The 115,343-nt window shown below is 50.6% G+C and carries 109 protein-coding genes, 1 other RNA gene and 3 pseudogenes (1 of these 113 running past the window's edge); 71 read left to right on the forward strand and 42 right to left on the reverse strand.

What is annotated here, in order from left to right:
• Positions 1-285: integrase core domain-containing protein (locus tag PHH59_RS02295; protein WP_300010602.1), on the forward strand; the 285-nt coding region annotated here is incomplete at its 5' end.
• A gap of 177 nt (positions 286-462) precedes the next feature.
• Here PHH59_RS02295 and PHH59_RS02300 read toward each other — a convergent pair.
• From PHH59_RS02300 to PHH59_RS02315, 4 genes are all read right to left on the reverse strand, one after another.
• Positions 463-1,185, reverse strand: coding sequence for a ferredoxin--NADP reductase (locus tag PHH59_RS02300; protein ID WP_300010605.1), 723 nt, complete (start codon positions 1,183-1,185; stop codon positions 463-465).
• A gap of 124 nt (positions 1,186-1,309) precedes the next feature.
• Complete coding sequence (locus PHH59_RS02305) at positions 1,310-1,720, reverse strand: cytochrome c (protein ID WP_300010608.1); 411 nt, start codon at positions 1,718-1,720, stop codon at positions 1,310-1,312.
• 175 nt (positions 1,721-1,895) lie between these two features.
• A complete protein-coding gene (locus PHH59_RS02310) occupies positions 1,896-2,879 on the reverse strand; it encodes a 2Fe-2S iron-sulfur cluster-binding protein (protein WP_300010611.1) in 984 nt (327 codons plus the stop codon).
• 29 nt (positions 2,880-2,908) lie between these two features.
• Complete coding sequence (locus PHH59_RS02315) at positions 2,909-3,283, reverse strand: group 1 truncated hemoglobin (RefSeq protein ID WP_300010614.1); 375 nt, start codon at positions 3,281-3,283, stop codon at positions 2,909-2,911.
• Between the two features lie 194 nt (positions 3,284-3,477).
• Between PHH59_RS02315 and PHH59_RS02320 the strand changes: the two genes are divergently transcribed.
• Complete coding sequence (locus PHH59_RS02320) at positions 3,478-3,906, forward strand: Rrf2 family transcriptional regulator (protein ID WP_300010617.1); 429 nt, start codon at positions 3,478-3,480, stop codon at positions 3,904-3,906.
• Between the two features lie 8 nt (positions 3,907-3,914).
• Here the strand turns inward: PHH59_RS02320 and PHH59_RS02325 are convergent, their stop codons facing one another.
• From PHH59_RS02325 to PHH59_RS02340, 4 genes are all read right to left on the reverse strand, one after another.
• Complete coding sequence (locus PHH59_RS02325; RefSeq protein WP_300010619.1) at positions 3,915-5,141, reverse strand: HlyD family secretion protein; 1,227 nt, start codon at positions 5,139-5,141, stop codon at positions 3,915-3,917.
• Between the two features lie 103 nt (positions 5,142-5,244).
• The gene (locus PHH59_RS02330; RefSeq protein WP_300010622.1) at positions 5,245-6,789 is read right to left on the reverse strand and encodes an efflux transporter outer membrane subunit; all 1,545 of its coding nucleotides are present in this window, start codon (positions 6,787-6,789) and stop codon (positions 5,245-5,247) included.
• A complete protein-coding gene (locus PHH59_RS02335) occupies positions 6,786-8,384 on the reverse strand; it encodes a DHA2 family efflux MFS transporter permease subunit (RefSeq protein ID WP_300010625.1) in 1,599 nt (532 codons plus the stop codon). Before PHH59_RS02335 ends, PHH59_RS02330 begins: the two co-directional genes overlap by 4 nt.
• Positions 8,385-8,439: 55 nt before the next feature.
• The gene (locus PHH59_RS02340) at positions 8,440-9,312 is read right to left on the reverse strand and encodes a hypothetical protein (RefSeq protein WP_300010628.1); all 873 of its coding nucleotides are present in this window, start codon (positions 9,310-9,312) and stop codon (positions 8,440-8,442) included.
• Positions 9,313-9,395: 83 nt separating this feature from the next.
• Between PHH59_RS02340 and PHH59_RS02345 the strand changes: the two genes are divergently transcribed.
• Positions 9,396-10,337 (forward strand): LysR family transcriptional regulator, encoded by a 942-nt coding sequence (locus PHH59_RS02345; RefSeq protein WP_300010631.1) that lies wholly within the window; start codon positions 9,396-9,398, stop codon positions 10,335-10,337.
• A gap of 56 nt (positions 10,338-10,393) precedes the next feature.
• Here PHH59_RS02345 and PHH59_RS02350 read toward each other — a convergent pair.
• Both PHH59_RS02350 and PHH59_RS02355 read right to left on the reverse strand, forming a co-directional pair.
• Positions 10,394-10,637, reverse strand: a pseudogene (locus PHH59_RS02350) (ATP-binding protein); the annotation flags it as partial.
• 235 nt (positions 10,638-10,872) lie between these two features.
• Positions 10,873-12,279 carry a PLP-dependent aminotransferase family protein gene (locus tag PHH59_RS02355; RefSeq protein WP_300010634.1) on the reverse strand — a complete coding sequence of 469 codons (1,407 nt, stop codon included), beginning with the start codon at positions 12,277-12,279 and terminating at the stop codon, positions 10,873-10,875.
• Between the two features lie 204 nt (positions 12,280-12,483).
• Between PHH59_RS02355 and PHH59_RS02360 the strand changes: the two genes are divergently transcribed.
• The 5 genes and pseudogenes from PHH59_RS02360 (at position 12,484) to PHH59_RS02380 (ending at position 17,248) form a co-directional block, all read left to right on the forward strand.
• Positions 12,484-13,362 (forward strand): DMT family transporter, encoded by an 879-nt coding sequence (locus PHH59_RS02360; RefSeq protein WP_300010637.1) that lies wholly within the window; start codon positions 12,484-12,486, stop codon positions 13,360-13,362.
• 195 nt (positions 13,363-13,557) lie between these two features.
• A complete protein-coding gene (locus PHH59_RS02365) occupies positions 13,558-14,118 on the forward strand; it encodes a recombinase family protein (RefSeq protein ID WP_300010640.1) in 561 nt (186 codons plus the stop codon).
• A 4-nt stretch (positions 14,119-14,122) separates the two neighbouring features.
• Positions 14,123-15,755, forward strand: a pseudogene (locus PHH59_RS02370) (IS481 family transposase).
• A 469-nt stretch (positions 15,756-16,224) separates the two neighbouring features.
• Positions 16,225-16,674: a transposase gene (locus PHH59_RS02375; protein ID WP_300010644.1), complete on the forward strand. Its 450-nt coding sequence runs from the start codon at positions 16,225-16,227 to the stop codon at positions 16,672-16,674.
• 58 nt (positions 16,675-16,732) lie between these two features.
• Positions 16,733-17,248: a hypothetical protein gene (locus PHH59_RS02380; protein WP_300010647.1), complete on the forward strand. Its 516-nt coding sequence runs from the start codon at positions 16,733-16,735 to the stop codon at positions 17,246-17,248.
• Between the two features lie 229 nt (positions 17,249-17,477).
• Here the strand turns inward: PHH59_RS02380 and PHH59_RS02385 are convergent, their stop codons facing one another.
• Positions 17,478-17,636, reverse strand: coding sequence for a hypothetical protein (locus tag PHH59_RS02385; RefSeq protein ID WP_300010649.1), 159 nt, complete (start codon positions 17,634-17,636; stop codon positions 17,478-17,480).
• A gap of 327 nt (positions 17,637-17,963) precedes the next feature.
• Here PHH59_RS02385 and PHH59_RS02390 point away from each other — a divergent pair, with 327 nt between their 5' ends.
• The 5 genes from PHH59_RS02390 (at position 17,964) to PHH59_RS02410 (ending at position 25,753) form a co-directional block, all read left to right on the forward strand.
• Entirely contained in the window at positions 17,964-19,331 is a 1,368-nt protein-coding gene (locus PHH59_RS02390) for a TolC family protein (RefSeq protein WP_300010652.1), read from the forward strand.
• Positions 19,324-20,757 (forward strand): efflux RND transporter periplasmic adaptor subunit, encoded by a 1,434-nt coding sequence (locus PHH59_RS02395; protein ID WP_300010655.1) that lies wholly within the window; start codon positions 19,324-19,326, stop codon positions 20,755-20,757. The genes PHH59_RS02390 and PHH59_RS02395 overlap by 8 nt, the downstream gene beginning before the upstream one ends.
• Before the next feature lie 2 nt (positions 20,758-20,759).
• Positions 20,760-23,882, forward strand: a complete 3,123-nt coding sequence (locus PHH59_RS02400; RefSeq protein ID WP_300010658.1) for an efflux RND transporter permease subunit — start codon at positions 20,760-20,762, stop codon at positions 23,880-23,882.
• Positions 23,883-23,958: 76 nt separating this feature from the next.
• Positions 23,959-24,297 carry a hypothetical protein gene (locus PHH59_RS02405; RefSeq protein WP_300010661.1) on the forward strand — a complete coding sequence of 113 codons (339 nt, stop codon included), beginning with the start codon at positions 23,959-23,961 and terminating at the stop codon, positions 24,295-24,297.
• A gap of 412 nt (positions 24,298-24,709) precedes the next feature.
• Entirely contained in the window at positions 24,710-25,753 is a 1,044-nt protein-coding gene (locus PHH59_RS02410) for a DMT family transporter (protein WP_300010664.1), read from the forward strand.
• Between the two features lie 237 nt (positions 25,754-25,990).
• Here PHH59_RS02410 and merR read toward each other — a convergent pair whose 3' ends face one another.
• Positions 25,991-26,398: an Hg(II)-responsive transcriptional regulator gene (gene merR, locus PHH59_RS02415; RefSeq protein ID WP_300010667.1), complete on the reverse strand. Its 408-nt coding sequence runs from the start codon at positions 26,396-26,398 to the stop codon at positions 25,991-25,993.
• A 67-nt stretch (positions 26,399-26,465) separates the two neighbouring features.
• On the opposite strand from merR, the gene PHH59_RS02420 reads away from it, so the two are divergent.
• From PHH59_RS02420 to PHH59_RS02430, 3 genes are read left to right on the forward strand one after another with little or no spacing between them, the layout of a single operon-like run.
• Positions 26,466-26,804, forward strand: coding sequence for a mercuric transporter MerT family protein (locus tag PHH59_RS02420; RefSeq protein WP_300010670.1), 339 nt, complete (start codon positions 26,466-26,468; stop codon positions 26,802-26,804).
• Positions 26,805-26,825: 21 nt separating this feature from the next.
• Complete coding sequence (gene merP / locus PHH59_RS02425; protein ID WP_300010673.1) at positions 26,826-27,116, forward strand: mercury resistance system periplasmic binding protein MerP; 291 nt, start codon at positions 26,826-26,828, stop codon at positions 27,114-27,116.
• A complete protein-coding gene (locus PHH59_RS02430) occupies positions 27,113-27,328 on the forward strand; it encodes a GDCCVxC domain-containing (seleno)protein (RefSeq protein WP_300010676.1) in 216 nt (71 codons plus the stop codon). The genes merP and PHH59_RS02430 overlap by 4 nt, the downstream gene beginning before the upstream one ends.
• 337 nt (positions 27,329-27,665) lie before the next feature.
• Here the strand turns inward: PHH59_RS02430 and PHH59_RS02435 are convergent, their stop codons facing one another.
• Together PHH59_RS02435 and PHH59_RS02440 are read right to left on the reverse strand one after the other, a co-directional pair.
• Positions 27,666-28,580 (reverse strand): cation diffusion facilitator family transporter, encoded by a 915-nt coding sequence (locus PHH59_RS02435; RefSeq protein ID WP_300010679.1) that lies wholly within the window; start codon positions 28,578-28,580, stop codon positions 27,666-27,668.
• A 20-nt stretch (positions 28,581-28,600) separates the two neighbouring features.
• Positions 28,601-29,215 carry a cation transporter gene (locus PHH59_RS02440; protein WP_300010682.1) on the reverse strand — a complete coding sequence of 205 codons (615 nt, stop codon included), beginning with the start codon at positions 29,213-29,215 and terminating at the stop codon, positions 28,601-28,603.
• A 653-nt stretch (positions 29,216-29,868) separates the two neighbouring features.
• On the opposite strand from PHH59_RS02440, the gene trpE reads away from it, so the two are divergent.
• The 3 genes from trpE (at position 29,869) to PHH59_RS02455 (ending at position 32,930) form a co-directional block, all read left to right on the forward strand.
• Complete coding sequence (gene trpE / locus PHH59_RS02445; RefSeq protein WP_300010685.1) at positions 29,869-31,341, forward strand: anthranilate synthase component I; 1,473 nt, start codon at positions 29,869-29,871, stop codon at positions 31,339-31,341.
• A 9-nt stretch (positions 31,342-31,350) separates the two neighbouring features.
• A complete protein-coding gene (locus tag PHH59_RS02450) occupies positions 31,351-31,941 on the forward strand; it encodes an aminodeoxychorismate/anthranilate synthase component II (RefSeq protein WP_300010687.1) in 591 nt (196 codons plus the stop codon).
• A 68-nt stretch (positions 31,942-32,009) separates the two neighbouring features.
• Positions 32,010-32,930: a response regulator transcription factor gene (locus PHH59_RS02455; protein ID WP_300010690.1), complete on the forward strand. Its 921-nt coding sequence runs from the start codon at positions 32,010-32,012 to the stop codon at positions 32,928-32,930.
• Positions 32,931-32,940: 10 nt separating this feature from the next.
• On the opposite strand, the gene PHH59_RS02460 is transcribed toward PHH59_RS02455, so the two are convergent.
• The 3 genes from PHH59_RS02460 to PHH59_RS16880 all read right to left on the reverse strand — a co-directional run bounded on the left by PHH59_RS02460 (position 32,941) and on the right by PHH59_RS16880 (position 34,675).
• Positions 32,941-33,309, reverse strand: coding sequence for a hypothetical protein (locus PHH59_RS02460; RefSeq protein ID WP_300010693.1), 369 nt, complete (start codon positions 33,307-33,309; stop codon positions 32,941-32,943).
• A gap of 89 nt (positions 33,310-33,398) precedes the next feature.
• Entirely contained in the window at positions 33,399-34,283 is an 885-nt protein-coding gene (locus PHH59_RS02465; RefSeq protein WP_300010696.1) for a sulfotransferase, read from the reverse strand.
• 257 nt (positions 34,284-34,540) lie between these two features.
• A complete protein-coding gene (locus PHH59_RS16880; RefSeq protein ID WP_366904448.1) occupies positions 34,541-34,675 on the reverse strand; it encodes a hypothetical protein in 135 nt (44 codons plus the stop codon).
• Between the two features lie 257 nt (positions 34,676-34,932).
• Between PHH59_RS16880 and PHH59_RS02470 the strand changes: the two genes are divergently transcribed.
• Positions 34,933-36,174 carry a hypothetical protein gene (locus tag PHH59_RS02470; RefSeq protein ID WP_300010698.1) on the forward strand — a complete coding sequence of 414 codons (1,242 nt, stop codon included), beginning with the start codon at positions 34,933-34,935 and terminating at the stop codon, positions 36,172-36,174.
• A gap of 118 nt (positions 36,175-36,292) precedes the next feature.
• Positions 36,293-36,586, forward strand: a complete 294-nt coding sequence (locus PHH59_RS02475; protein ID WP_300010701.1) for a nucleotidyltransferase family protein — start codon at positions 36,293-36,295, stop codon at positions 36,584-36,586.
• A 43-nt stretch (positions 36,587-36,629) separates the two neighbouring features.
• Here PHH59_RS02475 and PHH59_RS02480 read toward each other — a convergent pair whose 3' ends face one another.
• The gene (locus PHH59_RS02480) at positions 36,630-37,562 is read right to left on the reverse strand and encodes a histone deacetylase family protein (protein WP_300010704.1); all 933 of its coding nucleotides are present in this window, start codon (positions 37,560-37,562) and stop codon (positions 36,630-36,632) included.
• Positions 37,563-38,115: 553 nt separating this feature from the next.
• On the opposite strand from PHH59_RS02480, the gene PHH59_RS02485 reads away from it, so the two are divergent.
• Positions 38,116-39,273 (forward strand): amidase domain-containing protein, encoded by a 1,158-nt coding sequence (locus PHH59_RS02485; RefSeq protein WP_300010706.1) that lies wholly within the window; start codon positions 38,116-38,118, stop codon positions 39,271-39,273.
• On the opposite strand, the gene PHH59_RS02490 is transcribed toward PHH59_RS02485, so the two are convergent.
• The 4 genes from PHH59_RS02490 to PHH59_RS02505 all read right to left on the reverse strand — a co-directional run bounded on the left by PHH59_RS02490 (position 39,274) and on the right by PHH59_RS02505 (position 43,023).
• Positions 39,274-39,483, reverse strand: a complete 210-nt coding sequence (locus PHH59_RS02490; RefSeq protein WP_300010709.1) for a hypothetical protein — start codon at positions 39,481-39,483, stop codon at positions 39,274-39,276. It lies immediately after the preceding gene.
• Between the two features lie 363 nt (positions 39,484-39,846).
• Positions 39,847-41,448, reverse strand: coding sequence for a SagB/ThcOx family dehydrogenase (locus tag PHH59_RS02495; protein ID WP_300010712.1), 1,602 nt, complete (start codon positions 41,446-41,448; stop codon positions 39,847-39,849).
• A 71-nt stretch (positions 41,449-41,519) separates the two neighbouring features.
• The gene (locus tag PHH59_RS02500) at positions 41,520-42,674 is read right to left on the reverse strand and encodes a hypothetical protein (protein WP_300010714.1); all 1,155 of its coding nucleotides are present in this window, start codon (positions 42,672-42,674) and stop codon (positions 41,520-41,522) included.
• Positions 42,675-42,759: 85 nt separating this feature from the next.
• Positions 42,760-43,023 carry a nitrogen fixation protein NifZ gene (locus PHH59_RS02505; RefSeq protein WP_300010717.1) on the reverse strand — a complete coding sequence of 88 codons (264 nt, stop codon included), beginning with the start codon at positions 43,021-43,023 and terminating at the stop codon, positions 42,760-42,762.
• A gap of 198 nt (positions 43,024-43,221) precedes the next feature.
• Between PHH59_RS02505 and PHH59_RS02510 the strand changes: the two genes are divergently transcribed.
• The 4 genes from PHH59_RS02510 to PHH59_RS02525 all read left to right on the forward strand — a co-directional run bounded on the left by PHH59_RS02510 (position 43,222) and on the right by PHH59_RS02525 (position 46,258).
• A complete protein-coding gene (locus tag PHH59_RS02510; RefSeq protein ID WP_300010720.1) occupies positions 43,222-43,578 on the forward strand; it encodes an iron-sulfur cluster assembly accessory protein in 357 nt (118 codons plus the stop codon).
• A 153-nt stretch (positions 43,579-43,731) separates the two neighbouring features.
• Positions 43,732-44,637 carry a Fe-S cluster assembly protein NifU gene (nifU, locus tag PHH59_RS02515; protein WP_300010723.1) on the forward strand — a complete coding sequence of 302 codons (906 nt, stop codon included), beginning with the start codon at positions 43,732-43,734 and terminating at the stop codon, positions 44,635-44,637.
• Entirely contained in the window at positions 44,637-45,845 is a 1,209-nt protein-coding gene (nifS, locus tag PHH59_RS02520; RefSeq protein ID WP_300010726.1) for a cysteine desulfurase NifS, read from the forward strand. The genes nifU and nifS overlap by 1 nt, the downstream gene beginning before the upstream one ends.
• A gap of 185 nt (positions 45,846-46,030) precedes the next feature.
• On the forward strand, positions 46,031-46,258 hold the full coding sequence (locus PHH59_RS02525; protein ID WP_300010729.1) for a hypothetical protein: 228 nt from the start codon (positions 46,031-46,033) through the stop codon (positions 46,256-46,258).
• A 247-nt stretch (positions 46,259-46,505) separates the two neighbouring features.
• Here the strand turns inward: PHH59_RS02525 and PHH59_RS02530 are convergent, their stop codons facing one another.
• Complete coding sequence (locus PHH59_RS02530) at positions 46,506-48,635, reverse strand: phosphocholine-specific phospholipase C (RefSeq protein ID WP_300010732.1); 2,130 nt, start codon at positions 48,633-48,635, stop codon at positions 46,506-46,508.
• Between the two features lie 365 nt (positions 48,636-49,000).
• Here PHH59_RS02530 and nifV point away from each other — a divergent pair, with 365 nt between their 5' ends.
• The 14 genes from nifV (at position 49,001) to PHH59_RS02600 (ending at position 57,583) form a co-directional block, all read left to right on the forward strand.
• Complete coding sequence (gene nifV / locus PHH59_RS02535; protein WP_300010735.1) at positions 49,001-50,125, forward strand: homocitrate synthase; 1,125 nt, start codon at positions 49,001-49,003, stop codon at positions 50,123-50,125.
• A 12-nt stretch (positions 50,126-50,137) separates the two neighbouring features.
• Positions 50,138-50,284: a hypothetical protein gene (locus PHH59_RS02540; protein ID WP_300010738.1), complete on the forward strand. Its 147-nt coding sequence runs from the start codon at positions 50,138-50,140 to the stop codon at positions 50,282-50,284.
• A gap of 5 nt (positions 50,285-50,289) precedes the next feature.
• Positions 50,290-51,069 (forward strand): serine O-acetyltransferase, encoded by a 780-nt coding sequence (gene cysE, locus PHH59_RS02545; RefSeq protein ID WP_300011075.1) that lies wholly within the window; start codon positions 50,290-50,292, stop codon positions 51,067-51,069.
• A complete protein-coding gene (locus PHH59_RS02550; protein ID WP_300010741.1) occupies positions 51,070-51,585 on the forward strand; it encodes a hypothetical protein in 516 nt (171 codons plus the stop codon). It abuts the gene before it with no gap.
• A gap of 267 nt (positions 51,586-51,852) precedes the next feature.
• Positions 51,853-52,089 (forward strand): nitrogenase-stabilizing/protective protein NifW, encoded by a 237-nt coding sequence (locus PHH59_RS02555; protein ID WP_300010744.1) that lies wholly within the window; start codon positions 51,853-51,855, stop codon positions 52,087-52,089.
• 74 nt (positions 52,090-52,163) lie between these two features.
• On the forward strand, positions 52,164-52,643 hold the full coding sequence (locus PHH59_RS02560) for a nitrogen fixation protein NifZ (RefSeq protein ID WP_300010747.1): 480 nt from the start codon (positions 52,164-52,166) through the stop codon (positions 52,641-52,643).
• A 2-nt stretch (positions 52,644-52,645) separates the two neighbouring features.
• Positions 52,646-53,497, forward strand: coding sequence for a nitrogen fixation protein NifM (gene nifM, locus PHH59_RS02565; RefSeq protein ID WP_300010750.1), 852 nt, complete (start codon positions 52,646-52,648; stop codon positions 53,495-53,497).
• A 61-nt stretch (positions 53,498-53,558) separates the two neighbouring features.
• Positions 53,559-54,836: an ATP-dependent Clp protease ATP-binding subunit ClpX gene (gene clpX / locus PHH59_RS02570; RefSeq protein ID WP_300010753.1), complete on the forward strand. Its 1,278-nt coding sequence runs from the start codon at positions 53,559-53,561 to the stop codon at positions 54,834-54,836.
• Positions 54,837-54,887: 51 nt separating this feature from the next.
• Positions 54,888-55,502, forward strand: coding sequence for a Grx4 family monothiol glutaredoxin (gene grxD / locus PHH59_RS02575; RefSeq protein ID WP_300010756.1), 615 nt, complete (start codon positions 54,888-54,890; stop codon positions 55,500-55,502).
• A 103-nt stretch (positions 55,503-55,605) separates the two neighbouring features.
• The gene (locus tag PHH59_RS02580) at positions 55,606-56,139 is read left to right on the forward strand and encodes a flavodoxin (protein WP_300010761.1); all 534 of its coding nucleotides are present in this window, start codon (positions 55,606-55,608) and stop codon (positions 56,137-56,139) included.
• A gap of 7 nt (positions 56,140-56,146) precedes the next feature.
• Positions 56,147-56,512, forward strand: a complete 366-nt coding sequence (locus PHH59_RS02585; RefSeq protein ID WP_300010763.1) for a Rieske 2Fe-2S domain-containing protein — start codon at positions 56,147-56,149, stop codon at positions 56,510-56,512.
• A gap of 10 nt (positions 56,513-56,522) precedes the next feature.
• On the forward strand, positions 56,523-56,972 hold the full coding sequence (locus tag PHH59_RS02590; protein ID WP_300010766.1) for a SoxR reducing system RseC family protein: 450 nt from the start codon (positions 56,523-56,525) through the stop codon (positions 56,970-56,972).
• Positions 56,969-57,268 (forward strand): hypothetical protein, encoded by a 300-nt coding sequence (locus PHH59_RS02595; protein ID WP_300010769.1) that lies wholly within the window; start codon positions 56,969-56,971, stop codon positions 57,266-57,268. Before PHH59_RS02590 ends, PHH59_RS02595 begins: the two co-directional genes overlap by 4 nt.
• A gap of 48 nt (positions 57,269-57,316) precedes the next feature.
• Positions 57,317-57,583 (forward strand): DUF6156 family protein, encoded by a 267-nt coding sequence (locus PHH59_RS02600; protein WP_300010772.1) that lies wholly within the window; start codon positions 57,317-57,319, stop codon positions 57,581-57,583.
• Positions 57,584-57,670: 87 nt separating this feature from the next.
• On the opposite strand, the gene PHH59_RS02605 is transcribed toward PHH59_RS02600, so the two are convergent.
• The 12 genes from PHH59_RS02605 to PHH59_RS02660 form a co-directional block, all read right to left on the reverse strand.
• A complete protein-coding gene (locus PHH59_RS02605) occupies positions 57,671-57,898 on the reverse strand; it encodes a hypothetical protein (RefSeq protein WP_366145462.1) in 228 nt (75 codons plus the stop codon).
• On the reverse strand, positions 57,862-60,009 hold the full coding sequence (locus PHH59_RS02610; protein ID WP_300010775.1) for an FAD-dependent oxidoreductase: 2,148 nt from the start codon (positions 60,007-60,009) through the stop codon (positions 57,862-57,864). The genes PHH59_RS02605 and PHH59_RS02610 overlap by 37 nt, the downstream gene beginning before the upstream one ends.
• 489 nt (positions 60,010-60,498) lie before the next feature.
• A complete protein-coding gene (locus tag PHH59_RS02615; protein WP_300010778.1) occupies positions 60,499-63,231 on the reverse strand; it encodes a DEAD/DEAH box helicase family protein in 2,733 nt (910 codons plus the stop codon).
• Positions 63,232-63,304: 73 nt separating this feature from the next.
• Positions 63,305-63,664 carry a DUF559 domain-containing protein gene (locus PHH59_RS02620; RefSeq protein WP_300010781.1) on the reverse strand — a complete coding sequence of 120 codons (360 nt, stop codon included), beginning with the start codon at positions 63,662-63,664 and terminating at the stop codon, positions 63,305-63,307.
• 103 nt (positions 63,665-63,767) lie between these two features.
• Complete coding sequence (locus PHH59_RS02625) at positions 63,768-63,995, reverse strand: UPF0175 family protein (protein ID WP_300010784.1); 228 nt, start codon at positions 63,993-63,995, stop codon at positions 63,768-63,770.
• 71 nt (positions 63,996-64,066) lie between these two features.
• Positions 64,067-64,300, reverse strand: coding sequence for a DUF2283 domain-containing protein (locus PHH59_RS02630; RefSeq protein ID WP_300010788.1), 234 nt, complete (start codon positions 64,298-64,300; stop codon positions 64,067-64,069).
• Positions 64,297-64,551, reverse strand: coding sequence for a DUF4258 domain-containing protein (locus tag PHH59_RS02635; protein ID WP_300010791.1), 255 nt, complete (start codon positions 64,549-64,551; stop codon positions 64,297-64,299). The genes PHH59_RS02630 and PHH59_RS02635 overlap by 4 nt, the downstream gene beginning before the upstream one ends.
• A complete protein-coding gene (locus PHH59_RS02640) occupies positions 64,551-66,371 on the reverse strand; it encodes a site-specific DNA-methyltransferase (protein WP_300010794.1) in 1,821 nt (606 codons plus the stop codon). The genes PHH59_RS02635 and PHH59_RS02640 overlap by 1 nt, the downstream gene beginning before the upstream one ends.
• Positions 66,368-66,925, reverse strand: a complete 558-nt coding sequence (locus PHH59_RS02645; RefSeq protein WP_300010797.1) for a hypothetical protein — start codon at positions 66,923-66,925, stop codon at positions 66,368-66,370. Before PHH59_RS02645 ends, PHH59_RS02640 begins: the two co-directional genes overlap by 4 nt.
• A complete protein-coding gene (locus tag PHH59_RS02650) occupies positions 66,926-68,332 on the reverse strand; it encodes an ATP-binding protein (protein WP_300010800.1) in 1,407 nt (468 codons plus the stop codon).
• Positions 68,333-68,365: 33 nt separating this feature from the next.
• On the reverse strand, positions 68,366-71,221 hold the full coding sequence (locus tag PHH59_RS02655; protein WP_300010803.1) for an SNF2-related protein: 2,856 nt from the start codon (positions 71,219-71,221) through the stop codon (positions 68,366-68,368).
• Positions 71,222-71,354: 133 nt separating this feature from the next.
• Positions 71,355-73,322, reverse strand: coding sequence for a DUF3488 and transglutaminase-like domain-containing protein (locus tag PHH59_RS02660; RefSeq protein WP_300010806.1), 1,968 nt, complete (start codon positions 73,320-73,322; stop codon positions 71,355-71,357).
• Between the two features lie 278 nt (positions 73,323-73,600).
• On the opposite strand from PHH59_RS02660, the gene PHH59_RS02665 reads away from it, so the two are divergent.
• The gene (locus PHH59_RS02665; protein ID WP_300010809.1) at positions 73,601-75,106 is read left to right on the forward strand and encodes a phenylacetate--CoA ligase family protein; all 1,506 of its coding nucleotides are present in this window, start codon (positions 73,601-73,603) and stop codon (positions 75,104-75,106) included.
• 207 nt (positions 75,107-75,313) lie between these two features.
• On the opposite strand, the gene PHH59_RS02670 is transcribed toward PHH59_RS02665, so the two are convergent.
• Together PHH59_RS02670 and PHH59_RS02675 are read right to left on the reverse strand one after the other, a co-directional pair.
• Positions 75,314-75,820, reverse strand: a complete 507-nt coding sequence (locus PHH59_RS02670) for a DUF2380 domain-containing protein (protein WP_300010812.1) — start codon at positions 75,818-75,820, stop codon at positions 75,314-75,316.
• 10 nt (positions 75,821-75,830) lie between these two features.
• Positions 75,831-76,451, reverse strand: a complete 621-nt coding sequence (locus PHH59_RS02675; RefSeq protein WP_300010815.1) for a hypothetical protein — start codon at positions 76,449-76,451, stop codon at positions 75,831-75,833.
• Between the two features lie 20 nt (positions 76,452-76,471).
• On the opposite strand from PHH59_RS02675, the gene PHH59_RS02680 reads away from it, so the two are divergent.
• From PHH59_RS02680 to PHH59_RS02705, 6 genes are all read left to right on the forward strand, one after another.
• Positions 76,472-77,830: a histidine kinase gene (locus tag PHH59_RS02680; protein ID WP_300010818.1), complete on the forward strand. Its 1,359-nt coding sequence runs from the start codon at positions 76,472-76,474 to the stop codon at positions 77,828-77,830.
• A 110-nt stretch (positions 77,831-77,940) separates the two neighbouring features.
• Positions 77,941-78,627 (forward strand): response regulator transcription factor, encoded by a 687-nt coding sequence (locus PHH59_RS02685; protein WP_300010821.1) that lies wholly within the window; start codon positions 77,941-77,943, stop codon positions 78,625-78,627.
• Between the two features lie 242 nt (positions 78,628-78,869).
• Positions 78,870-79,214 (forward strand): DUF2782 domain-containing protein, encoded by a 345-nt coding sequence (locus tag PHH59_RS02690; protein ID WP_300010824.1) that lies wholly within the window; start codon positions 78,870-78,872, stop codon positions 79,212-79,214.
• Between the two features lie 81 nt (positions 79,215-79,295).
• The gene (locus tag PHH59_RS02695; protein WP_300010827.1) at positions 79,296-79,496 is read left to right on the forward strand and encodes a hypothetical protein; all 201 of its coding nucleotides are present in this window, start codon (positions 79,296-79,298) and stop codon (positions 79,494-79,496) included.
• A 38-nt stretch (positions 79,497-79,534) separates the two neighbouring features.
• The gene (locus PHH59_RS02700; protein ID WP_300010830.1) at positions 79,535-80,440 is read left to right on the forward strand and encodes an AAA family ATPase; all 906 of its coding nucleotides are present in this window, start codon (positions 79,535-79,537) and stop codon (positions 80,438-80,440) included.
• Positions 80,437-81,384, forward strand: coding sequence for a DUF58 domain-containing protein (locus PHH59_RS02705; protein WP_300010833.1), 948 nt, complete (start codon positions 80,437-80,439; stop codon positions 81,382-81,384). Before PHH59_RS02700 ends, PHH59_RS02705 begins: the two co-directional genes overlap by 4 nt.
• 39 nt (positions 81,385-81,423) lie before the next feature.
• On the opposite strand, the gene PHH59_RS02710 is transcribed toward PHH59_RS02705, so the two are convergent.
• Both PHH59_RS02710 and PHH59_RS02715 read right to left on the reverse strand, forming a co-directional pair.
• On the reverse strand, positions 81,424-81,699 hold the full coding sequence (locus PHH59_RS02710; protein ID WP_300010836.1) for a cupin domain-containing protein: 276 nt from the start codon (positions 81,697-81,699) through the stop codon (positions 81,424-81,426).
• Positions 81,700-81,788: 89 nt separating this feature from the next.
• Positions 81,789-82,292 carry a YgjP-like metallopeptidase domain-containing protein gene (locus PHH59_RS02715; RefSeq protein ID WP_300010839.1) on the reverse strand — a complete coding sequence of 168 codons (504 nt, stop codon included), beginning with the start codon at positions 82,290-82,292 and terminating at the stop codon, positions 81,789-81,791.
• Positions 82,293-82,550: 258 nt separating this feature from the next.
• Here PHH59_RS02715 and rsmI point away from each other — a divergent pair, with 258 nt between their 5' ends.
• The 18 genes and pseudogenes from rsmI to ftsZ all read left to right on the forward strand — a co-directional run bounded on the left by rsmI (position 82,551) and on the right by ftsZ (position 101,864).
• Positions 82,551-83,405 carry a 16S rRNA (cytidine(1402)-2'-O)-methyltransferase gene (gene rsmI / locus PHH59_RS02720; protein WP_300010842.1) on the forward strand — a complete coding sequence of 285 codons (855 nt, stop codon included), beginning with the start codon at positions 82,551-82,553 and terminating at the stop codon, positions 83,403-83,405.
• Positions 83,406-83,488: 83 nt separating this feature from the next.
• Positions 83,489-83,837: RNase P RNA component class A (rnpB, locus tag PHH59_RS02725), an RNA gene on the forward strand.
• Positions 83,838-84,213: 376 nt separating this feature from the next.
• Entirely contained in the window at positions 84,214-84,681 is a 468-nt protein-coding gene (gene mraZ / locus PHH59_RS02730) for a division/cell wall cluster transcriptional repressor MraZ (protein ID WP_300010846.1), read from the forward strand.
• 58 nt (positions 84,682-84,739) lie between these two features.
• Positions 84,740-85,666 (forward strand): 16S rRNA (cytosine(1402)-N(4))-methyltransferase RsmH, encoded by a 927-nt coding sequence (gene rsmH, locus PHH59_RS02735; RefSeq protein ID WP_300010848.1) that lies wholly within the window; start codon positions 84,740-84,742, stop codon positions 85,664-85,666.
• On the forward strand, positions 85,667-85,939 hold the full coding sequence (ftsL, locus tag PHH59_RS02740; protein ID WP_300010850.1) for a cell division protein FtsL: 273 nt from the start codon (positions 85,667-85,669) through the stop codon (positions 85,937-85,939).
• Positions 85,940-85,946: 7 nt separating this feature from the next.
• A complete protein-coding gene (locus tag PHH59_RS02745) occupies positions 85,947-87,794 on the forward strand; it encodes a penicillin-binding protein 2 (RefSeq protein ID WP_300010853.1) in 1,848 nt (615 codons plus the stop codon).
• Between the two features lie 9 nt (positions 87,795-87,803).
• Entirely contained in the window at positions 87,804-89,279 is a 1,476-nt protein-coding gene (locus tag PHH59_RS02750) for a UDP-N-acetylmuramoyl-L-alanyl-D-glutamate--2,6-diaminopimelate ligase (RefSeq protein WP_300010856.1), read from the forward strand.
• Positions 89,280-89,282: 3 nt separating this feature from the next.
• Positions 89,283-90,662 (forward strand): UDP-N-acetylmuramoyl-tripeptide--D-alanyl-D-alanine ligase, encoded by a 1,380-nt coding sequence (murF, locus tag PHH59_RS02755; RefSeq protein ID WP_300010859.1) that lies wholly within the window; start codon positions 89,283-89,285, stop codon positions 90,660-90,662.
• Between the two features lie 14 nt (positions 90,663-90,676).
• Positions 90,677-91,759: a phospho-N-acetylmuramoyl-pentapeptide-transferase gene (mraY, locus tag PHH59_RS02760; RefSeq protein ID WP_300010862.1), complete on the forward strand. Its 1,083-nt coding sequence runs from the start codon at positions 90,677-90,679 to the stop codon at positions 91,757-91,759.
• A gap of 2 nt (positions 91,760-91,761) precedes the next feature.
• Positions 91,762-93,135 carry a UDP-N-acetylmuramoyl-L-alanine--D-glutamate ligase gene (gene murD / locus PHH59_RS02765; RefSeq protein ID WP_300010865.1) on the forward strand — a complete coding sequence of 458 codons (1,374 nt, stop codon included), beginning with the start codon at positions 91,762-91,764 and terminating at the stop codon, positions 93,133-93,135.
• A complete protein-coding gene (gene ftsW, locus PHH59_RS02770; RefSeq protein WP_300010868.1) occupies positions 93,132-94,328 on the forward strand; it encodes a putative lipid II flippase FtsW in 1,197 nt (398 codons plus the stop codon). The genes murD and ftsW overlap by 4 nt, the downstream gene beginning before the upstream one ends.
• Positions 94,325-95,371 carry an undecaprenyldiphospho-muramoylpentapeptide beta-N-acetylglucosaminyltransferase gene (murG, locus tag PHH59_RS02775; protein WP_300010871.1) on the forward strand — a complete coding sequence of 349 codons (1,047 nt, stop codon included), beginning with the start codon at positions 94,325-94,327 and terminating at the stop codon, positions 95,369-95,371. The genes ftsW and murG overlap by 4 nt, the downstream gene beginning before the upstream one ends.
• Positions 95,368-96,804 (forward strand): UDP-N-acetylmuramate--L-alanine ligase, encoded by a 1,437-nt coding sequence (gene murC / locus PHH59_RS02780; protein WP_300010874.1) that lies wholly within the window; start codon positions 95,368-95,370, stop codon positions 96,802-96,804. Before murG ends, murC begins: the two co-directional genes overlap by 4 nt.
• 1 nt (position 96,805) lies before the next feature.
• Positions 96,806-97,669: pseudogene (gene murB / locus PHH59_RS02785) on the forward strand (UDP-N-acetylmuramate dehydrogenase); the annotation flags it as partial.
• Between the two features lie 12 nt (positions 97,670-97,681).
• A complete protein-coding gene (locus tag PHH59_RS02790) occupies positions 97,682-98,620 on the forward strand; it encodes a D-alanine--D-alanine ligase (RefSeq protein ID WP_300011077.1) in 939 nt (312 codons plus the stop codon).
• Positions 98,621-98,733: 113 nt separating this feature from the next.
• Entirely contained in the window at positions 98,734-99,399 is a 666-nt protein-coding gene (locus PHH59_RS02795) for a cell division protein FtsQ/DivIB (RefSeq protein WP_300010878.1), read from the forward strand.
• Between the two features lie 36 nt (positions 99,400-99,435).
• Complete coding sequence (gene ftsA, locus PHH59_RS02800; protein WP_300010882.1) at positions 99,436-100,662, forward strand: cell division protein FtsA; 1,227 nt, start codon at positions 99,436-99,438, stop codon at positions 100,660-100,662.
• Between the two features lie 35 nt (positions 100,663-100,697).
• A complete protein-coding gene (ftsZ, locus tag PHH59_RS02805) occupies positions 100,698-101,864 on the forward strand; it encodes a cell division protein FtsZ (RefSeq protein ID WP_300010884.1) in 1,167 nt (388 codons plus the stop codon).
• 210 nt (positions 101,865-102,074) lie between these two features.
• Here the strand turns inward: ftsZ and PHH59_RS02810 are convergent, their stop codons facing one another.
• Both PHH59_RS02810 and PHH59_RS02815 read right to left on the reverse strand, forming a co-directional pair.
• A complete protein-coding gene (locus tag PHH59_RS02810; RefSeq protein WP_300010888.1) occupies positions 102,075-102,611 on the reverse strand; it encodes a DVUA0089 family protein in 537 nt (178 codons plus the stop codon).
• A 193-nt stretch (positions 102,612-102,804) separates the two neighbouring features.
• Complete coding sequence (locus PHH59_RS02815; protein WP_300010891.1) at positions 102,805-104,253, reverse strand: DNRLRE domain-containing protein; 1,449 nt, start codon at positions 104,251-104,253, stop codon at positions 102,805-102,807.
• A 172-nt stretch (positions 104,254-104,425) separates the two neighbouring features.
• On the opposite strand from PHH59_RS02815, the gene PHH59_RS02820 reads away from it, so the two are divergent.
• The 5 genes from PHH59_RS02820 to PHH59_RS02840 all read left to right on the forward strand — a co-directional run bounded on the left by PHH59_RS02820 (position 104,426) and on the right by PHH59_RS02840 (position 112,516).
• Complete coding sequence (locus PHH59_RS02820; protein WP_300010894.1) at positions 104,426-105,535, forward strand: helix-turn-helix transcriptional regulator; 1,110 nt, start codon at positions 104,426-104,428, stop codon at positions 105,533-105,535.
• A 534-nt stretch (positions 105,536-106,069) separates the two neighbouring features.
• Positions 106,070-106,630: a Uma2 family endonuclease gene (locus PHH59_RS02825; protein WP_300010897.1), complete on the forward strand. Its 561-nt coding sequence runs from the start codon at positions 106,070-106,072 to the stop codon at positions 106,628-106,630.
• 251 nt (positions 106,631-106,881) lie between these two features.
• Complete coding sequence (locus PHH59_RS02830; RefSeq protein WP_300010900.1) at positions 106,882-110,574, forward strand: pyridine nucleotide-disulfide oxidoreductase; 3,693 nt, start codon at positions 106,882-106,884, stop codon at positions 110,572-110,574.
• 424 nt (positions 110,575-110,998) lie between these two features.
• The gene (locus PHH59_RS02835; protein WP_300010903.1) at positions 110,999-111,634 is read left to right on the forward strand and encodes a Uma2 family endonuclease; all 636 of its coding nucleotides are present in this window, start codon (positions 110,999-111,001) and stop codon (positions 111,632-111,634) included.
• 381 nt (positions 111,635-112,015) lie between these two features.
• The gene (locus tag PHH59_RS02840; protein ID WP_300010906.1) at positions 112,016-112,516 is read left to right on the forward strand and encodes a hypothetical protein; all 501 of its coding nucleotides are present in this window, start codon (positions 112,016-112,018) and stop codon (positions 112,514-112,516) included.
• 206 nt (positions 112,517-112,722) lie between these two features.
• Here PHH59_RS02840 and ftsH read toward each other — a convergent pair whose 3' ends face one another.
• On the reverse strand, positions 112,723-114,648 hold the full coding sequence (ftsH, locus tag PHH59_RS02845; RefSeq protein WP_300010909.1) for an ATP-dependent zinc metalloprotease FtsH: 1,926 nt from the start codon (positions 114,646-114,648) through the stop codon (positions 112,723-112,725).
• A 288-nt stretch (positions 114,649-114,936) separates the two neighbouring features.
• On the opposite strand from ftsH, the gene PHH59_RS02850 reads away from it, so the two are divergent.
• Positions 114,937-115,343, forward strand: partial view of an AAA family ATPase gene (locus PHH59_RS02850; protein WP_300010912.1) — the beginning only. The gene runs 1,984 nt beyond the window's last position; only the first 407 of its 2,391 coding nucleotides appear in the window; it begins with the start codon at positions 114,937-114,939; the stop codon falls past the right edge of the window.

The raw sequence follows: 115,343 nt of genomic DNA on the forward strand, positions 1-115,343 counted from the left end.
AACGGCATACCCTCTGGGGCACAAGTGGTGGAGCGTTTTAATGGACGGATCAGCGAATTGCTCAAGCAAACCCGGTTTAGCTCCGCCGAGGAATTGGAGAAGACCTTGCTCAGCTACCTGGTTATCTATAATCATCATATTCCACAACGCGCCATCAACCATCAAACACCCATGCAAGCCGTCCAAAAATGGCAAGAAGATAAGCCTGAGTTGTTTGTTAAAAAGGTTTATGACCAGGCGGGACTTGACAGGCAATGGGTTTGTCGCTTTCATTGGCCAGCTTGACGGCTGACTCTCTAAATTCGGGGGTATAGGTTTTGGCTTTTTCTTGGCTCATATTAGGATCACACTCTTTTCGGGATATTTTAAATTGTGTGTCCGGTTTAGTGTAGCCACATCATGGGGTGTGCGGCAACATTCATAATGTTCTTCTTCATATACACCTCATTCATATACACCTCATCAGTAACCTGAAAACTCTTCCGTGCGGATGTTATCTTCATCGACGCCCGCTTCGCTCAACATATCACGCATCGCCTTTACCATCGGCGCTGGACCGTCTAGGTAAAAAATGGGTAGCGTCAGATCGTCGATGAACTTCAGCAGCATGGCTTTATTGATAAACCCGGTTTCGCCATGCCATTCGCGACTGGACTTTTCCATCTCGGCCATGGCGCCAATAAAGGTATAGTTTGGGTTAGTGGTGCGTGCTGTCGATAATTCGTCTAAAAATGCCGCGTCTTCCGGTCTTCGATTAGCATAAAAAACCAGGATTCGGTGCGGAACCTGATCATGAATGGCTTGCAACACAATGCTTCTTACCGGCGTAACGCCTATACCCCCGGTTAGAAAAACCGCCGGAACATCGACATTGTTATGCAAAGTGAACGAGCCATAAGGCCCATCCAGCATCACCTCGGTGCTGGGCTGCATTGTTTTTAATACCCGCTTGAACGCCGTGTCACGCATACGGGTCGCAAAAATAAGATCGTCTTCGTAAGGCGCGCTGGCGAACGAAAACGCTCGGGTATTGCCTTCGGCGTCTGTTTCAGCGGGATTTATCAACGTGAGATTGACGAATTGACCTGCATTGAAGGATAAACCCGTAGGCTTTTCAAAATGAAACGCCAAGGTTCCTTCTGCAATTTCGCGGTTGAATTTCAGTTTGACGGTGTATTTGGACATGACGAATTTCCCTTACTTTTGTTAAAAAAATGTGCAATATGGCCTCATGATCGCACTCCGGTTGAGCACAATGGACTGGGATCAAGCTAATTCCGATCTCAGTTATTTATTCCAGCTTTACACATTACTTCTTTTCTGTGAGATCACCCGCTGGAACAACGCCGTCGGAACGGCCTTTCAGATAACTATATAGATCATCAGCGCCATCGACCACCACTTTGTTACCTCTAAATGAATACATGATGCCGCGACCATCAATGAGGACCCGATGGAACTGCTCTCTGGTCATGGTTTTCATGCTGTGAAGTAAATTGGGATTGCTGACGTTGCCTTCCCCAGTTGATTCATGGCAGCTTCCACAAGCCTCCGTTCTGTAAATATTCCAGCCGTTGAAAACGGCTTTATCGACAACATTGTCGCCTTGGGCCGAAGCCGGTGGTTGTGCGAAAACCGGCTGATTTGTGAATAATGCAATGCCACAGATCATAGCGGCGGCGAGTATGGTTTTAAATTGGTTAAGAAATATTGTGTTCATTATTGCCTCACTTAAATCATCAGTTGAAATCCCACGTTACATGGCATCCGTGCCGATACCCGCACACGCTTTTACATGTGGCATCTATTCTTAACTTGCTGTTTAATCATCATGAGTTCACCCATTTCTATTGAAGCATCGGATAAAATGACCAAATGCCTACCATAAGCGCTAATCAGGACGACTGGCTGACATTGAACGCATCGGCATAGATATTCTTCATCGATGCACCCGCCAGAAAGGCTTGCCTCTTGGCTACCCGGACCATTTCTGGATGTCCGCAAAGAAACAGGCGCCAGTTCTTGAGATTGGGTATCTGCTGAAAAGCCACGTCATGGACTCGTCCTGCTGCAAAGCCATGAGGGGCATCCTCGCCGGAAAGGCAGGGCACATAATTAAAATTCGCATAGTGTCTGACCAGATCGCGCAACTCTCCGGTCAAATAAAGTCCGTTCAGGTCGCGGCTACCGTGAAACAAGTGGATAGGGCCGGTATGCCCCTGGCTGAGCGCATCGCGGATGATGCCGTAGAGCGGTGCCAGCCCGGAACCCGTGCCGATTAAAACCAGGCCTTGTTCGGCATTGCCCGGCGTGTAAAAACAATCGCCGCCGGGACCGCGAATCTCGACGGTTTCGCCAGGACGTAATTGCTCATGTATCCAGCCGCTGACCCGGCCCTGCGGCAGCAGACGGCGCACATGCAGATGCAGGTGATCGTCTTCATGCGGCACGCTGGCGAGCGAGTAACTGCGGCCAAGGGTTTGGTTTTGAAACAGGTTGATGAATTGCCCGGCCCGGTAACTGATGGGCGCATGGCATTCGAGCACGACCTGCATGATGTCTGCATTAAGCAATTGCAGGCTTTTGACGGTAGCATGGATAACCGCCTGAACATCATCGTCATCCGGTAACGCCACTTCAAGATCTTCGGCGGGATGACAAACACAAGCGAGGAAATAGTTCTGGAGCTTAAGGCTATCTTTCAAACCTTGTTGCGACAGTTCAGGCGGCGTACCGCCTGTCGCCCGCATCAAACAGGTCTGGCAGACCCCACTGCGGCAGGAAAAAGGTACGGGTACGCCGCGACGGGTCAAACAATCCAGAACCGATTGGTTTTGCTCCAGTTCAAAATTATTTTTTGCGTAACGAATAGTGACCATCGCGGCGACCCTGTTGACAAGATGAGTCGTTATCGGCCCAGCACGTCGTTGCGCGTGCTTTCGGCGATGGCGGCCACCTGGGCGATCAGTTCCTCTTTTACCCCCAATTCGCGCAAGGTCGCGCCAAGGTCTTCGATCACGGCATCGACATGCGAGTCGTTCAAGCCGCGCTCGACCAGATGAGCATGGCCTTGGCGCATATCCAGTCCGGTGTAATTGTGCGGACCACCGAAAGCCATGGTCAGGAAGGCTTTTTGTTTTGCAGCCTGAGTGTCCATATCCACGCCGTCAAAGAAGGCGCTGATGCGGTCATCACTCAACACTTTGCGGTAAAAAATATCGACGGCGGCATTAACAGCGGCTTCTCCGCCCAATTGCTCGTATAAAGATGCTTGTTGTGACATATTTTTCTCCAAATAACTAAAAAGGTGTTTAAAATACATCTTCAACTGACAACCATATATAGCAATCCTGGTTGGCAGTAACTATAAGCTGTATTTAGAATGTATCTTATTGTGCGATTATTTAATCGTCAAGCCCTATCTTTTAATTTTAAACCCCAAGCCCAATACCCGCTGACTTTAAAGGAATATTAACTATGCAGCTTACGCAATTCACAGACCTTTCACTACGCCTGCTGATTTATCTTGCCCGTTTGCCGGAACCGGGGTTGGCGACCATTGCAGAGATCGCCGACTATTATCAAATTTCCCGCAACCACTTGGTCAAAGTGGCCAATAGCCTGGCCAACCAAGGTTTCATCATCTCGACCCGCGGCAAAGGCGGCGGCATCCAGTTAGCCCGGCCTGCCTATACCATAGGCTTAGGCGAAGTGGTGCGCCAGACCGAGCTGAACATGAATCTGGTCGAGTGTTTCGATATTCGTAGTAACCAATGCCGCCTCATCCGCAACTGCTTCCTCAAGGCCACTTTATATGAGGCGCAGCGTGCATTTATGGCGGTGTTGGATAAATACACCCTGGCGGATGCGGCCAGTTTAGATGCGAGTACCGGTCAGCGAACATAAAATCAATATCATCGATAAGCGCTGGAATTTTTAGTGCTTACCGATTCAGGTGATTTACAACTCGACTCTAATGGAGCGTTTTTTTGAACCAGATTATCCATAATGATTTTTTGAGCCTGAGCTTGCGCATCCGCGAGTTCATCAATAAAGATGTCAGTTTCATATTCCTGGGTGGAGACTGTTGCCAGCGAAGCGCCCAATGGCTGCTTCGATTCCTTAACATAGATTGAGGTTATCGTGGAAAGTCCCGGGCGCAGGGGGTTTTTCAGTATCTCGTCTTTCCGCAAGGCAATACGCACGGGAACGCGTTCTACGATATGAATAAAATTTCCGGCGGCGTTATCCGGTGGCAATAAAGCAAAGACACTGCCGGTACCGGGCACTAACCCTTCTACCGTGCCATGATAAAGGTGGCTCTCGCCGTAGAGATCGACGGTAACCTCCGCCGCCTGGCCGGGCCGCACCCGCGCTATCTCGGTTTCCCGCAGGTTAGCCTCTACCCACAGGTGCTCCAAAGGCACGATTGTCATCAGCTGATCGCCGGGCTGAACCCGGTTTCCGACCTGGACCTTGCGCATAGACACATAGCCTGAAACGGGCGCATGGATTTGTTGCCGAGAATATTCAAGATAGGCGGCGATGAACCGATGCTTAGCCGCTTCTACGTCGGGATGCAGCGTTCTACTCGTGCCGCTCACTTTCGCTTCTATGGCTTTGAGTTCGGCCTCGGCTTCCCGCATCTCGGCTTCGAGGGCCATCATCTGATCTTCGGCATTTTGCACAAGCTGATCCGATACCGAGCCATTTGGAGCCGCCTGCCGTAAGCGGATCAGATCGTGGCGCACCCGGGCAAGCCGGGCCGAACGGGCAATCAGTTTCTGGCACATTTGCCGGTGCGTGGAAAAAACCGCGCCGATCTCGCGCACTACTTGCCCCAGCCCGCCCCGGCTCTGGCCTAAAGCGGTCTGCGCGCGATGCCCGTCGAGACGCACCAGCAAATCGCCCTTGTGCACATATTGGCTTTCCTCGACCAATACCTGGGTGACGATACCCGTTGCATCAGCCTCCACCGGAATAAGATTGCCCGTAACGAACGCATTATGGCTGACCACCCGGAAACGGCTGTAACGCCACCAATAACCGGTATAAGTTAAAGCGCCGGCAATCAGCACCAGCATAACTAACAGTAGATAGCGGTTGCGGCGGACGCGAATAGTCTTGGGATGGGTTTTCATAGGTCGTGATATTGGCAGTACCGGATTTTCAGTTTTTGCCCGGATTTCTGTTGGGTCATCTGAAGATTGTTTATGTGCCCACCTCCCAGGGTTGCCATTGAATCTACCATGGCAACCAACCGGACAGTTTTTGTTCGGGTTTCTGTTGGACAGTCTTGAGATTGTTCACATAGCCACCGCCCAAGGCTTCCATCAAATCCACCATGGCAACCAGTTGATCAGCGTTCAAAGTCTTCAAGGCATATTCTTGGTCCAGCACGGCATGTTCGTGCGCCAGCAAGGCCCGGCGATCGTCCAGGCCACTGCGAAACCGTTGTTGGGCGAGGCTCAGTTTCTCCTGCTGCGCAGACAGCAAACGACCGTGCGCTTCGAGTATGGAACGTGTCTCCCGCCAACGGCTCAGGCTATCGGCCACTTCCTGTACGGCATGTAACAAAGTGTCATTGTAAAGCTCCACGGCACCATCGTACTCCGCCCGTTGCGCCGATAATTCACCGCGTAGACGTCCGCCTTCGAATAGGGGGAGTCGTAGACCCGGGGCAATTCCGTAGGAGAAGCTGGAACCTGAAAATAGAATATTGGCCAGAGAGCTTGCCCCCTTCGTTAATCTGAGGGCATTCACGCCGGCAAATGCCGTCAGGTCGATGGTGGGCAGAAAACTGGCCTTGGCTACCTTGACACCTTGCGTCGCCGCCTCGGCCCGGTGCAGGGCGGAGGCGAGATCCGGGCGTTGGCTGAGCAACTCCAGTGGCAGCTTTGCAGGCAAGCGTATTCTTTCCGGGCTGATCATCGCGCCGGCGAACAGGTTTTGTGTCGAATCGGGTCCCTTACCGATCAACCGGGCCAGCAAATTCCGCTGAATATCCAATAGATCACGTAACCCCGCTTCGCGCTTATTGACCTGCTCTAGTTCAATCGACGCTTGTTTCACCTGATCGGCGGAATCCAGACCCAAGCGCAGCCGGGTTTCGTCCATAGTGAGCAAGTCGCGCCGTAATTCAACCATGGCATGGGCCAGAGCTAACTGCTGCCGCAACGCTATTCCTTTTATATAGGACCGCGTAATTGCGGTAGTCAATTGAAGCAGAACTTCGGCCAGTTCCGCTTTCTCGGCGGCTGCCTCGCCCAGAGCGGCATCCATTGCGGCGCGGTTTTTCCCCCAGAAATCAAATTCGTAGCGGAAGTTAAAGGGATTAACCTGGCCGAAGACGATATTCGCTCCCGCCGCTTCGTTATGGTTGAGCACGGCAAAAACACCATGCTCTGAAAGACGCGTGTTCTCAAATTCCATTTCTGCATCCAGAAACGGTAATAATCTCGCCCCCTCTACGCGCACCAGAGCCTGCGCCTGACGCAAGCGCGCGGCAGCCACTTTGAGGCCGATGTTATCCTTTAGGGCGATCGCCATCAGGCCGTTGAGTTCCGGGCTGCCGAATTCGCGCCACCAGCGTTCGTGCGGCCAATGTTCCGTCGTGGCCTGCGATTCTTCGTGGCCCGTATGGGGCGGGCTGTGTTCCATGGCTGGAGTTTTCATGAATTCGGCAGGTTTATCGCCTGGCGGTATCCAGGCGCAGCCGCCTATCAAGAGTATAAATCCGGCAGAGAACCCCAAAAGAAGCCATTGCTTTGGCGTGAATTGGCGCATCATGATTGCTCCTCCACGATCTCTTCCGCCTGCATATCCACCAGTTCTTCCTTCAGCGTTGGATGCAGCGGCTGATAGGTGGGATAAGCCAGCCATACCAATCCGGCCAAGCCGATGAACAGGTAGCTGGCCAGCAAAAAGGCGTCGTTCAGCGCCAGGATGGCGGCATGTTGTTTGATCAGGGTCAGGAGCTTGCCATTGACCAGGCTTTTATCGAGACCGGCAGCCTCCAACCGCGAAGAAAATCCTTGCAGCAAATCAAGGGAAGCGAATCGCCGCCCTCCGAAATGATCCGCCAAATCAAGCTGATGAAAGGGGGCACGCCGAAACAGCACGACGCCTTGCCAGGTGATGCCGAAGCCGCCGGCAACAATCCGCAGAAACCCCGCCTCTTCGGCCGCGCGTATCTGTTGATCGCCGGACAGTCCGTGCAGGGTCAATTGGGTCAGCGGCGTGAAAAACGAACCCACAAAAAAGCCGAGCAGCAACATGGGCCAAAAAATTTGCTCGAATGAGCCGGGATCATCGAACAGGCCTAGCCAGTAAAAGGTAAACGCGAAGCCAAGCAGATTAAGGCTGGCGAGCAGACGTGCGTCTATCCCTTTAGGTAGCTTGTGCATCAGCAAAGCGACCGGCACCGCCAGCAGGATCATGGGTAAGTAGTCCATGCCCGCCAAAAATGAAGAATACCCCAGCAGCACTTGAAGCTGGACAATAAATACGGAGAGCAGTCCCTGAATTGAAAAAAATCCCGCCGTGAGACAAATTACGCCTATGGTAAAATTACGGTGGGCGAAAACACGGATGTTGAACGCAGGGTGTTGTTCGTCGAACTCCCAGATAATAAAACAGGGCAACGCGACGATAAGAACTATCAGCAACCTTTGCAGCAAGGGCGAATCCAGCCAGTCAAAATCGTTACCCAGATTCAACATAGTCTGTAGGCTGCCGAGAACCAAAGCCAGGAGCACAAAACCGATGCCGTCGAAACGCGTGTGGCGGTGCTCGAATCCCCGCCCGGCCAGCAATGCGCCGGTAATTGCGGCGATAGCCAAGGCGAGGGGAATATTCAGATAAAACAGGTAGCGCCAGCCCAATTCGTCGGCGATCACGCCGCCTATCGGAAAGCTGACGGTAAAAGGCATCAGCGTGACCAGTCCCCAGATCCCTAAACTTAGCAGTTTCAGATGATCGGGGTACTCTTTCAACAACAGAGGCTGGCCAATAAAAAGCGTAATTCCACCTGAGAATCCGAGCAGAATGCGTGCGCCAACAAACAGCCATAAGGTTTGGCTGATCGCGCATAGATAAGAGGCAAAGGCATAAACGACAAACGCCGCGATAAACAAGCGATAATCGCCGAATCGGCCCGACAACCAGCGTGCGATAGGAAAGGCCAGCGCCAGGGCAATGATGAAATAGGTCTGGCCCCAGGTGCCAAAACTCGGCTTTACCCCGCCCAGATCGCCGGCAACATGAGGCAGTAGTGCAATATAGGAGCCTATGCCGAACAGCACGATGATATGTCCCAGACCGAGCACGATATTAAACAGAATGAAACGCCAGCCGCGCAGGCGTTTGGCGTAGGCGATGGTCATAAGATTCCGGTTTCCTGTTCAGTCACGCCACTGTTTGCCATGGCCTGCCGGCAAGTCATTGCAGCCGCCAGCCGATATCATTCAAGCCCTGCTTTAAAAGCTGCGAACTCATGTTTGCCACCAATTTTTTAAATGGCCCGCTGTCCCGGTTAAGTGGAACTTGCCCGCCATCCTCGACCGCAACAGTCCCGGCGCGTGTCCTTGCAATGACTTGCCGGGTGCGGGGATTAATCAGCTTCATCAGCACTTGTACTGAAGTTTGCCCTTCAAAAATCCTATAGTTTCCAAACCCCAGCTCTAATACCGCGTCGATTCCGGGATAGGTTTGATAATCGGCAGCCGTCATATCCTGTCCATACCATTTGACAATAGCATCATGCCAATGACTTAACTGGGCGTTGCGATCGGCGTCGGTCATGGGTAAACGGTAATAATCACGGCTCAAAACGGCTTTAATGTGGTTTTCGGTCAATTGCGCCAGCGCCTGCCTCGCCAAAACCAGCGTTGGTGTCCAGGCCTGTTCCAGCCCCGTGGCAATCGCCAAGACCGGCTGTGCTGGTTCACCCAGGATGGCAAACTCTTGTCCATCGTCGCTATCACTGACAAAACCGGCTATGGTGACACCCCCTGAAGTCCGGTAGAGTTTTGACGCTAACGGAAAATCGATAGCCATGTTTCGGTAATGACGATAGACCGGGATGCGATCCTCAATCGGATCGGGCGCAATTTCCAGCGGCGGCGATTCAACCGGCACCACCAGAATGCGGCTGAGTTTGCTGATTTCGGCAACGGAGGGTTTAATTGCGGGCGCCCAACAACCACTAACCAGCAAGGTCAGCGCAACAAAAATGCTTATATTAAAGCGGGAAGCCCAGTGAGATTGGTAACGTCTCGGTGCATGTGTGGCTGTTTCTGATGATGTTTGCATTGGCTTGAACTCCTCAAAACGTTAAGCATCGCTTCGGCGTAGATCAGCGATTTTTAGTGCAAACAATTGTAATAACCCAGTTAATGCAAGACAAACGAATTTTATTGGACATTAATATCGGTAAACCCGATACTAACCCAATGGATATTGATCAAATCAAAACGTTTTTAAGTGTCGCCGCCAACGGTAGCTTTTTGGAGGCCGCCAGCAGGTTGTATGTTACCCAGTCGACAGTAAGCACACGCATACAGCGACTGGAAGCGTATATGGGCGTCGCCTTATTTGTGCGCAATCGTTCCGGGGCCGCCTTAACGCTACCGGGGCGACGCTTTTTGCGTCACGCCAAATCATTGTTAGTCACCCTGGAACAGGCCCGGCACGACATCGGCTTACCCAGTCGCTATTGTGCCAGTATCACCATCGGTGCGCGTATTGCCTTATGGGAAGCCTTGTTACCGGAATGGATAGCCAGCATACGAACCCAAATACCGGATGTTTCCATACGCAGCGAAATTGGTTTTGAAGAAGATTTAATGCGCAGTCTCATCGAAGGTTCGATGGATATAGGTATGATGTACACGCCGCAACACAGTCCCGGATTACACGTTGAACATTTATTTGATGAAACCTTGGTATTGTTGACCACCGACCCTGAAAAACCTTGGCCTAACGACGATTACATTTATGTTGATTGGGGACCGGGATTCTACGCCCAGCACAGCAATAGCTATCCCAACCTGGAACGTCCGCCCCAGGTGGTCAATATCGGCTGGCTGGCTGTGCAATTAGTGATCAGCAATGGCGGATCCTGCTTTTTGCCAATTCGCATCGCTGCACCGCTGATAAAAGAGCATAAACTATTTCAGGTACCTAACAGCCCGCAATTCAAATTACCAGCCTATATGGTATCACCGCTTGATAGCGATTCGATCATATTGCACCGGGTACTTGATAACTTAAGGTCGTTAGCAGCGATTGAACTTAAAAAAACTATTGCCGACATCCTGCATAATTGGTCACTGTGAATCATCAGAAAATTCATGTCAATCAGCGTCGAATAATGTCCAGTAAGTTTGTAAGGTTATTCTGTTTTTAGCTCCTTTCTACGCTGCTTAAATCGATAGGAATCATCACCTGTTTCCAAAATATCACAATGGTGAGTGATCCGATCTAACAAGGCCGTTGTCATCTTGGCATCGCCAAAAACTTGCACCCATTCACCGAAGTTCAGGTTGGTAGTAATGATTAGAGAGGTTCTTTCATAGAGTTCTGATTAAGTGGAATAGCAAGGCACCACCCGACTCAGGGAACGGCAGATAACCCACAGATCGACAATAACTGCATCAACCTGTATCAGTCTGCGTACCGTGCTCCATAGCTGTAACAGCTCGCGTTTAAAAACGGTTGGGCTCGCATTTGACGTAGTTTTGGGCTCACTTTAAATGCAAATGAATTCAGTTCTCAGACAAATCCAGTCAATATAGTGGATTACCGCCTTCCGACTCTGATTGATCCATCTTGCCTTTGGTTTTATGCACTGCCCATGAGTAACGCCTGTCTTTAATCCATTAGCCGCCCCAACCTAACCAAGGCGCGCTCTACGTTTTCATCCCATTCGCAGGCGCAATTCAAGCGAATAAAGTTTCGATACTTCTGGGTCGCCGAAAAAATAGGCCCAGGGGCAATACTGATACCGACATCTACAGCTTTTTGCGTAAGTTTGATGGCATCTATTCTTTCAGGTAGTTCCACCCAAAGAACAAAACCGCCAGCCGGTTGAGTACAGCGAGTTTCGCCTGGAAAGTGGATGCTAATGGCGTTCATCATTCGTTCTACCCCGCGTACATATTGATTGCTAACTTGCCGTAGATAACGCTCGAAACCACCTTTTTCCAGAAGCTCCGCTATAGCCAATTGCGCGATAGTTGGCGTGGCCAGATTGGTGACGTATTTTAAATATTCAACTTTCTCGAAATAGCGTCCGGGGGCTATCCAACCGATGCGCAGTCCGCCCGACAGCGATTTAGAAAAAGATGAACAATGCAGCACTCGCCCATTAATATCCCAGGTCTTGGCAATTGAAGGCCGTTGCAGTCCAAAGCCTAAATCGCCGTAGACATCGTCTTCGATCAGTGCAATATCGAAGCGATCCGCCAAGCCGACCAATTCACGCTTGTGTTGGTCGCTCATGCAAAATCCGAGCGGATTACTGAAATTGGGTACCACGATGCAAGCACGTACCGGCCATTGTTCGCAAGCCAGCTGCAAGGCCTCCAACGAAATGCCATGACGCGGGTGAGTGGGAATCTCTATAGCTTTCAAATCCAAGGATTCGATAACTTGCAATAGACCGTAAAACGTCGGTGACTCTATTGCGATAATATCTCCAGGCTGAGCGACGGCGCGTAATGCCAGCGTGATAGCTTCCTGGCAACCGTTGGTTATCACGAGATCCGTTGGATTAGTCGGGCAACCATTTTCGGTCATGCGCCGGGCGATCTGCCGCCTCAATTCAAGACTGCCGGGCGGGAATTCGTAACCGGCCCCCCGGTTCCGATAGCGTCGTGAACAAGACGACAAACTTCGTTCCAACAATGCTATCGGTAGATATGACGGTGCAGGTACTGCGGCCCCAAGCTGTACCAGCATTGTATTGTTACTGGCTTTGGCGAGACTCAATACCAATGCTTGACCTGTCACCGGCATCGGCTGGCAAACTGGTTGCGATACAGTGGGTTCTAGTAATGTTGAACGCAGTCGGCAGCGAACGTAATAGCCGGATCGTTGTCGAGCCTCGATAATGCCCTGATCTTCCAGTTTGTGCAAAGCCGAGATCACCGTCGCAATACTGACCCTTTGCTGTTCGCTGATTTTTCGTACTGACGGCAAACGTTCGCCTTGGCGATAAATTCCCTGTTCAATAGCCCTTAACAACAATTCGGCGATGGTTTCATAGAGTAGCATCATGGGTTTACCTGTACAAATAGCGGTTATAGGAACAGGTACAAGTAAGTGTTGACTAAAATTGTACTGGTCAAATAAATTATTTTTGATTCTGTATCTATACAAGCCTAGTTAGATAAGATGCTCATGTCAATGGCGATGATTCCTCGTTGTCAATATTGTCATTTTAACAAGTTATTGGTGTCTTACTCTCGACCAAGGAATATCATGAGCATCGTTTTGAATAACACTAAAAGTCTGGCTTTTGGTTTTCTGGGCATATTGGGTTTTAGCTTGACTTTACCTGCTACCCGTCTGGCAGTTGTCGATCTCGATCCGACTTTTGTTGGATTGGGCCGTGGCATTGTCGCTGCTGGATTTGCGGCTGTCGGACTTATCATCGCTAGATCTTCATTTCCGAATCGACGACAGTGGTTCAGGTTGGCCGCCACTGCTATGGGGGTTGTTATTGGATTTCCGCTGTTATCAGCCATGGCGATGGAAACAGTTCCGGCATCGCATGGTGCCGTGATTGTGGGGCTTACTCCGTTGACGACGGCCTTGTTCGGCGTCTGGCTTGCCCGTGAGCGACCATCTCCTCTGTATTGGGCGGCAACCATAATCGGCTCAGCTGTGATAACTACCTTTGCGCTCGTCACAGGTGCCGGTTCTCTGCAAATCGCAGATATGCTGTTATTGGGTGCGATTGTATCCGTCGGATTCGGTTATGCAGAAGGCGCACGCTTATCCAAAGAACTGGGGGCCTGGCAAACCATTAGTTGGGCGTTACTGGTCTCTGTGCCAGCACTACTATATCCGGTTATTCTTACCGCGCCGACAAACCTAGACGCAGTCAGCGGGATGAGTTTGCTGGGATTCGGCTACGTCAGCGTAGTCAGTATGTATTTGGCATTTTTTGCGTGGTACAAGGGCCTGGCAATGGGTGGCATTGCCCGCATTGGTCAACTTCAACTCCTGCAACCATTTATTACGATGATTGCGGCATCCCAAATACTGCATGAAGTTCTCCAAATCTCACAGATTATCGTTGCAATTTTTGTGCTGGGTTGCGTAATCGTCGCTAGACGGTCTTTGTCCACTCTTTGATAAATGCAAATAGCCGTTATGTAATACTGAACAAAAATGAATTCATGCGCATTTCTATGTAAAACCATTCTCTCGTATAGGCATACCCAATGAGTCGTTTTATTGAGACACTTTATTTGTCTCAATAGGGGTGTTTTGCCAATTTTGGCATGGTATTGTCTGAAGCTCTAAAGTCTAATGGGACACTATTGATTTATGGCACTCTACGGATATGCTCGCGTTTCCACTAACGCTCAAGACTTTACCCTGCAAGAACAAGCACTACGCGCTGCCGGCTGTGAAGTCATCAGGGCGGAGAAAGTGACCGGCACCAGCCGGACGGGTCGGACTGAACTTCAGGTGCTGCTGGATTTTCTACGGTGCGGGGATACGCTGGTCGTTACTCGAATCGACCGTCTCGCGCGTAGCATAAAAGATCTTCAAGACATCGTATTCACCCTGAAGGAACAGGGCGTCACTCTCAAGGCGATAGAGCAACCTATCGACACACGCAGTGCCGCAGGTAAAGCTTTCCTGGACATGCTGGGCGTGTTTGCCGAATTTGAAACCAATCTTCGGCGTGAACGTCAGACTGAAGGTATCGCGGCCGCAAAGTCGCGTGGCGTCTATCGTGGACGCAAGCCATCGGTCGATACCGCAGAAATTCTGCGTCTCCGTCTCGAAGATAAGCTGGGCGCAACGGCAATTGCGCGGCGGCTGGGTGTCGGTCGAGCTACAGTGTATCGCGCACTGGCCAACTGTGAACAACAAGCATAAGCTCATTCCCGTTGATTCATTACTGCAATTGCGGCAGCGGCTTGATCGCTTGCCCCCGAAAAGTCCGGAACGAGCTACTCAGGTTGCGGCGGTAGCCGGACTTACGGTGTCTCTATAACAACCGTCTATCGGGCGCTTCAAGCCTTCCGAAAACCGCATGCCGCCCATCGTGCCGACCACGGCAAGCCGCGGCTATTGCCACAAGCTGAATTGGAGCGCTACTGTGAACTGATTGCGGCGCTGAAGCTGCGCACCACCAACAAGCAAGGTCGCCACCTGTCCACCAGGCGGGCCATTCAACTGATGGAAGACTACGGCGTGGAAACCGCACAGGGTTTAGTCAAAGTACCCAAGGGGTTATTGCGCCGTCCGACTGTCAACCGCTACCTGTCTTTATTGCGACTGGATCAACCTCGGCTGTTACGCGAACCGCCAGCCGTTCGATTCCAGGCTGAGCAAAGCAACGACTGCTGGCACAAGATATGTCACCATCCGACCTTAAACACATCGACAAACCTGAATGGATCGATCCATCAAAGGGACAACCGACCTTGATGTTGTTTAGTGTGGTGGATGATCGTAGTGGTGTGTGCTATCAGGAATACCGGTGCGTGTATGGCGAAGATGCAGAGTCCGCGCTACGCTTTCTCTTCAATGCAATGGCAGCCAAAGCTGATACCAGCTTCCCGTTTCAGGGGCGGCCCAAGATGATTTATCTGGATAATGGGCCGGTAGCCAAAAGCATGGTGTTCCAAAATGTGATGCAGGCCCTCGGCATTGAATGGCAAACCCACCTGCCGGCTGGCAAAGATGGAACCCGCACAACGGCCCGCTCAAAAGGTAAGGTCGAACGTCCCTTTCGAACAGTGAAAGAGGCGCATGAAACGCTCTACCATTTCCACAAGCCGGAAACCGAGCAGCAGGCCAATGAGTGGCTGATGCGCTACCTGCTGAGTTACAACGATCAGGATCACCGTTCCGATAAACATTCCCGTTTGACGGATTGGCTGACCCACTTACCAGCAGATGGTTTACGCGACATGTGTACCTGGGAGCAGTTCTGCCGCTTTGCGCGTGAACCGGAATCGCGCAAAGTGGGCGTTGATGCGCGGATTACGGTTGCCGGCACGGTTTACGAGGTGGAACCCGACATGGCAGGGGAATCCGTTGTTTTACTGTGGGGCTTATTCGACGATCAAATGGTTGTTGAGTTCGACGGCGAAAAGTTTGGGCCTTACTATCCCGTGTCCGGCCCTATCCCGCTGCATCGGTACCGCGCATTCAAACGCGGTAAAGCCGGAGAACGTGCAGATCGAATTCGGGCATTAGCCGATCAACTGGGCCTGCCTATTTCGGCGCTGTCCGGCGATGATGTGCGCCTGGCGCCGTCGGCGGTAGCTGTGGAGGTGCAAAAACAGCCCTTTGATGCCCAGATACAGGAATATCAGTTTCCCAATACGATTGCCGCCAAGTTGGCCATTGCTGACGACCTAGCCAAACCGTTAGCAAAACTTTCGGTATCTGAACGCGCTTTCATCGACCAGATTCTAGCCGACACCCTGACACGTAGCGTTGTGCTGTCACGGGTGCGTAGCTACTTCCGTGACCCAAAAAGAGGAGAAGAACATGCGGGTTGACGTGATGCAGCATTACGGACTGACACAGCCATTCAGTCAGACCGGATATTTCGAAACAGAGCTACACAAGCAGCTGCTCAAGGACATCAAGGGGGCAATCCAGGAAGGTCGGCTCATTGCTTGTGTGCGGAGTTGTTGGTAGCGGCAAGACTGTGACCATGCGACGTTTACAGCAGCAATTGAAGGAAGAAAAAACAAAATGGTAGTCCTGCAATCGGAATGATTTGTAAAAGTCAAGCCTACCGATTTATTGGGTCGAATGCCCGTACTTCAAGGCGTACAGCCATCGCAATATTTTATTGACAAATCTATTATCATTCCGATTGCAGGACTACCCGTTTTTTCAAAGAAAAAATAGATTGGTCAAAGTTGCGTTGGCAACTGATAAAACAACACGCACAGGGAGTTAAAGGGACATGGTTGCTGATTGGTGACGAGGTCATGGTGACAAAATCAGGGAAAGAAACGCATGGTCTGGGGATTTTTTTCATCCATTTACAACAAGGCGCTCCCTGGCCTGTGCTTTTTAGACCTGTCATTGCTCCATGTTGAAGCGCATGCGGCTTACCCTTTAATCACAGAACAGTTGGTGCGGAGGGACGCTCAAGACAGCACGCCCAAAGCCGTCAAGGCGAAGAACCAAGCCGTGGGCAGGCCCAAAGGCAGCCTTAACAAAAACAGAAAGGATGTGGCGCTGTCACCTTTCCAAACCCAGTTGCAAGCTTGTATCCGTTCGGCTCTAACACGGATAGGGCCGGATTTGGGCATCGTTTATTTCGTGTACGATGGCGTCTTGGGAAACAATGCCGGCTTACAAGCGGTTAAACAAACAGGGCTGCACCTGATTTGTAAGCTGCGCCATGATTCAACGCTTGTGTTCCCTACGCGGGCGAGTATCCGAGCAGGGGAAGCCGCGTAAATATGGCGAAAAACTGACACTGGAAACGCTGATGGCCGACCATCTAAAAACAGGGGCGGTGGAAAAAAACATCCGAACCTGTGTTTACCAGGTGCAGGTTTGGCACAAGAACTTCCCAGAATTGCTGAATGTCGCCGTCATTGTAAAAACCAACCTGAAAACAGGCAGAACCGCGAAGGTGTTGTTGTTTAGTGATGACCTAAACCTGTCCAGTGAAACGTTGATTGATTATTACTCGTTGCGTTTTCAAATAGAGTTTAACTTTCGCGATACCCTCCGGGGCATAAATGCCAAACAATATTGGGGGGTGGAAGATTTTATGAATGTCAAAGAAACGCAAGTCAACAATGCCGCTAACTTTCCCCTCTTTATGGTGACCTTTTCGCAGCTATTGTCAGCCAAAATCGAGGGCGTAAACAGGGGGAGCATGCTGGATTTAAAAACCGTTTTCAGGGCGCGAAAATACACGCGTCGGATTATCAATTCACCCGGCAAAAATGCAGAGGAGTTTTATATTGATGATAGAATTTTCCAAGCCGCAGAAATCGGTAGGATTCATGCGAAAACAGCATGATTTTTGGCGAAGGTATTGATAATGGCAATCGTTTTTATGATAAACGACTGAATTGCTGCACTATGTCTTTTAATGTTGGATTCATGCTTGCCAATGTTGTTGCTTGGCGTCAACATGGGATCATACAATTCATTGCCGTCCCGTTTCCCGTATGTTATGTTTAACCAACCTTTAATCTGAGGCTTAAAAAAATTGTGATGACAGCGTTGTACGCCAAAAGAAACCGCCCTTACCTGCACATACTGGTGTTTGTGTTGCTGGTGAGCTGGATTTCTTTGACCATTTCGGCAACCTGTACCATGCCCATGCCTTCGGTAGTGACGGCAATGTCCGGGCACATGCCAGGATGTCCCGAGTCCGTTGCCTCTGAAAACTCCACGAAGGACATGTACGATTGTGCCTTAAAGCCTTGCCTTGATTCACAGGACAATTCACCTAGCTATCTGACCCGTATTGCCCAACCGGATTTGCCGGTTTTTATTCTGAGCTTGATAGGAACGTTTTTGTTCTTATACCTCAACTATCCTCCCACGAAAGTTCCCCATCAACCTGACCACCCACCGTCCTATCGACGAATCCGGCTTATCTACTGGTTCTGCACCCTGTTGAACTAGCCAATACCCCAAAATCGAAATGCGCCGCACCACTAACTGGTTTGGCGTGCTGTGGTTCTGCGACTTGCGGAGCCTGTTTGTTCCGATTTTAGAGGCATACCATGTATTTTATTATTTCTACGCGGCGGCTGCGCCGCGCAACGCCAGCGTGGGCGGCGGTAACGATTGGGCTGGCACTCTTGTCGCCCGGCTTCGTTTTTCATAGTTCAACTGGCACCATGTGTGTGGCTTGGACTTCAGCACTAGCCGAAACCCAACCCGCCGACCCCATCCTGACACTCGACTTGGCGATAGCACGCGCCCTGGCGGGGAATCCTGGCCTGGCGGAAATAAAGGCACGCGCCGAGGCGATGGCCGCCGTCCCGGCACAAGCCGGCGCCTTGCCTGACCCGACAGTCAGTTTTGAAATGTTGAACGTGCCGACTAATAGTTTCGATTTGCGTAAAGAAGACATGACCATGCTGGGCGTGGGCATTAGCCAGACCCTCCCTTTTCCTGGCAAGCTGGCTTTGCGGGAAAAGATTGCCGATCAGGAAGCCCTTGCCGTCGCCGATTCGGTTGATGAAGCACGGCTGCGGCTGGCAAGCGAGGTAAAACAGGGCTGGTGGCGGCTGTTTTATTATGACCGCGCAGTAAATTTGCTGGATGAGGCCGAACGTTTTTATCGGCAGCTCATAGCCATCGCCCAGACCAAATATCAATTCGGCAAAGGTTCGCAACAGGATGTGCTGTTGGCACAGCTAGAACTGTCCAATCTGAAGAACGAAAAACTGGAACTGGTCAGCCTGCGTCACCGCCAAGATGCCCGCCTCAATGCCTTACTCGACCGTACGCCGGAAACGTCCGTGCGGATTCCCGCCGAGGCTGAATTCAAACTGCCCGTTATTGCCGAATCCGCCTTACAGGACAAAGCCTTAAAAATGCGCCCGTTGTTCGCCCAGCACCGCAAAATGCTGGATGCCGCACTTTCCAAGGTCGAGCTGGCGAAACAGGATTTCTACCCGGACTTTACCGTCGGCGCGGGTTATGCGGTTCGGCAAAACACCGAGGCCGGACAGTCGCGCAGTGATTTCGCCAGTGTTCAACTGAGCATGAATGTGCCGATTTATGCCGACCGTAAACAAGCTAAAGCGGTAGCCCAACGTCAGGGTGAACTCTTGCAGGAGCAGTATTCCTTGCAGGACGAACATCATAAAATCCAATCGGAAATAGCGTCTAAAACTGCCGAGTACCAACATGCCAAAGAAAAGCTGTTGCTGCTCGAACATGAAATCATCCCGCAAGCCCAACAAGCCGTCAATTCCCTGCTCGCTGGCTATCAAGTCAGCCAGACCAGCTTTACTGACCTGTTACGTACGCAACTGGCGTTTTTCCAATACCAAACACAATATTGGCAAGCCTTGACCAGCACTCAACAATTGTTAGCCGAACTGTCCGCCGAAGTGGGCGAGGAACTGGGCCATGACTAGATATTTGCAATTCCTATTGATTTTGCTACTGGGTTTGGGATTAGGGTTCTGGGTGGCGCATCTTGACGTGACAAAGACCGACAGTAACACCAGAGGTGAAAAAAAGCCCTTGTATTACCGCCATCCGATGAATCCCCAAGTCACTTCGACTACACCCACCAAAGATGAAATGGGCATGGATTATGTGGCGGTTTTTGCAGAACCGCCAGCGACAGCCGAACCCTCGCCAAAATCCGGAAAAATCCTGTATTACCGTCATCCGATGGGTGCAGCCGACACCTCGCCCGTACCGAAAAAAGACGAAATGGGCATGGACTACCTGCCCGTTTATGAAGGCGGACAGTCGCCCCTAGGACAAATCCAGATCAGCCCGGAAAAAATCCAGAAGCTAGGTGTCACCACGGCAACCGTCAGCAAGCGTTTGTTAATCCGCAACATACGTGCACTGGGTAGCATCCAAGTCGACGAACGTCGTGTCCACGCCGTAACGTCTAAGTTTGAAGGCTGGATACAACGTTTGACAGTTAATGCGACCGGGCAGGCTGTCAAACGCGGCCAGCCGCTGCTGGAAATTTACAGCCCTGAGCTGATGACCGCCCAGCAGGAATACCTGATTGCCCAAGAAGGGCAGCAAGCCCTGCAACAGGCCAGCACCCAAGCCCGCGACACGGCGGCGCGGCTGGCTGAAAATGCCTTGCGACGCTTGCATTATTGGGACATTGCCACCGCACAGATACGGCGTTTACAAAGCACAGGGAAACCGCTGGAGACACTGCCGCTGCTATCACCTGTCAATGGCGTGGTGCTGGAAAAACCAGCGGTGGAAGGGATGCGCTTTATGCCCGGCGAATTGCTGTTCCGCATCGCCGATTTGAGTATGGTATGGCTACTCGCGGAAGTGTTTGAGCAGGATAGTGCCGGCATAAAGCCAGGGCAGACTGTGCAGGTACATATCAACGCTTACCCGGAAAAACGCTTCAACGGCAAGGTGGGCTTCATCTACCCGACCTTGGCGACGGAAACCCGCACGGTCAAAGTACGGGTTGAATTGGCTAACACTGATGGGTTACTGAAACCCGGACTGTACGGCAGCGTGACACTGGCAACCCAGACTGGCAGCGATGCACGTCTGGCAATTCCTGATTCCGCCGTGATTGACAGCGGTATCCGGCAAGTTGTTTTGTTACAAAAAGGTGAAGGATCATTCGAGCCGCGCACAGTAAAACTGGGACAAAAAGCGGACGGCTACTACGAAGTGCTGGAGGGCTTGGCTACTGGTGATGAAGTCGTGACCCGCGCTCTGTTCCTGATCGACGCCGAAAGCAACCTCAAGTCGGCTTTGGACAGCTTTAGTAAAGAGGCGGTTACCGATGTCCAAGCCCCTGCCGAAGCGGCACCGGAACAACACCAACACGAGGGCCACTAGCCATGTTGAACCCTATCATAGCCTGGTCTTTGCGTAACGTTGTTCTAGTTTTGCTGGCAACCTTCGCTGTCGTTATCGGCGGTATTTACGCGGTGTCACAAATGCCGCTGGATGCCCTGCCCGACCTCTCCGACGCACAGGTCATCGTTTACACCGAATACCCTGGACAAGCCCCGCAAGTGGTCGAAGATCAGGTCACTTATCCGCTGACGACGGCGATGCTTAGCGTGCCTCGTTCAAAAGTCGTGCGCGGCTTTTCGTTTTTCGGGGCGTCTTTTGTTTATGTCATTTTTGAAGACGGCACCGACATTTACTGGGCGCGGTCACGGGTTTTGGAATATCTCACCTCACTAAGCGGACGCTTGCCGCGCGGTGCCGCACCACAACTGGGGCCGGATGCGACTGGCGTGGGTTGGGTTTACCAGTACGCGCTGCTGGCGAAAAACCATAGCTTGGCAGAATTGCGCACCTTGCAAGACTGGTTCATCCGCTACCAATTGACCAAAGCCAAGGGCGTGTCCGAGGTCGCCAGTATCGGCGGTTTTGTCCAGCAATACCAGGTCACCGTCGATCCGCATAAACTACAGGCTTACGGCATTTCCTTACGCACGGTCAGCGACGCTATCCGCAACGGCAACCGCGATGTCGGCGGACGGACGATTGAACTGGCGGAAACCGAGTACATGGTGCGTGGGCACGGCTATCTGCGTGGCCGGGCTGATTTGGAACGGCTGGTCCTGAAAGCCGAAAACGGCATCCCGGTGTTGGTGCGGGATGTGGCGCGGGTGGAACTGGTGCCTGATGAACGGCGCGGCATCACCGAGTGGAACGGCGAAGGCGAAGCGGTTTCGGGTATCGCGCTGGCTCGCTACGGTCAGAACGCGCTGGATGTCATCAGCCATGTGAAAGACCGTTTGCGCGAAATCACCGCCGGATTGCCCAATGGCGTCAGTGTGCAAACGGTGTACGACCGTTCCGAGCTGATCCATCGCGCCATCGACAATTTGCGCCATACCTTGCTGGAAGAAAGCGTCGTGGTCGCCGCCGTTTGCGTGATCTTCCTGCTGCATGTACGCAGTGCCTTGGTGGCGATTTTGATGCTGCCGGTCGGCGTGTTGATCGCCTTCATCGTCATGCAGGCGTTGGGGATGAACTCCAACATCATGAGCCTGGGCGGTATCGCCATTGCCATCGGCGCGATGGTCGATGCCGCCATTGTCATGATCGAGAATGCCCATAAGCATCTGGAGCGCGATGCAGGTCGGTTGCCGCGAGCCGAGATATTGCTCAATGCCTGTCAGGAAGTCGGCCCGCCGCTGTTTTTCAGCTTGCTCATTATCACGGTATCTTTTTTGCCGGTGTTTGCGCTGGAAGCCCAGGAAGGGCGGCTGTTCCATCCGCTGGCTTTCACCAAGACTTTTGCCATGGCGGGGGCGGCGCTGTTGTCGGTGACGCTGGTGCCGGTGTTGATGTCGCTATTCGTGCGCGGAAAAATCCCGTCCGAACAGCAAAATCCGATCAACCGGGTGTTGATCTGGATGTACCGCCCTATTATTGCAGCGGTCATGCGCTACAAAAAGCTGACGTTAGTAAGTGCACTACTGATACTGGGTGCAAGTTGGTATCCGGTCTCACAATTAGGTGGGGAATTCATGCCGACGCTGAATGAAGGCACGTTGCTGTTCATGCCGCAGACCTTACCGGGGTTGTCTTCAACCAAAGCCGCCGAATTGCTGCAAACCCAAGACCGTATTATCAAGACCTTTCCCGAAGTCGAATCGGTGTTTGGCAAAGCCGGACGGGCGTTGACCGCCACCGACCCGGCACCGCTGGAAATGTCGGAAACCTTGGTCAACCTTAAGCCTGAATCTACCTGGCGGCCCGGCATGACGGTTGACAAGCTCATTGCCGAAATGGATCAGGCCTTGCAAATCCCCGGTGTCAGCAACGCCTGGACGATGCCGATCAAAAACCGCATCGACATGCTCGCAACGGGTATCCGCACGCCTATCGGCATCAAGCTGTTCGGCAAAGATTTGGCGGAAATGGAACGGCTGGCACAACAGATCGAACAGGCCGTCAAGAATGTCCCCGGCACGACGAGCGCTTATGCCGAACGCATCACGGGCGGATTTTACCTGAACATCACGCCGGATTATGAAGCGTTGGCGCGTTATGGTTTGCAGGTGGGGGATGTGCAGGACATCATCGCCACCGCCATCGGCGGTGAAACCGTCAGCACGATGGTGGAAGGCCGCGAACGTTTTGCCATCAGCGTCCGTTATCCGCGTGAACTGCGCGACAGCCCGCAGGCCATCGCCGAACATATCCTCGTGCCAACGCCTGGCGGGGCGATGATCCCGTTAGGGCAATTGGCGGCGTTAAGTCTGGATAAGGGGCCGCCGGGTATCCGTACCGAAAACGCCTTGCTGTCGGTTTATGTTTATGTCGACATGCGCGGACGCGACATCGGCAGTTATGTGCAGGATGCCAAGCAAATTGTCGGAAAAGCGGTCAAATTTCCTGCGGGCTATTACATCACCTGGAGCGGGCAGTTCGAGTACATGGAACGGGCGAAACAGCGTTTGCAAATGGTGGTGCCGCTCACCTTGGTCATCATTTTCCTCTTGTTGTACCTCAATTTCGGGCGGTTGACCGAAACCCTGATCGTCATGCTGTCAGTGCCGTTCGCCTTGGTCGGCGGGGTCTGGCTGTTGTGGTTTTTGGATTACAACGTCAGTGTGGCGGTCGGTGTCGGCTTCATCGCCCTGGCTGGGGTCGCCGCCGAAACGGGTGTGGTGATGTTGATTTATCTGGATCATGCTTATCGGGAAAAACAGCAGCAATGCCTGGCGGAAGGGCGGGCGTTCACCGAGGGCGACCTTTACTCGGCACTGATGACGGGGGCGGCGGAACGGCTGCGGCCTAAAATCATGACCGTCACCGCGATCATGGCAGGGCTATTGCCAATATTGTGGGGTACAGGCACCGGCTCGGAAGTCATGCGCCGCATCGCCGCGCCGATGGTCGGGGGCATGGTGTCGTCCACATTGCTGACCTTGATCGTCATTCCGGCGCTTTACGCGCTGTGCAAGCAATATTCCATCAACAAACCATCACAATGAAGGAGGTAAAACTGAACGATACTTTACAATCTGAAAAACAATGTTCTTAACTATTGAATTATTTTGGAGAAAAACCATGAAAACCACACGCTTGATCGCCCTGCTTTTAACGCTTGGTTTACTGACCGCTTGCGCCGAGATGAACCCGCATCCGATGGATATGAGCCAAGCCGTGCAAAGCGCATCATCCAAAGCCGATCATGAGGCATTGGCGAAACACTATGAAGAAGCGGCAGCCGAAATGCAGCTTAAGGTGGATGAACACAAGAAATTGCTTAGCCAGTACGAGTCAAAAGGCTATCTCTACGGCAGGCAGGCGGAAGACTTTAAAGTGCATTGCCAAAGGTTGGTTAATATTTATGAGAACGCTGTCCAAGAAAACTTGAGCATGGCAAAACTGCATCGTCAGATGTAAATACATCACGTAAGCGTAGGGGATGAAAGCCTTTTCATCCCCTCGTTTTTTATCAAAAAATTGAAAAAAATTGTTACAATCCAACCTGAGTGGCTATGTTTTGGTCAGTTAAGCAATCGCTCTAATCATAGACTATTACTCAATGTCCAAGTTTTTCATAAAGCCCGCTATGAATAGGGTCACTGCCATTAAGTTAATGGTTTTATGTTTCTCTATGATAGGGACGGCTATTGTCTTAAGGTCATGGTAAATTAATCCGTCCATGGTTCGACAAGCCGAGTGGTCTGAGGACAGGCGAACGGTTAATCCTGCTTGGCTTTAGCAATTACAATGCGGGGTTTATGAAAAACTTGATGACTGATTATTAAAATATCCACTGACTGAATTATTGCCATCCCTATTTGGAACCTCTGTGAAAAATCTTCCCGCAGCGCGTGGCGCATTATTGGCACTGTTGGCGGCACTCTTATTCGGAGCCAGCACGCCACTGGTGCAACGGGCCGGTATTGGCGTGGGGGCTTGGATGACGGCCGCCATGCTGTATTCGGGGGCGGCGATGACGGGGTTATTGCTCCGTTCCGGAGCTACCCAAGAGGCGGCCTTACGGCGGCGCCATTGGCCACGCCTTTTGCTCATGGCCTTATGCGGCGCAGTGATTGGCCCGGCGGCACTTGCCTGGGGGCTGCAACACACGGGCGGCATGGGCGCATCACTGATGCTGACGTTGGAAGCGGTGTTTACCGTGTTGCTGTCTTGCGTATTTTATCGGGAACACATCGACCGCCGTGTGGGGCTGGCAATAGCCTTGCTGACGCTAGGGGGTGGCCTGTTGGTGTTCGACCAGGCAGGGAACGGGAGCCCACAGGTCATCGGTATGCTGGCTGTCATGGGGGCAACCGTCTCATGGGGCATGGACAACACCTTGTCACGGGCGTTAGCCGACCTTGATCCGGGACGGGTGGTTTTAGCCAAGGCCGCAGTGGGCGCGGCCTGCTCATTTGTGGCGGCGGCGGTGTCTGGCGAAACGGACTTGCCTTTGTCTGCCGGTGCGGGGCTTTTTCTGGTCGGGGCGACCGGTTATGGCCTTAGCTTACGTTTCTATTTGCTGGCGCAACGGATGCTCGGTGCCGCCCGTACCGGTTCCGTGTTCGCCACGGCCCCCTTTATCGGTGCGGTAATCGCATTCGGCTTAGGCGAACGGGTGCTAAGCCCCTGGTTGCTGGGAGGGGCGGCGCTGATGGTGACGGGGGTCATGCTGCATATCCTTGAACGGCATGAACATAAGCACAGGCATGACGCGTTAGGGCATGAACACGCCCATGCCCATGATGACGGGCACCATACCCACATCCACGCCACGATGCCAGTAGGGACACACAACCACCGACATACCCATCAGCCAGTGTCGCATAGCCATGCGCACACGCCTGACTTGCACCATACCCATAAGCACTAGCCGGAATGGGAGACTGTTATTTGGTGCCGTGATGTATCCTGAGGTCGGGCACGTATTCTTGTCGAATATTCCCAAATATTATCCGAAAGCCGCCACAGACAATGATTAACTATAAATGGTAACGGCCAATTGGCTTCCGCTCTATTTATCAAGTGGCTGCAAAAAAACGATGGCTGGGTCGGCTATATCATTTTATCTAACAGGCTGTAATTGATTGGCAATGAGGCAGATATTCCCCTATGCCGATGTCCCCATCAGGGTAATGATGATCGGACAGGATACCCGTCCGCTGTCGTTGGCACAGGTTTCGACCAGATTGGACAAGGCCGTTTCCATGGTGCGTAAGCTTTCAATACGCCCACGAATTAAAGCCAGCTTTCTGAGGGCGATTTCTTGTGCTTCCCGGCAATGTTGCCCGTCCTCAAGGCCCAACAACTCCAAAATTTCATCGAGCGAAAAGCCGACTTTCTGGCCTTGTTTAATGAACCGCACCCGTTGTACGTCGCGTTCGCTGTACTGTCGAATGCCCTTGGGCGGCTTCACGGGTTCCACGAGCAGGCCGCGCCGCTGATAAAAACGGATCGTTTCGACATTGACCCCGGCTTTTTTCGCCAGTGCGCCAATCGTGAAGCTTTTTTGTGTCATGGGGCTTGCCTCCGTATATAGGTACGGTGCTTATAATAGACGAACCGTTAAAAAAGAGGTATCCGTGATGAATTCAAAACAAACCCTGGTGGCGGGCGTTCTTGCCGGAATAGGCGCGAGCCTGTGTTGTGTCGCCCCTTTGGTGTTGCTGGGTCTGGGCATTGGCGGGGCTTGGGTGGCCAATCTGGCTGCCTTCGAACCCATGCGCCCGGTGTTCACAGGTCTGGCATTGCTGTTCATTGCCCTGTCGTTCCGTAAGCTCTATCTGACAACCCGGACCTGCGAACCCGGCAAACCCTGTGCCGAGGATAACGTCACCCGTCAGCAGCGCTTCATTTTCTGGGGGGTGACCCTCCCTTTATTGGGGTTGCTGGCGTTCCCCTGGTTCGCCCCGCTGTTCTATTGAGGATCTATTGAAGAAAAAACGATGAAAACTAAAATTCTGTTGTCCTTTTTGACGCTTGCCGTTATCTCCGGCCCGGTTTTGGGAGCGTCACGCACCATCACGCTAGCTGTACACAACATGACTTGCGCCGTCTGCCCGATCACGGTCAAAAAAGCCCTTGAACACGTTTCCGGTGTACAACAGGTATCAGTTGATTATGCAAACAAAGCTGTAACCGTCCAATTCGACGATACCAAGACCACGACGGATAAATTATCCGAAGCGACTACGGAGGCGGGTTATCCGTCTACCCTGAACGGGACGGGAAAATGAATGATGTGGTTCTGGACTCCATCATCACTTGCCCGCACTGCGGCCATGCCGAAACGGAAACCATGCCAACCGATGCCTGCCTGTTTTTCTATGATTGCAGATTTTGCGGAGCCCTGCTTAAACCCCATAAAGGGGATTGCTGCGTATTTTGCTCTTACGGCACGGTTAAATGCCCGCCTATCCAACAATATAAACCCTGTTGCGCCGGATAGGATAAGCCTTTCGGGCAAACCACTAAGGACGGGATCATATGTTGTCGGTCTTCCGTTTAAGAATTATCTAATTCAAAAATGAATTTGATGGGCCGGAATGGCGCTATCGGTCAATGAAGCCTACACCCCTCCATAATCACTGACGGTTGCTTTCGGATAATTTTACCTGGCCGGCTTGTAATGACTGGGGTGGCTGTTTTGACGGGGATGCTCGGCGGGGAATTCAAGTACAGGCCAAAACAAATCAGGACGGGTGCTGCGGCCATATCTGGCATAAAGTGATTGGGGATGGCAAGTCGTGCCTATCTGCGACCCTGCGGGTTACAAGTCAATACGCTTAAATACAACGCTGCTTATTCAACAGGCATTGGCTGTCTTCTGGCCTTTCAATCTGGATTGTGGAATGCCCTATGTTAAAACGGTCATGTAATTGCCGTTGGATTTCAGGCAAAAAACCCTTGCCCACAGCATCGTCATTTGTCTCTAAATGGACAGACAAAGCCACTTCCGTCGTGCTCATAGCCCAGATATGCAAATCATGTATCTGGGAAACATTCTCAAGCCCGGTTAAGTATTTTTTTATTCCCGTTATATCAACACCTTCAGGAACAGAATCTAAGGCAAGATCCAGTGAATCGCGAAGCAAAGACCAGGTGCCAACGAGAATGACAACGGCGATGAAAAGACTGGTTAACGGGTCAAGCAACAACCAGCCTTTATACATGATAATGATACCCGCCACGACAACGCCGAGTGAAACGCCGGCATCCGCCGCCATATGGAGGAACGCCCCCCTAATGTTCAAATCGCGTTTCTGCCCCGACATGAACAGTAACGCGGTGATGGTGTTGATGACAACCCCGATGGCCGCCACGGTGATAACGGTCATCCCCTCAACAGGCCTTGGGTCGTAGAACCGGTTAACGGCTTCCCATGCAATACCGCCCAACGCAACCAGTAAAAATACAGCGCTCACCAAAGAAGCCATGATCGTCACCTTGCGGAAGCCGTAAGTCCTTTTCTCTGTTGCGGATTTTGTTGCCAGCTTACCGGCAACCCAAGCAAGCAACAGGCCTAAGACATCACTTAAATTGTGGCCGGCATCGGCCATCAGGGCGAGGGAACCCGACGCAATCCCATAGCCTGCTTCAATGGCGACGAAACCGGCATTAAGGATAACGCCAACCGCAAAGGCAACCGTGTAATTGCCGACTTGATGGTCGTGATGGTGATGTTCATGAGTATGGGGCATAACCGCTCCTACCGTGTTTTTTAAAGTTGCCCCCGCCATTCTTTGAGTGCGGAACCCATAACGCGAAATGACGAGTTGAGCAACAAGATGACCAGACAGGCTGCGACGAGAATGTCCGGCCACCCCGATTCAAAGAACCCGACAGCCACTGCCGCAATGAACACCGATAGGTTTGATGCGATGTCATTTCTTGAACACTCCCAAACAGAGCTCATATTGATGTCTTCGTTCCTGTGTTTCCACAAAAGAAACAGGCATAGCGAATTTGCTGCCAGACCCACCAAGCTAAAAATGCCCATGACTTCATAAGACGGGAGTTCAGGGACACTAAGCCGAAGAATGATCTGTGCCAGAACCCCGCAAGCCCCGATAAAAATTAAGCCGCCCTTCAATAAGGCGACGCCCGCCTTGGCGGTGGCGCCTTGGGAAACGGCATAGAGGCTTAACCCATACGTTAACGCATCCCCAAGGTTATCCAGGCTGTCCGAAAGCAGGGCTGTTGATTTTCCGTAAAATGCGGCCCCGGCAATGATAACGAACATAACCGTATTGACAACGAGAACGGCTTTCAGCGTCCCACGCTGCCTTCCGCGCAATTTTTCAATCGTACAATTGTTTTCACAACAAGAAGCCATACAAATACTCTCCGTAATAAGGGGGCGGGTCACGAAACGGAAAACGTGCACGCTAAGGCTTTCCGTGCCGACATATTACAATGATTGACATGCCGAACGGTACTACCAAATCTTTGACTGCACTATTGTCAGCAAGTGTCAAAAATATACCGTTCACACTATAAAACTGAATATTTGATCTAAACCGGATTTTAAAAAACTTTTTAAAATGCACTATAAATGCTCTAAATATTTTGATTATTTTTTATCATATTGTTTATTAATTAAAATTCAATAATATCAGTCCAATCCATAATCGGGGCCATGCAAAAAGTCTTGGCTGATTTGGTTTGGGTTGGTTGCTTGAATATTAGTTGGGTTGTTTTGGGGCATGTGCTTGGGTAAGCAGGGTTTAATCAGTGCATATCCTAAGTGATCTAATGGTTGCTTGCATAATGAACAACTGAAATGTATAAATTTTCCCATAAGATCTTGCCTTTCCCTCGCTTTTTCAACGCCAAACCCAATGTCCCCTGAATTTGATTCGAACCGACCAAACTAACTTGATGATTTCATACCATCGTACAGGTTAAATCCAACGGCTATCGGTTATAATCCAATGTTATCATTTAGCCATGCTTTAGTTCCCGTAATAATTTTCCGTGCAAACGACCATGACCCCAGAACAATTCAATAACTATGCCCAACAAGGCTATAACCGCATTCCGGTATGCCGTGAAGTCCTCGCTGATTTGGATACGCCCTTAAGCGCGTACCTGAAATTGGCGGACGGGACTTATTCTTATCTGTTTGAATCGGTACATGGCGGCGAGCAGTGGGGGCGTTATTCGATTATTGGCTTGCCTTGCCAAACCGTGGTCAAAATTACGGGCAAAACCATTCGCGTGGAACAAAACGGTGGGTTGCAGGAATTGCTGGAGCACGATAACCCGTTGGTCTGGATAGAACAATTCAAAGCCCGTTACCAAGTGCCAGATATTGACAGCTTGCCACGTTTTTCCGGCGGTTTGGTCGGCTATTTCGGCTATGAAACCATCGCTTACATCGAGCCGCGTGTCTGCCAACATAACAAACCTGACCCGTTGGGATGCCCGGACATTGTCCTGATGGTGTCCGAAGACCTGCTGGTTTTTGATAATTTGTCCGGCAAAATGCTTTTGTTGACCCATGCCAATCCCGCAGAAAACGAGGCTTATGCCCGTGCTGTGGCGAGGCTGGACGAATTGGCGGTCAAACTGCGGTCGGTACACGTCGATGCCGGACAATTGCACAAACCGAAAACCATAGGGGAAGCGGATTTTGTTTCCGGTTTTACCCAACAAGGTTATGGGGATGCGGTACGCAAGGCCAAGGAATACATCACCGATGGCGACATCATGCAAGTGGTGTTGTCGCAGCGCATGTCCATCCCTTATAGCGCCACGCCGCTGAATTTGTACCGCGCCTTGCGCTGCCTGAATCCTTCGCCTTATATGTTCTACCTGAATCTGGACGATTTTCATGTGGTTGGGTCGTCACCGGAAATTTTGGTCCGTTTGGAAGACAATACCGTAACCGTGCGTCCGATTGCCGGAACCCGCCGCCGGGGCGCGACACCGGAACAAGATTTGGCTTTGGAAAAAGAATTGTTGGCGGATCCGAAAGAAATCGCCGAACATTTAATGCTGATAGATTTAGGCCGCAATGACACCGGGCGGGTCGCAGAAATCGGCAGTGTGCAACTGACCGAGAAAATGATCGTCGAGCGTTATTCCCACGTCATGCACATTGTTTCCAATGTCACCGGCACACTGAAGGCCGGACAAACGGCGTTCGATGTGTTGGCGGCGACGTTTCCGGCCGGTACGGTCAGTGGTGCGCCGAAAATCCGTGCGATGGAAATCATTGACGAGTTGGAGCCGGTCAAGCGCGGTGTCTATTCGGGTGCGGTTGGCTACATTTCCTGGTCAGGCAATTTGGATACTGCGATTGCGATCAGGACGGCGGTGATCAAGGACAATGTCCTGCACATCCAAGTGGGGGCGGGCATTGTTTACGATTCGGTGCCGGCTAGCGAGTGGGAAGAAACCTTAAACAAAGGACGCGCCATTTTCCGTGCGGTCACGATGGCGGAAGCCGGATTATAAGGAGGCGGTATGCAAGCAATAAAAGTGGTCATGATCGACAATTACGATTCTTTCACCTACAACCTGGTGCAGTATTTTGGCGAATTGGGTGCGGATGTCACCGTCGTGCGTAACGACCAAGTCAGCGTCGAGGACATCCGCGCCTTGTCGCCCGATAAAATCGTCATCTCGCCCGGCCCATGTTCGCCTAAAGAAGCGGGTGTGTCCGTGGCGACGATCCAGGCATTCGCCGGCAAAATTCCGCTTTTGGGCGTGTGCTTGGGGCATCAAAGCATCGGTTATGCGTTTGGTGGCGACATTATCCACGCCAAGCGCATCATGCACGGCAAAACCTCGCCCGTTTATCATCATAATATCGGCGTGTTTACCGGCTTGAACAACCCGTTCACCGCCACGCGCTACCATTCTTTGGTGATAGGGCAGGACAGTTTGCCGGATTGTTTGGAAATCACCGCCTGGACGCAAGATGACGCGGGCAATATCGACGAAATTATGGGGGTGCGCCATAAAACCTTGGATATTGAAGGGGTGCAGTTCCATCCTGAGTCGATATTGACGGAGCATGGGCATGATTTGTTGGGTAATTTCCTGAGCAGGTAAAATCTGTTTAAATCATTTGCGGGTAGTTGGCTTTTTAAAATCTTTTTTGTTACGCTCAGGATCATGTGATGGATACAACGGCATCTTCTAGCGGTACGATTATGATTGTTGACGACACGCCGGCGAATCTGGCGTTGTTGTCAGATACGCTCTCTGAAGCCGGTTATCGGGTGTTGGTGGCAACTGACGGGCTTTCGGCAATTGAACAAATTGATTATTTAAAGCCTGACATTATTCTGATGGACGTGGTCATGCCCGGCATAGACGGCTTTGAAACCTGCCGTCGCCTAAAATCCGACCCGTTGACGGCGCTTATCCCCATTTTATTCATGACCGGGCTGAGCGAACTTGACAATTTATTGCGTGGTTTTGATGAAGGTGGTTTGGATTACATCGTCAAACCGATACGCCCGCCCGAAGTTCTAGCGCGGATCGAAGTCCATCTGGCCCAGGCCCGAGCCAGGCAGCGTACCGAAAATGCTTTGAACCATTGTCCATTTTACGCGCTCGCGGTTGACCGGGAAGGCTCCATCACTTGGCTGGCACCTGCCGCCAAAGCCATGTTTACCGATTTTATGCAGCATTGCGGGTTAAGTGTGGGCAGTCTTTTGCCGAAACCGGTGCTCGACTGGTTTCATAACAACCGCCACCATGCTGAGGGTTCAATAGCTGAATACCGTGCTTATGGCGGATTTACCATCAGTATGGGCACTTGCCAGAACGCCGGTGAATATTTGCTGCTACTGAAAAAATGTTGCGGCGAATGGAATTTGGAATCCTTGAAAGATGCGCTGGGGCTGACCTTTCGCGAAGCTGAAATATTGATGTGGATTTCGCGCGGCAAAACCAACAAGGAAGTCGGCTTGATCTTGGAAAGCAGCCATCGCACCGTCAACAAACATCTCGAACACATTTACGAAAAACTGGGCGTGTCCACGCGTGCCGCCGCCGTCGCGATGGTGCTCCAGCGGACTGGCGCGTATAACTAACCCGATAGTTTCACTGCTGGGGCTGGTTATTATTGTTCAAAATTTGTTCTTTATAGTCGGCAGCTTCCGCACTGTTTTTTTCAACCAATTCCTTATATTCTTTTTGTTGGGCATTTACGGCATCCGTGATTTGCTTTATATCCGCGTTAGCCTCTTTAGACAGGCATTCTAAATAAACCGCCGATTCTTTCTGCCAAGCATTCATGGCGGTGGCGCTTTCGTTATACGAGTCGATGCTTTCAAAATCCAGTTCAGGGGCGACCGGTTTGTCGCCGCAGTCGTTGGCCGTCCATCCGCCTTTTTTAATCGTGCCGGCATTAGTATTTAAAAGTGTCATGCACAAGCCGGTAAAAATAGCCACACGGGTTATTGTCATCATTTGATCGTCTCCTGGTTAATGGGTAAGGGCCGTTGCGGGAATTGCTGTGTTTATTTCCAATAGTGTTAGGCTAACGGATATCTTGCGTTTTAGCCAGCCCCCTCTTCCAGGGCTTGTTGTGTGGAAGCCAGCCATTGCGCCGTGTAAGCATTATTAAAACGGACATGTAGCGTTTCTATGTCAGCCAAAAACAGTTTGGCGAGGGCATGGGCAAACGGTTGCGGAATATCAGGATAATCGTGGGAATTGATTCTCTGATGAATCCTGCCGGAAATATGCCGTTCTGAAAAATCCACGTCCAGAAATTGGTAAATGTCTTTGATCAATTCTTGGGGGCTGTCGCGGATTTGATCCTGAAAGCCAATAAAAATCTGTTCGGGCGGATAAAACTTCTCCCAGCGATACAGGTTATTAGTGTAGCGCGAACTTGCCAGATGTTTGGTGTTCTGGATAAATTTTTCAATTTCTTCAGCCGTTATCGTGTGTAGGCCTTTAGCACCGAATCTGGCACTGTGGAACATGGCCAAGTCTGACCACAAGCGGTCAATGGGATTGCGTAGCAAGTAAATGATTTTGCCATTTGGCATCAAGGCATGGACTTTGGCGATGTGCTTTTCGCTCATGATCGCATAACGCGGCGTGATTTCTCCTGCCATCTGCTGGGAATCAGGGGTAAACAGGGAAATATACCAGCGTTGGGTGCGCACTAAAAAATAGTAACGGAAATACCATGACGCCGATTGTTGCTTGGCAAGCACTTTTCGATAATCCCGCAACATACGGTTTTTCGCCCAGTGGCGAATAGGGCGTTCGGGAGCGAACAACAGGAAAAAAAAAGGGATTAAAGGCGGAAAATCAAAGAAATGGATTTCTTTTTCGGGAGGCAGCCAAATGTCAGGATGGATGCGTAAGTTACGGTCTAACCAAGTTGTACCGGACTTTTGTGCGCCGATAACCAAAAAATCAGGGATCATGGGATAGTTGCTGTGCCATCGTAAAAGGGAGTGTTCCATCTTCCCGCGTCATTTGCACAACATCAGCAAACAAAAGTCAAACTGAAGGAACCGCAAAGCGCCGCTTTGTTCTGGGCGGACATTATCGCATATTTTGATGTGCCATCAGGCTAATTTCAGCAGGCAGCCACCCTAGCCGGAATTAAAAATGGAGCCGGAAGGCTCTGTAAGCTAGTTATTCTTCAGTGGAAACATTTTCTGTTTGATTCGAAATAGCTTTAATCCCCCAACGCCCATTTCCGCTGCAAAGCTTTAACATCCAACATTTCCACCGTTTCCCCTTGTACCGCAACCAAATTTTTTCGGCTTGACTGTTGCAATATGCGCGAGAAAGTTTCTGGTCGTACCGACAATCTGGACGCGAGGATTTGCTTGGGTGTCTCCCATTCAAGGACATAAGGGCTGGCGGTGTTGTCGGGCGTGATTGCAACAGAAAGTGAATTACCCGCATACTGGCGTTTTGCAAGGTCAGTTGGTCGATTTGGATCGCGCCGTGCAAGCGGCGGCCCATGCCGCTTGCCCCTGTTGCGTGATTCGGATTTTTTACAGCAAATCGGGAAGACATCATTTAGAATTTAGCGTTTGGTTGTCCCTTTAATTGTAAAAAAACATGAAACTATTTTATAACGGCTTGGCGGCCTTGATGGCTGCCGTTGTGCTAAGTGGTTGCGCCAGCGTAGGCAAAGGCGTGGCGGAAGCGTTTTTGGAAAAACAACAAGCCACTGACACACGGCTATGCGAAATCTGGGGCAAACCCTTTAACGGCCTGGCCCCATATCTGGACAATCAACACGGTAAGATGAAAGTGCTGATGGTGCATGGCGTTGGCAACCATCTTCCAGGATACAGCACTGAATTTGTCGAAAAACTGGCGCGGGAATTGGACTTGCCCGTGATGGCAAGGGAGTACAAAACCATCAGCCTGACCGACCGCTTCAAGCAAGGCAAAGATCTCGGTAACTTGCGGATTACCCGCTTGTTAAGCAAGGACTTGCATAAGGAATTGCTGTTTTACGAATTGGCCTGGTCTGCCATTACCGCAAAGCAAAAAGACGTGCTGGCTTATGACAATTCCGGCGAATATTCTTTCCGCCGCGCCGAAGTCAATGATTTGATGAAGAAGTTTTCAAATAACACCGGCCCCGACCCGATCATTTATTTGGGCGACAGTAGGGAAGATATTCTGGTGTCATTCGCGCAAGCCTTTTGCTGGATGACGAAAAGCAATTGGGACAAATTGCCCGATGATGTCACCCAAGCTTGTTCGTTCAATGATGATTCGGATATATCCAATCTGTTTAACGACCATTATGCTTTTGTTTCGCACAGTCTGGGTAGCCGCATCACGATAGACGGGATGCAGCGCATCGCCTCATTGATCAACAACCGCGATGCAGATTTCAGGGATGCAGTCAGACAAAAAGAAATCCCCGTCTACATGCTTTCCAACCAGTTGCCGATGCTGCAATTGGGGCTTAAATTGCCGGAAGTCAGCAAACAACAAGCGGCGTATTGCCGTCCAAAAGGCGAAAAATACGCCGGACGCATCTTGACCAAAATGCCGTTGATTGCTTTCAGCGACCCCAACGACCTGCTCAGCTATGCGATCCCCCATGGTTTTGTTGATAAATACCTGGATTCGCGGCTTTGTATCGAAGTGACCAATGTCAACATCAATGTCGCGAGTATTTTTGATGCCTTTGGTTTGGGCAAACTAGCCAACCCCCTAGATGCCCATGTCGGCTATGCCAAGGATGATCGGGTCGTTGCACTGATTGCCAAAGGGCTAGGGAATAAGAATACGTCGAAGATTGTTAAGGATAGGTGCCGGTGGGTTGAGACGATTGATTGATTGATACGATTGATTGATACGAATAATGCGGCTTATATTCCAGCAATTTGTTGACTGGAAAAGCCTGTTGGCCCATTATTTTATTTAACATAGCCATGTAGCTTTTCAGGTATCGCCAATGTCAAACCTATTCAGCAACTTACAGCAACAAAGACAAAGCATCCTCGACATAGCCAAACATTACCACGCGGTCAACGTGCGCGTGTTTGGCTCGGTCATTCGCGGTGAAGAGCGGGACGACAGCGATATTGATTTACTGGTGGATTTTCTGCCAGGGACGACATTATTGGATCAAGTCGGTTTAAGCTTGGCATTATCTGATGTATTAGAACGTAAAGTCGATGTGGTCAGCGAACGGTCGTTAAATAAGCCTCTGTCTAAACGCATTCTCAAAGAAGCCGTACTGTTGTGAAAGACCGCTTTTTATTCTCTGTTGGAATGATAGCTTGTCGGGTTTAGACTTTAATCCCCATCAAAACCCCAACATGCGCCGTCACACACTCCCCCAAAGCCTTAAGATTATACCCTCCCTCCAGCACCGAAACCAACCGCCCTTGACAATGACGTTCGGCGATGTTTTTTAAGGCTAGTGTCACCCAACGATAATCGTCTTCAATCAGCCTGATGCCCGACAACGGGTCATCACTATGGGCGTCAAATCCTGCTGAAACCAACAATAACTGGGGTTTGAAATGCTCTAGCGCAGGTAAGATTTGGCTTTGGTATTTCGCCCTGAATTCAACGCCAGTATCGCCCGCTGTCAACGGCACGTTAATCATATTGCCCGCGCCCGTTTCCGAGGGATCGCCCGTGCCTGGGTAATGCGGCATTTCATGGGAGGAGGCGTACAGCACTTGCGGTTGATGGTAAAACGCGGCTTGGGTGCCGTTGCCGTGGTGGACATCGAAATCGACAATGGCAATGCGTTGCAAATGATAGTGTTGGCGGGCGTGTTCGGCGGCGATGGCGATGTTGTTGAACAGGCAAAAGCCCATCGCCTGCATCGGTTCGGCATGATGCCCTGGTGGGCGGACGGCGCAAAAGGCGTTATCGGCGGTGTTGCCCATGACGCGGTCAACCGCATCACAGACCGCGCCCACGGCACGGAAGGCCGCCGTTAGCGAATCGGGCGACAATACAGTGTCTGCGCTTAGATGGCGTGTGCCGTTGGTGGGTAGGGCGGCGCGGAGGTGTTGGATATGCGCCGCCGGATGGATGAGTTGGACTTGCTGTTCTGTCCCCATTGGCGGTGCTACGCGGATGAGTCCGGCAAATTCGGCTTGCGCCAAGGCTTGGTCGATGGCTTTGAGCCTTGCCGCGCGTTCAGGATGCCCCGCACCGGTGTCATGCCGTTGAAAGTCGGGGTGGTTATAGTACAGGGTTCTCATAAGGCCTCACGGATTACAAAAGCCTAGCGACCCAACAGGGTGATGGACGCTAAGCGGCTAATGATCAATCACCGCATCATAACAGAAACTTATCCCCGTTAAAGCCGGGTAAAAAACCCCTTCTCCACCTGGGAGAAGGCTGGGATGGGGGCAAAAATTTGCACCTATAAGCCCCAATCCCACCACAAACCGCAAACCCCATCCAACATCCATAAAATTTTTCACAAAAACGCCGTTATTTTGATGATCACCAACGCCGTGCCTTCCAAGCCATTTTGCTAATGACACCTGCGAATAAAAGACTTATGGAAACTGCCGCAAACACCATCGAAAAATAATTCACTGAAAACCACCCAAGTGTGAGAAATTCACTAACAATGGGGTAAACAAATCACTAGAATCTGGCGGCGTAGCTAGCGGTAAGGTTACGGGCTTTGATGGCTTGCAAGAGATGAACAGAATATAGATATGCAAGCTGTTGGGCTTTGTTATTTTTTGCTCATTCCCAAGCTCCGCTTGGAAACAGATAATTTTCTTAGTTGAGGTAAAAAACATGAAAAAATTTATTCGGCTGTTCTTAATATTACCTTTTGTAATCGCCTTGCTGTTGGCTTATGAAGCAATGGCAACCGAAACGCGAGTACAAGCAGCTAGTGGTTCCGCTGGCGTAGAAATCTCCCTCGCAAGGGCAGAACGGGAAACTCTGCTCGCTCTCGCTCGCGACTTCTTAATTCACCGCAATCAACACCTGATTGTGGGGGGTATGAAAGCGCAACAGGCTCTTCCGTTTCTTTCTGCGGATATGTCGATTCGTAGTGCTCGCGACAACACCACCTTGCAGGATCGCGCTGCCCGCCTTTCCGAGTTAGGCGAGGAGTACACTGGCTTTACCACTGATGTACGGCTCGTGAGTGTACGCAAGGTAAAAAATAAGTTAATCGTACGTATTGAGGAGATGACCGAGTTTGACTACGCGCAAATAAACGGAGACGAACCGCAGTCCACCGGATTCCAAGTCAAGCGCGATTTCATTTTCAAGAAATCCGCACACATTGGATGGATTTTGGAGCGTGTTCAGTATGTGGATAATGGAGCTGCTCCTATAAACGAGGTAAGCGAGGTTATCGAGGTTAACGGATCAGCCACTGGTTCCGAGCAATCACCGTTCCCGACATCGGATGCCCCGATCGATAGCTCGCAACTCAAGGCCAATGAAATCACCGAAAAGCCTGCCAATACAATGCTGGCATCTGCGTACAGCTACTCGGCGATGGCGAACTACGCCAAGAGTTATGCCTATAGCTACAATCCGGCCTACCGCTCTTTTCCTAACGACTGCACAAACTTTATTTCTCAGGCGATGAGCTTCGGCGGCTGGTCAATGGTAGGTGGTTTTTACACACTCAATAGTGCGTGGTGGTACAACTCGATCCATCAATCCTACACATGGGCAGGGGCAGAGAACTGGTACTGGTTTGCAAGAGGGAGCGGGCGAACCTCCTACCTGAGCAATGTTTGGTATATGCTGCTCGCAGATGTTCTGCAGGTAGACTTCGACCGGAACGGTAATATCAATCACACTATGATCGTCACAACTGTTGGGTCATCTGATCTCTACATAACATACCATAGCACCAATACCAGAGATCGCTCGTTGCGCAGCTTTATTACACAGTTCCCGAATGCGTGGTATTACGCTCACCGTACCTGATCAGCCGGGTCGGGCTTTGCCCAGCAAATCAACGGTGGTCAACACCACCACGGCCCATAACGGGTCACTGGTGAGATACCAGAACGGCAGTGATGACAGGGTGGCGGCAAAAAACAGCCAGTCGGTTTTGGTGATAATGTCGGACTGTTTTAAGGCCGCCAAGATGGCAATCAGGATGCTGATCGCGCCGGACACGCCTATCGCCCACACCCCAAATTACCCATGAAAATACATGCGGCTTGATGTGTCCGCGCACAATGTCGTGCATATAGGGGATAAACGCGGTGAAGGTCAGCGCAATCGCCACTGCGCTACAGATGATTTTATAGTCCATTGTGTCAGGGCAAACGCATATAAATTAATTAAACAATCAATAAGTTACAAGGTTCTAGTATCGAGCATGGCTTAAATCAAAAGTGCTGGAACGGGTTTGTAGCCCGTTCCGTAACGATTTAGTGGCTTTTAGCAGGCTTAAAACGTTAAGGATGGGGTCGCCGTGGCACCTAGTGTTGGCTTTCGTGGAAAAATGCCTTAGCTTGATGCGTATGGGAGGAAGCGGCTCTGTGCTTGCCTTTAGGGTTTTATACCCGCATTTTGTAAATGCCCATAAGCCGGAAAAGTCTGTAAACGTTTATCTTCCAAGGGCTTGCCCACAGTAAAATGATACAAGCTTTGGAAGGCATCATCCTTGATTCCCAAAATCTCATGGACGCTGTCATCAAAATAACAGCCTATCCCCGTACCGCGTATGCCTGCTGCTTCGGCTTCCAGATATAAGACTTGCCCGATCAGTCCGCACTCCCAGAATAAACGCCGGTACAGCCACGGCGATAAAGCCAGGGTTTCGCTGAATTCGGCGACCATCGCCACGCTGAACGCGCTGTCGCTGGCAATCGGTTGATGGCAGGACAGGGTTTTGGCGATTTGTTTCACGTCGCCGGAATACAAATGATAAAACGGCAAGGTGCCTGGCTGTTTTTGCCAGTCGAATGAACTCAGCGTCGCCGCCTGTAGTTTTGCCAACGCGGCGTCATCTCTGGGCAACGCATACAAACCGGGTGTTAAGCCTTCCACGCGATGCACAAACAAAAACAAATGGACTTTGGGCGGCCATCGCCAAAAACCGAAGGTGGCGACGCAGGGCAACACGGCGGCCAGCATCCGCTGAAAATCAGCCATCGGCAATGGCGGCATTTTTCCGTCGAACTGCTGTGCGCTGCGGCGTTGACGGATAATTTCCGTGGCGGTTTGGGTGCAGGATGAGGTGGCGGGGAACTGGCAAAGGGCCAGCCATTCTGCTTCTTCCGTATGGGGTTTATGGGCGGCAGTGGCAATTTCATCAATGACCGGCCATTTATAGAAATGATAAGCGCGGAGGCTGTCGGCCTTGCCGTACCAAATCCCTGACTGGGTATTTTCTAACAAGGTATTGATAGTTAAAGCGTTACGCGTAGTTTGTGTGTGTATCCGGCAAACAATGTCGGGTGATTCTTCTTCCAATGGTTTGAAATCGGCTTTACGGTCTAGCCCCAATAAACTGGAAATTTCAGCATCCGAGCATTCTGGCAACAATTCCACCGACCATCCCAGCGTTGCCGCCGCATAGTGCAATGCGCCCAAGGCATGGCCGGTATCGTGTTGGCAATAACGGTAGGCCCGCTCGCCATATTTCCAGGCTTCCCGCCAGTGGACGGACGATAAGCCGATGAGGATGTCCGTGTGCTCGGCGGTATCAGAAAACAGGCAGCGTTGCTCAAGGCAATGGTCGTGGCTGACATAATGGTGGACGCCTGGCTGGATAATGCCGTTGCCGGTGCTGATGACATAGGCTTCGGTCGGATGCAGGTTGCCGCTGGAGGGGTTGCAGCGTAAAGACCAACGGCTGGGGCCAAATTCTTTCCAGGCCGACAAACCGAACGCCAATTCCAGCAACAAACCCAGGCTTTCCAAGTTTAATGGCAAAGCGTCTATGGATTGGGGATTATCAAGATCGGTAAACAGCGGTTTGAGTGCTTGGCCCGGCATCGGCAAGGCGATTGTTTCACACCCGGAAAACCGCCGGAATTGGTCAGGCTGGTCTTCCCAGTCTATCGTTTCCGGGCCTTTGGCATAGCGTTGCAGGGTATGCTTGGTGCGGTGATGGTAATTCAGGACGGTTTCGGTGTGTGGATTCATCAGGCTGTCACTTTAATTAATAGGGTTTGTTGCGGCAAAGGCCCGATGGCTGTCTGATAAATATTATAAATTTATCTAAAATCAAACGGTAGGCCAGAAAAAATTAAATCATCAAAATCATCTTGACGGCTTCTTTTGGGGATTTTGTAAGTTTTTAACCAGGCTTTAAAGGTCGTTGCATTGTCGAAATACGCAAGGTCTTTTTTGATGCGGGCTATCAGGTTTTCGACTTCGCGTGTGTCCTGTTCTAGGTTCAACACCAATTGCTTGGGTGATAACTGAGCGTAATAGGGCATTTGTAACTCAAGTTTGAAAGCCTCTTCGATTTGAAATATTTCTTGATCCAATTCAGCCAGTTGGTCTTTAAGGATTTTATTGAAATATTTCAAGCGGCTGTCAGCCATCTGGCTTAAGTGCGCGAGGTCAATTTGCTCGATTTCCAATTGCAATTCCAGCAGTTGCAACAAATCTTTTTTGCCATAAGCGGTATTGACGCGCTGCATCAATTCGGTTTTGCGTTCACGTTCGGCTTCATCCGGTTCGCGGTCAGGATGCAGCACGGCGACCAATTTGCGGTAAACCTCTTGCACGGATTTGCTTGCCAACGCCTCTTCCTCTTGTTGGCGGGCTTCTTGTGCCAATTGCTTTTTGGTTTTTTTAGGTTGATGGGGCGTTTGTTCTTGGGCTTGCGTTGCTGATTGCTCGCGCAGTTTTTCTTGCAAATACGCCTGGAATTTCTCCGGCGAACTGAGATCGACATCATCCTCCAAATCCACATCAAGCATTTCTTTGGCGAGGCCTTTCATCAGTTCGCCAACCGCCGCGTCAGTTTCTTGTTTAATGGTGTCAAAATCCTCATCGCCATATTTGTTGAACAAGGCTTTCACTTCATCGGTTTCCATTTCGACCAATAAATCCTCGCACACGTCGATGATCAAATGCTTGATTTTGGCTTTATCGGTCTTTTTGAACAAGGGTTGGTCGTGAAACGTGTCCAACAACTTTATCCACTCCAATTGGTGCTGGTTCAGCGTTTCCACTAAGGGATCGTATTCTTGCCCGACTTTTTGATGGTAAGAGGGGATGGTTTCCTTCCATTCCCGCAGTAAATTTTTTTGCCGGTCAATTTTTTTGCTCAGGCTATTAAATTGTTTTTGTGCGGCGGATAAGGTTTTTGCCTGGGCTTTAGGTTTAACTTGGACGACTTTATTGTTGGCTTTGGTCATGGTGATAATCTCATGGATGCGGGAAACATGGACGCTAGTTACAGCCAGAATCCATGAGCATTATTTTACCAAACAATCTTATTGGCTAATTGACCAATCTCGGTTCCACCATCAAATCATCAATCCAGCAACCGACCGGATTGCCCAAATTCATTTCCTTATCTTCAAAGCGCACCAAATAAACGCTACGTTCGGGTTGTTCTTCGACATGGCCTATCATCGTGATGACGCCGCGTGTGCCAGCATCCGCCAATACTTCGCCCTCGTTGCCGCCGGGGATTGAGCCATCATCAGTGATGGTGGCCGCCGCATAGACAATATCGCCTATATCCAAATCTTCTACTCTCATGTCATTTCTCGCTGATGGTGTGTTTTTTGTAGTAAAGCTTACAAAATCGGATGGATTGTCTTATGTAAGCTATCTGCCACCCGTGGCATTTAACTATTATTTTTCTTATATCAATAGCTTATAAAAATAAAAATATGATGGCACACAGGTTGCTTAAAGTAATAACAAGAACGATGCCAACCCTTTCAGGAGACTCAAGTGATTACATTAACAGAAAAAGCTATTAGCGCGGTCGGTCGCTTTATCGCCAGTTCGGAAACGCCTTCTGCCGGGCTTCGTATTGAAGTCACCGATGGCGGTTGCTCAGGCTACCAATACGGGTTGAAGCTCGAAGCCGAAAACACCGCAGAAGACACGGTGATTGATTGCGGCGAAGTCAAGGTCTATGTCGATCCTGTCAGTTTTCCGATGTTGGATGGCATGTCGATAGATTTTCTCGACAGCATCGACGGTTCTGGATTCAAATTCACCAACCCGAATGCGGCGAAAAGTTGCGCTTGCGGTTCTTCGTTTAACCCTAACCCTAGTGGGACTGGGACTAAAACCTGTTCATAACCATACATATCGTTCCCCCGATTCCTGTGTGCCCACAGGAGATAATGGGAATTCCATAATGTAGGGTGGGCGACGCTGTTATGCCCACCGTAACCAGATTTAAAAGTGGGCATAACAGCGTCGCCCACCCCTACCCAATCCGAGGACACATCCATGTGGGACTATTCAGATAAAGTCAAAGAACATTTTTTTAACCCAAAAAATGCCGGGGCGGTCGTTGATGCGAATGCCACAGGCGAAGTCGGTTCCATCAGTTGCGGCGATGCCTTAAGGCTGACCTTGAAAGTCGAGGATGAAACGGAGGTGATCCTGGAAGCCGGATTCCAAACGTTTGGTTGCGGTTCGGCGATTGCGTCATCATCGGTGCTGACCGAAATTATCAAGGGCATGACCTTGGATGAAGCGTTAAAAGTCACCAACCAAGACATCGCCGACCATCTGGAAGGCTTGCCGCCAGAAAAAATGCACTGCTCGGTGATGGGCCGCGAAGCCTTGCAAGCGGCGATTGCCAATTACCGTGGTGAAGAATGGAAGGACGACCATGAAGAAGGCGCGTTGGTCTGCAAATGTTTTGCGATTGATGCGGTGATGATCGAAGAGATGGTCTGGGCCAATAAATTGCGTACCGTTGAAGATGTCACCAACTTTACTAAAGCCGGTGGCGGCTGTGCGTCTTGCCATGAAGACATTGAAGCCATTCTGGAAAAAGTGCTGGCGGAAAAAGGCGAGAAATTCGATCCTGAAGCGGCGCCTGTAACCAAAAAACCCGTCGTTGCCGAAGTTAAAGGCCCGTTGACCAATTTGCAACGCATCAAAAAAATCGAGGAAGTGCTGGAATCGTTGCGGCCTACACTGATGGCGGACGGTGGCGATGTCGAGCTGGTTGAAGTCATCGGCAACACGGCTTATGTCAATATGACCGGTGCCTGTAGCGGCTGCCAAATGGCGGCGATGACCATCGCCGGCATCCAGCAACGGTTGATGGAAGTGATGGGTGAATTCATCAAAGTCGTGCCCGCTTCGGAAATGAAAAAACTGGTCAATATTGAGGTGGCGTGATGACTGACATTTACTTGGACAACAACGCCACCACCAAGGTGGACAGGGCGGTGGTCGATGTGATGATCCCGTATTTTCTCGAACAATACGGCAATCCGTCGTCGATACATAAATTTGCCGACGGCGTGGCGAAAGGGATCAAAAATGCCCGGCAACAGGTGCAGAATTTGATCGGTTGCGAACATGACTCCGAGATCATTTTTACGTCGTGCGGAACGGAATCCAATTCCACGGCGATTTTGTCGGCGATTAAAGCCCAGCCGAACAAAAAGGAAATCATCACCACCACGGTTGAGCATCCAGCGATTTTAAGCCTGTGCGAAGCCTTGGAAAAAGAAGGCTACACGATACACCGGATGCCGGTGGACCGTGCCGGACGCTTGAACTTGGAAGCGTATAAAAAATTGCTGTCAGACCAAGTGGCGATAGTCTCCGTGATGTGGGCGAACAACGAAACCGGCACCATTTTCCCCGTTGTGGAAATGGCGGAATTGGCGAATGCGGCAGGGGTGATGTTCCATACCGATGCCGTGCAAGCGGTCGGCAAAATCCCGATGATGTTGCAGGACACCAAAATCGACATGCTATCCTTATCAGGCCACAAACTGCATTCGCCCAAAGGCATCGGCGTGTTGTACCTGCGCCGTGGCACACGTTACCGTCCCTTGTTGCGCGGCGGCCATCAGGAACGCGGGCGGCGTGCCGGCACCGAAAACACCGCGTCCATCGTCGGTTTGGGCAAAGCCTGTGAGCTGGCGTTAGAGCATATCGAATTTGAAAACACCAAAGTCAAAGCCATGCGCGACCGTCTGGAGCGCGGCATCACTGAGGAGATTCCGCATTGTTTTGTCACCGGCGACATGGACAACCGCTTGCCAAATACCACCGACATTGCCTTTGAATACATCGAAGGCGAAGCGATATTGATGCTGCTGAACAAAGCCGGGATTGCCGCGTCCAGCGGTTCGGCGTGTACGTCTGGGTCTTTGGAGCCATCGCACGTTATGCGGGCGATGGACATACCCTATACAGCCGCCCACGGCACAATCCGGTTTTCCTTCTCGCGTTACAACAGCATGCACGAAGTCGATGAGGTGTTGAAAGTCATGCCGGGTGTGGTGGCGACTTTGCGGAAATTATCGCCGTATTGGGATGGCGATGGCCCGGTCGTGAATCCTGAGCAGGCGTTTAAACCAACTTATGCGTAACTAATGTAAACCCGTAGCTATTGTTCCCACGCTTCGGCGTGGGAATGCCGTCCCGGACGCTCTCGCGTCACCATCCCAGCACCTGCAGGACATGTTTTAAAAGCGTCGCATAGCTGCTTTAAAACACGCCCTCAACCCCGCATAATTCCCCGCACTGGACAGGCCATGCAACCCGAATCGGTATCATGCTATGGGGTTATCCGCTAATGGGTGTATTCCATACGGATCACACGGCTTTTCTAGGAAAAAACAGCAACGCCTTGGGTTTTTCCAACCTGAATGCCTTGGGTTACCGGGTGGAAACGGATTTTAGCAAAGATAAATGGAGAGTAAGCTCGGCCGCCTTGGGATTTAACTATTTGACCGGCGATAATGTTGAAGGGTATGAGGTGGTTTTTAATTTGGGCTTTTGAAGCTTGGTCCCGTTGTTGCCAGGAAATGGTTCTGTGCCATTTGTGCGCCTTTCCTGAACCAATTTATTGGCAGTGGTGCTGGGGAAGATAAAACAGGATGGATGCTCAGGATGGATGCTTTGGAACACAGCCTATTGATTAGAATTTAAGCTGAAAGCCTAAAGCGAGAGGCATCGGTTTTCGATACGACACCCCCGCCTTAGAATTTGGGGGGTATTGGCTCCCCCCACACTTTCCCTTCAGTCCATTAAAGGCTTACACACGAAGTCAAGGAACTGCACAGGCCACCCATGATTGGATCGCTGTAGCTGTCCTTGCCGGTTTCGACATGGCCTGCTAAACGGTATTCGAAGCCGGTGTCGCCTTCGACCGTAATCACCAAATCGTACCAACCCAGGAAGCGTAACAATTTCCAGCTTTTCGACAGGGATGCACCGGCTTTCAGCTTCACTATGAAGCTGTTGCCGGAGTATTTGCTGAAAACGCGGATTTTGGCAGTCTGTGCTGACAAATTTATCAAATCCAACCTGATGTTGGTTTTCAGTTCATTGTAGTGGTAGCTGGCCTGTACATCCAGGTTCGCTTTGTTGGCATCGGAAGCCTGCCCCTTGAAGCTGCGGAGGAAGCCGTTCGGGCCGTAGACTGACAAATCGTAATAGCCTGCGTCGCTATTCCAACTGCCAAGCAAGTTTTTCTTCGGTTCGACGGTGTAAGAACGGGGAGCAACCGTGCTATCACCTGAGCGTACATGAAAGACGGCCGTGGCGGTGCCGATATTGGCGAAATCGATGGCAAATGTGCCATCGGTGGTATTGGCTTTGCCGTGGGCGGTCAGGGCATACGGCAAGGCGCGGGCAGGACGGATGCCTTGTTCCTGTCCAGGCAGTTCCTGGGTTGTTGGTGGAACCGTTGGATAGTCAGGATGACGCTTTTTGTCCGGTGGCAAGAAAGCGGCGGTGCTAGGCAAATAAGCCGGTACGGTATTGGGGTTGGTAAAATTGAATATCGAAGTCAAGTCACCAGCAACCGCGCGACGCCAAGGTGTGATATTGGTTTCAATCAGATCGGGGTATTCATCGCCAAAACGCGCTTCGAGGAAACGGATCAATGAGGTGTGGTCGAATACTTGCGAATTGACCCAGCCGCCTTTAGTCCAAGGAGAAACCACGATCATCGGTACGCGCATTCCCAGACCATACGGTGCGCTTGGGTGACTAGGGTCGCCAGGATAAATTTCGTTGATAGTATCAACGGTTGAATCGCCTTGTTGGGCATTCTGCGCTGGTGTCGGTGGGATCGTGTGGTCGAAGAAGCCGCCTTCTTCATCATAATTGATGAATAAAGCCGTTTTGCTCCAAACATCCGGGTTGGACGCCAAAATCTCAATGAATTGCGAGATAAACCAAGCACCATAATTGGCTGGGAAATTAGGATGTTCGGTATACGCTTCAGGAGCGGCAATCCAAGATACCTGAGGCAATTTATTGTTCCGTACATCATCGCGGAAAATGTCAAACAACTTGCGCGGATTCCGTCTCAATGCCTTGATTTCGGTTCCGGTTTTGGCGTAATCCGCCAGTGGGTCGCCAGGCGCGGCATTTTGGTACTGATGGAAAAACAGCAGGGAATTGTCGCCATAGTTGCCGATGTACGGGTCGCCAGTCCAACCCCACCAGTTGCCGTTGTCAGCATTTAAACCATCGCCGATGTCTTGGTAGATTTTCCAAGTGATGCCCGCTTTTTGCAGGCGTTCAGGATAAGTGAGCCAATCGTATCCCGCCTCGGCATTGGTGATGACCGGGCCGCCACCTTGGCCATCGTTGCCTACCCAGCCAGTCCACATGTGGTAACGGTTAGGGTCGGTCGGCCCCATCAGCGAGCAGTGGTAAGCGTCGCAAATAGTGAAGGCATCAGCCAAAGCAAAGTGGTAAGGGATGTCCTTGCGGGTATGGTAGGTCATGGCGACCGCGCCTTTATTTGGCACCCATTGGTCGTGATTGCCTTGGTTCCAGGCGGCATGGGTGTCGTTCCAGCCGTGGGGTGGGTCAGAAAGGAAAGTCATGCCCAAATTATCGACTGGCGGGCGAAATGGCAGCAGTTCGTCGGTGCCATTTGGCTGATGCCAAACTGATTTGCCGGAAGGCAGGGTCACCGCGCGTGGATCGGCAAAACCGCGTATTCCGCGCAAGGTGCCAAAGTAATGGTCGAAAGAACGGTTTTCTTGGGTCAGGATGATGATGTGTTCAATGTCTTTAATGGTGCCGGTACGGTTGTTGGCGGGAATAGCCATTGCTTTGGCTATGCTGGCGGGCAACGATGCAATCAGGGTGCCGGTACCCATTACTTGCAAAAATTTACGGCGATCAGGGCTTTTCATCGGAATTCTCCTTTAAGTCATTTTATTGGGGAAACAGCCCATACAATTTAACAAGGCTTTATTGCAAAAATAAGTCAGCTTATTATGAATTCTAGTCCCGCTACTCATGATGGTGTTTTGGATAGGCTGAACGAAAGGAAGCCCATTATTTTTGTCCGTTGATTCGATTCGGATGCCGTCAAGCTTCACCGTGAAACTTATCCTTTCTATTTTGTCGGGTTTCCGACAATTTCCCTCCCAGCCTCGTATATTGTCTTGTATGGCTTGCCCAACCCGGCTTACAAACCGCTATTTTTGCGGCTTAAACAGTTGGCAAGTGTTTTGCTTTAAGATAATTAACCCTGTTTTGACTTTCTCAAAAGCGCATGAAAACCCAATCCCGCCAAATCATCATAGACGACACCACGCTCAGGGACGGCGAGCAATCGGCTGGGGTGGCGTTTTCGCTGGACGAAAAGCTGGCGATAGCCACACAGCTCTCGGCGTTGGGCGTACCGGAACTGGAAATTGGCATACCGGCGATGGGGGCGGTGGAGCGGGAAGAAATCCGGGCGATTGCCGCCTTGGCTTTACCGTCCAAATTGCTGGTCTGGTCCAGGATGCGCCGCGATGACTTGCAAGCTTGTCTAGGTTTAGGCGTGCATAAAGTGGATTTGTCCATTTCCGCCTCCGACCAGCATATCCAGCATAAATTAAAACAGTCCCGGCAATGGGTGTTGGATACGATTAACGAACTGGTGCGGGAAGCGAAACAGCTCGGTTTTGATGTGTGCGTGGGCATGGAAGATGCGTCACGGGCGGATGTCGATTTTCTTATGCAAATGGCGGAAACCGCACAACAAGCCGGCGCGTCCCGCATCCGTTTCGCCGATACCGTGGGCATTATGGAACCGTTCGGTGTGTTTGAGACGATCAAAAAATTACGCGCCGCGACCGATATGGAAATTGAGATGCACGCCCACGATGATTTAGGTCTGGCGACTGCGAACACATTGGCGGCGGCTCTGGCTGGTGCGACCCATGTCAACACCACCGTCAACGGTTTGGGCGAAAGGGCAGGGAATGCCGCTTTGGAAGAAGTCGTGGTCGGTTTAAAACAATTGTACGGCTTTGATACCCGCATTAATTTGGCCCGGTTTCCGGCTTTGTCGGGCCTGGTAGCCAATGCCTCCGGCGATGCAATAGGCACACGCAAGAGCCTGATCGGCAAAAACGTGTTCAGCCATGAAGCGGGTATCCATGTCGATGGCCTGCTGAAAGACATGAACAATTACCAGGGTGTAGACCCGGCCATTGTCGGGCGCAGCCACCAACTGGTGTTGGGCAAACATTCGGGTACCCAGGGAGTCATCCATGCCTACCAACAACTGGGCATCAGCGTCAACCGTAGCCAAGCACAACTACTGCTGTTGCAAGTCAAACAGTTTGTGACGGCGACAAAAAGGCCGCCAAGTGCGTCTGATTTGAATCATTTTCATCAAAATCTGTAAAGGAGATGGGCCATGAACGAAGCTAACGAACCGCTTACCTGCGAACCTGATGTGTCAGAAATAGAAGAACGCTTATTGGATGATGACCGTTATCCAGGTTCTTTTTTTAGGATACCGGCGCCGCCAATTCCGGGCAAGACAGGTTGGAGCCTGAGCTAGTGGAGATGGTGATGCTGGATCATAATGTTCAGGACGCACCGCTGGGATTTTTTGCACAATGGCGTGAAGATGTCCATTGCGTGTTTGGGCGCGATCCGGCCGCCCATAGCGTCCTGGAAATCTTGCTGACGTATTCCGGCGTCCATGCCGTGCTGTTCCATCGCATCAGCCACCGCTTATGGAAAGCGGACTGGAAATTGACGGCGCGGGTGTTGTCGGCTTTTGCCAAGTGGATGACCAGTGTTGAAATCCATCCGGGCGCGACTATCGGGCGGCGCTTGTTTATCGACCACGCGCTAGGCGTAGTGATAGGCGAAACGGCGGAAATTGGCAACGATGTGACGTTGTATCACGGCGTGACCTTGGGCGGTACGACCTGGAACAAGGAAAAACGCCACCCGACTTTGGGCAATAACGTCTTGGTGGGTTCCGGCGCAAAAATCCTCGGCGCCATCACACTAGGCAACAATGTCCGTGTCGGCGCCAATTCCGTGGTGGTTAAAGATGTGCCGCATTGCTGTACTGTCGTCGGTATTCCTGGGCGGATTATCCAAAGCAAGGGTGCCAAGATACAAAACCGGCATGGCATAGATCTCGACCATCATCTGATTCCTGATCCGGTAGGCAAAGCAATTAGTTGCCTGCTGGAGCGTATAGACGAACTGGAAGCCAAACAGGCGCAGTTAAGTAAACCAATCACTGAAGAACATTGCCAGACTTGCGAAGCGGAAAGTATGTGCACCAGCCACCAAGACAGCCCAGTAAAAATAGCGGCGGGATTATAAATGGATCTATTGGATTTTGAAGCGCAGGGTTTGTATTTTGAAGAACCTGATGTCGCTGGCGTGAAAGAACTGATTGCCGAAGCGGCGGAGAATTATGCCAGCGGGGATGCGGAACTGCCTTTGTTGCAGGCCTATTTCAAAGCCCCGGAATCACTGAATGTGCTGGTGGCCTTAAACCGCTTTTATTATTACCAACACCGTCTCGAAGATGCCTTGGCGGCCACGGGCAAAGCGTTGGCAGTGATCAGGCCGTTGGTGGATTTTCCAGAAGATTGGCGTGATTTGAGCCATACCCATCTGATGGCGACGCCCGCTGTTTTATTAACCCAGGTCAGATTGTATTTGTTCACGCTCAAAGCCATCGGTTTTTTGAACATGCGTTTGGAAAACCTGGACGTCAGCCAGGATATTTTTGAAAAACTGGTTGAATTGGACGGCAAAGACCGGATTGGCGCACAGGGATTATTGGAATTGGTCGTCAAACGTAAATCAGATAATGCGCTTAGTGGAGCTTAATCATGTTGAAAGAAAAAAACGATTCGCTGTTAGCCATCATGGGCTTGATAGCTTTCATTATGTTGGCTATCTATTTGTTGACCCAAGACAATTCCTTAGTCGGGCCGATTTGAGTATCGGTGAAGCGGGTAGCTTGTAGGGTACGCTGTACCCTCTGGGGCATAAATGCGTACCTTCAGCGAAGTTTAACGGTACGCGCAGCGTACCCTACCTAATTACGAAGCAAGCACAGATTTAACCCATCCTACAACCCAAGCGGAGAACACCATGAGTTTTGAAGAAGAAATGGAAGAATTGGAGTCCGCTGAAGACTTCTTGCAGTATTTTCAATTGGATTACGACCAGACCATCGTGCATGTCAACCGCCTGCATATCCTGCAACGTTTCCACGATTATTTGCAGCAAGGCGCGGACAGTATGCCTGGAGAGGAAGCGGCCAAACGGGTGGTCTACAGCAAACTGCTGATGCGGGCCTATCAGGATTTCGTCGAATCCGATGCCTAAACCGAAAAAGTCTTCAAGGTTTTCCACATGGATGAACCGCAAGTTGCATTTGTTTCTTTAGGCGACATAAAAACATGAAACCAGAACGCTTCGATGAGGGCCGCTTCGATTTCGGCGAATCGGTGCGGGTCACCCGTAACGTCCGTAACGACGGCACTTATCCGGGCTTGGATGTCGGCGTGTTGCTGATCCGGCGCGGCAGTATCGGGCATGTGCTCAATGTCGGCACGTTCTTGCAAGACCAAGTGGTTTTTACCGTCCATTTCCTTAGCCAGGACATCATGGTCGGCTGCCGTTTGGAAGAATTGATCAGTGCCGACGAGCCGTGGAACCCCAGCCGTTTTGAGTTCCGTGACAAGGTGGTTTGTACGCTCGACTTGGGTGTGCAAGGCCAAATCCTGGTCGCCAAAGGTGCTGACGGCGAAGTGCTGAAAGTGATCCGCGATGATGTCCTGATCCAGTACCACGTCGCATTTGGGGGGCGGATGCTGCAAGTACCTGAAACTGCGCTGGCGCCGGCGCATCCTGAAACATTTACTGAGCCGGAGTTTTAAGCATGACACCGACTACCAACCCATCCAAACCGGAAGCTTACAATGTGCTGAGGGCCGCGTTGGCTCTGTTCAAAAAAGCCCCCAGCGAACTCGCCGATGCGCAATTGACAGAAGCGCAACGCCAAGCCGCCAACGAATACAAAATTGAAACACGGGTGCTCAATTCCCCGGAAGCGACCGCTGTCATGGTTCCCGACGAGGAAGTGGAGCGGGCATATCAGGAAATACGTGGCCGCTACGAGGACGAAACTGTTTTTCTCAGCGAGCTGTACAAAAACCATCTTGATGAAGATGCCTTGCGGGCGGCTTTATACCGTCAATGCAAGGTGAACACGGTGCTGGAACGGGTAGGCAGCCGCGCGCCCGATGCCAGCGAGATAGAAGTCGGCATTTATTACCATCTGCATCCTGAGCAGTTCCAAAAGCCGGAGATGCGTGAAGCCGGGCATATTTTTATCAGCATCAACCCCGAATATCCTGAAAATACCCGTGAGATGGCCAGGGAACGCCTTGAGGAAATCAGCGCGAAATTGCAAAAAAAGCCACATAAATTTGCTGGCTTGGCCTTAAAGCATTCCGAATGCCCGACGGCTTTGCAAGGCGGTGTGCTGGGCCTGGTACCGTCCGGCAAGCTGTATCCAGAATTGGATGCCGTGCTGTTCAAGCTGAAAGCGGGCGAGATCAGCGGCATAGTCGAATCGGAAATTGGTTTCCATCTGGTGTTGTGCAAGCAAATACAGAAGCCGGAATCGCTGTCCTTACAAAAAGCGACGCCGAAAATACGCCAGTTTATGAAAGAACGCGCCAAACGGACGTGCCAACGCGCTTGGATAGCGGGTTTGACAAAGGAATAGTTGCCCCGTAGGTTGTATTGAACAAATTGTATAGTCTCCGCAAACTTAATAAGGAAAAGCCATGACCATTAAAGAAATCAAACATTGTTCTTTTTGCGGTATTGGGCAATCTGCGTCGGTGCCGCTGATTGCCGGAGCGGAAGGCTATATTTGCGGGGCCTGCGTGTCGCTGGCGCATCAGGTGGTCAGTAACTGGAGCCGGAAAAAAGAGCTGTCGCAAATGCAGGGCAACTTACCGAAGCCAGCCCAAATCAAAGAACACCTTGACCAGTATGTGATCGGCCAGCATTTGGCAAAAGAAATCCTCGCCGTAGCCGTCTACAACCATTACAAACGCCTGAAGCATGAAAGTGGCGATGCCGGGCTGGGCGAATTTGACAAGGATGTCGAAATCGGCAAATCCAATATTTTGCTGATCGGCCCGTCCGGCACCGGCAAAACCCTGTTGGCAAGCACGCTCGCCAAAATTGTCGGCGTACCGTTTGTGGTTGCCGATGCGACGACGCTGACCCAGGCCGGTTATGTCGGTGATGATGTCGAAAATATCTTGGTGCGTTTGTTGGATGTCGCCGAAGGCAATATGGCGAACGCCGAATGGGGCATCGTTTATCTGGATGAAATCGATAAAATCGCCCGCAGCCCTGAACAACAAACAGGGACTAGGGATGTGTCCGGCGAAGGGGTGCAACAGGCTTTGCTACGCTTGGTCGAAGGCTCGCATGTCAAGTTGCCGAACAAAAGCCGCAGCAACAAGGACGGCGGCGATGTGTTGATGGACACCCGCAACATTTTGTTTGTCGCCGGCGGCTCGTTTCCTGGTCTGGAAAAATACGTTGAAAAACGTTTAATGCCGACCAATTCGGCGATTGGTTTTCATGCGGCGGTCAATCAAACTAGCGAAAAACCCAGTTTGGAAGACATGCTCAACGCCACGCAACCTAGCGATTTACGCAAGTTTGGTTTGATCCCTGAATTTATCGGCCGCTTTCCGGTGCTGGCCCCTTTAGAACCCTTGGATGTCGATGCCTTGATCCGCGTGTTGACCGAACCGAAAAACGCGCTGGTCAAACAATACCAGCAATTGTTCGCCTTCGAAGGCGTGGAATTGACGTTTGGGCAGGACGCCCTGGTGGAAATAGCCCAAAAAGCCATAGAACGGGAAACCGGGGCACGGGGCTTGCGTAGCATCATGGAACAAATCTTACGGAAAACCATGTTTGATATTCCCTCCGTTGATGATGTGGAGCAATGCGTGATTGATGCCGACGTCGTCAAAGGTGATGCGGAAGTCCGGCTGGTTAAAAAAGATGATGGTCAGCTTAGGCAGCAGGCGGGATAGGCTTAAGCTGATAAAACGGTTATAAATATATTTATTTTTTAAGAGACCAACATGAAAACCGAAGACAAAATCCACAAGCAACTGGCAGAAAACCCCATTATCCTGTACATGAAAGGTGTGCCGGCCGACCCGCAATGTGGGTTTTCCGGCAAAACCGTCGGCATCCTTAACGGGACTAAAATCGACTACGCTTATGTCAACGTCCTGGAAGCCCCGTTTATCCGTGAAAAACTGCCTAGCATTTCGCATTGGCCGACATACCCGCAATTGTTCGTCAACGGCGAACTGGTTGGTGGCTGCGATATTGTCGAGGAAATGTACAAAAATGGTAGCTTGGTGCCCTTGTTGGCCGCCGCCGCGCCGAAAAAACCAGAGTCCGCGTCGGACAGCCTCCCAGTCAGTGATGTCGAACAATTGGTCAAAGTGGGCATTGCCGATGCGACGGTCATCGTTGATGGCGAAGGCTGTGATCTGACGATCACCGTTGTCAGCAGCCAATTTACCGATTTGCCGTTGGTGAAAAAACAGCAAGCCGTGTTGGCGACGCTGAAAGAGCCGCTGGCTTCCGGCAAGCTCCATGCCGTCAGTGTGTTGGCTTATACACCCGAAGAATGGCAAGCCAAACAAGCGGTGCCAACGGGCGGGTTATTGCAGATTCAAATGTGATTGCCGTTTAGTCCTTCCAGGTTTTTATACCCTCAGGGGCACAAGAAATCTGGAAGGATTGTTGGCGAAGCGCTGCGGTAGGTATTATTTAGAGGGGGAGATCATGGCAAAAATCGGCATTTTTTTCGGTACGGATACGGGCAACACCCGGCGTATCGCCAAAGACATCCAAACCTTGCTCGGTGCTGGCCTCGCCGCCAAACCCGTCAACATCCGCACCGCCAGCGTGGAAGATTTGCTGCAAGCCGATGTGCTGATTTTGGGTACGCCGACTTATGGCGAAGGCGAATTGCCAGGCTTGGCTACAGGTAACGCGACAGAAAGCTGGGCGGAATTTTTGCCGAAACTGGCAAGCCACGATTTAACAGGCAAAACGGTTGCCATTTATGGCTTGGGCAACCAAAAAGGCTATGCCGATGATTTTGTCAGTGCGATGTTTTATCTTTACAGCGCATTCAAACAATGCGGGGCAACGATGGTTGGCGGACATAGCACTGAAGGCTACAAATTTAAGCAGTCAAAAGCCATAGTCGACGGGCAGTTCGTCGGTTTGGCACTGGATCAGGAAAACCAGAAGGAACTGACTCATGATAGGCTGGATGCTTGGCTGAAAACCATACAACCGGCTTGGGCGTGAGTGTCACATGCAAGACAACAAGTTAAAAGTCATTTGTTCACTTGAGGATTTATGTAAGGTCAGTTATTTGACCCGAAAAATAATCTTCAAAGGCCAGCCGGGTTCGGCACTGGTCTTTTTGTTCGATGGTCATGCTTATAGCTACGTCAACCATTGTATGCACATGCACCGCCCTTTGAATTGCGAAGAGGATGCGGTTTTCGATGAAACCGGAAAACTCCTGCGTTGCTCGATGCACGGTTTTGTCTTCGACCCGAAAACGGGGGAGTGCCAAAGTCCGGTTTGTTTAGGGCAGCGTTTGCAAGCGCTGCGCCTGCAAGAGAGTGATGGCATACTGTTTTTTGCCGAGAAGCATTTAGTGCTGGCTGATTGAGGGAGGGGCGATGATCGAAGAACTGGCGGTTGTGGTGAAAATAGAAAACCACCAAGTCTGGGTCGAGGGCGGGCAAGCCAGTGCTTGTGGCGGTTGCCAGCAAAAAGCCTCCTGTACGACCAACGCGCTCGGTAGCGTCCTAAAGAAACGCTCCGTACCCGTCGATAATGACATGCCATTGAAACTTGGCGATACCGTCATCGTTGCGATAGACGAAAACCTGCTGTTACGCGCTTCCCTGTTATTGTATCTCATGCCGTTAATCGCGTTGTTTATCGGCGCCGGCATAGCCGATGGTTTATTGGATGACAGCGGTTATGCGGATTTATGGATAGCTGGCAGTGCCGTGTTTGGCTTTTTGCTATCACTTTGGCTTATCAACAAAATGCAAAAACTATTGCTGCTGAGCTATTACGCGCGGCCCGTGGTCGTAAAAAAGGTTTCGCTTTCCGTGCCATGAATGTTTGGGCAATCGATAAAGACACTCCGTTAAAGCTGCTGTTATTGGAGCTGGTGCACCGTTACGGCGAAAACACCTTGGCGATGAACACACGCGAACAGCACCACCAAGCCATCGAACTTTGCACACTGGATGACCCCAGCCTTTCCGCCTATATTTTTACCTTTGCCCAAAGCACAGGACGTTACGGCATAGACCTACGGTTTCCCATCGCCGCACACCAAATCGTTGGTGAAAATGAAAATTTGACTTTAGAACAAACCATAGAAATCATCGCCATCCACCTACTCTCATGAACGACCGCCCCTCATGAACGACCGCCCCTCATGAACGACAAGCCTCTCATGAACGATACTACCGCCCGTTATTTCCTCAGTTACAGCAGCGTCAAACTGCCGCTAAAACTGGTCAATGAAATCACCGAAGCCGATTTGAATTATCGGAATTTCTACTACCGTGGCTATTATGACGCCGCAGGACAATTGCTGCATTGCCAGAAAATCGTCTACAACGAAGTGGAGTCCGAACATCATTACCGCTATGACGAAAACGGCATGTTGGTATGGGCGCAAATCTCGGAAGACGATGAAGTGCGGGAGATTGATTTGTAGTGTCGTAGTGTCGTAGGCTGGGATGAAGCGATGGCGCAATCCCGGCACCACAAGCCACTCTGCTGGGGTTTCTTGCGTCCCCCCGGCCTACGTTGCTACCGTGGCTTCGTCCATCAATTCCGTGCGCTTGGAACCGGCGTTGACATGGCAATGGGTACAGCTTAGGTTGCACAAATAGCCGGGATTGACTTGCAGAATTTCCGGCGGCTTGCGGGTGATTGTCGGGAAATCGGTGGATTTAAAAAGGGTGGCGTATCGAGCATGTAGTCTGTTGATGGTTAATGCCGTAACCAGCGGTGGTAAGTCGCCAGGCATTTTAAAACCCGTTGCGGGGCGTGTTGGCGTTTCCAAACACCAGCGGTGTATTTATTGGCTTCCGCCAGCGTTGGGTAAATATGTATCGTCCCTAAAATCTTATTCAAGCCAAGATTGTGTTTCATCGCCAGCACAAATTCGGCGATTAGCTCGCTGGCTTGTTCGCCGACGATGGTTACGCCCAGGATTTTGTCTGTGCCAGGTCGGGTCAGCACTTTGACAAAGCCTTGGGTTGCAGCATCGGCAATCGCCCGATCCAACTCATTTAAAGCGTAGGTGCTGGTTTCATAGACAATGCCTTGTTCACGGGCTTCTTGTTCGTTCAGCCCGACCCGCGCCACTTCGGGTTCAATAAATGTGGCTTGCGGTATCGCGGAATAATCGGTGCGGAATTTTTTGACCTGCCCAAACAGCGCGTTGACGCTGGCGTACCAGGCCTGATGCGCTGCGGTGTGGGTGAATTGGTAAGGCCCGGCAACATCGCCGCAAGCGTAGATATTCGGGTAATTGGTGGCTTGGAAGCCGTCGATGGCGATGGTGTTTTTGGCGGATAAGTCAATGCCCAATGCTTGTGCGCCAAAACCAGAGACATTCGCACTTCGGCCTAATGCTACTAACACTTGATCGAAAGCAATGTGGATGGCTTGGCCTTGATGTTCGGCGATGAGGATATTCTCGCCTTGTTCGCTGACAAATTCCTTCGCTTCATGTGCCAATAACACGCTTATACCTTCTTGCCGAAATTTGCTTAAGACCAAAGCCGACACCTCGCTATCTTCCCGTGCCAATAAACGCGGCAAGATTTCAATTTGTGTCACTTGACATCCCAAACGAGCAAACGCTTGCGCCAGTTCACAACCTATCGGGCCGCCGCCCAGCACTAGCAAACGCTGTGGTTTTTCGCTTAAATCCCAAATCGTGTCTGAAGTCAAATAGCCAATTTCCGCCAAGCCTGGGATGGCCGGCACAAAAGGTTTCGCCCCAGTGGCGATGACGATGGCGCGGGTAGTGATGACGCGGGTTCCATTGCCGCTGCTGACTTCCACTTCCCAAGGGCTAAGGATTTTTGCCGTGCCGTAGGCAACGTCCACGCCTAAATCCGTATAACGTTCGGGCGAATCGTGCGGTTCGATAGCCTTGATCACCGCCTTGACCCGTGCCATCACCGCCGCAAAATCCACTTCCGGTAGGCTGGTGTGGATGCCAAATTCGCCACTGCGACGGATTTGCGCGGCGGCCTTGGCACTGCAGATCAAGGTTTTGGAAGGCACACAGCCCGTGTACAAACAATCGCCGCCCATACGGTGTTTTTCAATCAACGTGACTTTGGCTTTAACGGCGGCGGCGATGTACGAAGCCACCAAGCCGCCCGCACCGGCACCTATCACGACCAGATTATTGTCGAATTGATGCGGCTTGGGCCACGCGCTGTAGATTTTGCGGGCTAGTAGCAGCTCCAGGATTTTTTTGGTGATGAACGGGAACACGCCTAACAAGGCAAAAGAGCCGATCAAGGTCGGTGACAAAATCCCTGCCAAGGAATCCAATTGCGCCAATTGTGTCCCCGCATTGACATACACTAATGTCCCCGCCAACATGCCGATTTGACTGACCGCGTAAAACGTGCGCGTGTTGATCGCCGTCAACCCCATCACCAGGTTGATGATAAAAAAAGGAAACAACGGCACTAAGCGCAGGGTGAACAAATAAAACGCGCCATCCTTCGCCATGCCTTCGTTGATGGTTTTCAGCCGGTCGCCAAATCGTGCCTGAATCTGTTCCCTGAACAAAAACCGCGCCGCCAAAAACGCCAGCGTCGCGCCCATCGTTGACGCAAACGACACGATCACCGTCCCCCACAACAAACCAAACAGCGCACCGCCCGCCAGGGTCATCACCGTTGCGCCAGGCAAAGACAAGCCGGTCACGATGATGTAAATCAAGCCGTAAAGGGCGATGGTCAGTTGGCGATGTGCGTCACGGTAAGCGAACAGGCTGTCTTGCTGGGTTTTGAGCATGTCCAGCGTCAGGTAATGGTGGCCGCCGACAGCAAAAAACACGGTGATGGCGACTGCAATAATGGCTAGTAACAGAATGCGCGAGGGGTTCATAAGCGTCAAAAGCAGGGGAAGTGTTAAAGCGTGGACGCATTCATACCAAGTTTACGATGTTGTGTCGAATGGTTTTTTGTAAGGGGGAATGGGTGGGTGTTGGCGATGGGCGGGCCATCATGTTTGAGCATACCAATTAAATCCCCCAAATTACCGCCACGCTTTTGGGGCGTTGTTTTTAGCGTAATGCCAGATGGCGAGGAAACTAACGTTAATTGAGTGCCTGCTTGCCAATGCAATTCGTCCCGAATGTCCTTCTCAATCTGGTATCTTTGTTCTTGACTTACGACTGCATGGATGCAGAGCAATGCAGGAGCAATTGCCGAGCTGTTTATAGGTTCTCATGCAATTTCTCGTCTTTGGTCGGATTGAAAAAAGCGCAGAACTATAGCAGCTAGCCTTCTTTATATCCGATTATTTACGATTGCACTTATGAGTTGAATGTAAGTTAGAAATGACTAGCCATTCTGAGAGGTTAAACGGGAACTTTCACAATTTACTAAATTTCCGCACATAATCCCCCAACTGAAAATTCTCTTTAACCTCATCATGCGGAATGAGTAAATACTTCCAAGCCTTACCTCCATTTTTCAAAAGATAATCACTGGCACAAACGCACCACTTAATCGCCGCGTCCGATTTGGCTTGTACTTTGGCATCAGCCATTTCTGCTTGTGACTTGGTTTCAACCATCACCACATAGCCTTCCGTTTCCGCGACAAAATCCGGCACATATTCAGGATGTTCCGCCCCGTCTTTCGACTGCATGGATGCAGGAGGTAGAGCAATGCCGGGAGCAATTGCCGAATAGTAAATCTTGAACTGGCCTTTTGCGGGCTTAAACCATTTTTGGGCATCGCGTTCTAAAATGACAGCGAAGCGGCGTTCCGTGTCGGAATCAAATTTTTGTACTGGATATAAACACTTACTGAAACCACCAAACAATAACTGCTTAATTTTGCCCTTATCGATAATGGTATCCCGATAATGATTGACCGCTTGACCTGCGGCGACGGTATACGCACAGGTTTTTAACGGCGTAAATCCGCTACGAACTTCCACTTCGTAGGTGTCGGCTTGCTCCCAAAAATGCTCCGCCATTTGCGCATGGATGGTTTTGGCGAATGTGTGTCGGTGATTAGCCAAGACATTATTCACTTCATCGGCTGACAAATACCCGTTTAAATGCCTAACGACTTGCGTTGCCAACTCGTAGATCAAATCGGCGTGGTCATCATAAGAAATATCGTCATAATCTATCAGGGCATGGACAATAGTGTCTTCCGGTTTTGCCTCACTTAACACTGCATGAGCAACCATAAATGCTTGCTCGTTGGTTTGTAGGCTCTGGATAATAATATCCCGCTCTGAAGGCTGTAAACTCAAGCCCTCCAAATTCAAGGTAAACGGCCTATAACCATAACTGACTTGGCCTTTAGGCACCACCATGACCCTTGGAATATCTATGGTCTGGTTGACCATCAATGCGGCGGCTTTAGCGACAATATCCGCCACATCAATCGGCTGTTCCTCAGTCAACAAGGATTGCTGCCCCATGCTTAACTGTTCCGTGACCGCCTGGACAACTAACTTTTGCACGTCTGCATTCAATAAAGCTTTACTGGTGGCAACGGTTTTGGGGCTATGTTGCAGTTTATTAAACTCCGCGATGGCATATTGTGCGGCAGTCGTTTCGGCAACATTGCTAAATACAGGTGGGCTATTATCGAGTGCCGGATAAACCAGCCCATCGGTTTTACCACTTATCAAGCCGTCCAAGTTGGAACTGACCGACACACTTTCGGTTTTTTCATTATCAGAAGGCGCATCCAGAATCACCTGTTTTAAGCGCAAGGGATTGTCGGGATTATTCGCTTCATCGACAATCTCCTGAAATCGGTCATGGGCGACAATATTCAAGCGATCCACCGCCGTTACGCCCGTCCGCTTCCCATAAGGCAAACGCAAACCGCGCCCGATAGACTGCTCAATCAGTGTTCTAGCATTGGCGGCGCGTAACGGCACGATGGTGTACAGATTGGTCACGTCCCAGCCTTCTTTCAGCATATTGACGTGGATCACCACTTCGGTCGGCTCATCATGGCTTTCCACCGCCAACAAGCGGCTGATCATTTCTTCCTCGGCAGCACCGGATTTGCTGCTGTCCACCTGAATAATCTTGCCTTGATAACGGCCTGCAAAAAACGCCGCTGATTCCATCAAGGTAAGCAACTGCGCCGCGTGGGTGGTGTCCCTGGCAATCACCAACATAAACGGCTTAACGACCACCACATCATTTTCGTGGGCATAGGTCAACAACTCTACCTTAGTGGCTTCATGCAGACGAATGCCGTCCTGTAATTTAATAAGCTCTATTTCTTCCTTGGTATGTTGTGACGCATCAAAATTACGTTGCGTGACCACAGCGGGTTCTTTGACAAAACCATCATCCATCGCCCGCGCCAACGGATAATCGACCACCACATTCTTAAACGGCACCGTGCCTTTGCCGCTTTCGGTAAACGGTGTCGCCGTCAATTCCAGACCCAGCAACGGATTCAATTCATTTAACGCCCGTACCCCCGCATCGGCGCGGTAACGGTGCGATTCATCCATCAACAACACCAAATCCGGTAATTGCGCCAAATAGTTGAAATAACTGTCACCCAAATATTCTGACAAACGTTTAATCCGTGGTGACTTGCCGCCGCGCACTTCGGAATTGATTTTGGAAATATTGAAGATATTAATGGAAACGCTGGAAAACAAACTGCCCGCATGACGGCCTTTCACTTCGTAATCATCACCAGTAATAATCATCGGCGAATTGATGGCAAACTCGGAAATCCCTTTAAACACATATTTCGGCGTATTAGGCGTAAAGTCGGCAATCAGCTTGTTATAAATCGTCAAGTTAGGAGCCAACACAAAAAAATTGTTAATGCCATGCGCCAAATGCAAATAACTGACAAACGCACCCATCAATCGGGTTTTACCAACGCCCGTTGCTAAAGCAAAACACAAGGACGGGAATTCGCGTTCAAAATCCGACAGCTTAGGAAACTCAGCCTTTAAGGTTTCCAATAGCATGGGTACATCACGTTTGGGATTGAGCATGTCCGGCGTTGCCGCAATCGCAGCCGCCAAGGCTTCCAGCGATTCCCGTTGCGGTGCGCGTAACGAAAGCCGTCCGGCGACATGATGTAAGGCTTTTAGAGTCATGCGTGTTCCTGTTGCGTAAGTCCACAAGTCAAGAAAAGCCCTCTCCAGCGGGAGAGGGTTGGGTGAGGGGAAATTAACATAATGAATTCTTTTTACTCATAATTTCCAAAATAACTTGATGAATGGCTTCTAAAACACCATCGCCATTACCGATAACATCATTATTCCAGAAGCGAATAATTCTAAACCCGCGCTGTTCAAGACATGCTCTACGCTGCTCATCATAATCAGCTTGCTCAATATGCTGCGAACCGTCAAGTTCAATAATCAACTTTAATTCCAAACAAACAAAATCGACAATATAACGATCAATAGGAAATTGCCGACGAAATTTGAGGTTTAAAAGCTGTCTATTTTTAATTTTTTGCCATAGCCAGCGCTCAACATCGGTTTGATTTTTTCTTAACGATCGGGCGTTTTCAGTGAGAGTCATTTTATTTTCCCCTCACCCAACCCTCTCCCTTTGGAGAGGGCTTTTTATATCCAGCGCATCAATATTATCCAAGAGAATCAGGCAACTGGTGTTGGAAATGATTTTAGGCATTGTCAAAATCCAGCTTAATATCATCAGCAGGGTAATTAAGCACCGAAACCTGATATTGCCCTAATAACTCCATAAACGTCCGTTTGGAAAGTTGAGCCATTTGCGCCGCTTGCCCAACAGAAAGGATGCCTTTTTCATACAGTCGGCTGGCAAGCAACAGGTGAATTTCCCGCGCGTCTATAGTGATGGTATCGGGTAATTGTATTTGTAGGGTTTGCATGAGTTTTCCTCAATTAAAACGTGCTGAAATCAGGGCAATAATTTTCAACATGATATTTAGAAAATTGCCATTTAAAGTAGGGAGTGTGAAATATCAGCCTTTTTCCGATTGGCCTGAAACTGAAAATCCAGTAAATCCACCGGACGTAGCCGCTTGGTTAAATGCAACACTTCCAAGCCTATAATTTCACCCGCCGCGTCATAATCGACAATAACGCCGGGAGCCACTTCCTCTGATTCGACCACGCTATCATTCACTAACTGCAAATGTAATGCGTCAGCGACTTCGTCTACACTTAATTTCATATCAGACCTCTCAAACTGCGATCAAAAAATACGGTGATAATGCGGGGCGGTTTGACGTTTTCATTCAGAACAACGCGCAACACCCGACCATCAAACTCATCGACTCTAAACAAATAATGCACCAGACTGGGATCAACCCTATCCTGTTCGACACGATGCGGCGCAACAATAGCCTGTTCCAGCCATTCCAGACGGATATTGCCGCGTTTTTTCAAACTTTCTTTGGCGTGTTCGGTTAATTCGTAATCCATCACGCTTCTCCAAAGAGATCATCTTGCGCGATGTTTACTAGCTTAACACTGGCTTTCTTAGGTTTTTCGGCTTCTGGCTTTGGTTGCGCCATCGGCAAATTCGCCACATTCAAGCTGTAATCATCATGCGCCCATTCGCAACGCGACAACACCATCTTGGGGATTTTCTTTAAGGTGAGATTGGGAAACGCATCGGTTTTGCCGCGAAACGCCGCGCAACAAACCAGCAACGAACGGTCGCCGCCGACTTCTTCAGACAATTCCTGCAATTGCTGGTGCGACAGGTTTTGCGTGGTGACGTAGATAAAATCCTGCTCCGACGAATAGCCATGATTCCACCATTGCGTATCGGACGGCGCATAACTAAAGCCTTCCAGCTTACATAAGGCTTCCGCCAGCATTGCCGGATTATAGTTTTTATTGACCACCCAATTACCCCAGCGGTCTTGTTCCAGTAAGGACGGCGCGAGGCTGTAATAGCGGAAACCGCCGCCGCCCTGCCAGTTGACCGCTTTGCTGATGCCGCCGGGGTCTTCGCCGGCTATGACTTTTTTCAGGCGCGGGATAATGTGGGTGTGGCAATGCTCGCCCAGTTCGATCATGATCCAGCGGCGGCCCATTTTGTGCGCGACCGCGCCAGTGGTGCCGGAGCCTGCGAAGGAGTCTAGGACTAGGTCGTTGGGGTTGGTGGCAAGTTCAAGAATTCGCTTCAAGAGTTTTTCAGGCTTAGGCGTAGAAAAAACTTCTTCTCCATTAAATACAAGAGCTTCTTTCTTAGCTTCTTGATTGTCACCTACCTCAGTGCGAAACCATATTGTTTTCGCAACAATTCCATTTTGGACTTCTGTTAAAAACCGTTTCAATGCCGGAACATTATTACCGTTTTCCCCAAACCATAGGCGATTGTCATTGAGTAACTCTTGATATTTCTCAGGTGATGCCGCCCAACAGCGTCCTTTTGCAGGCATCAGGCATCTTCCAGATGGAGTAACAATTTCATAAATATTGGACGAAACTCCTGTTTTTGCAAACTGAGCGCCACGCTGACCACCACTTAGGCTAATTGTGAAATCGCTTGCTTTCCAAATGCCACGCGGGTCATTGTCCCTGTTTGTATAGCGGGCATCCATTTCATCTGAACGAGATAGCTTTAATGGTCTCCACAACTCTTTATTTTTTGTAAAAACAAGAATATGGTCATGACTATCTGAAAGCCAAGTTGCATTATTCTGAGGGGCATATTTTTTCTCCCAAACCACATTCGCCACAAAATTCCCCCGCCCAAACACCTCATCACACAGCACCTTCAAATAATGCGCTTCATTATCATCAATCGTGATCCACAACGAACCGTCATCGGACAATAAAGACCGGATAATCTCCAGCCGGTCACGCATCAGCGACAGCCAGATGGAATGCTCCAAACCGTCGTCATAATGGGTAAACGCGCTGCCGGTGTTATACGGCGGGTCGATAAACACGCATTTCACCTTGCCCGCATAGTTCTGTTCCAATGCCTTCAACGCCAGCAGGTTGTCGCCGAAAATCAGTTTGTTATCGAACAAGTCCACCCTCTCCCCAACCCCTCTCCATGAGGGAGAGGGGCTTTTTGGGCTTTCCGCTTCAACAGACTGAACAGTCAAATGCTCAGCTGTCATCTTACTCCCCTCTCCCTCAGGGAGAGGGGCCGGGGGAGAGGGTGAATAACGCCTGAATTTAGCGTGATACGACAACTCAGGATTTTCCAATAATATCCTCGGCTCCAGCTTAGGCCGCTTGTCCTTGCCTATCCAGGTCAGTTCCAGTTTGGTTTTGCTCATAAAGGTTGTTGTAGCAGTTTGCGTAAGGGAACCGGCTCGCCATTGGCGACATGTAGAATGTGCGCTTTATCTGCCCGAACATTATTGGGAGGAGTTTGCGCATAATCGGGTAACGTGGTACGTCTATTATTGCCGCAATGAAAAATAAAATAGCGACGTTGCCAGCCTGTTGATTTGATTTGCTCAAACCGTTCCAAAACGGCCAGTAAATAATCTGTAAAGCAGTCGCCGCTAACTAACTGTGGGATATGATTGTCATCCGAAGGAATACTGGATTTTAAATCGAGAATCAATATATAGCTTTGTCCATCAAGCTGGCAAAAAATGACGGCATCACAGGCTCTACGGGCTTTGTGCCCATCAATGAAGGCTTTGTCCGCAAAACCGATTTTATCGAATTGGATAGCCACCGCTTCATCGCTGATCCCGGATATAACTACATGATTAAGATGAGCTGTTGGATTTTCGCGAAGTGTTATCGTTTGGATTGAGCAGCTATGCTTTTTAGTATTAGATATGATTTCTTGTAGCTTTTTTATAGCGTCAACCGACATTTACGACACTCCATATAAAATAGCGTCCTGAATCTGGTTCATTGCATTGATCTCGTCATCGAAACTTTTTACTTGAATGCCGTGATGTTGCTTAACATCCCATTTTTGTAGCGTTAAACCTCTTTTCTTTTTGCCCTCTACCTCAAAAGTAGCAGTTGTGGTTGTGTACACAGCGACATTTTCGGCTTTCAAAAAATCACCTTCCGTATAAGCCTTAAATTTCTCTCTAACTGCTGCCAAGTGCGGTTTATCGCTAGACAGCATTATCAAGGTATTAAACTCACGAATAATATAATCGCTGTGTGTGGTTAAAAATATTTTTATGCCTGCATTGACTAATGCAGCTAAAAATCGCGCCAATCGCCGCTGGTTGGCCGGATGCAGATTGAGTTCAGGTTCGTCTATCATCAGCATATCGCCTGTTTTGGCTTCGTGATGTAGCCAAAACCATAACACCATCAACGATCTGACGGCACTGGATGCTTCGCCTAAACCCAGTTTGAGTGTGGTTCCCTTAGGGGTGAAATAAATGGCGCCTTCCTTGGTTGCTTTGTAACTACCGCCTGCCATTTCCTTAAACGCTTTCGATAGCGCCGGGTTATTTTTCATGACCTCACTGATGCCGCGTTGCTCAAGATTCGGGATTTCTATGCTGATAAACTCGACATTATGTTCTACCGATAGCGCGTAACTACGTTTCATTAATCTGAGTAATGTTGAAAAATTAACCACTGATTTTTTGTCATTGTCCATTTCGGTTAAAACATTAACCAATTTATTTTTTGAAAAATTCAGCTCGCCCCGAAAAATAGCCGAACCGGTTCTTTCAGCACTGGTTATGAAGACATCGGGAAAGGTTTTTCCTAAAACAATTTCTAAGATTTGCTGACGGATAAAGCTGGCTAATGAATGCACGGGAGGCAGGTCATCGCCCGGTTCAACAACAATAGCGATTTCCACAACAGTCTGTTCAGGTTGTTTTTTTATAGAAACCAGTCGTTTTCCTTTGCTGCTATTCAGCCCGTCATCAATTCCCTTGTTAATCCAATCGCTTGCAATGGGTGCTGTTAATGAAAATTTTGTATCGTTGAATCGTTCCGGCGGGGTTGCCAAAAATTCATGCAGATTTTTGGCTAAATTAGTCATTGTTTCTTGTAGAATGGCAGCCCAGTTTTCAACAATCTCTTTTTGTAAATTTATGCTGATAAAGCCTTCATTGTGAAGTTTTAGCATATCTTCCTCAGATAAATCCCATGCCAGCAATTGCTGCCACGCAACCAGTAGCGCGTAAAGCGAATTTGTCACATAGGTTTTTCCCGTGTTGTTTTCTCCACAGATAATTGTCAAATCCGCTAGTTCTACTTCGGCCTGATATAAAGGCCCTAGTTGTTCAAATTTAAACTTCATAGTTTTATGGTTTCTTAGTCAAGACGTTAAAAGCTATTGTAAGCCCCAAGAAATAGTAAACAAATCTTGTATCTCAATTTTTTGATTTAACTTGCTTTCCAATTGCCCAATCAAGACTTCGCGGCGTTCGTCTATTTCATCTTGGCGATCAAAGAGTTCTTTGCGCTGCTTGTTGCGGGTGCGTTCCAGTTCCTGTTGTTGCTTTTGGAATGCCAGTTTTTCTGCCAACGTGGGGGCTATTTTAGCATTGCGGCGCACTTCTTTGATTTGTTGGTCGATGTCTTTGATGCTTTGCTCTAGGCCGAATTTTAAGTCATCCGCCCAATGGTCGAGTTTGTTTACTTCTTCTTCAAAAAAGGCCAGATTACGGCTGTTGACTCTTTTGATAAGCTCATTTTGTGCAGCAGCCAGCGCTTCGTCAATCTGGGGCTTAAGTAAAACGCTTTGTTGATGGCAGTGGTTAGCGGGTAGCTGCATCAGTTTTTGGGCGGTTTCGACAGGCAATAGTTTACCGTCATCGGTTTCGGCAGCGAACAACAGATGGTCTTCGTTGCGTTCCAGTGCTTCTATGCTAAAGCGTTGCAGTTTTAACGTGCCGGATTGCCCTAGCAGGGATTCCAGTACGGTGATTTTTGCGCCATGTGCAGCATAATCAAAATGGATTTGCGCGGTGGGCGTTGGTTGGTTTTTGGCGGTTTCCAACACCCATTCACCTAACGGATGGTTGAGGCGGTAAACGTGGGTGTTATGTGTATTGGTGTTTTGTTTTTGGTGTCGGGCTATTAGTTGGTAATGTCCGAGCGAGGCTTCTTTTATGACATTTTTTTGTAGTTGAAAGCGGTGTTGCTGGTCGTCGAAGCTGGAGTAAGGTTTAAGCTGATGCTGCGTTACCGCCCAAAACCAGCGGCTGATTTTATCCAGCCGTTGTTCGGCTTGGTCGAGCTGCAATTTAAGCAGGTCGTGGATGTCTTCATCAAAATTGTCGAGCAATTGCTGGCGGGTTTCCTGCATTTGCTTATTGATGTCAACTTCCATTTCCTGTTGCAGTTGGCTGAAAGCCGCTTCGATTTGTTCAATCGTCCGGCAGCTTTCGTAAATAGCCTGGATGCGCTTTTCAAAATCAATGCCGGATTCTATTGAGCCTAAAACATCGTCGGATGCGCCAAACACACCATCGAACAGGTGGAATTTATCCGTTAGCAATTCCAGTACGCGCTGGTCGGCGTAGTTGCTTTGGTTGAGAAAGTTGATGACCACCACGTCAAACTTTTGCCCGTAACGGTGGCAACGGCCTATGCGTTGTTCTACCCGCTGCGGGTTCCAAGGGAGGTCATAATTGATGACCAAGGAGCAGAATTGCATATTGACACCTTCCGCCCCCGCTTCAGTGGCGATCATGATTTCAGCATGATCTTGAAAGTGGTCGATAAGGGCGGTTCGCCTGTCTATTTGCGGCGATCCGGCAATTTTATCGGAGCCTTGGTTTTCTGCCAGCCATTGCTGGTATATTCGGGTGGTTTCGGGGCTGTTGTTAGTGCCGCTGAACGTGACCAATTTATCGGCGTAGTTGTTAGCCGCCAAATAGTTTTGCAGGTATTCTTGGGTACGTCTGGATTCGGTAAAAATGACGGCTTTACGCGGGGCAGCCATTGCCGCCATTTGTTCAAAGCCTTGATTTAAGGCAATCAATAAGGCTTTGGCTTTGCTGTCATCTGTTATTTTCTCAGCTTGTCCGATAAGGCTGCTAAGTTCGATGATTTCAAGTTCCAGTTGCGCTTTGTCGATAACTTGTTCCGGTTCGTTTTGGTCTGCATTGTCCAGTTCTTCGAGATAATCTGTTTCCAGATCATCGTTTTCTATCAGTTCAGCAATAATGTCGGTATCGTCAGACTGATTATCACGCAGTTTTTCCAAGCGGTTTTTGATGGTAACCAGCGTGTTAAGCACGGCATGGGTGCTGGAAGCCAGTAATTTGCGCAGAATCAATCCCGTTAGATGGCGTTGCCGCTTGGGCAAAGCATAACTTTCTTCCCGTTCCAGTACGGCGGTAATGCCGTTATAGAGCTGCATTTCTGCATGGGATGGCGTAAAAGGAACGGTAATGGCCTTGCGCTGGGTATAGCGGATGTATTCCAGCACTTGTTTACGCAAGGTGCGTTTTACAAAGCCTTTTAATCGGTCTTTCAATTGGCCTATGCCGTCGCTACCCATGTAGTGTTGGCGGAACGATTTGTCATCCCCAAACAGTTGTTCATCTAACAGTGTCGATAAGCCGTACAGTTCCAGTAATGAGTTCTGTAAGGGCGTGGCAGTGAGCAATAGCTTTTGCCGCCCATATAAAGCGCGTTTTAACGCTTGTCCCATTTTGTTATTGGGGCGGTAAGCGTTGCGTAGCTTATGGGCTTCGTCCATAACCACCAGATGCCAAGGTTCAACCAGCAAGTATTCTTCTAACCGTGCGGCAAAATGGTAGGAAAGGATGTTGATGCAGTGATTGTTGAGCGGGTTGGCAATGCCTTGGTTTTTTAATTGCCGCCAGGTATTGGCATCAAGTATCTGTGATGGCAGGTTGAATTTGTCTTGCAGCTCTTGCGCCCATTGTTTGCGTAAGGACGCCGGGCAAATAATCAATAATTGGCGTTTGCGTTCCGCCCAATACTGACAAAGTACCAAGCCCGCTTCTATGGTCTTTCCCAAACCGACTTCATCAGCCAGGATAACGCCTTTATTTAGTGGGTTATTCAGGGCAAACAGGGCGGCATTGATTTGATGGGGATTGAGGTCAACGGTAGCATCGAATAAGGACTGGGATAACCTTTCAACGCCATCGGCGGCACATTGGCGGGTCAGTTCGTAAGCGTAATACTTGGCATGGTAATCAGTTATCACATTCGTCTATCCGTTGATTTGAGTGTTGATTAGTCTAATAGCGAATGTAGTCGGCGAGAAAACGTGAAAGACTGCACTGTTGAATGGCTTTTAAGGCATACGATTGCTTGCATTAGAATTGTTAAAATCAGTATTATTTCAGGGTATCAAAAATCTTAAATGCCTTGACACACTGTGCCAGTTCTTTCATATCCACCTCTTTGGCATCCTTGCCATAACGCAAGCGGATAAAAATATCCGTGATGTGCCGGGCTTGTCCGGCGGTTTGGGGCAGGGCGGTTTTTACGCGTTCGGCGAAATCGGTTTCGCCTTCACCTGGATGTCTAATCAATCCCCGTTTGGCGAGTTTGCGGCAAAAGCGTTGATAATAGCGCAGGGCCTGGTCGGTGGTTTTGGGTTTTTGATATAACAAAAACGCGCTCAAAACGGCGGTGATGACGCAGAGGATGCTTACCATCCAGACCATCATGGTTTTGATGTCACCGACACCCAAGTTAGCCAGAAATTTGGCCTGGTTCATGCTGTTGTAATTGATGACCCAGCGTTGCCAGTTGTAATCGACATTGCTCCATAATTGCCGCGCTTCTTTTAGCCACGCAAAGGCTTTACCGTTATTGGCATCATTGGCGAATTGGATTGCTTCACCTTGGGCCAGGGCATCGACGTTGATGTTCTTTTCGATGCGCTCAGGGGCGACGGCGGCGGTCGGGTCAACCCGTGTCCAGCCTTTGCCTTCCAGCCACACTTCCGCCCACGCATGGGCGTCGTATTGATGGATTTCCAGAAATTGCCCGACCGGATTGAATTCGCCGCCTTGGTAGCCCGTCACCACACGGGCCGGAATATGGGCGACGCGCATCAGATACACGAATGCGGAGGCGTAATGGCTGCAAAATCCATAACGGGTTTTGAACAGGAAGGTTTCTATCGGCTTGTCTTCCATCACGGGCGGCGTCAGCGTGTAATGGAAATCTTCGGTTCGGAAATGGTTTAACAGGGCTGTGATGAATGTCTCCGGTGCCTTATCAAAACCGTGCAATTGGCTGACCAAGCCGTTGATTTCAGCCGATGGCGTGTCCGGCAATTGCGTGGCGTCGTTATATTCGATACGGGTGGGTGTGCCGGTGTTGTAGTGCGGATAAGAGGTGATTTTATATTCCGAGCGTTTGTCGGGATTGGTCGAAGTGGTCAATTGGTAATTGACATTGCGGCTTAGCGGTTTGCTAAATTCGGCAGGAAGGTCAAGTGCAAACACCCAGTTTTTGTTCTGTGGTTCCATCAATAAGGTGTACTGATACGATGTGCCGGAAAACGTGGGCTTGTCCATGATCGCTTCAAGGCCTTGGTGCAGCGATGGTAGCCAGCGTTTACCATTGGTTTTGGCCAGCACCGGCCCGCGCCAATAGCGTTGTGCGGCTGGTGGCAATGCACCGCTAAATTTGACGCGGAAAGCCAATTCTGTAGACACGCCCAATTCGCTGATGGAGCCGGGCTCCATGCTGTCGCTCAAGCCCATGCGGGCTTGTTGGCGGTCATTGAGCAGCATCCAGCGCGGCGCTTCGATACGCGGAAACAGGATGAACAAAACAATAGCCAACGGAAAAGCCTGGGCGATAATGACACCCGCTGTTTTTAACGCCACCCAAGGCTGTGGTTGGCGGCTGTTGATGCTCACCAAGGTGCCGATGAGGGTGCAGCACACCATTAGGATATACCCCGCCATCAACAGGCTTTGTTCGTATAAAAACTGCGAAGCGGCGACGATGAAAGCCAAAAAGGTGATCAGGTACAAATCACGCTCGGTTTTTATCTCCATCAATTTCAAACCCAGCGCGACGATGAACAAGCGGGTTCCGGCATCACGCCCGAAAATGCCTTGATGCTGGATATAGATCAAACCTAGGCCGATGACCGTCAACAAAAACACCAGCCAGCGGTTGGGCAGCCACATCGGTTGCCACAAACCGACGAACCGCCACGCTAGCAACGTGAAAAAAAAGCCGAAAATACTAATCGGAAGATGGTAAAAATGCGGCAGGACAATCAGTGCGATGGAAGCAAGTAAGAAAATCAGCACGTTTGGGGCGGGTTTTGCTGTCATTACAAACTCTTTTGGATTATGGGTTTAAGGTTAGATCTAACGGCGATTCTTTGAGGCTGGCGTATGGCTGCTGCATGGTTTTGCGGGTAGGTTCCGGTCATGTCGCCCTAGCCTACCATAGACCATTGCTTGCTGGGTATCCGCGCTTTGTAGTGATGCCGCTGTGATAGGCCGGACATTGACAAAACTGGAAAGCCGCCATTAATCGGATTACTATCCTGTTTTGTAAGATACCCAAGCACCGTCCAGCAACTTTACGCATTTTCAGGTAGCCGACCATGTCCGACTTGCTTTCATCCCCCTCTGCTGAGATTTTCAACCGTTTTATCAACACGCCGCTGGATGGCTTGCTTGACGGGCAAACCGCCAACCCGCCGGAAGCGAAATGCCTGGCTTTGTTCCAGCGCTGCGCCACTGAAGTTCCCGCTTACCGCCAGTTTTTGGCGGCGCGGCAAATCGATCCGGCTACGATAAACACATATCCGGCTTTCCAAACCTTGCCGCTGATGGACAAAAGCAATTACCTGCGGGTTTATCCACTGCCTGAACGTTGCTTCGGCGGCAGCCTGCTGGGAGCCGACCGCATCGCCGTGTCATCCGGTTCCACAGGCCAACCGACGTTTTGGCCGCGCTCCGCTGATTATGAACTGGAGGTGGCGGTGCGCTTTGAGCAGGTGTTCCATGACAGTTTCCGCGCCCACGAGCGCAGCACCTTGGCGATAGTTTGTTTTGCTTTGGGCAATTGGGTGGGGGGCTTGTTCACCACGTCCTGTTGTTGGCATTTGGCCCGCAAAGGCTATCCGCTGTTGGTGGCGGCACCTGGCAATAACAAAGCGGAAATTTTCCGTATCGTGCGCGAATTGGCCCCGCATTTTCAGCAAACCGTGCTATTGGGGTATCCGCCGTTTGTCAAAGACGTGTTGGATGCGGGCATCGCCGAGGGCATAGACTGGGCGGCGTACCACCCTAAATTGGTATTTGCCGGGGAAGTTTTCAGCGAAGAATGGCGGGGCCTGGTCGGTCAGCGTACCGGTTCGGCATCGCCTTGTTTTGATTCCGCTTCGTTGTATGGCACGGCGGATGGCGGGGTCTTGGGCAATGAAACGCCGTTCAGCACCGCCATCCGCCGCTGGCTGTCGGCGCACCCCGAAGCCGCCCGCGAGTTGTTTGGTGAATCGCGTTTGCCCACGCTGGTGCAATACGATCCGAACAGCCGTTTTTTTGAAGTGCATGATGGCACGTTGGTGGTGTCTGGTGAAAATTCCGTGCCCTTGTTGCGTTACCACATCGCCGATAAAGGCGGATTGCTCGGTTATGAGGCGATGTGGGAATTCCTGCGGGCGCGGGGTATGCAATCTTTGGCCGATTTGGGCTTGGACGCGGGCTTCCAAGCCCGCCACTTGCCGTTTGTCTATGTGTTCGGCAGGGCGGATTTTACCGTGTCGTATTATGGCGCGAACATTTACCCTGAAAATGTCACGGTCGGTTTGGAGCAGCCAGAACTCAGCCACTGGGCGAGTGGAAAATTCGTGCTGGAAACGGCAGAAACCGCAGAGGGCGACAAAGTCCTGCATATTGCCGTGGAATTGTTGCCAAATATCACGCCCGATGAAGCGATGAAACCGCTCATTGCCGCCGCTATCCGCACCCAGTTATTGCGCCTGAACAGCGAATTTGCCAATTACACGCCAGTCGAGCGGCAATTGCCGCAGATCAGCCTGCATCTGTTTGCCGATCCCGGGTATTTTCCGCTGGGGGTGAAGCATCGTTATACCCGTGGTTAAAATTTATAAAATAATGTGAGCTGGAACGGGTTTGTTCCAACAGTAGCGCCTTAAGCGACCCGTTCCGTAACGTTTTCAGCACCTATAGCGATTTTGAAACCCCGTCCCGCCCCCGTGGTGAGCGGCTGCTCGCCGTTGTGATTGCACCGGTTCCGATCACACGACCAGCCGGTCGCTACTACAAACTGGCGATACCTTTCGATGATCTTATCTGGCTGGATTAATAATCCCGTTAATTTTTTTCGCAAGCGCGTTGACCCCGTGTTCGGTGACGCTGGCGTGGTTGCCTTTCAATTCAATAGCAAAGCTGGCGACCAAATTTCGGGTTTTGACATTGATGACCTGCGCCATCAAATAGGAATACAAGAAACTGGGTTTGCTGTGCTGCCCGACCACAAGCCAATCGGCCCCGGCTTGTCCGCCCAGTTGTGCGGCAAGTTCATGGAAGTGGAATAAATAACCCAAGCCGGAATTGGCGGCGGCTTGGGTTGCGGGCGGGATGTGGATAATCTCAACGCTGTTGGATTGCTTTAACGCCTGTTCCAGCAAGGGTTGTATGGATGCCGTGCGGATTTTTTCCTGCGGCGTGTTGGGTAGCGAGGTGATGTCGTTCAGTTCAAATGCCAAAATGGCGATGCGCGGCGCGGCATAAGCCTTGTTGCCGGACAGTAGCAAGATCACCAGGACAATCAATGTTGAAATTAGCCGGTTCATCGTGTTTTCCTCAAAGGGACTTTTGTGCTTGGTACAGATTGATGAAATCCTGTAAACCCAGCGTTGCAATACTATTCAAATCATCGTCAAGAATTTCATAAAACACCTTTTCATTGCTGCGGATGCTGAAAAAAACGATGGCGTCCATTTCACCACCGCCTTCCCGGTGCGGTTCATCGCTGGCTGGACTGCATTTATAGCTGCCCACCGCCCTGGTTTCTTTCAGTGTGCCGTCCGCCTTATAAAGCCGATGCTCACCTTGGATGACAAAGGTGTGGTTCAAGGCTTTATGCCGATGCAGGACTATCTGTTGCCCTGCGGCGAACTTAAACAGCACGTCCACGATGCGGTTGTCTTCGTCGATATTTAAGATGGAGTAGAACAAATGGTCAAATCCTGCCAGGGTTTGCCATTGGATGTGGGTGTCGTCAAATAGGTAATGGGTCATATCAGTTTCCTCGGCTAGATTCTGTAAATTTGCTTCGGCCCTTAGATTTTGGCGGGCGGCATCAGTGTAGACACGCCCGGCCTGCGTGTAAGCCGAGATTTGCCCGCCAAACACGGGCAAATTGCCCGCGTCAGTCCAAGCCGCTTTGCTAGTCTGCGCTAGACGCTTAGAATGGCGGAACACCGGATAACCGAAAAGCCATCATGAACCTGCCCTACCACATTTTGACCCGCATCATTGCCGCCGCACTGCTCTGCTTGTTGGCGAACGCCGCGTATGTGCTACGGTCCAGTGACCAGCAAGCCCGGCAAGCCACACAGCGCATCGCCGAGGCTTTGGGCAAGCAGCTCAGTTTCCAGCAATTGCAAATCAGTGCCGGCTTCGGCGGGGCTTTGCCGTTCCCTGATTTTACGCTGTGGAAACAAACCAGCAATGCTCCGGGGATTTGTGTCCGTTTTGTCGCCGCTGGCAGCCAACAAACCTACCGGCTGTGCAATGGCGCAGAACTCGACACGCTACAAGTGCCCAGTAGTTTTGCAAACGGCTACCGATGGTTTTTCCAGCCAGGATTAGCACTGACGCAAAGCATTCGGTTTAAGGGTCGTGATTATGGGGAATTGACAGTTACGCCCAGTGCCGATATGGAAATCACCCAAGCTTGGGAAGACACTAGCCGTTTGCTGGGTTTGTCCATCACCACCGTTGCCGCCGTGTGTTGCCTGGTGTATCTCGGCATCCGCCGCGCCTTGCATCCGGTACAAACGATTGTTGCCGGTTTGGGGCAGTTGGAACAAGGGCGGCTGGATTACCGCCTGCCGCGATTCGCTTTGGATGAATGGCAACGCATTGCCGAAGCGGTCAACCAATTGGCGGCAAGCCAGCAACAATTGCTAAACGAACGCCAACGGCTGGCGGTGCAACTGTTGAACCTGCAAGAAGAGGAACGCCGGTATTTGGCGCGGGAGCTGCACGATGAATTCGGTCAATGTCTAGCCGCCAGCAACGCGCTAGCCGCCTCCATTGCCCAAACAGCGGCAACGAAATGCCCTGGATTGCTGGCCGAAATCGGACAAATCAGCCGTATCACCCAACATATCCTCGACGGTGTACGGGGTTTGTTGCAACGTTTGCGGCCCGCCGAGCTGGAGGATTTGGGGCTTGCCGCCAGTTTGGCAAGTCTGGTCAGCGGCTGGAATGCCCTAGGTGGCAAGACGCGCTATCATCTGGAAATCAACGGCGATTGTGCCGGTTTACCGGAACCGCTGGCGATCACCCTATTCCGCATCAGCCAAGAGTGCCTGACCAATATCGCCAAACACGCCGATGCCAGCCATGCGCGGGTGGGCCTGGCAGTCAGCGGCGATAGCGTGGCATTGACCATTGAAGATGATGGCATCGCCAGCCAATTGCCTTTCAGCCAAAACAAGGGCATCGGTTTGCTAGGCATACGCGAGCGGGTCATGGCTTTGGACGGGCGTTTGACTTTACGCATCGTGCCGCCGCATGGCTTGAAAGTCGAAGCCCGCTTGCCGATCCATGCTGTTAATGAGGCTAAAATATGAAAATAAATTCAATATGAAAATAAATTCAATAAGTCATGCGTTTTTCATAAGTGCTTGCCGAAACAATGGTGGCGAAACAAGCCATTTCTAAGGCAAGCGCTTATGAAACAATGAATATGAGCATCCGCATACTGCTAGTTGACGACCACGCCATTGTCCGTGCCGGCTACCGTGCCTTGCTGGCAAAACAGCCCGGTTTGGAGGTGGTCGCCGAAGCTGCCGATGGCAACCAGGCTTACCAGCAGTTCAAAGATTGCCAGCCCGATGTGGTCATCACCGACCTCAGCTTGCCTGGCATCAGTGGCCTGGAAGTGATTGCCCGTATCAAACAACGCGATGCCAAAGCCAAGATTTTAGTGTTCAGCATGCACCAGAATCCCAGTTTTGCGATGCAGGCAACCCGCGCCGGCGCCTTGGGTTATGTCACCAAAAGCAGCCCGCCGGAAGTCTTGCTACGCGCCATCCACGAAGTCCATGCAGGCCGCCATAGCTTAAGCGCGGACATCGCCCAAGCCTTGGCAATGGCGCAACTCGGCACGGAACGCGTGGCCTTGGACAGCTTGACTGGGCGCGAATTTGAAATCCTGCGTCTATTGGTCGAGGCAAAAAGCACCGAAGACATCGCGCAAACCCTCAATATCAGCCCGAAAACCGTGGCTAACAGCCATTATCTGATCAAGCGCAAATTGGGCGTGGGCAGTGACATTGAATTGACACGGCTGGCGATACGTTTGCAGGTGGTGAATTTGTTGGAGTTGGCGGGTTCCGCTGGCGATGTCGGGGAAATTGCTTTATGAATGCCCGGTAATTTAGATGGGCTTGGGCGGCTTGGCTTGCCCGGCAACAGACAAGCCTGCTTGCCACCCTAATCCGCCGTTTGCGATGTAGCTTATGAACTTGAATCCAATTTGGAAAAAAGGGATTTTTCAACTGGGCATTTTTTCACGCCCGGCCTGCTGACAAGCGTTGTTAGTTCAGCAAATTAGTAAAAACTATAATAAGATAGCCAGAGTTTTAACCCCGCCGGAGGCTTAATGTCATGCTTCGTCTTATTATTTTGATTTTTATTGTTTTTCCTGCGCTGGCGATGGCAGAGGATGAGCGTCCGCCCAATCTTGAAGCCGTGCCTGAGGTTCCTGCACCGCCGCCACCGATCCAAGACGGTGAAAACATGGAACCTGAAATCACCATCTTGCGTAGCGGCAAAAAAATCATCCAGGAATACCGCCGGGGCGGACGGGTCTATATGGTCAAAATTGTCCCCGATATTGGCCCTGCGTATTATTTCCTCGACAACAATGGCGATGGCCTGTTTGACGCCCGCAACAGTGATCCAAACCGGGGCAGTTATGTCAATTTGTGGAAATTGTTTGAGTGGAATTAATTAACTGATGTTACGCACGACTTTTTTTGTCCACGACCCGTAGAGCGCGAAGCGAAAAACACGAAAAAGCACGAAAGGTTCTTGAGCATTTATTTGTTTTTGATTGGTCGGGGGCGGGATGGGGGCGCCGTGGCACCTACTGTTGGAACAAATCCGCTCCGGCTTGCGCTAAAAAGCGAAAAAAGGCTAGGGGGGCATTTCAAGTTGCCGCTTATTTTTGCTCACGAAGGCGTTGGTGAGTTTTTTTTCGTGCTTTTCGTGCTTTTCGTGGACAATGCGTAACATCAGTTAATTAAACCGCGAACTATGTCGGGCACCCCATGCACAACGCCATCCAACAATTGTTAAATTCCGCCAACCAGATCATTCTTGGCAAAGACCATAAAATCCGCCTGGCTCTCTGTTGCCTGTTGGCGCGGGGGCATTTGTTGATTGAAGATATTCCCGGCGTCGGCAAAACCACGCTGGCCCATACGCTGGCAAAATTGTTGGGCCTGCATTACCAGCGCATCCAATTCACCAGTGACATCTTACCTGCCGATATTCTTGGCGCATCGGTGTTTGACAGTGCCAATAACACGTTTAAATTTCATCCCGGCCCTGTCTTTAACCAAATGGTGCTCGCCGATGAAGTCAACCGCGCCACACCCAAAGCCCAAAGCGCGTTGCTGGAAGCGATGGAAGAACAGCAAGTCACGGTGGAAGGCCAAACTTATCCTTTACCCACGCCTTTTTTTGTCATCGCCACGCAAAATCCGTCGCATCAAATCGGCACCTTCCCCTTGCCGGAATCCCAGCTCGACCGGTTTTTGATGCGTATTGAACTAGGCTATCCCGACCACGCCGCCGAACGCGCCTTATTGGCGGGCCAAAGCCGCCAGTATTTGCTGGAATCCCTGGTGGTACAATTGCCGCCGCAACAATTGCAAGCGATCCAGCACGCCGTGACCGACATCCATGTCTCACCGGCCTTGCTGGATTATTGCCAAGCCCTGATCAACTTTACCCGCACGTCGCCCGAATATCCTTGCGGCTTGTCGCCCCGTGGCGGTTTGGCCTTATTACGTGCCGCTAAAGCTTGGGCGTTGATGAACCAGCGTGATGCGGTGATTCCTGAAGACGTGCAAGCCGTCCTCGCCGCCGTCGCCGGACACCGTTTGCGGGCGGGTACTAGCCATTCCGAAGCCATCATCGCGCCGCTGTTAGAAAAGGTAGCCATTCATTGAGTCCGCTGAGTCTTAAGGAACGCATCAAAGCCCATCGTTTTTTTGCGGGCGAAAAAGCCACCGATGAGCAGCCCATGATGTTGACGCACCGGCTCATTTTTATACTGCCGACCCAACGCGGCCTAGGTTTTGCCGTCCTCGTCGTACTATTGTTTTTGATCGCGTTTGTCTACAACAACAACCTCGCGTATTTATTGACGTTTTTGATCGCGAGCGTGTTCTTCGTCACCATTTTGCATAGCTTCAAATCCCTGTCAGGATTGCTGGTACAGCCAGGACAAGCCAAACCGGTATTTGCCGGAAGCCCTGCCGGTTTCGACATTTATCTCGACAATCCATCAAACAACCCGCGCCAAAACTTGCAAATCACGCTGGAAAACACGGAAAGCGTGACCTTGCCTGCACACAGCAAAACCCAGGTCACGCTCTATTCGGCGACGAATAAACGCGGCTGGCATGAAGCCGGAAAAGTCACCGTCTCCAGCACTTATCCGTTGGGCCTGTTCCGGCCTTGGTCACCCATACGTTTTAATCTGAAAGTGTTGGTGTATCCCAAACCCGCCGCACAAGAAAGCCCGTTGCCAGAAACCGCTGCGGGCGAGTTCCGGCAAGGCTTTAGTAAAAGAGGCGCGGATGATTTTTATGGTATGCAGGAATATCAAGCCGGAGACCCGGTCAAACACATTCATTGGAAAGCCTACGCGAAAGGTTTGGGCTTATACAGCAAGCAATACGGCGGCGGCAATTCGGCACAAATCTGGCTGGATTATGGTTGCACCAGCGGACACGACACCGAACAACGCCTAAGCCAATTATGCCGTTGGGTGCTCGAAGCCGATCAGGCGGGGCTTAGTTATGGCTTTATCATGCCAGGTTTAAAGCTGTCGCCGGACAGCGGGACATTGCACACCCGCAAGTGTTTGGAGGCGTTGGCGTTGTTTTAGGTGTTTATATGGAAAAATTGACTTGAAGAAAACCCAGAATCAATCGTAGCTGTAATGCTTACGCAAAGGTTTGACGACTTCCCAATGGCTGTCCAGGCCCGCTGCAAACACCACCAGGTCGCCTGGTACGATGCGGACAGGTTCGCCGCCGACGGGAGTGACAATAATCTCGCCTTCCAAAATGTAAGCGGTTTCTGTTTCATCAAAATCTATTGGAAACGTCGAAATTTCTTTTTCCCAGATGGGCCAGCTTGCCACGCCTAAGGCTTGCAGGCGTTCTTCGCTAGGTTGGTGTTCAATTGTAATCAGGCTCATGTTTTCCTTTAAATGCTTATTGATGGGAGGCGGATTCTAGCATTATTTACCGACAAACCGCCTAATCGCTTGCAAAAGCTTCTGTGCATTCAATAAAGTTTCCCCACCCGGTCAAGATAAGTCAGGTACAAGCGGGTATCAAATTCGAACTGGTGGTAATCCGCTTCCATGTGCCCGCACAATTTATAAAAGGCTTTGTTGTGTTGTTTTTCGCGTAAATGCGCCAATTCATGCACGACGATCATCCTTAGAAATTCCAGCGGCGCATTTTTAAAAACCGCACCAATGCGGATTTCATGCTTGGCTTTCAAATTCCCGCCTTGCACTCTGGAGACAAACGTGTGCAATCCCAAGGCCTGATGCAGCACATCAATTTTGTCATCGTAGACCACTTTGCTAAGCGGATTGGATTGCCGGAGGAATTGGTTTTTCAAGTCTATGGCATAAGAATACAAGGCTTTGTCTGTTTTAAGTTCATGGCTGCGTGGATACTTTTTTAACAACAGGCCGGCCAATTTATCGCTGTCGATCAATTTTTGCACTTGGTCTGTAACCGTTGCCGGGTAGCCGGATAAATATTTTAAGGTGTCCATTGTATTCTGGTAAATGGTTGTCCAAGGCAATGAAGGATATTGTAAAGATGGATTATAGCCAAGCCCGGTTGTTTAAAGAACAATTCAAGAAAGGCGGGTTAGGATTTATGCCCACCTACAATCTGCGATGAATCTACTGGCAATGTTTTTTGGAAGTCCATCAAAATCAATTCCAACACGGTTTCATTTGACCTTCCCACCTAGCCTAGCCTAACATCGCCCTCCTTAAACCTATTTGCATTAGCGGAGCCAACAGCCATGACCACCCCACCCGGCAAACTTTATGTAGTGGCCACGCCTATCGGCAATCTGGGCGATATGACGTTCAGGGCGGTCGCCACGCTTAAGGAAGTCGGCCTGATTGCCGCCGAGGACACCCGCCATGTGAAAATGCTGTTGCAGCATTATGGCATCAGCAACAAGCTCGTGTCCTTGCATCAGCATAATGAAGATAAAGCCTCGCAAATGCTGTTGGATAAGTTGCGCGAAGGCTTGTCGATAGCCTTGGTCTCCGATGCCGGAACGCCGTTGCTCAGCGATCCGGGTATGCCGTTGGTCAAGCTGGTCAAAGACGCCGGGTTGGATGTCGTGCCGATTCCTGGCGCGTGTGCGTTGATTACGGCTTTGTCGGCGGCGGGTTTGCCGGTCAGCCAGTTTACGTTTGAAGGCTTCGCGCCACGGACTTCGTCAGCGCGTAAGGCGTTTTTCAGCGAACGCGCCTTGAGTCCCGTCACTTGGGTGATTTATGAATCCAGCCACCGCATTCTGGCTTGTTTGCAGGATATGGCCGCCGTGTTGCCGTTGGATAGGGAAATTGTCATCGCGCGTGAGTTGACCAAACTGCATGAAACCATCGTCAAAACCACTCTGGCAAACGCGGTGGAATTGGTCGGAAACGACGAGAACATGCGCAAAGGCGAGTTTGTCGTGATAGTCGATGGTGCGGTGCTTGAGAAAACAGAACAGGAAGTTACACCTGAGCAATTGAAAGTCCTCAGTATTTTGCTGAAAGAATGCCCGCTTAAAACCGCTGTGGCTTTGGCGGTGGAAATAACGGGCGGAAGAAAAAAATTGCTGTATCAGGCGGCATTGGATATGCAGGATGCGGAATAAAAAACCTAAACACCCGCGCGGTTTTTGGTTTTACAGAAGTCATCCGCCATCCTGCGCGTGACTGTGATACACTAATGGATGGAAGAGTCGACTGAGCAGTCGCTGTTTCATCCTTGAGATGAAATGGAGGAAAGTCCGGGCTCCATTGGGCAGGGTGCCAGGTAACGCCTGGGAGGTGTGAACCTACGGAAAGTGCCGCAGAAAATAAACCGCCTGTCAGTAGATCGGTAAGGGTGAAAAGGTGCGGTAAGAGCGCACCGCGCAACTGGTAACAGGAGTGGCATGGTAAACCCCACCCGGAGCAAGATCAAATAGAGGGACAGACGCGTGGCCCGCGCGGTCCCTGGGTAGATTGCTTGAGCTGCAAGGTGACTTGCAGCCTAGATGAATGGCTGTTCTCGACAGAACCCGGCTTACAGGTCGACTCTTTCTTCTTACTAGCGTTTTCGCGCTTTTTTATGGCAAGCCTTGTGATGTATTAACATCCGCAACGGTAAAACACACTTTTTTTCGCATCCCCAATATCGTAAGTAAATCTTTGACATCCCGGCAAAACTTGCCACATTTCCAGAGCACCCCGCAACCACATCATCCACTTTATTGATAAATCGTAATATTTATCATGCCCGCTTCCCTATTGCCTGCGCTTTCCCCTCCTATGGTTTGTAAGTTATTGTCAAGAAAGCAACATTTTAACTAAAAACCTTCTTGACTAACGACCGATTGGATTCTATAGTGCGCCTAAATATGGAGAAAAGTGGAATAAACTTGTAAAAAAATGGATTTTTTGGGGAATCTGGGGTGATTTTTGTTTCGCGGCATCAGCTCAATCAATCTTGACGACAAAGGGCGTGTTGCCATTCCGACGCGTTATCGGGACACCTTGCAACAATGTTGTCAACGCCAAATGATCGTCACCGTCGCCGTCAATGAGCGATGCACGGGCGAGAGCGGTTGCTTGTGGCTATATCCTTTGCCGGAGTGGGAGAAACTCGAACAAACTATCATTCAATTACCTACCTTAAATAAAGCAGCAAACAAACTCAGACGATTTCTTATCGGAAATGCCACAGAATGTGAAATGGATAGCCAGGGGCGTTTGTTGTTGCCTGAAAAGCTTAGAAGTTTTGCGGCGATGGATAAAAAAATCATGCTAGTCGGCCAACTCAACAAGTTTGAAATATGGAGCGAAACCGCCTGGATCGCGAAAGAACAGGACTGGGTGGACAGCAATGATAACGAAGGCGTTGAAGAATTAGGGTCGTTGTCTTTTTAGGTTGTCTTTTTAAGAAACCGTCTTTTTAAAACGATTTAAAACTAGAGGGGCGGGGTAAGTGGAACATTTGCCTGTCATGTTGGCGGAAGTGTTGGATCAATTGGCAATCAAAGAAGACGGCCTTTATGTGGATTGTACCTTTGGGCGTGGCGGGCATAGCCGGGGAATTTTAGCGTGCCTGGGTGAAGCTGGTCGGTTGCTGGCGTTAGACAGGGATCCGGGCGCCATCCACTCGGTATACGCCCGCCAGTTACAAGACGATAAACGCTTCACGTTAATCCACGGCTGTTTTTCAGAACTGAAAACCATCGCCAGCGACGCACAGATCATCGGCAAGGTTGATGGCCTGTTGCTTGACATAGGCGTGTCATCGCCACAACTGGATGATCCCGAACGGGGTTTTAGCTTTTTGCATGATGGCCCCTTGGACATGCGCATGGACTGTTCCAGTGGGTTGTCGGCGGCACAATGGCTGGCGCAAGTGGCTGAGCAAGAACTGGTCGAGGTATTGTTTACTTACGGTGAAGAACGCTTCGCACGGCGCATCGCCAGGGCAGTGCTTGATCAACGTAAATTGTCGCCGATCACAACGACCAGGCAATTGGCAAAATTGATTGAAGACGCGGTTCCGGTCAGGGAAAAACACAAACATCCGGCGACCCGTGCTTTTCAAGCGATACGGATAAAAATCAACAATGAGCTGGAAGAACTCAAAACCGTTCTGGAGCAGGCCGTGGAATTGTTGAAACCTGGGGGACGGTTGGTCGTGATTTCTTTCCATTCGCTCGAAGACAGGATAGTCAAACGGTTTTTCCGCGACGAATCCGGCGCTAAATACAATCCAGGCAAATTTCCTGTCAAGGAAGCCGATATTGCCCAAGGGGTGTTGAAAAAAATGCGCATAGCTGTAAAGGCCGGGGCGGAGGAAGTCTCCCGCAATCCCCGTGCGCGTAGCGCAGTCCTGCGTGTTAGCGAGAAAATTTAAATGGCGGCCTTGCGTATTTGGGGTATGGGCTTTTTGTTCATGGCACTGCTGGTGTCAGCCATCGCCGTGGTTTATTACCAATACCGGACACGGTTAATCTTCATTGAAATTCAGCGGCAGCAAAATGCGCTTGACCAATACGAAATTGATTGGGGCAAGACACAGTTGGAGATCACGATGTTGCTGGAACAGAACCGCATCGAATCTGCCGCGCTCAATCAATTAAAGCTGGTCATTCCAAAACACGAAGACATTATTTATCTCAAGCCTTAATGCGACCATGATTGATTTTAGATTGAAAAAAACAGTGCGGGAACCCAATGTTGATTTCAGCACTAGAAGGCGCGTGCTGGTGTCGTTCATGATGCTTTGCATGGTGGCCTTGGTGGGCAGGGCGGTTTATCTTCAAGCCATACACCAATGCGATCCCAAGTTTGAGAACGCTTACCAGCATGTCGATGTCGTGCCGATCATGGCTTCACGCGGCATGATAAAAGACAGGAACGGCGAGCCTTTGGCGGTCAGTACGCCGGTGCACTCCATCATCATTAATGCCAGGGAAGTCAAAAAAGATGATGACGCCCGTATCAAACAGATGGAAAAGGAATTTCGCAAGCAGAAAAAAACCGACTTGCATCTTGATAAGGCGATGAAGTTGACCGAGGCTGAAAAGCTTCAGATTTACGATGCTTACCAAAAAGAAAAGATTTTTAAAGTCCAGCAAATCGAAAAACTGCTGGCTTTGCCGATGGGGAAAATATCAAGCCTGCTGGATCAAGAAAAACCCAAGCAGTTTGCTTACCTGGCCCGTCGGATAGACCCGGCGATAGGCGGGCAGATCAAGGCGTTAAAATTGGCGGGTATTTTCATCGAGCCGGAATATAAACGTTTTTATCCGTCCAAAGAAGTTGCGGCACATTTGTTAGGATTCACCGATGCCAAAGATGTCGGCCAAGAAGGCGTTGAAGCCGGTTATGAAAAAGTCCTGCGGGGCATTTCCGGCAGCAAGCGGGTCATCAGGGACGGACAAGGCCATATCGTCGCCGTGACCGACACCAAAGAAGCCGTTAAAGGCAAAGATATTGAGCTGAGCATTGACGGGCGTATCCAATATCTGGCGTATCGTGAACTGGAGCGGGCGGTGACCGAGAACAAGGCCAAATCTGGCGTGTTGGTTATTTTGGACGCTAAAACCGGTGAATTATTGGCGGCAACCAACCAACCTTCATTCAATCCCAATACCAAAGCGAAAAGCAATTACCGCAACCTTGCCATCAACGACGTGTTTGAACCGGGTTCAACGGTCAAGCCGTTTGTGGTCGCCGCCGGTTTGGAAGGGGGTTATGTCAGGCCGAATGATAGGTTTGTCACAAACGGGGCCTATTCCATTGGTCACCGCACCGTTAAAGATGTCCACAATTACGGCACGATGGACTTGACGCGGGTCATTAAAAAATCCAGCAATATCGCCGTTAGCCAAATGGCCTTGCGGATGCCGCCCAAATATTTCTGGGGGGTTTACCGTAATCTGGGTTTTGGTGGTTCGGCAGATTCTGGTTTTCCAGGGGAGGCTGATGGTTCCCTGATTGATTATCATCGCTTAAATGATTTCGCCCGCGCAACCTTGTCGTTTGGTTACGGTGTCAGCACGTCAGCTTTGCAATTGGCCAGGGCTTATACCGCGCTCGCCGATGACGGCGTCTTGCATTCAGTCAGTTTGTTAAAGCGTGATGAAGATATTGACGCCAAACGGGTGTTTTCGGCAAAAACCGCCAAAAGCGTCAGGGCGATGATGCAAGAGGTTGTCGCCAAAGATGGGACGGCGTATGAAGCCAGGGTCGATGGTTACACGGTGGCTGGAAAAACCGGTACCGTGAAAAAATCAGGCGGACGCGGCGGTTACCTAGCCAAAAAATATTTCTCGGTGTTTGCCGGCATAGCCCCGGCGAAAGACCCGCGTTTAGTGATGGTGGTCATGATAGACGAACCGTCGGCAGGCCAGTATTACGGCGGTTTGGTTTCCGCACCCGTATTCTCAAGAGTCATGAACGGTGCTTTGCGGATTCTTGACATAGCCCCCGACCAGGTGGAGACCATGCCAATTTTATTAACCCAGCAATTTCAATAAACCGTACAAATGAACCTGCAGGCTTTATTAGACGGACTGACACCTAACCCAAAGCAGGAGCTTGGCGCATTGCCGGTAAACGGTTTAGTGTTGGACAGCCGTTTGGTCAAGCACGGCAATGTGTTTATCGCGCTGGATGGTAGCCAGCAACATGGCTTGCTCCATGCCGCGCAAGCCATTGCCAACGGAGCTGGCGTACTTATTTATGACCCCGCTGGTGACGGCGCAACGTTGGCTGGGTCAATCAATGCCGTGCCGACGATTGCCGTCAAGGATTTAGGCCAGTTGCTTGGAGAAATCGCCGCACGGTTTTATGGACACCCTTCCCAAGCTTTGCAAGTCATAGGTATTACTGGAACCAATGGTAAAACCTCATGCAGCCAATTTTTGGCGCAAATGCTAGATGCTTGCGGAATTATCGGCACGTTGGGCTGGGGTGATTGGGGCAACTTGACCCAAACCGTCAACACCACACCCGATGCCTTGTCGGTGCAACAAATGCTCGCGGGTTTGAAAATCCAAGGCAAACAAAGCGTGGCGATGGAAGTTTCCTCACATGGCTTGGCACAAGGGCGGGTCAACAGCGTAGCTTTCACTGGTGCGGTGTTCACCAACATCACCCGTGACCATCTGGATTACCACGGCACGATGGAAGATTATCTTGAAGCCAAGTTGTTGTTGCTGAAACAATCGTCGTTAGCATTTGTCGTCGTCAATCTCGATACCGATAACAGCGGGCGGATTGTTGCCGAAATTTCTGAAACCACCGTGATCTGGGGGGTGAGCAGGCAAGGGAAAATCTTGGCTAAGGGTGAAACCCTGCAAATCCACAATAGCCATCCCCGCGTCGGTGGCCTTGAATTTACCGTAGATTGGCGTTCAGCTAGCCAAACCATCAATATCCCTTTGTATGGTGATTTTAATGTCGAAAACGTCGCGTTGGTATTGGCTGCGTTGTTGGCGATGGGTGAGGGTTTTCAGCAAGCGGCCAACAAATTACAGCAGTTAAAACCCGTTGCCGGACGCATGGAAGCGTTTGGCGGCGATGGACAGCCGCTGGTGTTTGTCGATTATGCCCATACCCCCGATGCTTTGGACAAAGTTTTGTGCAGCGCACGTCAGCACTGCCAGCAATCTTTATGGGCGGTGTTTGGCTGTGGCGGCAACCGAGATAGCGGCAAACGTCCGTTGATGGGGGCCAGTGCCACGCAATGGGCGGATCGCATCATCATCACTGATGACAATCCTCGTTATGAAGACAGCGCGGACATTATCAATGCCATTCTGGCTGGTTGCGATACCGGCAAAACCGAAGTGATGCCAAACCGCGGACAAGCCATCAACTATGCCATCACCAATGCCAACCGCGATGATTGCATCGTCGTTGCCGGCAAAGGCCATGAAGATTATCAAGAGATTAAAGGCGTGAAATATCCGTTTAGTGACCGGCAAATGGTGCTTGACGCACTGGCTGTGAGGGCCTGATCCATGCACATGCTACTAAGTGAAATCGCCGCCATCGTGGGTGGCCGGTTGGTTGGTGCTGACCTTGCCATCAGCGCGGCCAGCATCGACACCCGCACCTTGCAAGCCGGACAGCTTTATGTCGCGGTCAAAGGCGAGCGTTTTGACGGCAACGAATTTATGCCCGCCGCCGAACAAGCAGGGGCGGCAGCGGCTATCGTCCATGCCGGAACCAACACCTATTTGCCGCATATCGTCGTTGCCGATAGCCGCCTGGCCTTGGCGGAGTTGGCGGGGGCGTGGCGGCGCAAGGCGAATGTCAAGGTCGTCGGCGTCACCGGCAGCAACGGTAAAACGACCGTCAAGGAAATGACCGCCGCTATTTTAAGCGTGGCAGGCAACACCTTGTTTACGCAAGGCAATTTAAACAACGACATTGGCGTGCCATTGACCCTGTTGCGCCTCGACGAAACCCACCGCTACGCCGTCATAGAAATGGGCGCAAACCATCCGCAAGAAATTGCTTACACCAGCCGCTATGCCCAGGCAGACGTGGTCATCCTGAACAACGCAGGTGCCGCCCATCTCGAAGGTTTTGGCAATTTGGACGGCGTTGCCCGCGCCAAAGGCGAAATTATCGAAACGCTTCAAGCCGATGGCATCGCCATCCTCAACCGTGATGACTGTTATTTTGATTATTGGCAAGGCCTTGCCGGAACCAGACAAATCCTATCTTTCGGCTTTCATCAAAACGCCGATGTGTGCGCCAACAACATCAAAACCGAGCTATGCACATCGGCCTTCCGCACGGTTTTCCAATTAACCACCCCGCAAGGCGAAACCGAAGCCGCCATCAATTTGGCAGGCCGCCACAATGTCTTGAATGCCTTGGCGGCAACGGCGGCAGCGTTGGCCTTGGGTTTGCGCTTGCCGCAAATTGTGCAGGGCCTGGCAAATGTGCAGCCGGTCAAAGGCCGCTTGCAGCCCCTGGTCGGTTCTTTCGGTTCTTTCGGTTCATTGGGCAACCGGATTATCGACGACACTTACAACGCCAATGCGTCCTCGCTAAAAGTCGGCTTGGATGTGCTGATGGATTGCGGCGGCAAGCCTTGGTTGGTGCTGGGCGCGTTTGGTGAATTGGGGCCGGAAAGCGAGGCTATGCACACAGAAATCGGTGCCATGATCAAAGCCAGTGGTGTCGTCAGCTTGCTGGCAACTGGCGACCATGCCCGTTTTGCCGTGGCAAGCTTTGGTGACGGTGCCGAGTATTTTGCCGCACAAGAAGATTTAATCGCCGCCTTAAAGCAAAGACTGAAAGGTGATGAAACCATTTTGATTAAGGGCTCACGGGCGCAGCACATGGAATATGTCGTTGCCGCCTTAGTTGGGCGGTTCGAAAATTAAGCTAGGAATACGCAATGTTACTTTATCTGGCGGATTATTTACTGAGTGTGGACAGCGGATTTTGGGTGTTCCATTACCTGACTTTCCGCGCCATTCTGGGCGTGTTGACCTCATTGATGATCTCTTTACTGATTGGCCCGTGGATGATCGAGCGTTTGCGCGGCAACAAAATAGGCCAAAGCATCCGCGAATTGGGACCGCAATCGCATTACGAAAAAGCCGGTACGCCCACGATGGGCGGCACCTTGATCCTGGTTGCCATCGCCATCAGCACTTTGTTGTGGGCGGATTTGGGCAACCGTTACATCTGGGTCATCCTGCTGGTGACGCTAGGTTACGGCGTGATTGGATTTATTGACGATTACCGCAAAGTCATCAAACGCAATAGCGATGGTTTGTCGGCAAAAGCGAAATATCTAGGGCAGTCAATCATCGGCTTGACCGCCGCGATATTTTTATACAAAACCGCCGTGGTTCCCGCCGAGACCCAGTTTTTCCTGCCGTTTTTTAAAGATGTGATGCTGGACATGGGGCCTATGTACGTCATCTTGACGTATTTTGTCATTGTCGGCACCAGCAACGCCGTCAACCTGACCGATGGATTGGATGGGCTGGCGATTATGCCGACGGTGATGGTGGCGATAGGTTTGGGTGTGTTCGCCTATTTGTCAGGCCATGTCGCGTTTGCCCAGTATTTAGCTATCCCTTACTTGCCGAATGCGGGCGAGTTGATCGTTTTTTGTGCGGCGATAGTCGGCGCGGGTTTAGGATTTTTATGGTTCAACACCTATCCGGCGATGGTGTTCATGGGCGATGTCGGCGCCTTGGCATTGGGGGGCGCATTAGGTGTGTTGGCGGTGCTGGTCCGGCAAGAAATTGTGTTGGTCATCATGGGCGGAGTTTTTGTCATGGAAACCTTGTCGGTCATCATCCAAGTCGCGTCTTTCAAAATGACCGGCAAACGCGTGTTCCGCATGGCCCCGATACACCATCATTTTGAACTCAAAGGCTGGCCCGAACCACGGGTTATCGTGCGTTTTTGGATTATCACGGTCATTTTAGTTTTGATCGGTTTGGCGACACTGAAATTGAGATGACCATGCAAACGCAAGCAATGACGGATTCATTGAACAAGCATTTTGGACTGGACCCGCAAGATGCCAAAGTCTTGGTGGTGGGACTGGGCCATACCGGCATGTCGGTGGCCCAGTTTTTACAAAAATTAAATTATAAGTTCGCCATTATCGACAGCCGCGACAAACCGCCGTTAATGGATAAATTTTTGGAGCAAATGCCCGACACGGCGGTGTTTACCGGCGGTTTTGACGATGCGGCGTTTCAAGTGGCGACCCATTTGGTGGTTAGCCCTGGCTTGTCCTTGAATGAAAAAGCGATTATGAAAGCCATCGCCAATGGCTCAAAAATCGTCAGCGATATTGATTTGTTCGCCTGTTCGGTCACCGCGCCGATCATCGCCATCACCGGTTCAAACGGTAAAAGCACGGTCACGACAATGGTTGGCGACATGGCAAAAATGGCGGGGAAACAAGTGGCAATCGGCGGCAATTTGGGCGTTCCGGCCTTGGATTTGTTGGCGCAAGACGCGGAATTATATGTTTTGGAACTGTCCAGCTTCCAATTGGAGCGGACTTCCGCCTTGAATGCCGCCGCAGCGACCGTCTTGAACGTCAGTGCCGACCATCTTGACCGACATGCCGACATTGCCGAATACGCCCAGGAAAAACAGTGTGTGTTCCGTGGCGATGGAGCGATGGTGCTTAACGTGGATGACCCTATCGTCAAAGACATGCAGGAAGCGGGACGCATCACCCATACCTTTTCAATCAAAACCCAAGCTGATTTTTATCTTGCCGAACAAGAGGGTGTCGAGTATCTGATGCACCACGATGAAGCCTTGATGCCATTGGCCCAGTTACCACTTGAGGGCCGCCATAATGCCGCGAACGCCTTGGCTGCCTTGGCACTAGGGGTGTCGGTGGGACTGGACAAAAAGGCGATGTGCAGGGCCTTGCGTAAATTTAAAGGCTTGGAGCATCGGATGCAAAAAGTTGCCGAAGTCCGTGGCGTGAATTTCATCAATGATTCCAAAGCCACCAATATCGGGGCTTGCGTTGCGGCTTTGGAAGGTTACGTCCGCAAAGTCATCCTCATTGCCGGGGGGCAGGCCAAAGGTGCGGACATGAATGAACTGGTCCCGGCAATTATGGAAAAAGCCAAAAGTGTGGTGCTGATGGGCAAAGACGCGCCATTGATCCAAAAAGCCCTGGAAGGCACCCCGGTACCCGTGTACATGGCGGAAAACATGGCGCAAGCCGTGCAGATTGCGGCTTCCCTTGCAACTACCGGTGACAGCGTGTTGTTGTCACCCGCCTGCGCCAGTCTCGATCAATTTAAAGATTATCAGGACAGGGGCAATAAATTTACCAAAGCGGTCTTGGGGTTGACAATATGAACAGAAAAAACAAAAACTTATCGGCTGAACCTTTCCATTTCGATTCGATGCTAGTTACCGTGTGCGTATGCCTGTTGCTGATTGGTTATGTCATGGTGACTTCATCCTCATTGCATTTGGACGCCAAAGCCTCGTTAGCCGCCACTACGTTAAATGTTTGGGGTTATCCTCTCAAACAGCTAGCCCATATCGGTTTGGGGCTGGTAATGGCCCGATATATCGCCTTGATGCCTATGCGTAGCTGGCAAAAAATGGCGCCGTGGTTATTTATCGGTGGCTTGATTCTGCTGGTCGTCGTCTTGTTTGTCGGAATCAATGTCAACGGCAGTACCCGCTGGCTACAGCTTGCCGGTATCAGGATCCAGGTGTCGGAGCTGGTCAAGTTTGCCGCCGTGGTTTATATGGCAAGTTATGTGAGCCGCCATCAACAATCCATACGCGAATCGGCCTTTGGTTTGCTCAAGCCCTTGTTGCTGTTTTCGGTGGCGAGTGCTTTGTTATTGTTGGAGCCAGATTTTGGTTCCGCCGTGGTGATCCTGATCATTGCGATGGGTATGATGTTTTTGGCTGGGGCCAGATTATCGCAATTCGCCTTGTTATTGGCAGTGGTTACGGCATTGGCAGTAGTGTTGGTGATTTTCGAACCCTACCGTATGCAACGGGTGACCAGCTTCATGAATCCTTGGGCTGACCCGCGCAACACCGGTTTCCAATTGATCCAAGCCTTGGTGGCATTCGGACGCGGGGAATTATGGGGTGTCGGTCTAGGAAACGGCTTGCAAAAATTGTTTTATCTGCCGGAAGCGCACACGGATTTCCTGTTTTCAGTAGTCGCTGAAGAATTGGGTTTGCTGGGTGTGTTGGCAGTGATCGGCTTATTCGCGTTGCTGGTTTGCAGGGCCTTTGCCATTGCCGTCGCCGCCGAAAAAGCGGGCGAGCAATTTTCCGCTTTCGTTGCCTATGGCTTAGGGATATGGTTTGGTTTCCAAGCGTTTGTCAACATGGGTGTCAACATGGGGATCTTGCCGACCAAGGGCTTGACCTTGCCGCTGATGAGCTACGGCGGCGGCAGTATGATGATCATGTGCTGCGCCGTCGCCTTGTTGTTCCGGGTGCATACCGAAGTGACCGAAATCAACGCCAGCACGCTGCCTGAGCCGCGCGTCAAAGCTAGGGCAAAAGTGACCGCATGAAACGCATAGTGATTATGGCCGGCGGCACCGGCGGACATGTGTTTCCGGCCTTGGCGGTGGCGCAGTCGTTGCAGGAAAAAGGCTGGCAAGTCAGTTGGCTAGGTACACAAAAAGGTTTGGAAAGCCGTGTGGTTCCCGAACAAGGCATCGCCATCGACTGGTTGTCGGTTGCCGGTGTGCGTGGTAAAGGCTTGTGGTCGAAAGTCACCGCACTGTTCAAGTTATTTAAAGCGTGTTTGCAGGCGGCGAAAATTTTGCGCCAGCGCAAACCCGATGTGGTGTTGGGCATGGGCGGGTTCGTCGCAGGCCCTGGCGGCCTGATGGCAAGGCTATTGGGCATACCCTTGGTCATCCATGAGCAAAACCGCGTCCCTGGTACGACCAACCGCTTGCTGGCAAAACTGGCGAACCGCGTGTTGGAAGCGTTCCCAGATAGTTTCGCCCCAAAAAACCAAGCCCAATGTACGGGCAATCCCTTACGGAAAGCCTTTGTGCAAACGCAGGCAGAAAAAAATCCATCAGGCGAAATCAATATCTTGGTGGTCGGTGGCAGCCAGGGGGCGCAAATACTGAATGAAACCGTACCTGACGCAATTGCCTTATTGTCGGGAGTAAATGTTAAGCATCAAACCGGTGTTGCCATGTGTGGACAAGTGACCGAACGTTATCAGGCTTTGGGCATAGATGCACAAGCCAGTGCGTTTTTTGACGACATAGTCGCCGCCTACCAATGGGCGGATCTGGTGATTTGCCGCGCGGGGGCGATGACGGTGAGCGAAGTCTCGGCTATGGGCGTTCCGGCGATTTTTATCCCCTTGCCTAGTGCGATTGATGACCACCAAACTGCCAACGCCAAATATTTGACCGAAACCCAAGCAGGAATATTGTTAATGCAGAAAGACCTGACCGCCCAATCCTTGGCGGCGCACATCACCCAGGCCAGCCAACAGTTGGCGGCGATGGGCAAGGCCGCGCGGCAATGCGCAAGGCTGGACGCCACGGAAGCCGTGGCGGCTGTTTGTATTGCGGAGGCTGGGGCATGAGTTTTCAACATATCCGTGCTATGGTGCAATCACTAGGCAATGTCGAGCGTATCCATTTTGTCGGTATCGGCGGCACGGGCATGAGCGGCATCGCCGAAGTCTTGTCCAATCTGGGCTATCAAGTGTCCGGCTCGGATATTAAAGACAGTGCGGTGACGCAACGCCTGGCAGATTTGGGTGTGGGCATCATTATCGGACACAGCCGCGACAATGTCCTGAATGCCGATGTCGTCGTGGTGTCCAGCGCGATAGACCGGAGCAATCCCGAAGTCGATGAGGCGTACCTGAACCGGATTCCCGTGATTCCCCGTGCGGAAATGCTTGCGGAACTGATGCGTTTCCGTTTTGGCATCGCGGTTGCCGGAACCCACGGCAAAACGACGACGACTAGCCTGACCGCCAGCATCTTGGCAGAAGGCGGGCTAGATCCGACGTTTGTCATCGGCGGACGTTTAAACAGCGCGGGCAGCAATGCCAAATTGGGCTTAGGGCATTATCTGGTTGCCGAAGCCGACGAAAGCGATGCGTCTTTTTTGTACTTGCAGCCGATGATTGCGATAGTCACTAATATCGACCAAGACCACATGGCGACTTACCAAAACAGTTACCAGCGCTTGAAAGAAACCTTTATCGAATTTTTGCACCATCTGCCTTTTTACGGTCTGGCGGTGTTGTGCCTGGATGATGACGGCATTAAGGAAATCTTGCCGGACATTTCCAAGCCCGTGACCACTTACGGTGTTGATGAAGAGGCGGATGTCCGCGCCATCGACATCCATCAAGACGGCATGCACACCAGTTTCACCGTGTTGCGGCGCGGCGGACTCCCCGATTTGGCCGTGACCTTGAACATGCCGGGTTGGCATAACATGCTGAACGCGCTGGCGGCGATTGCCGTAGCTACCAAGCTGGATGTTGACGATGCGGCTATCATCAAAAGTTTAGGAGCATTCAAAGGGGTCGGCAGACGCTTCCAGATCAACGGTGACATTGCCTTGGGTAATGGAAAATTAACCTTGGTTGATGATTACGGACACCATCCGCGCGAAATTGCCGCGACCTTGGAAGCGTTGCGCCAAGCGTGGCCTACGCGCCGCTCGATAGTGATCTTCCAGCCGCACCGTTACACCCGTACCCGGGATTTGTTTGAAGATTTCGTACATGTTTTATCAACGGTTGATGTGTTGATTTTAATGGACGTTTATAGCGCAGGGGAGGCGGCGATTCCGGGCGCCGATGGTAGGGCGTTGAGCCGGGCGATACGGGTGCGCGGTCAAGTTGACCCCGTGTTTGTCGAAAACCGGGAAGAATTGCCGTCAATCCTGGCGGGTATAGCCAGAGCCGATGATGTCATACTGACAATGGGGGCGGGTAATGTCGGGGCGATTGCGGCACAATTGCCGCAATTATTGTCGGCGGCGTTGGCGGGCTAAGATGCAAGGACGTTTGTTGCTAGATGAACCGCTGGCGAAATATACGACCTGGCGGGTAGGCGGCAAGGCTGACCGTTTGTATATCCCGCAAGATAAAGCGGATTTAATCACATTTATCAAAAACTTGCCGGAAACTGAGCCGCTGTTTTGGATGGGTTTGGGCAGCAATTTGCTGATCCGCGATGGCGGTATACGCGGCACGGTGATCAACACCAAAAACCGTTTGAAAAGCATGTACCTTAACGATGACGGGTTGCTTTATGTCGAAGCGGGCGTCCCTTGCGCCTTGGTCGCCCGTTTTTGTGCCGAACACGGTTTGTTGGGTGCGGAATTCTTGGCGGGCATCCCGGGAACGATGGGCGGTGCGCTAAAAATGAATGCCGGGGCGTTTGGTGGCGAAACGTGGCCGATAGTCCAGCAGGTGGAAATGTTGAATCGGCAAGGGCAAGTCAACTTGCGTGGGCCGCAAGATTTTCAGATTTCCTATCGAAGCGTCAAAGGATTTGATGGCGAATGGTTTTTGTCGGTATTGCTCAGGCTAGCAGCGGGTGATACCGTAGCGAGCCAGCATAAAATTAAGGCTTTGCTGGAACAACGGGCAAAAACCCAACCGACCAACCAACCCAGTTGCGGTTCGGTGTTCATCAATCCCGTCGGCGATTATGCCGCACGCTTGATTGAGCAAGCCGGCTTGAAAGGCTATAAGTTGGGCGGTGCGAGGGTATCCGAAAAACACGCCAATTTTATCGTCAACACCGATAATGCCACGGCGGCGGATATAGAAAAATTGATTGGGATAGTCCAACGTAAAGTTGAAGAAATCCACGGTGTGCTTTTAAAGACAGAGGTTTGCATGGTAGGCGAAGAAATAACAGCAATGGACACCACGGCGCATCGTTATGGCGATCCTGAAAAATTCGGACGTGTCGCGGTCATGATGGGCGGTTCGGCTGCCGAACGCGCGGTGTCGCTAAGAAGCGGCGCGGCGGTTTACGAAGCCCTCAAAAGAGCGGGTGTCGATGCCATAGCGATAGATGTCACTGCCAGCCCGATAGACGCGCTGGCAAATGTCCAAGTGGATCGCGTCTTTAACATCATCCACGGACGCGGTGGCGAAGATGGCGTTTTGCAAGCGGTGCTGGAAGTGCTGGGGATTCCTTATACGGGCAGTGGCGTGTTGGCGTCGGCCTTATCAATGGATAAATTACGCACCAAATTGTGCTGGCAAGGCATCGGTTTGGTGACACCGTTGTGGCGGCTTTTGCAAAGCGAAGCGGATATTGATGGCTGTATCGAAAAATTGGGCTTTCCGGTGATAGTCAAACCAGCCAAAGAAGGTTCCAGCTTAGGCATGAGTAAAGCCCATAACCGTGATGAATTGCTGGCGGCATGGCAAACGGCTTCGGGTTTTGATTGCGATGTGTATGCAGAACAATGGGTTAGCGGAAAAGAATATACCGTGGCGATATTAAACGGGGAGGCGCTGCCTGTCATACGCTTGGAAACGCCGCATAGTTTCTATGATTATGAAGCGAAATATCACGCCAACACCACGCAATACCATTGTCCTTGTGGTTTGGATGAAGCACAGGAACAATCCTTAAAAACGTTGGCGGTCACCGCCAGCGAAGTGCTTGGGGTGAAAGGTTGGGCGCGGGTCGATGTATTTATCGACGGCAACGGTCAATACCAGTTGATAGAAATCAATACCGTACCCGGCATGACAGACCATAGCTTGGTGCCGATGGCTGCCAAACAGGCGGGTTTGGATTTTGACGCTTTAGTCTGGCAAGTGCTGGAAACCAGCCTGGTTTAATGGGCAGAATCGGCATTATACGCTTGCTGATTGGCCTATTGTTGCTAATAGGCATAATTTGTTTAGGATGGCAAAAAGCAACTGAGTTAAAATGGTCAGTTAAAATTGCCTCCTTGCCAATAAAGTACGTCAGAACAGAAGGTGTTTTTCAGTATTTGAGCAAAGAGGACATTAAAACGGCTTTAGAGCCACTGGTGACGACGGGATTTTTAGAAGCGGACATGCAGGCGATACACCAGGCCGTATCGGCACTGCCTTGGGTGGATACCGTTGCTGTCAAACGTATTTGGCCTGATACCATCGATATAAAAGTCACAGAAAAAAAACCTTACACCCGTTGGGGAAAAGATAGCCTGATTACCGAACAAGGCGTGATTTTTGCTCCAAAAACCCTAGACCTGCACCAGCAGTTAATCGTCGTCACCGCACCCGAACAACGTCGCTTGGATGTTCTGGAAATTATGAAAGGCATTAAAACCGCTTTGGCAGATGAATCGCTGGAATTGGCGGAATTTACGATAAATAACCGCTGGTCATGGAATATCAAATTGACCAGCGGATTAGACATTTTACTAGGGCGTGAAGAACAATTAAAAAAATTACAGCGGTTTTTAAAAACCTTGCCGCTGTTAGGAAAGCAACAGGTTGACGCGATGGCGGTGGTGGATTTGCGTTATCCTAACGGTTATGCTGTCACTTGGAAAACTGAAGCCCCCGTTATTGACCGGGAAACCGTCAATACGCCGGAGGATGGCAATATTGCCAACCAACAAAACTAAATGAACGGGCACACTGATAAAGCGATAGAGTAAACAATGGCAAGAAGAACAGAACGTAATTTAATCGTCGGACTGGATATTGGCACGTCCAAAGTCGCCGCCATTGTGGGGGAGATTGGTGGTGATGGCAGTATTGAAATTATCGGTATAGGCACGACACCTTCGCGCGGCTTGAAAAAAGGCGTGGTGGTCAATCTGGAATCCACCGTACAATCCATACAACGGGCGATTGAAGAAGCCGAACTGATGGCAGGATGCCAAATTAAATCCGTTTTTGCCGGCATTGCCGGCAGCCACATCAAGAGCCTGAATTCGCACGGCATTGTCGCGATAAAAGATAAGGAAGTCACCCAGTACGACATAGACCGCGTGATTGATTCAGCGCGGGCGGTGGCGATTCCGGCAGATCAAAAAATCCTGCATATCTTGCCTCAGGAATTTGTCATCGACTTGCAAGACGGCATCAAAGAACCGATTGGCATGTCCGGCATCCGCTTGGAAGCCAAAGTCCACATGGTCACAGGCAGTGTCAGCGCCTCGCAGAACATCGTCAAATGTATCCGCCGTTGCGGCCTGGAAGTGGAAGACATCGTCCTGGAGCAATTGGCCTCATGTAATTCAGTGTTGACCGAAGACGAAAAAGAACTGGGCGTTTGCCTGATTGACATGGGTGGCGGCACCACCGACATCGCCATTTTTGTCGAAGGCGCGATCAAACATACCGCCGTTATTCCCATCGCTGGCGACCAAGTCACTAACGATATTGCCGTGGCCTTGCGTACACCGACCGTCAATGCCGAAGAAATCAAGCGCAAATACGCTTGCGCTTTAACGCAAATGGCGAGTGTGGATGGCGTGATTGAAGTGCCGAGCATCGGCGACCGCGCCCCGCGCAAAATTTCCACGCAAAACCTGGCGGAAATTATTGAACCGCGTTACGAAGAGCTGATGTTGCTGGTACAAGCCGAGATTCGCCGTAGCGGCAATGAAGAATCTATCGCTGCGGGTATCGTGCTGACGGGCGGCAGCTCGAAAGTCCGTGGTTTGATAGAATTGGCGGAAGAAATTTTTCACATGCCAGTGCGCATGGGTGGCCCTGAAAACGTGGCAGGGTTGTCGGAAGTGGTTAAAAATCCGGTCTATTCCACTGGGGTGGGCTTGCTTATGTATGGAAAAGAACATCAAAACATCGTCAGAAGCAATGATTCTGAACAAGACGGATGGTTTGCCAAAATGAAGAACTGGTTTCAGGGCAATTTTTAATAACTTTGTAAATATTTTTATCTTTGGGTGATGTTATGAAATACGAATTAGTTGATATGTACAATGAGACTGCCGTCATCAAAGTTATTGGTGTCGGCGGCGGCGGTGGCAATGCGGTCAACCACATGGTCGGCAACCACATTGAAGGCGTGGAATTCATTTGCGCCAACACCGATGCACAAGCATTAAGAAAATTGAATGTCGGCACGATTATCCAATTAGGTGTCGAACTGACCAAAGGCCTGGGCGCAGGCACTAATCCTGAAATTGGCAAAAATGCCGCGCAAGAAAACAAAGACCGTATCAAAGAAGTGCTGCAAGGTGCGGACATGGTGTTTTTGACTGCCGGTATGGGCGGTGGCACAGGTACTGGCGCGATTCCGGTCATCGCCGAAATCGCCCGCGACATGGGGATTTTGACCATCGCCGTCGTCACCAAGCCATTTTTGTTTGAAGGCAAAAAGAAACAAGCCGTTGCCGAACAAGGCATTTTGGAACTGGAAAAATACGTCGATTCCTTAATCACCATTCCTAACCAAAAACTGTTGCCCGTGTTAGGCACAAATGTCTCTTTAATGACCGCGTTCAAAGCCGCCAATGACGTATTATTGGATGCGGTGCAAGGCATCACCGAGCTAATCGTCCACCCTGGCATGATTAACGTGGACTTTGCCGACGTGCGCACCGTCATGTCCGGCATGGGCGCGGCGATCATGGGTAGCGGTGCGGCATCCGGCGAACACCGCGCCCGCGAAGCGGCGGAAAAAGCCATCGCTTGCCCCTTGCTGGAAGACATCAACCTGCAAGGCGCACGCGGCATCTTGGTCAACATCTCCGCCTCCGACATGGGCATCGCCGAGTTCGACGAAGTCGGTAACATCGTCCATGAATTCGCGTCAGAAGACGCCATCATCAAAATCGGTATGGCGGTCGATCCGTCATTGGGCGACGAATTGAAAGTGACCGTGGTTGCCACCGGCATGGGGCAGACCGCCGCCATGGCGGCGAGCAAATCCAACGTCAAACCCTTGCACAAAAGTGCCAACCCTTATGACGAACTGGATAAACCCACTGTCATGCGCAACAAAGGCGATGGCAAAACCGAAGGCCGCGAAACCCGCTTTGGCGCACAGCCCGCCAAAAAAGAAACTGATCTGGATTATCTGGACATCCCCGCATTCTTAAGACGGCAAGCGGATTAACGGTTGATCGTTAATGGGTAGAAAAAAGGCTGGAGTGCATAACTCCGGCCTTTTTTATGCGTGTTGGAAAGGGCTTTAGGAGTAAAAAACAGGTTTTTGACGGATCGCCGGATTAATTGCCGGAACGGGTTTGTTACCCGTTCCGTAACGTTTTTGGAGGCTTATGGATAAATTGAAACGTTAAGGACGGGGTTACGAAACCCCGTCCCGCTAAAATCTACAACCAAATCCTAGCAAACTAAACACGCCCCAAACCAAAAGCCAAATGGTGGCGGGGAGCGGTACTGCGGATGGTATATCGCCGTCAAGATGGAGGATAAACTCACCAATATTGTTAGGGTTGTTTACGCCGTTGCCATTAAAGCCATCGGATAGCAAAGGGCCAAACGGGGCGTTGTTGCTATTGGTTACGGTAGCCAAGTAATTGCCCGCTGATAATAAGAGAGTCAATCCCGCATCGAAGCTGTTTGCACTGCCAAAAATGCCTGACACATCATCATTGCTATCGAGCAAAATCCAATCGGATAAATCGCCTGTTTGTTGCCAGATCGCCAGACTAGGGTCGGTGGGTTCATCAAAACTGTTAAGGCCGGATACCGTCCACGCGCTGACAAAGCCATCGCTGGCGGTAGCAAAATAAAAATAATCAAGGTCATTGGGCGAGTCGATAGTGCCGTTAAACGTAGCTGCCTGAGCGGGGGTCAGCACCGACAACATCAGTAATGCGTATAAATAAAATCGTTTCATGGTTGGTCTCTGGATAATTTGATGTAGGTTAAGCTAGACGGGGCTTATTCCCCGTCTGCAAGTTTGCTTGTTGGTTAATTCCAGCAGTGAGATTCTGACATCATAAAAACTTGAGGCTAAGTTAGACGGAGCCAATTCCCCGTCTCTCGTGGAGTTTTAGTTTGCTATAACGAAATAGCCTTACAAGCTCTGGTTACTGGGCAATTGCAAATCCAGTAACATGTGGAACGTAATAAGTAGACTGTAACTTAATGGCACACAAACCAATTCTCCAACTACCTGACGGAAGATTTATTGCTGCATTGATTGAAATAGGAAATGGATAGCTCCCTATTATAGCTGGTTGACCGCTGACGGGCATAAAAGCTATTGTGGATGGTTGATTATCCGTTGCCGCACAAATTGAGTATTCAAAATAAGTTCCCTGTTTTGCCAGTAGTATTGTTGTTGATATAGACGCGAACACCAGTCCAGCAGCTGATAGGGTGATTTTGTTAGAGGGTACTGCGCCAACCCAAGTCCAGGAGCTAATTTCAGGAAAAGCACCATTAACAATCTGATTAAGTGATATTGCATTCGCTAATGCACTAGAACCTGTTGCGCCTATATCGCCTTTTGGCCCTTGCAAGCCTTGGATACCCTGTGCTCCAGCAACTCCCACATCACCTTGTAGACCTGTTGCGCCTGTATCGCCTTTTGTCCCTTGTAAGCCTTGGATACCTTGTGCGCCAGTCGCTCCGGTGTCACCTTTCAAACCTTGCGGGCCAATTGGGCCAACTTCACCTTGTAGACCTGTTGCCCCTGTATCGCCTTTTGGCCCTTGTAAGCCTTGGCTACCTTGTTCGCCAGTTGCTCCCGCGTCGCCTTTCAAGCCTTGTGGGCCAATTGGACCAATTTCACCTTGTACCCCTGTTGCGCCTGTATCACCTTTTGGCCCTTGCAAGCCTTGGATGCCTTGTTCGCCAGTGTCTCCTTTGTCGCCTTTCAAGCCTTGTGGGCCAATTGGACCAATTTCACCTTGTACCCCTGTTGCGCCTGTATCGCCTTTCGGCCCAGGCACACCCGCCAAACTAATTTCAATTTCCGGCGCATGGCTGGAAGTGGTGTTTTCTTTGCTGTCAAAAAACACATTAATGCCATCGCTGGCGACTAGCGCCAAGCCGTTGTTATTAGCCGTGCCATCCAGCCAATCTTTGACTTGATTGGTGATGTCGATGCTGACCCATTGCTGGCTGGACGCGCTGCTGATGGCAATCGGTCCGGTCACTAAGGTACTGGCGGCAGGTTGGTTGGTGGCGTTAATGCTGGCTTCTGACCATGTGCTGTCTATCGCATAAACGTTAAAATTACCGGCGGCTTTGAATGAATTGACAAACACTTTTAAGGTGGCTTTGCTGATGTCATTGCCTACTGTTCCGGCCGGGAAATACGAATTGACGGCAAAACGCACAAATCCGGTTTTACCGCTGGTGATGTTGAGCGAAGGGTTGTTGCCATAATTGAGTGTGGACGTGGTGGCTCCGGTAGCGGTGTAAGCGTCTTGAAGCAGAATAGGGCCGGCATGGGCGGCGTTACTAATGCCAGCCAAGAGTAGGCTGGTGATTAGGAGTTGTTTTAGTTGATATAGCGTGGTGGTTTTCATAAAAGCCCCTTTCTTTTAGATTTATTTTTAGTAGCCAATAAAGCGAGCTATCCACTAGATTGGTCGATTATAGAACAGCTACACGCTAATTCGTGGCTAACATATTGATGAATAGCGGAGGCTGTGTCATCATCCATTTGTATGAACCAGCCCACATTTTTTGGTATTTTTTATGCACCAACATGATGATTGCCTTGACTTAATCACCGCCATTTACCACGCCGCCACTGAACCTACCGAGTGGAATGCGGTTTTGGAAGACATAACACGCCTATTTGACGGACATGCGGCGTTTACCATGCGGGTGGGCATTGGTGCGCAAGATAGCCTTGGTTTGTATATCCACAATTTGCCGTATGAAGCATTTGTGGCTTACGGGGAATATTTTTACCAGCACGATTTATGGAGTCCGGCTTGGATTAAGGCGGGGCTGCATAATCTGGGCAATGTGTATACGGACGACCAGTTGGTGGGTCGTGACGAATTTCGCCGCTCCGTTTGGTTTAATGACTACCTGAAAAAGTTGGATATTGAACATAGCCTGTTTGCGTCATTATCCGAAGCCACGCCCACTCCGTCGATTTTGGCGATAGGCCGTCCGTTGGGTTCTGAGCCATTTACTCAGGCCGATATGGAACGCCTACGCCCCATCGCCCAGCATTTGGCGCAAGCCTTGGACATAACGCGTAAATTTCACGCCTTGCAGGATGGGATTCAAGCGAATGAACAGTTTGTGGAGTCGCTCAACCGAGGCATTTTGTCGGTTAACCTGAAAGGCAAGGTCTTGTACGCGAATGGTTTTGCGATAGATGTGCTAATAAATCAAGCGGGGTTGACGGTGAACAACGGATTGCTGTGTGGGATCAATGATGCGGTTAATCAGACTTTGGCTAAGATGCTGTCCCTTGCCAAACAAGGGATAGGGCATTCGTTCGTGATTACCAGACCGCCCAAGCCGCCTTTAAAAATTGACAGTGTGCCGATGGCGGATAACGCGGCAGCGGTTTTATTACCGGAAAGCCAAACCGGTAAAGTGGTTTTGTTGTTGAGCTATGAGAGCGACGCGCAAACCGATGCTTATGGGCTGTTTGCCCAAAAGCACCGATTAACCCCGCAGGAAACTAAAGTTTTACAGGGGATTATTGAGGGTTATTGCCTCAAGGAAATTGCCGGGCATCATGCCGTTAGCTTCAACACGGTGCGTTCGCAATTGGCAAGCGTCATGCAGAAAACCTATTGCAAACGCCAAAAGGATTTGGTTAGGTTGTTTTTGGCGGAATAAAACGCGTAAGACACATTCCGTAGGGGGCAATAGGCGATAGCCGTATTGCACCCGTTGTTGGCTTCAATCATCCGGCGCATTACGCTATCGCTAATACGCCCTACGCGGGCTGGAGTGCATAACTCCGGCCTTTTTTATGCGTGTTGGAAAATGTTAGGAGTAAAAAACAGGTTTTTGACGGATCGCCGGATTAATTGCCGGAACGGGTTTGTTACCCGTTCCGTAACGTTTTTGGAGGCTTATGGATAAATTGAAACGTTAAGGACGGGGTTACGAAACCCCGTTCCGCTAAGGCATTTTTAGCTTTTTTTGAAATCTATTTTGACAGATACCATGTTTGTGGGGATTTGATGTGTTGGCATCACGACTGCCAGTCCTTCAAGAACTGGTAGTCGTTGGCAACGATTGCGCTCTTATCAGGCCAAACCTACCGTGTTTTGAAAATCCAGTAGGTTTTTTTCAGCCTTGTTTTTTGTGGTTCGTTGTGGAACATTGAGCCAATTGGTTTGCCATCCATTAACAACAGGATATTTTATGAACGCTATTTTAAAACCTAGCCTTTACGAACAACTGACGGGCTTGCCGGAGCATGTCACCGGAGAGATTTTGAATGGCGAACTACATGAAATGCCGCGCCCGTCTGGGCGGCATGGAGTGGTAGAGCGCGGATTGGGGTTCAATTTGTCCGGGCCGTTTGATTTCGGGCGCGGTGGCCCGGGTGGTTGGTGGATCATTATCGAACCCGAAGTGCATTTTATCCGGGATATGGAAGTCGCCGTGCCGGACTTGGCAGGTTGGCGACGCGAGCGTATGCCTAACGTGCCTGATGACCACCGTTTTGAAGTGGTTCCCGATTGGATGTGTGAAATCTTGTCGCCGTCCACCGCGAAGAAAGACCGCGTGGTGAAGTTGCCGATTTATGCCCGTTACGGTGTGCAGCATGTGTGGATAGTCGATCCCTTGGCGCAAACTTTGGAAGCGTTTGAATTGCAACAAGGCCGCTGGACGTTGATTGCCACGCTCAAAGATGATGACCCAGTCGCCGTGCCGCCGTTTGATGCGGTGGTGTTTTCTTTGGCGGATTTGTGGGGTTAAAAAGCTAACGAAATCACAAAACGTGTTTTTAGAGTCAAAAAATCAAGCCATCCAAATTCTTATCCCTTAGCTATAAAGGCGGGCCGATGAATGCTTTTCTGCCTGCCGTTTTCAGCCATCTTCCAATCCCACAAGCCATTAGCGGTGGCAAAAGTCACTGTATTTCCTTACAATAGCGGACTTTCCCCTCCCTTTCAGCATGCCCGAAGGACATTCCGTGTCCTTGCATGGGCGATTCAAACTCAAGGCTTATGGAACACAATACATTTACCTCTGGAATTCCTGGATTTACTTACGCAGACTTGTACGATGCCAACCGCCTGCAAGATTTGGCGGTGGTGTTTGACGAATCGGTGCAACGCCACGATGCCGAATTGTTCGGGCAGTTTGCCGCTTACCGCCAAAGCCAAGGCGAAGGTCTCACGCCGGAAGCCATTTCCCAATTGCTGGTGGACATGGCTCCGTTCGTCGGGCAGTTTGTCGCCAAATTGTTCAATGTCAGCGAGCAGCGAGATGCGCAAGCCAACACCATCAAGCAGGAAATTGACACCATCTTCACCTATAAAAATGAAGTGGTGGACAAGCTGGGCGTGTATTTCAAAGGCCAAAACACCGATGAGTGGAATATCCCCTGTGTCTTGAACAATTTTGATTTGCTGATCGCCGCCGCATTTTCTGAAGCCCATCAGGACGAAGATGCCGAACGCCGCGTGGCGAGGGTGGGTGCGGTGATTGGCTTGTTGTCCAGCCATTACAAAACCCTTGCCAAAGGCAAGCCTAGCGATTACGCCAACGCCGATGAGCAAGTTGCCGCCATCCGCAGCAAACTCGCCGGGCATGACGAAGCTGCCGAGACTTTCAAAGACTTGTTGGCGATTGCCGACACCACGGAATTTGTCGCCGGATTGATGGACATTGTGCAACGCTGGAGCTGGGTCGCCCAACAAGACAATGATGTGGTCGCCGATTGGCTCAGTTTCAAATTCCCAGGCAAACGCGATTTTGACCAGTTGGTCGGGCATGAAACCATTGATAAAGGCGAATTCAGCGCGTGGATGGGCGGATTGGAACATCGTCGCCGCCGTGACGGTTTCAAACTGACCGACCTGCGTTATAACGAACGGGAAGTCTTGTCCGAAGTCAACCATTGCATCTACTGCCACGAGCGCGACACCGATTCCTGCTCAAAAGGGATGCGAAATAAAAAAACCAACGTCTACAAAGTCGATCCTTTAGGCGAGACTACAATTGGTTGTCCGCTGGATGAAAAAATTTCCGAAATGCACTTGGTCAAACGCCGTGGCGACAATATCGGCGCGTTGGCGGTCATCATCATCGACAATCCGATGTGCCCTGGCACAGGCCACCGGATTTGCAACGAGTGCATGAAAGGCTGTATCTACCAAAAAACCGATCCGGTCAATATCCCCGAAATTGAAACCAATGTCCTGACCGATGTCTTGTTCATGCCGTATGGTTTTGAAATTTATAGCTTCCTGACTCGTTGGAATCCTTTAAATATCAAACGCCCACATACATTGCCTTACAACGGCAAAAACGCGCTGGTCGTGGGCTTGGGCCCGGCGGGTTACACGATGAGCCATTATTTGCTCAACGAAGGTTTTGCGGTTGTCGGCATTGACGGCTTGAAGCTCGAACCGTTGCCCGTGGCATTGACTGGCGACAACGGCAACTTGCCCAAGCCGATAGTTGATTTCAAAGAATTGTATGAAGATTTGGACAAACGCATCCTGGCGGGTTTCGGCGGGGTCGCCGAATACGGCATCACCGTGCGTTGGGACAAAAATTTCCTGAAAGTCATTTACCTGACCCTGCAACGCCGCGCCGCTTTCCGCAGTTATGGCGGGGTGCGTTTCGGCGGTACGCTGACGATTGAAGATGCGTGGAACATGGGCTTTGACCATATCTGCATCGCCTCCGGTGCCGGCAAACCCACGGTCATCGACCTGAAAAACAATTTGATGCGCGGTATCCGCAAAGCCTCCGATTTCCTGATGGCCCTGCAACTGACGGGCGCGGCGAAAATGTCCTCGCTCGCCAATCTGCAAGTGCGTCTGCCGGCGGGTGTGATCGGTGGCGGTTTGACGGCGATAGACACCTCCACCGAATTGATGGCGTATTATCCGGTGCAAGTCGAAAAAATCCTGCACCGCTATGAAACGCTGGTGGAAACTTATGGCGAAGCAACCGTGCGCCGCCGTTATGACCAAGAAGAAACGCTGATACTGGATGAATTCCTCGCCCACGGCAAAGCCATCAAAGCCGAACGCGGACGTGCCGTGGCGGCAGGTGAACAGCCCGACTTCCAACCCTTGCTGGAATCATGGGGCGGCGTGACGCTGTTTTACCGCAAAGGCATGGTTGATGCGCCCGCGTATCGGCAAAACCACGAAGAAATCGCCAAGGCTTTGGAAGAAGGCATTGCGCTGGCGGAAGGCATGAGTCCATTAGCGGCGCAAGCGGACGAATTCGGGCATTTGAACGCCGTGGAATTCGACAAACTGGTGTTGGAAAATGGCCGCTGGCAATCCAGCACAAAAGTCACCGTGCCACTGCGTAGCATGTACATCGCCGCCGGCACCTCGCCAAACACGATTTACCAAAGCGAATATCCCGACACCTTCGTGATGGACAAATGGTTCTTCCAACGTTACGAACCGCAATGGACGGAAGACGGCGCAGTCGAATTGGTGGAAATGCACGATGAAACCAAGCCCAAACTGGGCAAACCCGCGCCACTGACTTCGTATCAAAAAGATGGCAAGTTCATCAGTTTCTACGGCGACAACCATCCGGTGTTTGCGGGCAACGTCGTTAAGGCGATGGCGAGCGCGAAAAACGGTTATCCGTACATTGCCAAACTGTTCGAGAAAGAACTGGCAACGCTAGACTCTGCGGGGCAGCCAGCGCGTGACGCGGCGATGAAAGACTTGTTCGCCCGTTTGGACGAATCTTTTAAAGCTACGATAGTCGCCATCAACCGCCTGACCCCGACCATTATTGAAGTGGTCGTTAAAGCGCCGTTGGCGGCGGAAAAATTCCAACCCGGCCAATTCTACCGTGTGCAAAACTACGAAGCCTTCGCGCCTGTCGTTGAAGGCACGGTGCTGGCGGCGGAAGGTTTGGCGTTGACGGGCGCGGAAGTCGATAAGGAAAACGGCACGGTATCGTTGATCGCCTTGGAAATGGGTTCATCATCGAGATTGTGCGCCCACTGGAACGTCGGCGACCCCGTGGTGTTGATGGGCGTGACCGGAACGCCAACCGAAATCCCGACCGGGCAAACCGTGTTGCTGTTAGGCGGCGGTTTGGGCAACGCAGTGTTGTTCTCCATCGGCAAAGCCTTACGCGCCGCTGGCAACCGCGTGATTTACTTCGCCGGTTACAAATTCGCGCAAGACCGTTTCAAAGTCGAAGACGTGGAAGCCGCCGCCGATGTCGTGGTCTGGTCGGTTGACAAAGCCGACGGTGTTGAGCCGTTCCCCACCTACCGCCCACAAGACAAAAGCTTCGTCGGCAACATCTTGGAATGTATGGTCGCCTATGCCAAAGGCGAATTGGGCGAACAGCCCATCTCGCTGGCGGACGTAGACCACCTGATCGTCATCGGCTCTGACCGCATGATGGCGGCCGTCAAATCCGCCCGTTTCGACGTGCTGAAACCGTATTTGACCAAAGCCCACCACGCCATCGGCTCCATCAACTCGCCGATGCAGTGCATGATGAAAGGCATCTGCGCCCAATGCTTATGCAAACACGTCGATGCGGACAGCGGCAAAGAATATTTTGTTTATTCCTGCTACAACCAAGACCAGGATTTGGACAAGGTGGACTTCCCGCATTTGAACGCACGGTTGCGGCAAAATACCGTGCAGGAGAAATTGTCTAACCTTTGGTTGGATTATTTGTTGGCGAAGCAGTAAATGATGTAGGCTGGGATGTAGCGATAGCGTAATCCCAGCACCAGTTGCTACACCGTGTGCAGGAGTTGTGTCTAACCTTTGGTTGGATTATTTGTTGGCGAAGCAGTAAATGATGTAGGCTGGGATGTAGCGATAGCGTAATCCCAGCACCAGTTGCTACACCGTGTGCAGGAGTTGTGTCTAACCTTTGGTTGGATTCTTTGTTGACTAAGCAATAGATTTTAAGCAAAACCGCATAACGGTTTTAAAATGGCATTGGCTGGGGTGACGGCAGGTGCTCCCCAGCCAAAGCTTTAGCCAAATGGACGTTTTCCAAAGACTTTGTAGGTTTTAAAACCTACAAAGTCTAGTGTTGCATTAGAAATACGCGCCAATCAGACAAGCATGGCTAAAGCCCATCCACCACCGACTGAAAGAGGTTTTTATGATCCCCTTCATTGCGCCTAAACATAAAAGCTCAAGACTATTGGTCTACCCGTCCGAACCGCTAGAAATTGATTTTGGCGATTTGCTTAAGTCCATGACGGATGACGATTTCGCGGATTTCTGCCAACGGCATCGGGATTTGCGGATTGAAATGGATCAGTTTGGAGAAATTACCATTATGTCACCCACCTACAGCGAAACAGGTGCAATCAACTTTGAATTAAGCGTCGATTTTGGCGTTTGGGCACGGGCAGACGGCACAGGCAAAGGCTTTGATTCCTCAACAGGTTTTATTCTGCCCAACGGGGCCAAACGTTCACCGGATTTGTCCTGGATAAAACTGGATAGATGGCTCGCCATACCTGCCGAACAGCGTAAAAAATTCGCCCCGATCTGCCCGGATTTTGTCGTTGAAATCCGCTCGGCATCCGACTCACTCCCCAAATTACAAGCCAAAATGGCCGAATATATCGACAACGGTGCTTCGCTGGGCTGGCTACTGGATGTGATGAATAAAAAAGTCCACATCTACCAACCCAATACTACTGTGCAAATACTGGACAATCCCAGCGAAGTGTCCGGCGAGCCGTTGTTAACAGGCTTTGTTTTGCCGATGCAGGCTATTTTTGTTTAGAAAACAAGCTCGCCTATGCAGTGCATGATGCAAGGCATCTGCGCCCAATGCTTATGCAAACACGTCGATGCGGACAGTGTTTGTGTATTCCTGCTACAACCAAGACCAGGATTTGGACAAAGTGGATTAATGGGTGGTGGTTGAAACCTGACGGTTTCCTATCGCCGGACATAACGGAAAAGCCGGATGGGTTTACCATCCGGCTTTTTTATGAACATTAAAATTTATCCTGCTTCTGAAGAATAGATAATCAGTGCTTTCTTGGCTAATCCTTATTTTCCACCGTTGCACAAATTAGCCCTACAATAAGCCATCCACCTTATTCTAAAATCAGCCATGACCCTAAACGAAATCCTCAAAGACTCTAACCGCTTCGCCATTTTGTCAGAAAAGGAAGAACCGCTGGTTATACAAAAAGGCGATGTGCTGATAAACGGCACCGGCGTAGGGACGATTGGGCGTTCAGCCTGTTATTTGCATGAGCAAAACGCGCTGCCCGATAATCACGTCACCATTTTAAGAACGGACAAAATCAATCCGATTTTTTTATCGGTTTATCTAAATTCCATTGCCGGAAAATATCAGGTTGATAAATACTTTAAAGGTTCATCAGGCCAAATTGAGATTTATCCAAAAGACATAGAGAATTTTGGTAGTCCTGCAATCGGAATGATTTGTAAAAAGTCAAGCTTACCGATTTATTGGCTCGAATGCCCGTACTTCAAGGCGTACAGTCATCGCAATATTTTTTTGACAAATCTATTATCATTCCGATTGCAGGACTACCGAAAACTGTATTGCCGATGCCTCAGAACACACTGCTCATGGCCGTTTCCTAATCTTGCACTGGCAATCCGGTACAACCATTACTTTGCGTTTTGACCAAGGCGTAAGCTATTGGGCTTGTGCTGACAAATCGTCTATTTATTTTGACAACACAAGCTATTGGCAAAAGAAGAATATTTAAAAACAAGCAGAATGTTTTCACTATAAACATCGCTGTGTTCAATCCCGTGCATGAAATTTCCAGTTAATGGCAATAGTGGCAAACCCAGCCAGGTTTTAAAACCTGGCTGGGTTTTTTTCTATCAAAACAACGCCAGAAACTCCTCGCGTTGCACCACTTCTTTTTCCTGCAACAAAGCCGCCAGCCTGTCCAAAATGTCGCGGTTTTCGCTGATGATTTCATGGGCGCGATGCTCGCCTTCGCTGATTAAGGCCATGATTTCGGTGTCCAATATCCGCGCGGTTTCGTCACTGTAGTTACGGTATTCGGAGATTTCGCTGTCCAGAAATTGCAGTTGTTGGCGTTTGCCGTAAGTCAATGCGCCCATGCGTTTGCTCATGCCCAGGCTACAAACCATGCTGCGGGCAATGTCGCTGGCTTTTTCCAAGTCGTTTTGCGCACCTGTGGAGACGTTGCCCAAGGCGATCCGCTCGGCGATGCGCCCACCCAGCAAAATGGCGATTTGGTCTTTCAGCTCGTTTTCTGTCAGTAAAAACTTTTCTTCTATCGGCAATTGCAGGGTGAATCCCAAAGCCGATACGCCGCGTGGAATGATGGATATTTTGTGTACCGGTTGGCCTGTCGGTATTTTTTCGGCGATCAACGCATGTCCGGCTTCATGATAGGCGACTCGGCGTTTTTCCTCGGTGTTTAAGGTGCGGTTTTTCTTTTCCGGGCCTGCCAGTATCCGGTCTATCGCCGCTTCAAAATCCGTCATTTCGATCTGTTTGTGATCCAGGCGCGTGGCGATGATGGCGGCTTCGTTGGCGATGTTGGCCAAATCTGCACCGACCAGGCCGGGTGTGCGTTTGGCGATGACGGTGGCGTCAATATCAGCAGCCAAAGTCATGGCTTTGATATGCAATTTGAGAATTTCGATACGGTCTTGCAAATCCGGTTTATCGACGATGATCTGACGGTCAAAACGGCCGGAACGCAACAAGGCTTTGTCGAGGATTTCCGGGCGGTTGGTTGCCGCCATGACGATCACGCCGACTGAGGTGTCGAAACCGTCCATTTCGGTCAGCAATTGGTTGAGGGTTTGTTCCCGCTCATCATGGCTGCCCATCACGTTCGGGCCGCTGCGTGAGCGGCCTATCGCGTCCAGTTCGTCGATAAAAATGATGCACGGGGCTTTGCCACGCGCTTGTTCAAACAACTCACGCACCCGCGCCGCGCCGACACCGACAAATAGTTCGATAAATTCAGAACCGCTGATATTAAAAAAGGGTACGCCCGCTTCTCCAGCCACGGCACGGGCCAACAGGGTTTTGCCGGTTCCAGGAGGGCCGACCAGCAACACGCCTTTGGGCATGTGCCCGCCCAATTTGTGGATTTTGTCCGGCGTTTTTAAAAAGTCTATCGCTTCTTTGAGTTCTTGTTTGGCACTGTCCGCACCGGCGACATCATTAAATGTCACTTTCGGTAATGAATCGGGGTGGATCTGGCCTTTGTTGCCTAGGTTCAAAATACCGCGTTGCATCCCGGAGCTGCGGCGCATCATCCATGACCAGATCGCCACTAACAGTAAAATTGGCAAGACCCAGTTCAGGAAAAAATTGACCAGCCAGTTTTCGCCGCTTCTGACCACATAATCGACGTTGTTTTCTTGCAGCAGCTTCGCCAAATCCGTTTGCCACAAGGGCACGGTCAAAAACTGTTGCGGCTGGGCGTTGGCCTTATCCGGCTTGATAGTGCCGGAAATAAAGCGTTCGGTGACAATGGCTTTGTCAATTTTTGCCGATTTGACATCATTTAAGAATTGGCTATAGGAAATTTCCCGGCCCTCCATTGTGTTGCTGGTATTGAAAATCACCAAAACTACGATAAAAAGCGCGATAAAAGCGAATAATCGTTTTGGGTTGGGAGGGGTATCGTCTGGTGGGGTTTTATTGGGGCGTTCAATGGCTTTGCCGAAAAAATCCAGCAGCATTTCCAGCCATTGTTTTAGGGTTTGGTAAATCTTGCCCAACAGACTGGCAAAGCCGCCATTTGTATTTTTATTCATAAACTGCCTCTCCCGTAGTAAACAAACGATGATAGAAGTTAAAGCCACATGGGTATTTTGCCGCCCTGACGATATAGGGCTTATGAGAAAACAACATTTATATATCTTCTTGACTATACCCGCCGCAAGCAAGCTGGACAAGCGATATTGGTTTGGCAAGCATTTAAACTGAAATGGAATTATCAACTAAACCCCCTGTTCTCAATCCCGTTTGTGCAACACATATCATCGCAATGGTAAAAAATGCTAAAATCAACGGCTTAATTATTTTTCTGGTTGCCTTGATTCATGCCCAATACCCAAAAACTGCCTGTCACCTCGTTAAAACTGAACGTCGATCTGGACGGTTTTGATTTTCCTGACCCACCGCTTTGTCCCCCCAATATTTTAGGCCAAGCCAGGGCAAGGTCGGCATTGGAATTTGGCATTGCCATGCCCCAGTCTGGTTATCATGTTTTTGTCATGGGGGAACCGGGCATGGGGCGGTTGACGATGATCAACCAACAGTTGGATAAGGTGGCGGCAACCTTGCCGACGCCGGCTTCTTACGCTTACGCCCATAACTTTGAAAATCCTAGGGAGCCTATAGCGATAGCTTTACCGGCTGAATACGGGCAATTGTTCGGCAAAGACATTGAAAAATTATTGGATGGCCTGCTGGAAATTTTTCCGGTCGCATTTGAAAGCCCGGCGTA

The organism is Methylovulum sp., from assembly GCF_028687615.1.
GTDB lineage: Bacteria > Pseudomonadota > Gammaproteobacteria > Methylococcales > Methylomonadaceae > Methylovulum.

Bases quoted from the DNA above. Each gene is read 5' to 3' on its own strand.
- PHH59_RS02300 (WP_300010605.1), bottom strand. From the start codon at position 1,185: ATGTCCAAATACACCGTCAAACTGAAATTCAACCGCGAAATTGCAGAA.
- PHH59_RS02305 (WP_300010608.1), bottom strand. From the start codon at position 1,720: ATGAACACAATATTTCTTAACCAATTTAAAACCATACTCGCCGCCGCT.
- PHH59_RS02310 (WP_300010611.1), bottom strand. From the start codon at position 2,879: ATGGTCACTATTCGTTACGCAAAAAATAATTTTGAACTGGAGCAAAAC.
- PHH59_RS02315 (WP_300010614.1), bottom strand. From the start codon at position 3,283: ATGTCACAACAAGCATCTTTATACGAGCAATTGGGCGGAGAAGCCGCT.
- PHH59_RS02320 (WP_300010617.1), top strand. From the start codon at position 3,478: ATGCAGCTTACGCAATTCACAGACCTTTCACTACGCCTGCTGATTTAT.
- PHH59_RS02325 (WP_300010619.1), bottom strand. From the start codon at position 5,141: ATGAAAACCCATCCCAAGACTATTCGCGTCCGCCGCAACCGCTATCTA.
- PHH59_RS02330 (WP_300010622.1), bottom strand. From the start codon at position 6,789: ATGATGCGCCAATTCACGCCAAAGCAATGGCTTCTTTTGGGGTTCTCT.
- PHH59_RS02335 (WP_300010625.1), bottom strand. From the start codon at position 8,384: ATGACCATCGCCTACGCCAAACGCCTGCGCGGCTGGCGTTTCATTCTG.
- PHH59_RS02340 (WP_300010628.1), bottom strand. From the start codon at position 9,312: ATGCAAACATCATCAGAAACAGCCACACATGCACCGAGACGTTACCAA.
- PHH59_RS02345 (WP_300010631.1), top strand. From the start codon at position 9,396: ATGCAAGACAAACGAATTTTATTGGACATTAATATCGGTAAACCCGAT.
- PHH59_RS02355 (WP_300010634.1), bottom strand. From the start codon at position 12,279: ATGATGCTACTCTATGAAACCATCGCCGAATTGTTGTTAAGGGCTATT.
- PHH59_RS02360 (WP_300010637.1), top strand. From the start codon at position 12,484: ATGAGCATCGTTTTGAATAACACTAAAAGTCTGGCTTTTGGTTTTCTG.
- PHH59_RS02365 (WP_300010640.1), top strand. From the start codon at position 13,558: ATGGCACTCTACGGATATGCTCGCGTTTCCACTAACGCTCAAGACTTT.
- PHH59_RS02375 (WP_300010644.1), top strand. From the start codon at position 16,225: ATGGTCTGGGGATTTTTTTCATCCATTTACAACAAGGCGCTCCCTGGC.
- PHH59_RS02385 (WP_300010649.1), bottom strand. From the start codon at position 17,636: ATGTCCTTCGTGGAGTTTTCAGAGGCAACGGACTCGGGACATCCTGGC.
- PHH59_RS02390 (WP_300010652.1), top strand. From the start codon at position 17,964: ATGTATTTTATTATTTCTACGCGGCGGCTGCGCCGCGCAACGCCAGCG.
- PHH59_RS02395 (WP_300010655.1), top strand. From the start codon at position 19,324: ATGACTAGATATTTGCAATTCCTATTGATTTTGCTACTGGGTTTGGGA.
- PHH59_RS02400 (WP_300010658.1), top strand. From the start codon at position 20,760: ATGTTGAACCCTATCATAGCCTGGTCTTTGCGTAACGTTGTTCTAGTT.
- PHH59_RS02405 (WP_300010661.1), top strand. From the start codon at position 23,959: ATGAAAACCACACGCTTGATCGCCCTGCTTTTAACGCTTGGTTTACTG.
- merR (WP_300010667.1), bottom strand. From the start codon at position 26,398: ATGACACAAAAAAGCTTCACGATTGGCGCACTGGCGAAAAAAGCCGGG.
- PHH59_RS02420 (WP_300010670.1), top strand. From the start codon at position 26,466: ATGAATTCAAAACAAACCCTGGTGGCGGGCGTTCTTGCCGGAATAGGC.
- merP (WP_300010673.1), top strand. From the start codon at position 26,826: ATGAAAACTAAAATTCTGTTGTCCTTTTTGACGCTTGCCGTTATCTCC.
- PHH59_RS02430 (WP_300010676.1), top strand. From the start codon at position 27,113: ATGAATGATGTGGTTCTGGACTCCATCATCACTTGCCCGCACTGCGGC.
- PHH59_RS02435 (WP_300010679.1), bottom strand. From the start codon at position 28,580: ATGCCCCATACTCATGAACATCACCATCACGACCATCAAGTCGGCAAT.
- PHH59_RS02440 (WP_300010682.1), bottom strand. From the start codon at position 29,215: ATGGCTTCTTGTTGTGAAAACAATTGTACGATTGAAAAATTGCGCGGA.
- trpE (WP_300010685.1), top strand. From the start codon at position 29,869: ATGACCCCAGAACAATTCAATAACTATGCCCAACAAGGCTATAACCGC.
- PHH59_RS02450 (WP_300010687.1), top strand. From the start codon at position 31,351: ATGCAAGCAATAAAAGTGGTCATGATCGACAATTACGATTCTTTCACC.
- PHH59_RS02455 (WP_300010690.1), top strand. From the start codon at position 32,010: ATGGATACAACGGCATCTTCTAGCGGTACGATTATGATTGTTGACGAC.
- PHH59_RS02460 (WP_300010693.1), bottom strand. From the start codon at position 33,309: ATGATGACAATAACCCGTGTGGCTATTTTTACCGGCTTGTGCATGACA.
- PHH59_RS02465 (WP_300010696.1), bottom strand. From the start codon at position 34,283: ATGATCCCTGATTTTTTGGTTATCGGCGCACAAAAGTCCGGTACAACT.
- PHH59_RS02470 (WP_300010698.1), top strand. From the start codon at position 34,933: ATGAAACTATTTTATAACGGCTTGGCGGCCTTGATGGCTGCCGTTGTG.
- PHH59_RS02475 (WP_300010701.1), top strand. From the start codon at position 36,293: ATGTCAAACCTATTCAGCAACTTACAGCAACAAAGACAAAGCATCCTC.
- PHH59_RS02480 (WP_300010704.1), bottom strand. From the start codon at position 37,562: ATGAGAACCCTGTACTATAACCACCCCGACTTTCAACGGCATGACACC.
- PHH59_RS02485 (WP_300010706.1), top strand. From the start codon at position 38,116: ATGAAAAAATTTATTCGGCTGTTCTTAATATTACCTTTTGTAATCGCC.
- PHH59_RS02495 (WP_300010712.1), bottom strand. From the start codon at position 41,448: ATGAATCCACACACCGAAACCGTCCTGAATTACCATCACCGCACCAAG.
- PHH59_RS02500 (WP_300010714.1), bottom strand. From the start codon at position 42,674: ATGACCAAAGCCAACAATAAAGTCGTCCAAGTTAAACCTAAAGCCCAG.
- PHH59_RS02505 (WP_300010717.1), bottom strand. From the start codon at position 43,023: ATGAGAGTAGAAGATTTGGATATAGGCGATATTGTCTATGCGGCGGCC.
- nifU (WP_300010723.1), top strand. From the start codon at position 43,732: ATGTGGGACTATTCAGATAAAGTCAAAGAACATTTTTTTAACCCAAAA.
- nifS (WP_300010726.1), top strand. From the start codon at position 44,637: ATGACTGACATTTACTTGGACAACAACGCCACCACCAAGGTGGACAGG.
- PHH59_RS02525 (WP_300010729.1), top strand. From the start codon at position 46,031: ATGCTATGGGGTTATCCGCTAATGGGTGTATTCCATACGGATCACACG.
- PHH59_RS02530 (WP_300010732.1), bottom strand. From the start codon at position 48,635: ATGAAAAGCCCTGATCGCCGTAAATTTTTGCAAGTAATGGGTACCGGC.
- nifV (WP_300010735.1), top strand. From the start codon at position 49,001: ATGAAAACCCAATCCCGCCAAATCATCATAGACGACACCACGCTCAGG.
- PHH59_RS02540 (WP_300010738.1), top strand. From the start codon at position 50,138: ATGAACGAAGCTAACGAACCGCTTACCTGCGAACCTGATGTGTCAGAA.
- cysE (WP_300011075.1), top strand. From the start codon at position 50,290: ATGGTGATGCTGGATCATAATGTTCAGGACGCACCGCTGGGATTTTTT.
- PHH59_RS02550 (WP_300010741.1), top strand. From the start codon at position 51,070: ATGGATCTATTGGATTTTGAAGCGCAGGGTTTGTATTTTGAAGAACCT.
- PHH59_RS02555 (WP_300010744.1), top strand. From the start codon at position 51,853: ATGAGTTTTGAAGAAGAAATGGAAGAATTGGAGTCCGCTGAAGACTTC.
- PHH59_RS02560 (WP_300010747.1), top strand. From the start codon at position 52,164: ATGAAACCAGAACGCTTCGATGAGGGCCGCTTCGATTTCGGCGAATCG.
- nifM (WP_300010750.1), top strand. From the start codon at position 52,646: ATGACACCGACTACCAACCCATCCAAACCGGAAGCTTACAATGTGCTG.
- clpX (WP_300010753.1), top strand. From the start codon at position 53,559: ATGACCATTAAAGAAATCAAACATTGTTCTTTTTGCGGTATTGGGCAA.
- grxD (WP_300010756.1), top strand. From the start codon at position 54,888: ATGAAAACCGAAGACAAAATCCACAAGCAACTGGCAGAAAACCCCATT.
- PHH59_RS02580 (WP_300010761.1), top strand. From the start codon at position 55,606: ATGGCAAAAATCGGCATTTTTTTCGGTACGGATACGGGCAACACCCGG.
- PHH59_RS02585 (WP_300010763.1), top strand. From the start codon at position 56,147: ATGCAAGACAACAAGTTAAAAGTCATTTGTTCACTTGAGGATTTATGT.
- PHH59_RS02590 (WP_300010766.1), top strand. From the start codon at position 56,523: ATGATCGAAGAACTGGCGGTTGTGGTGAAAATAGAAAACCACCAAGTC.
- PHH59_RS02595 (WP_300010769.1), top strand. From the start codon at position 56,969: ATGAATGTTTGGGCAATCGATAAAGACACTCCGTTAAAGCTGCTGTTA.
- PHH59_RS02600 (WP_300010772.1), top strand. From the start codon at position 57,317: ATGAACGATACTACCGCCCGTTATTTCCTCAGTTACAGCAGCGTCAAA.
- PHH59_RS02605 (WP_366145462.1), bottom strand. From the start codon at position 57,898: ATGCCTGGCGACTTACCACCGCTGGTTACGGCATTAACCATCAACAGA.
- PHH59_RS02610 (WP_300010775.1), bottom strand. From the start codon at position 60,009: ATGAACCCCTCGCGCATTCTGTTACTAGCCATTATTGCAGTCGCCATC.
- PHH59_RS02615 (WP_300010778.1), bottom strand. From the start codon at position 63,231: ATGACTCTAAAAGCCTTACATCATGTCGCCGGACGGCTTTCGTTACGC.
- PHH59_RS02620 (WP_300010781.1), bottom strand. From the start codon at position 63,664: ATGACTCTCACTGAAAACGCCCGATCGTTAAGAAAAAATCAAACCGAT.
- PHH59_RS02625 (WP_300010784.1), bottom strand. From the start codon at position 63,995: ATGCAAACCCTACAAATACAATTACCCGATACCATCACTATAGACGCG.
- PHH59_RS02630 (WP_300010788.1), bottom strand. From the start codon at position 64,300: ATGAAATTAAGTGTAGACGAAGTCGCTGACGCATTACATTTGCAGTTA.
- PHH59_RS02635 (WP_300010791.1), bottom strand. From the start codon at position 64,551: ATGGATTACGAATTAACCGAACACGCCAAAGAAAGTTTGAAAAAACGC.
- PHH59_RS02640 (WP_300010794.1), bottom strand. From the start codon at position 66,371: ATGAGCAAAACCAAACTGGAACTGACCTGGATAGGCAAGGACAAGCGG.
- PHH59_RS02645 (WP_300010797.1), bottom strand. From the start codon at position 66,925: ATGTCGGTTGACGCTATAAAAAAGCTACAAGAAATCATATCTAATACT.
- PHH59_RS02650 (WP_300010800.1), bottom strand. From the start codon at position 68,332: ATGAAGTTTAAATTTGAACAACTAGGGCCTTTATATCAGGCCGAAGTA.
- PHH59_RS02660 (WP_300010806.1), bottom strand. From the start codon at position 73,322: ATGACAGCAAAACCCGCCCCAAACGTGCTGATTTTCTTACTTGCTTCC.
- PHH59_RS02665 (WP_300010809.1), top strand. From the start codon at position 73,601: ATGTCCGACTTGCTTTCATCCCCCTCTGCTGAGATTTTCAACCGTTTT.
- PHH59_RS02670 (WP_300010812.1), bottom strand. From the start codon at position 75,820: ATGAACCGGCTAATTTCAACATTGATTGTCCTGGTGATCTTGCTACTG.
- PHH59_RS02680 (WP_300010818.1), top strand. From the start codon at position 76,472: ATGAACCTGCCCTACCACATTTTGACCCGCATCATTGCCGCCGCACTG.
- PHH59_RS02685 (WP_300010821.1), top strand. From the start codon at position 77,941: ATGAATATGAGCATCCGCATACTGCTAGTTGACGACCACGCCATTGTC.
- PHH59_RS02690 (WP_300010824.1), top strand. From the start codon at position 78,870: ATGCTTCGTCTTATTATTTTGATTTTTATTGTTTTTCCTGCGCTGGCG.
- PHH59_RS02700 (WP_300010830.1), top strand. From the start codon at position 79,535: ATGCACAACGCCATCCAACAATTGTTAAATTCCGCCAACCAGATCATT.
- PHH59_RS02710 (WP_300010836.1), bottom strand. From the start codon at position 81,699: ATGAGCCTGATTACAATTGAACACCAACCTAGCGAAGAACGCCTGCAA.
- PHH59_RS02715 (WP_300010839.1), bottom strand. From the start codon at position 82,292: ATGGACACCTTAAAATATTTATCCGGCTACCCGGCAACGGTTACAGAC.
- rsmI (WP_300010842.1), top strand. From the start codon at position 82,551: ATGACCACCCCACCCGGCAAACTTTATGTAGTGGCCACGCCTATCGGC.
- ftsL (WP_300010850.1), top strand. From the start codon at position 85,667: ATGGCGGCCTTGCGTATTTGGGGTATGGGCTTTTTGTTCATGGCACTG.
- PHH59_RS02745 (WP_300010853.1), top strand. From the start codon at position 85,947: ATGATTGATTTTAGATTGAAAAAAACAGTGCGGGAACCCAATGTTGAT.
- PHH59_RS02750 (WP_300010856.1), top strand. From the start codon at position 87,804: ATGAACCTGCAGGCTTTATTAGACGGACTGACACCTAACCCAAAGCAG.
- murF (WP_300010859.1), top strand. From the start codon at position 89,283: ATGCACATGCTACTAAGTGAAATCGCCGCCATCGTGGGTGGCCGGTTG.
- mraY (WP_300010862.1), top strand. From the start codon at position 90,677: ATGTTACTTTATCTGGCGGATTATTTACTGAGTGTGGACAGCGGATTT.
- murD (WP_300010865.1), top strand. From the start codon at position 91,762: ATGCAAACGCAAGCAATGACGGATTCATTGAACAAGCATTTTGGACTG.
- ftsW (WP_300010868.1), top strand. From the start codon at position 93,132: ATGAACAGAAAAAACAAAAACTTATCGGCTGAACCTTTCCATTTCGAT.
- murG (WP_300010871.1), top strand. From the start codon at position 94,325: ATGAAACGCATAGTGATTATGGCCGGCGGCACCGGCGGACATGTGTTT.
- murC (WP_300010874.1), top strand. From the start codon at position 95,368: ATGAGTTTTCAACATATCCGTGCTATGGTGCAATCACTAGGCAATGTC.
- PHH59_RS02790 (WP_300011077.1), top strand. From the start codon at position 97,682: ATGGACACCACGGCGCATCGTTATGGCGATCCTGAAAAATTCGGACGT.
- ftsA (WP_300010882.1), top strand. From the start codon at position 99,436: ATGGCAAGAAGAACAGAACGTAATTTAATCGTCGGACTGGATATTGGC.
- ftsZ (WP_300010884.1), top strand. From the start codon at position 100,698: ATGAAATACGAATTAGTTGATATGTACAATGAGACTGCCGTCATCAAA.
- PHH59_RS02810 (WP_300010888.1), bottom strand. From the start codon at position 102,611: ATGAAACGATTTTATTTATACGCATTACTGATGTTGTCGGTGCTGACC.
- PHH59_RS02815 (WP_300010891.1), bottom strand. From the start codon at position 104,253: ATGAAAACCACCACGCTATATCAACTAAAACAACTCCTAATCACCAGC.
- PHH59_RS02820 (WP_300010894.1), top strand. From the start codon at position 104,426: ATGCACCAACATGATGATTGCCTTGACTTAATCACCGCCATTTACCAC.
- PHH59_RS02825 (WP_300010897.1), top strand. From the start codon at position 106,070: ATGAACGCTATTTTAAAACCTAGCCTTTACGAACAACTGACGGGCTTG.
- PHH59_RS02830 (WP_300010900.1), top strand. From the start codon at position 106,882: ATGGAACACAATACATTTACCTCTGGAATTCCTGGATTTACTTACGCA.
- PHH59_RS02835 (WP_300010903.1), top strand. From the start codon at position 110,999: ATGATCCCCTTCATTGCGCCTAAACATAAAAGCTCAAGACTATTGGTC.
- ftsH (WP_300010909.1), bottom strand. From the start codon at position 114,648: ATGAATAAAAATACAAATGGCGGCTTTGCCAGTCTGTTGGGCAAGATT.